Source organism: Paenibacillus sp. J5C2022, from assembly GCF_025567625.1.
GTDB lineage: Bacteria > Bacillota > Bacilli > Paenibacillales > Paenibacillaceae > Pristimantibacillus.
The window spans coordinates 1-115,343 of sequence record NZ_JAOQJC010000016.1; the positions used below are offsets into that span (position 1 = coordinate 1).

Genomic DNA, 115,343 nt, shown 5'->3' on the forward strand with positions numbered 1-115,343 from the left:
TGTAACGTCTTTTCTCACTATTTTCATAGATTATGGTAATATAAAGAAAGAAGCTCTCCCTGAACGGAAAGAAGGATGACATGCGCACTATTCAAAAACGTTACCGTCAAATCTCTACGCTTGCAGTTGTGTTGTTCACGCTCTCTGGTATGCTCCTTCTCCTAATGCAGATCCAACCGACGGATGAAAGGAATGCTCCGCCCAGAGCGGAACGCGGCGTGCTGGATTTGACGAAGCGGGACTTTCACAGAGACGGCACAGCGGTTCTCAATGGCGAATGGGAGTTTTATTGGAAGCGGCTGTTGCCCGGCAGCGACTTCGGAAGACCGAATCCTCCCGAGCCAACCGGATATGCTGACATGCCGGGCGTATGGGACAAGTATCGCTTGAAAGGAAGCCCACTGCCCGGATACGGGTATGCGACGTACCGCTTGAAAGTGAAGACTGGCGGGAATATCGGGCCTCTTACTCTCTACATTCCGGTTATCACCACTGCATACAAAATGATGATCGACGGCCGAACGGTGGCCGAGGGCGGCAAGGTTGCAGAATCGAAGGCGGAGGCATACGCGGCGTATGTCCCGCAATCGGTCACCTTCCAACCCGTTGCCAGTGAGTTCGATATCGTTCTGCAGGTCTCCAATTATTATTATCCGAACGGCGGCATCTGGTACGAGATGCAGTTGGGCACTCCGGATCGGGTTGCCGCCGCGCGCGCAGGCGATGTTGCCTGGGATATGATCTTTTTCGGAAGCACCTTCATGATCGGGGTTTACCATCTCGTTATCTATGTGTTGCGTCGGCGGCAACGGTCCGCTCTCTATTTCGGACTTATCTGTCTACTCATTTCCTTTCGGGTGCCGGCTGTCAGAGACGTTCTGATTCTCGGGTCTTTCCCGAGTACCGATATCGGCTTGCTCACTTTCATGGAATATTTCTCTTATTATGGCGCGATTACCTTCGCCACCATGTATCGGCGGGAGCTATTTCCTGAACAGTACGCTGACAAAATAATCAAGCCACTCGTATGGATCTGCGTCGGATTCATGGCAACCATCGTCCTATTTCCGGCGGAAATCTATACGGAGTGGATCGGCTTGTTCCACTATGTTGCTTTCATGAGCGTGTCTTATCAAGTGATCGGCATCGCGGTGGCTATTTGGAACAAGCGGGAAGGCTCATGGCTGCATTTGTTCGGTGCGTTGGTCATCATTGTGGCGATTATTCACGATATTTTATTTTTAACAGACCCGCTGCGTTATCACGGGTTCGGCAGGCCTGTGGTTCCGTTAGGCATCACGGTGATGGTGTTAATCGAAGCCGTTGCACTGGCCAGACGGTTCACAGGCGCCTTTCGGACGATCGAAACGATGACGGACAAGCTCCTTAAGATGGATAAGCAGAAAGACGAATTTCTCGCAAATACCTCACATGAACTGAAGACACCGCTTCACGGGATCATGAACTTATCTCAGTCCGTAATGAATGAAGCGGAAGGGAGCCTGACGCAAGTGCAGCGGGACAATCTGGCCACCGTCGTCTCAGTGGCGCGCAGATTGTCCAATCTGATTAACGATATTATGGATTTTTCCCGGCTAAGAAACAGCGAAGTTTCGCTAGATCGCCGGCAAGTGAATGTAAAGGCAGTGCTCACCGCCAACCTCCAAGTGTTCCACCATTATATCGGAACGAAGCCGATTCGGCTCGACATCCGGCTGGCGGACGGACTCCCGCTCGTATACGCCGATGAGAACCGGCTCCTCCAAATTTTCTATAACCTGATAGGAAATTCGATCAAATTCACGGCAGCGGGCGAAGTTACCGTAACTGCGGAAACCGATGGGGAGATGGTCAGGTTTTTCGTATCCGATACGGGAATCGGGATTGAGGAAGACAAACAGGAGATCATCTTCTGTTCGTTCGAACAGGTCGGCACGGCGGTCGCGAAGGAATATGGCGGCGCCGGGCTTGGACTTGGCATTACGAAGCGGCTCATTGAGCTTCATGACGGCTCCATCGAAGTCTCCTCCATTCTGGGGCAAGGTTCTACGTTCTCTTTCACGATGCCCATAGGGAAAGAGCAAACGGAACACGCCACGGACTATCGGAACACACCGTCTTTGATCGGTACGATCGAGTTATCCGCAGAACTCGCTGCAGCGACAGCAGAGCATGGACCCGTGACGAATGCGCAGTTCACGGTTCTGGCCGTCGACGACGATCCGGTCAATTTGCGGGTCATCCTTAGCGCTCTGGCGATAGAACCGTATCGCGTGCTTGTTGCCCGCAGCGGAGAGGAAGCGTTGAAGCTGCTGGAGCAACGTCCCCGCGTCGATCTGGTCATTCTCGACGTGATGATGCCGGGGTTGTCCGGTTACGATACATGCCGCATCATACGCCAGAAGTACTCGCTTACCGATCTGCCTGTACTGCTGTCGACGGTGAAGAATGAACAAGAAGACTTGCTGAACGGCTTCGCCGCCATGGCAAACGATTTTTTGCCGAAACCGTTCAATACCTACGAGCTGCAGGTGCGTGTACGGACGCTGCTCCACATGAAACGGTCGGCGGAAGAAGCGGTCGACTCCGAAATCGCGTTCTTGCAGGCGCAGATCAAGCCGCATTTTCTGTATAACGCCCTGAATACGATCGTATCTTTCTCGCTGGATGATCCGAAGACGACCTACCGTTTGCTTATCAAGCTAAGCCGCTATTTGCGAAGCAGCTTCGATTTCAATCATGTGGACAAGCTGGTGCCGCTGAGTAAAGAACTGGAACTTACGGAATCGTATTTGGACATCGAAAAGGCTCGTTTCGGGGATCGGTTGCGAGTGGTCTATGCGATCGATGCCGATGCGGATTGCATGCTCCCTCCGCTTGTGCTTCAACCTATCGTGGAAAATGCGGTGCGTCATGGCATCATGAAACGAAAAAAAGGAGGAACGGTAGGCATTTCGGTACGGCAGGAAGAGCGGTTTGTCATCGTTACGGTCGAGGATGATGGAATGGGGATGCCGCAGCCGCTACTGCAAGCGCTGTTCGCGGACAAGGATGGACAGGGAGGCGTAGGGCTGCGAAATATTCAGACGAGAATGCTGCGGATGTACGGCTACGGGCTGGAAATGGACAGCAAGGAAGATCAAGGAACAAAAGTGACGATGCGATTTCCTGATGGGAGTTGACGAAGTATGATTCGAGTGATGGCCGTCGATGACGAGTCACCTGCGCTGCGACAAGTGGAAAGAGTGTTGCGGGCATTTACCGGCGTGGACATTTGCGGTCTGTTTACGGATGTTGACGAGTTTATGGCGCGGCTGCATGCAGAACCGGTCGATCTGGTGCTGCTCGATATGGAAATGTCGGATAGCCACGGACTGCAATTGGCGCAAAGCATACGATCGATTCGAGAGGACATCTGTATCGCGTTTGTGACGGCATATGACGAATATGCAGTGGATGCGTTCGACGCGGATGCGATCGATTACCTGTTGAAGCCGGTTACAGAAGAACGGATGCAAAGAACGTTGCATCGTTGCCTCCAAAGACAATTACGATCGGAAGGCAACGCGGGCGACCGCGTCGGTACGAAGAGTGTTACGATTCACTGTTTCGGCCGCTTTGCGATTATGACGGGCCAAGAGCCTGTCCGATTTCGCAATTCGAAATCGGAAGAGCTGCTCGCTTATTTGATTCATCACAACCGGGAGCCGGTCGATAAAGCGCAGATCATGGAGGCGCTTTGGCCTGGCCGGGATCCAGTGCGGACGCTGGCGAACTTGTACAGTACCGTTTACCAGCTTCGCAAGGATATGGAGGCAAGCGGCCTGTACGACGTCATAGAACAATCCAAGGGCGGCAGCAGAAGTTACCGATTGCGGCTATCCCCGGACCATTGCGATTTGTACGAGTATGAGCGGTTGTGCGGACAAATCAAGAGCGATGGGTTCGACCTCGCGCTTGCCGAGCGGGCGGTCGAACTGTACCGGGGCGGATATTTGCAAGATCACGATTACGGTTGGGCATCGCTGCGGAAGACGGAGCTGGAATTCCGATACGAGGAGCAGCTAGAGGAGATTGTTCATGCCTATGTACAGTTGGGGCGTTATCGGAGCGCTGTGCCGATACTGCAAACATGGGCCGAACGGTTCCCTTTCGACGAGCGGATCCACGCCAAAATGATTGCCCTGTATCTCCTTATGGGAAGTGCGGCCGATGCTAGAAAATATGCTGCGCATGTCGGTGATGAAATCTATCGGAAAGAATTGGGCGCTGTCCTTGATCTTGATGTTGAAATTATTGCATTGAATCCCCATGATTGGTTGAATCGCACATCGGACGGCTAGCTGCCATCCGGCGTTTTCTTTTCAGTTTGCTTTTAGTGTCTTGAAGTATAATGGGCGAAGCAATGAAAAAAATGTCGGAAGGAGTCATCACATGTTGACAATAAAAACGCGCATGTTCGTTCATGTCGCGATGATCCTGGCATTATTAGCCGGTTTACTGCTTCCGATCGGCGCGCCTCTCACCTATGCTGCGGAGGCGGGAGGCGGCAGCCGGGCGGTTGTCAAGATTGCCGGCGGGGCAAACCATTCGCTGGTGCTCAAAGCAGACGGCTCCGTTGTTGGCTGGGGATATAATGTTGACGGTCAAACGGCCGTGCCGACAGCGGCGCAAAGCGGAGTCGTCGCTATCGCAGCGGGATTTGGCCATTCCATGGCACTGAAATCGGATGGTTCCGTCGTCGCTTGGGGATATAATGGTTCCGGTCAAACGACCATGCCTTCAGCGGCGCAAAGCGGAGTCGTCGCCATCGCGGCGGGATATACCCATTCGCTGGCGCTCAAAGCAGACGGCACCGTCGTCGCTTGGGGAAATAATGATTCCGGTCAAACGACCGTGTCTTCAGCGGCGCAAAGCGGAGTCGTCGCCATCGCAGCAGGAAGAAACCATTCCATGGCGCTCAAATCGGACGGCACCGTCGTCGCTTGGGGAGATAATAATTACGGTCAAACGGCCGTGCCATCAGAGGCGCAAAGCGGAGTCGTCGCCATCGCAGCGGGATTGAACCATTCGCTGGCACTCAAAGCAGACGGCACCGTCATCGCTTGGGGATATAATGGTTCCGGTCAAACGACCGTGCCATCGGCGGCGCAAAGCGGAGTCGTTGCCATCGCAGCGGGACATGGCCATTCCATGGCGCTGAAATCGGATGGCACCGTCATCGCTTGGGGATATAATGGTTCCGGTCGAACGAACGTGCCGACAGAGGCGCAAAGCGGAGTCGTCGCCATCGCAGCGGGGCTTCACCATTCCATCGCGCTGAAATCGGACGGCACCGTCGTCGCTTGGGGAAATAATGACTACGGTCAAACGACTGTGCCGGTCGGACTCGCTTCACCGGTCAAAGGGAGCGGAATTGCCGCGGGAAGGTACCATTCGCTGGCGCTGAAATCGGACGGCACCGTCATCGCATGGGGAAATAATGATTGGGGTCAAACGACCGTGCCATCAGAGGCGCAAAGCGGAGTCGCCGCCATCGCAGCGGGATGGTCCCATTCTCTGGCACTCAAAACGGACGGCTCCGTTGTTGGTTGGGGATATAATAATTACGGTCAAACAACCGTGCCGACGGAGGCGCAAAGCGGAGTTGTCGCCATCGCTCCGGGGCATGATCATTCGCTGGCGCTGAAATCGGACGGCACCGTCGTCGCATGGGGAGATAATACTTTCGGTCAAACGACCGTGCCTGCGGAGGGGCAAAGCGGAATCATCGCCATCGCTCCGGGGTATTATCATTCGCTGGCGCTGAAATCGAACGGCTCCGTCGTCGCATGGGGACATAATGAGTACGGTCAAACGACCGTGCCATCAGAGGCGCAAAGCGGAGTCGTCGCCATTGCAGCGGGAGGAAACCATTCGCTGGCGCTCAAAACGGACGGCTCCGTCATCGCATGGGGAAAAAATGGTAACGGTCAATCGACCGTGCCTTCTGCTGCGCAAAGCGGAGTCGTCGCCATCGGAGCGGGAATACACCATTCGCTGGCACTCAAAGCAGACGGTACTGTCGTCGCATGGGGACTTAATGATTACGGTCTAACGACCGTGCCGACGGAGGCGCAAAGCGGGGTCGTCGCTATTGCAGCAGGGTATTACCATTCCCTGGCACTCAAATCGAACGGTTCCGTCGTTGGTTGGGGATTAAATTTTTATGGTCAAACAACCGTTCCGGGAAGTGCCGATCTGAGCGGATTGACGCTGCAAGAGGGTGCATTCGTTGAGCCGTTTCAGCCTTCGGTCACCGCTGTAACGTCATATATCGGCCCCTCAGTTTCAACCGTGCAGGTTACGGCGACACTCGCAGACGCTGTGGGCGGGGCATTGTTTATCAACAATGAGCGGCAAACGAGCGGCGCTGAAGTTGCCGTAAACGTAGCAGGGCCGTCAACTGTCATTCCAATTCGCGTCGAACCTTATTTGCTGCCAAGCAAAACCTATACGATTACGGTGCTGAGAGATTCCACGCCCCCCGATATTCAATTCAGCGTGAACGGCAATGCCTCTTCCGGGAAAACCGCAGCAAGCTTCGTAACGGTTATGGATGCGGAAAGCGGACTTGATCCTGCTTCGCTCCAATACGCCTGGACGCAAAGCGCGAGCGTCCCCGTCAGCGGATGGTCCGCATTCGCGAGCGGAGATACGCTGACGCAAGCTAGCGGAGACGGCAGCTGGTATTTGCACATCCGCGCAGCCGATCAGGCAGGCAATGTGCAGAGTCAGGTTTCGAACCCCTTTGAGCTAGATAACACGAAACCAATTGTTACTCTATCAAGCGCTGCAGGCGGAACGGTTAATGCCGCTTTCCCGATTACCGTCACCTTCAGCGAAGCCGCAAGCGGCTTTGATGAGAGCGACATCGTTGTCGGCAACGGCACCGTTTCGGATTTCGTTTCTGTCACTGCGACTGTTTACTCCGCCGTGATCAACCCGATCGCGAGCGGTCAGGCGGTGGCGGTAATCGTTCCGGCGGAAGTCGTGACCGATGCGGCAGGCAACGGCAATGAAGCGACAACTGCCAGTTACCTGTATGACACCACCAAGCCTACGGTTGTTTTCGACGGCTTCACCGCTAATCAGATTTTCACGACTCCGCCAGCCTTCGTGACCGTTACCGTCAGCGAAGCGGTCTACTGGGCGTCGGACGGAGCGGAGTTGACTTCTGCCAATGCGTCTGCGCTCATTAGCGTAGCGAAGGACGGAGAGCCATTTGCAGATTACACGCCAACCTATGATGAATTATCGCGTACGTATACCTTGACGTTTAATGGCCCGCTCGGCGACGGCGTTTACGAGGTTAAAGTCGCCGGGAACGCGGTTGAAAATAATATTCATAATACGCTTGACGCGTCAAGTATGAGCTTAACCATAGCGGTGCCTGTCGTGATTGGCATTTCCGCAAGCCCTGCAATATTGTCCAGTGATGGAGGAAATGCTGCAGTCGCGATAACAGGGTCGAATCTCGCCGGGCAAACGGTTAAAGTCTATGTAGACGGAGCGGAATCCGCCACTGCGAACGTGGACAGCGCCGCAAGCGCGGCGGCAACCGTCGCAATCCCGCAGAACGCGACCACAAGCGATGTCATCCACACCTTGACGGTGTATCTGAACGGCGTGGAGGTTGCTGACCAATCCGCGACGGTGACGGTGAGCGGCAAGTCCATCACAAGCAATAGCAGCGGTACCGTTTCCGGGCCGTTCATCGACAATAACGGTGTGCCGCTAGATCCGGATACCATCGACACCGCGAAGCCGTCCGTCACGTTGGAAGCAACGCCCAAGGACGGAGTGATTTACGTCAGTTTGCCGGCAAGCGTTTTAACTCGTTTTGAAGGGAATAACGCCGCTTTTATCATCAAGATTCAAGCGCCTTACGGCAGTTATCAAGTACCGGTCCATCTGGCATCGCTCATACCCGGACTGAAGGAATTGCTTGCCGCAGACGGCCTCCAGGCAGAGGATATCAGCTTCAAGATCACCTTGACCGACAAGTCCGGCGATAGAGGCATACAGACAGCATTGGCAAGCGACTTGCCGAAAGGCAAAGTAATGGGCGCGATTGTCGATTTCCGCATCGATATCTTAAACCCGAAGACAGGCCAAACAATCGGGACGGCGGATCAATTCAGCAAGGCGCTGACAAGAGTGATTCCGATGCCGAAAAATAGGTCAGGCATGCCGTCGCAATGGGGCGCATTCCGCTATAATGAGGAGACCGGGAAGTTCGATTTTGTCACAGCTCGGAGCATGCGGATCGATGGCACGTGGTATGTCATGATCAGCTCACATTCCAACAGCATGTATGTCGTAGCGGACAATGCAGTGAGCTTTACCGATATACAGAAGCACTGGGCCCAATCGTACGTCGAGCTTGCTGCTGCAAAAGGGCTGGTTAACGGAGCTGGCAGCGGGAAGTATAGACCGGACAAAGCCGTAACGAGAGCGGAGTTCACCTCCATGCTCGTTCGGGCGCTAGGACGAGGCACATCTACCGGAATCACAGAGCCTTATGACGATGTGAAGTCCGGGACGTGGTACTACGGTGATGTAGCGACTGCGAAGGAGCTTGGATTGCTAGACTTTGTGAACGGCACGAGCTTCAAGCCGGATCAACCGCTGACCCGCGTGGAAATGGCGAGCATGCTGGCGGCCGTCATTGCGCTGGAGAAACTCCCGTTCACTAAGGAACGGGTAAGTTTGTACGGCTACAAGGACATAAATGATATAGATAAAGCCTATCTGGAGGACGTGCGCTTGATGGTCAAGCTTCAGATTATGACAGGCATTGACGCCGACATGTTCAGTCCGAAGGGAGAAACAACACGCGCGCAGGCAGCAGTCGTATTCATAAGAACGATGAGAACGCTTGGAATGATAGATGGATAACAGCGGGAGAGCGCATCGCTGGCAGCGATGAGGTCAGGGGTTCGATCCTCCTAGGCTTACCAAAAACAAGAATCCAAACCACTTCATACGAAGTGGTTTTTCTGATTTGGCAGGGTTCTCGAAATCCTGAGGGTTTGTCTTGTGTGGACGGAAAGGAAATGATTCAATGAAGTAGCACGGCATCTGAATTTACCGCTGCGATCTGCTTCGGCGAGTCGCAGGTCGTCTTAATAACCCAGAGAATTAGCAACACGGTCAGAAATTGCTTCAATACGCATCAAAAAACGACTTGACATTGGAGTCAACTCCAATGTTATTCTGAATTCATGGAAAAACTTTATTCTATACAAGAGGTTTCGCGGATACTTGGGTTGCCGAAGGATACGCTTCGGTATTATGACCGGATTGGGATCGTCTCGCCGTCTCGGAAAGACAACCGGTACCGCAGGTATTCGAAGGACGACCTCATAGACTTGATGAATATTCAGATCATGCAGTACGCGGATTTTTCTCTTGATGAAATGCGGGGGAAATTAGGTTTCCGAAAGATGGAAAATATTGACCCTGATTACTGCGAAGAGATTGCTGCGTTCCTCGATGCCAAGAATGCAGAAACGCGCAAGAAGATTGCCCATCTAGAAATGGTCAGTCAACTGCTCAACAGAGCAGCCGAAACGCTAAGAGACTTTAATGACGAAAGCGACCAACAGTTGGCAGAATTTGTCCGCAAAATTTTCAAGGATATCAGAAAGAATGAAGCGGAAATTTCCAAGAAGGGTTGTGATGACCATCAAGGTTAGGAATTTTTACTACCTGATTGCAGGCGTTCTTGCAATGCTGTTTGCGGTCACGCATGTATGGAACGGGCAATCCGTTGTGCTGCCGACGCTCGACATTAAGGCGATATCCATGGAAACCCAGACGGTATTCACTTATGTTTGGCACATAATAACGGCGGAAAATCTGGTCATCGGCATCGCACTCACTTCCATGTCATTTCAAAGTGATCGATCGAAGATCCGGTTTGCCGCATGGATGATCGTGGCGATTCTGATCATCCGACTGATGGTCATTCTTAGCGTAACGGCATTGCTTGACATTTCGGCGCTTAATGATACTTTAATTGATTCGATTGCAATCGTAATCTATGTCGCCTTGATCATACTGGGCACAAGAATGAAGAAAAAACAGTCTAGTGGTCTGCAGCCACAGTAACAGCTAACTCTGCAGACTTGCTCAAAGCAAGTAAGGAATCTCTGCTCATTCTTGATCGAACATGTTGATCAAAGTTGCACATTCAAACTTGTGTTGCTATCGATTGGGGCAGTGAAACCGATCACGGCGGTAGAGCGCATCGCTGGCAGCGATGAGGTCAGGGGTTCAGTCCGCGTCAGGGAGTGAATGATACACTCCCTGAAAAGGAAGACGACTTAGCTGTCGGGGTCCCCGCAAAGTAATCGGAATAGGCTTCGAAGGTTATCGTCACTTTGTGGGGTGTGATCGCGGTAACAATCCGGTAACATGCGGTAAAATTAAAAGTCAGAACACATAAAATAACCAGAAATAACGTTGTGGGAGTAGTGTAAGCAAGCATGAGCCGCGTGGGAAGTCCTTAGAGTTCTTGCAAAAGGCAGGCATTGTGGATAAGGACGGTAAACTTACGCCACAATATCAAGAAAAATGATGTATTCCAATTTGCCGAATTTCGTACTTGGCTTTCATGGCTGCGATAAAGCTGTCGCTGAAAGAATACTACTTCAAGAGGATAAAATGCGTTCCAGTGACAAAGATTATGACTGGCTTGGTCCTGGAATTTATTTTTGGGAAAACAACCCCGGGTGCGCTATTGACTATGCACGAATGCTAAGGGATGCCGACAGAGCTCATAGAAGGATTCGATATTCCATAACATAAGAAAAGCCACTTCAACTGAAAGGGCTTTTTTTGCTTATTCATTAATAGAATTGGAGGGAGATCTGTTTCGGTGAATAGGCATCTTGAGCAGGTTATATCGATTATGATATCAAAAACACGACCAATGAAAGTCGTGTTTTTGATTTTGTAGCATTCGGGGCCGAAGCCTAAGCGGAGGGAACTGAGTATTACTTCGCGCTTGACTATGGAGAGCGGATGTTCATCGTTCTCAGCTCCCGCCTACGACACAGAAGCGATTACAACGTTCTAATGTATGGTTAAGTTGATTTCAGGATGGTCCTCCTGAATTTCCTTAATTTTATTATCATTAATTCCCTTTAAATGTTTATCAAAGAAGCCAAGTGCCATTTCGTTAATCAATTGATAAATCGCATTTACATCTGCGCCTGCTTCATTAATGATCGGTGAAACTGCTGCTAAGTCTGTAAAACTGCCATGATTGGTTTTAGGAATCAACGTTGTGTACACACCAGGCTTTTCAATTGTTTTATTTCTCAAATAGGATTCCACAAACAATTCATCCCTGTTTCCTGGTTCCTGACTGTTCGCCTCCTCCATGAACTTGATAGAAGCCTCGGCATTCATCAGCATAAACGGCTTTCCGGGACCATCTTTCGGCATAGGATCGCCATACAATCCGCCATCCATATCAATAGCGGCCTTTATTCTATTATCCTTTACCAACATTTGAGCGGAAGTGGCGCCGCCAAAAGAATGACCTAACATACCAATATGATCATAGTCTATTAACGCAGCAATTGGCTTAAATTTGTTATCAAAATCAGCTTTGATTACTTCATCTAAAACAAAAGCGGCATCCTGTTCCCAAAGCTTAATCCGATTGTTTAAAAAAGTGATTGTGTTTTCAATGGGTGTAAAATCAACCTGATCCCCATCCGGGAAAACCGTTGTTGCCGCGTCGCCGGTAAAGTTAAGCGCAACGATTACATAACCGTGACTCGCCAACTCCTCCAACTGGAAGGTGTTTTGTTGACTATATAGGCTCATTCCATGCGCAAATAAAAGAAGTGGAAATTTTTCTGTTGCTTGTAATGGTGTGGCATTTGTAAACGAATGTGTTTTTGTCAATCCCAAATGAGTTGTTGCGATATAGGGGAATCCCTGTGTAACTGATAATTGTTTAGTTAATGCATCGATATTTTCATAGTAAGGAGCAGGAGTGCCCGAGTCCTTTTCAGCTGGATAATAAACCTGTACCATCAATTCACGATAGACTTGACTATTTGGAACGACAAATTCTTTTCTATTCTGATCGATAAGATGAAATGCTTGAGTCCCTACCGCATACTCGCCAGTAGGCTTTGGAAAGGTGAGAATGGGAAATAGCATTGGTAATATAACTATGGCAGTAGCCGCTGCAACAATACCTGCCCCTTTTAATAGTTGCACTTCCCTTTTTTTGGATACCATTGTGTTACCGGGTTTGATAAAAACCTGGAGTGTTAAAAGCAGTAACACAAAATACGAAGGTATCATGCGCCAGTTTGCCCCGATTGCAATAATAGTTGCCAATAAAAATAAATAATTAACCGATAAAATGGCGACATTATACTTTGTTAAACCACGTTGCTTATAAAACAAAAAAATGCTTGATAATACCAGTATAGCGACAAAAATAATCTCAAAGTTTCTCATAATAGAAGCTCCATTCCACATACATACGATTGAATGTATATGATTAAATTTTTTTACATTCAAATGAATGTAAATAGTCAAAATAATAAACTACATGGAGTAGTTTATTGTTCTTGGGCACTATCAAACAGCTCTAGAAAGATAACTTTCAATTCATTGTTGACAATTGGCATGCCAATTCCTTCAAACATCAAGCCGATATGTTCAATTTTTAGAACAAATTCCTCTCGGCTTACGTGAAAAATTCCCGGATTCATCCAAATATCAAAAAGCATTGTAAAGCTTTCTGCTGTTTGCTTTGGATAAGCAACCTGGATCGAACCGTCTTGAATACCATCTTCAATGATTTTTTGAATGCCTGGCGCAACTACTCTCATACCTTCTGTGATACGGCTAAAAACAAAATCAGCTGAATTCATTTTGCGAGAAGCGCTTGACAGGTCACCGTTTTTTATACTTTGTTTGATCGAGTACGAAATTCCTTTTCTTAAACGATCCAGCGCATTCAGGTTTTCTAAATCGTTAATTTCATTAAAAACATGATGTTCCATTAACATCTCTTTGGTGATGGACTGAATGAGATCTGAGATTGTTTTGAAATGATGATAGAAAGCACCTCGAGTAATGTCTCCTACATCATCTACAATATCTTGAACCGTTACATTGCTCCAGCCATTCAGCGTAAATAATCTAACAGCAGATTCCATAATTCTCTTTCGTGTAATTTCCGGAAATTTGTTTCTGGCCATTTCAATTCTCCTACACATACATTTAAATGTATCTAAAATGATAAACGAAGCCATATGATATGTCAACATTGGCCATTCTCATTACTAAACGGCAGTGATTAATCCATCCGCATTCCATCGGAATGCGCTTGTTTCTTGTATTCGCTCGGCGAGAGCTGGAAGCGTGAACGAAACAAGCGGTTGAAATGTGTGTAATGTGCGAAGCCGCATTGGTATGCGATTTCTTGCAGTGTCATGCCGGGGATGAGCATACGCTCCTTGGCGATTGACAGGCGGACATCGATCATATAGTCCATCACGGATTGACCAAAGGCTTCCTTGAATAGTTGAGAGGCACGCGACACGCTTAAGCCCACCGCGGCGGCGATATCAGGCAGTGTACGAGACTCGGTGGCGTGCTTCTCGATAAAAAATTTCATACGGTTGGCGATCGAAGATTCATAGGACATGTCGCTATCCTCATTGGCGAGCAAACGTTTGACATGGAGCAGCAAGCATCGGGTCAGATAAGTGGAAATATCTGGTTCGGTATTGCACATGCTTTGCTTTTCATAAATAAGATGCTTCCAAATCGAGATGAGCATATCGTTTATGCCGATATGCTGGCAGACAACAGATCCCTTGTCCGACCACCACTGCGCGATCCAATTATCGGCGGGATCGATGCTGAGGTAGTAGTCGGCGCAAGGCGCCTTGTCGTTCCCCTTAATATCCAACTGGTAGCTGTCGTCAGGCGAACAAAGCAGCAAATTGCCGGGACGAATCATGTATGGCGTATCTCCGACTTCCACCACGCAAAAGCCTTCGGTTTGCAATCGCAGCAAGTAGAAGGGGATGGCGCCTTTTTTACGGAAAAAAACTCGTGTATGCCGGGAGTAGCCGACACTGAGGATGGACATGCCCATCGCCCCGCTTTCTTGTCAGAACGTAAAATACGTGAACTAGCAGTTTCGTTTCCAATATTTTAATCTTACTTCTGTCATGATGTAAAGTGATAGTCAGTTTAAGTTGCTATCGTATAATAAGTAAACTTTTTCGGCAATGAAGTAAACGACATTTATTGGGGAATTGGCTATACTGGGAACCGATAACTCATTCCTATTGAAGATGACGGGGGTTGGAAGGGATGCAAAGTAAGTTAGCGGTTCAGCTTTACACGCTTAGAGAGGCATGCAGTTCCGATTTTCATCAAGTTTTGCGCGACTTGAAAGCAATGGGCTGGGGAGGCGTTCAACTCGCCGGTTATCATGGTCATGCCCCGGCAGAGCTCGCTGCTTTTATTCAGGAAACCGGATTGCAGGTGGCAGGCATGCATGTCAGCCTGGGGCGCATCAAGCATGAGCTTGAAGAGCTGGTTCATGAGGCGGGGTTATTTGGGACTCGCGATATCATTTGTCCTTCTTTGCCGGTTGAGATGCGCAATGAAGCAGGCTATCGCGAAGCGAGAGAGCTGTTGAACAAGGCTGCAGAAGCGGTCAAGCCTACAGGAATCCGCATTAGCTACCACAATCACTCTTTTGAATTTGAGGAGACGGTGGATGGTCAGTTTGCGCTTGAATATATGCTGAAACCATCCGCGGATAATTTGGTGCTGGCCGAATTGGATGTGTTCTGGGTGAAGAAAGCCGGGCAGGAGATTGAGCACTTCATCGCGTTATACGCGAACCGGATGCCAATTATTCATCTGAAGGATATGACGGCGGATGACAGGAGAACCTTTGCTCCCATCGGCAGCGGGATCATCGATTTTACGCCGATTTTGCACTGGGGCGAACAGAATGGCATTGAATGGTACGTAGTTGAACAGGATGAATGCGACAGCGATCCGATGGCATGCGTCGCAAGCAGCTATCGTTATCTGGCAGCGCTGATCTCCGGGATGGGGGCGAAGGTAGGATGAGTGGAAAGATTAGAATGGGCATCGTTGGAGCAGGGAATATATTTCGGGGATCGCACTTGCAGCCGCTGCTGGATCACCCGGAGGTGGAAATCGTTGCTATATGCGATGTCAATGGTGAGCGGGCGGAAAAGACGGCGCGAGACAACGGCATAGCCGACTACTATACGGATTACCATGAAATGCTAATGCGCGGCGATATCGATGCGGTCGATATTTGCACCTCCAATCTGTATCATTCGGAAGTGGCGATCGCTGCTTTGAAGGCAGGCAAGCATGTATTCTGCGAGAAACCGGATGCCGTCAATCCGGAAGAGGCGCAAAAAATGGCCAATGCGGCCGAAGAAAGCGGCAAAGTCATGATGACAATGCGCAATAATCGGTTCACCCCGGCGGCAAAATACTTGAGGCGTTTCATAGAAGAAGGTCATATGGGCGAAATATATACCGGCCGCTGCGGCTGGATACGCCGCCGCGGCATCCCGGGCAAGGGCGGCTGGTTTACGACAAAAGAGCTGTCTGGCGGCGGTCCGCTGATCGATCTTGGCGTGCATTTTATCGATTTGACAATGTGGCTGATGAACAACCCGAAGCCGGTTACCGTCAGCGGCGCGACCTATACGAAATTCGCCAACAATGAAATCGCCGACTCCGTACACAGCGGCTTTGGCGAAAAGCAGGAGAACGGCACGTTTGACGTAGAAGATTTGGCAACTGGCTTTATCCGTTTTGACGGTGGCGCCACGCTTCAAATCGAATTCAGCTGGGCCTCCAATATCGGCGAAGAAATGAGTTTTATTGAGTTGCGCGGGACGAAAGCAGGTTTCCGCCTGAAAAACGGCGAGGTGGAGGTGTTCTCGGAGTCGGCAGGCCAGCTGACGAACGTAAAACCGGTTATGAAAGGCACGCCGCCGCCGCCGCATGGCGAGCATTTGAAACATTTTATTGATGTCGTGCAAAGACGGGCCGAGCCGACGATTACGCCGGCGCACGGCGTAGAAATGATCAAAATTTTGTCTGCTATATATAAATCCGCCGATACAGGACGGGAAGTTGTGTTGTAGCAGCTATATGGTCGTGGCCAGATTGTTAATAATACCACATTGACCGATATCTATCGGGAAATGAGTGCCGCTGAAAAGGTTGAAAATGAAAAAAGATCGCCGATCGAACCTGTTTGTCCAGGTGATTGGCGATCTTTTTGGCGTTCTGGCAGATGGCAGTCATGAATTCCTGCTTAGGCTTAGAACGAAGCGTACGAACACCGATATAAACGAGGATCTAATATTATTACCTGACCGACATAAGCATTATCCATACCTGATTGTTAGCATTTATGCTAGTTTCATATACATGGCTGATCTTAAACATTGGAGGTGATGCGATAGAGTAATGGTTGTCTCATCCATTTAAAGTAATTCAAAAACGTGATGGGAGGAATAGTCCGATGAACAAGACCAAACGCGCAACAGCTCTGTATCTAGCTATCATCATGATTTTTTCGATGCCTCTACCGGCAATAGCTGATTTTTCCGTTGAGAGTGATCGGGATCCGATACAGGTTATCGGCAATTATGTTGACCTCGATTTTAATGAAGACAGACCAACCGGAAATAGCTCTACCTTAACGATTGATCCTGTATTCATAGGAAGTGTTACGACCGATGGCGTAACTTCAAATGCGGGAATAGTTGAACATGAGGATTATTCAAGTTCATTTTATTTGGAGGCAATAAGCACGCATGCGGGAACATACAAAAGCGCTATAAATCGTACGAATCATCTCGGGATTCAAGTAAAACTGAAATTTAATAACACAACCTCGCGCAGAGATATTTTTGACATGAAAAGTATGAATCCGAACAATGGGCTTCCCCCGGCTTGGCCGGTCCTTGTTATTTTTGACGCGGATGGGAAGATAAAGGATTTCAGAAATCATGTAGTCGGTGAATATGCGGCTGATGAGTGGTATGACATTGTCATTGATTTGGATAGTCCCAATCATCAATATTCCTTCTGGATCAATGGACAATTGATGGGGGATAAGCTTGACCTCGGCAATTGGATTGGACCTGCGCAAAGTAAAATGGTTCAACGGTGTCAGCCAGGGAGCGTGCCTAGCCGCACAATAATCTCATCCATACAAGTGGATATAATCGAAGAGCCCATACGTTTAGAGAGTCTCTCTCTTGAACAATTAAATGACGATTTCTATGTTGGCGACGAAAATGCTCTTCAACTATTGAAGACACCAGAAAACGCTGAGGATGGCTTGGATTGGGTATCCAGCAATGAAAATATTGTCGCGGTCAATCAAGACGGTGTTGTCACAGGCATATCTCCAGGAGAAGCTGTTGTTTCTGTCACTTCTATGCAAAATCCGGCAATTGGGGCGCAATTGTTGATTAGCGTGATGCAGAGACCGTCGTTGCCGGTTCCCATATTGATTAACCCTAATTATGTTAACCTTGATTTTAATGTCTATAGTCCCGTGGACAATGGGAATACCATTACGATTGATACCAAACTTCTGGGTACCGTCACTATTCAAGATGGAGTAAGAATGGCTGGGATCATGAATGAACACGGAACTAACGCCTTTTACTTGAAAGCGATTACAGAGAGCGTCTCTACGTGGAAAAGCTCAATTAATAAAACGGATCGTATCGGCATTCAGGCTAGCGTTCAATTTAATAATACGACCTCTCGCAGAGACTTCCTGGATATGAAAAGTTTGAATCCGTCCGACGGCAGCGCGCCGGCATGGCCTATACTTGTTATCTTCGATCAGGACGGCAAAATTAAAGACTACAAAAACAATGTAGTCGGCGAGTATGCGGTGAATGAATGGTATGACATTGTGATTGATTTGGACAGTCCAAATCGTAAATACTCCTTCTGGATAAATGGATTGCTGAAAGGTGACAGCATCGATCTGGGCAACTGGGTTGGCCCGACGCAAAACAAAATCGTGCAAAGAAAACATGCGACAAACGATCCAAGCCAAATGCTGATTGCAAGCTTCAAAGCGGGAGAGATAGTGTCCCCCTTAACAGATATCATTCCACCCGAAGCGTTAATAATAGAAAAAGGGAAGGCTGCACACATCAATCTGCACACTGTACCTGAAAAAGCATATATCAAGCAATTGACCTGGACCTCCTCTGATACGAGCGTTGCCAGACTTGTCGATAATGGATTATTGGCGCTGGAGGAAGGCGATGCCGAAATTACAGTTACGGAGGAAGCATCCGGAATTAGTAAAACATTCCCGGTAACGGTTGTTGCTGCGACTGAGCCATGGGAATCGAAACCAATCGGAAACGAGATTCGGTACCTGCTGCATTATGGCATGCAGGAGCAAATGGATTATTCGATTGAGCAACTAAATACAGCCGAAGTACAGACCTATATGAATATGGATGAAGCCGCATTTGCGCTTGAGATTGCGACGGAGTCCAGCAAACTGATTGAGCTCGATACGCATACAAAGTTTGAAGAGATCGCAAGGAAAATGGCGCAAATCTATCGATTGAATGAAGAAGAAGCATACGCGAGAAGAGCGGCGCTAATTTTGTTTCATTTAGCTTTGGACTATCCGCGCCTTGCCTTGAATGACAATTATGAGGATTTTAAAACAGGAGAAAATACGGTTCCGCATCATTCCGTGTTTGCTTACAACTTCATAATGGAATCGAATGTATGGGAAGAGTTATCGGATGAATGGTCTGCTAATGAGATCAAGCAACTGATAGAAGAGTTGTGGTTTCGTCCATCCGTACATGAGGTGATTCAGTGGATCAACAGCAGACATATGACCAATATTGATCCCTATGGCGTTCGTCAAGGTCTGGCCACGGCTTCCATCTTGAATGATCCCGATTCGATTCGAGATTTCATCCGCATCATGGACAAGTTTTTTACAGGTCAATATTACTATGCGGATGGCATGTGGGAGGAGGGGACGATTGACTACAATAATCAGGTAGCCAGAAATTTGGGTTTTGGAATCCAAATTTTAAAAGAGTGGGCGGACCCGGATCGATACATCGATCAGGAGTTAGGGCTGCAGCTTCATAATACGGATTTAAGCTATAGATGGCCATTATTGCAAATGACCTCCGACATGGATCAACGGTTAAGGTATCCCGATGGGACTGCAGTTTCTGTTCATGACAGCTACGGCAGAACCGGCAATCCGCAGCCTCTGCCGATTCGGAGCGAAGCTTTAAGTAACGTAGAGCTCTGGAACTATGGATATTATGGCTTAGTAAACGGTGATATACAAGACGCGACGCATGCCGGCTTATTGTATCAACCTCTGTTATCAGGGTTTCTTGGGGGGCATACCCATGCGAACTATCTGGCATTGACACTCTGGGGAGCCGGTGCGGAAGTATTGCCTGATACAGGCTACATTAACCGTACTACCTATGCGGACGGATCTGGCGCAACCTTGCGATATCCGTCCATGAGACCGCTCTTCCACAACATGCCATGGATCTGGAGAGAAGACGGAGCGAATGAAACGGCGACCAATGAGTGGCAGAAACCTGCATTGTTAGCCTATGATTCGGGCGAGTCTAACGGAAAGGCCATTCAACTCATTGAAGCGTCTGAGCCGGGTGCCGATGGCCGCGGCAGCGATATGAACCGAAGATTGATTATACTTGTTCAACTGGATGGAAACCGTAGCTATACTGTGGACCTGAGCAGGCTGCAGGGGGGACAAGCGCATGAAATCTATCTTCGCGGCTCGGAGCTTGAAGACATCGCGGCTCAGACTGAAGGAATAGCGCTTACGGATACCGGCGCTGCCCATCTGACGGAATATTTGCACTCGATTCATAGCCCGGAAGGATTATCCATAGACAGGGAGCGTCTAACATCTCCTCGGGCAGGCTCCGGAGAGAGTGAATTTCAATTGACTTGGAAGGGAGAGGAAACGGGCTCGTCTATTCGCGCATTTATGAACGGCGTAGAGGGTTCTGACGTCTTCTTCACATCAATCCCTCAAGCGAGAAGAATAACGACAAAATCGGAAGAAGCCGTCTATACAACACCTCATCTCACTAGAAGGAGGATGGTAGATGAGAATGAAATAACCAAATTTGGCGCTGTGTACGAAACGTTCCGAAATGAGCAAGAAGGCATGGTTTCAACTGTACAGTGGTTCGAACCTGAAGACGGCAACTCCATGACGAGCATTGCGGTTGTAACAAGCGACAAATATAAGGATACGATCTATCTTAGCAACGATGCGGTAGAACGCTCCTTTCAGGGCATCACATTCGCTGGAAAGATAGCCATGGTCAGAATGAATAGAGAGTCAGGTAAAACGGTTTACAGTTATGTATATGGCGAAGGCAAGGTTAAGACGAAAGATAAAACCGTAATTGGTGATCAAACGGTAGTGAAGAAGATTACGGCTACGACCACAGCTTCGCTTAACCCGGATCTTGATCCTTCCGATAGGGCCAATACGATCACTGTGAACGGCAAAGTCGCCAACAAGCAGGCATTCATCGGCAAGTGGCTTCAAGTGAGATTCGGCGATGGCTCCGGCTATGGCATGAAAATTAAAAAAATCAATAACGCGGGGAGCGATACCATTATTACAGTGGAGCAATATGTACCGTTCAGCTTGACTGAATCGGGGATAACACTAAATTTTTCGCCTCATGCAGTCATTCCAGGGGATGCGTACATAGAGCTTAACGCATCTAAGTTCAAGCAATGTAGACAATAGGAGAGTGAGTGAATTCATGATGACGAAACTTATGAGAACAGTAGTGGTTGAAGGTCCCCGACAAGCAAGGGTAATGAAAGTGCCAGTGCCAACGCCCGGTCCGGGCCAAGTATTGGTGAAGGTATCGGCTGTAACGACATGCCCGCAATGGGATATGCACATTTACTACGGCAAGCCAATGTTTGGAGACAGCATCTCCTATCCTTATCCGGCTGGACAACCCGGTCATGAGATGACGGGTATTGTTGTGGAAACTGGCAGAGATGCTAATCGACTGCGACCGGGCCAAGCGGTATGCGCATGGAGAGATCCGGGACATTCCAATGCCGGCTGTTATGCGGAATATGTGCTGATGGACGAAGCGAATCTCATTGAAGTCCCCTCCCATCTGGCGCCCGCTGCAGTTGTCAGCTTGGAGCTGGCTATGTGCGTTGCATCACTTATTCTTAGATTGAATGCTTTCACACCCATTAAGGATAAAAAATGCGGCGTCAATGGTCTGGGTCCTGCCGGGTTAATCGCTGTTCAAATGCTAAGAGCGGAGGGGGCCTCGTCTGTTATTGGCATCGATCCCCATCCGGATCGCCGCAGTCTTTCGCTAACGCTTGGCGCAACGGAAGCTTATGAGCCCGGATGCAATGAACTCCCAGATCGCATGCATAGAGATGCCATTCAGTTGGCGGTCGACTGCGTAGGCTATCCGCAGGCCGTTCATGCTCTTATGAGCCATACTCGCGAAGCGCTAGGCTTGTTCGCCGTTCAGAGGGAGCCATACACGCTGGATCAGCGCGGCTTGTCGATTATCGGCTATCCTGGACACTACCGTGAAGCAGCCGAATATGCGTTGAAGCTGATTGCAGAGAACCAGCTGGATCTGCGTTCTCTTATTTCCAAGGAGCTGCCATTGGAAAGCTACGAAGAAGGTGTTGAGCTGTTGAAGAAACAGGAAGCGATAAAAATATGCTTTGTTCCTACCATGTAGGAGAATGATTTTCGATCCGTCTCATCATAGGAGGAATGTGAATGAAGGGCTATGCTGTTGTATTTCCCGATAAGCTGAAAGTGGAATATGCCGAGGTTCGACTGCCCGCGCCGGGTCCTAACGATTTGCTCATTGATGTAGCTTACTCTTGGATTAGTATAGGAACAGAATCCTCTTTCCTGCGCGGAGAACGAGCGGGAGGGGAAACGCCCTACGAGTCAGGTATGCCATGGCCATTCCCTCAAGTGCCGGGCTATCAGAAGACGGGAATCGTGAGAAGCGTCGGGAGTGACGTGAGAGGGTTCTCTCCCGGAGATTCAGTATTCGTATCCGGCAGCAAGGTAAATCATATGTATGGTTTCGGAGGAGGTCATGTCAACCCTGCCATTGCGGAAAGTGAGCATGTGTGGAAGCTCCCGGCGCATGTCCCTTTAGAAGCATTCGCGGGACTCGTCCTCACGCAAGTCGGTTATAATTGCGGAACGGCTTCTCCCCTACGCGCCGGTGAATGCGCAGTTGTCATCGGTGACGGTCTTGTCGGTCAATGGACCGCTCAGACCTTGGCGAATCGCGGGGCGCTCGTCGTTGTTCTCGGCAGGCACAAGGAAAGGCTCCGCCTGTTGCCGGACAACGTCTCGGCAGTCCATGTTCGTCAACAGGAGCCGGAGGACGTCATCTATCCTGGAGGCATCTCCGTCATCGTCGATACGGTGGGCGACCTGGATATGGTTATGCGACTTGAACCCAAGATGGTTAGAGGCAGCCACCTAGTTTCGGCCGGATATCTCGGCAACAAGGGAATGATCGATATTCAGAAACTTCGCAAGAAGGAAATAACGCTATATACGCCGTCCGGTATGACACGTCAACGCATGGACGCGACGATTCAGGGAATTTCGGACGGCTGGCTGAATACGATTCCACTTATTACCCATCGGTTTCCTGCGGAATACGCTGCTAAAGCATGGAAACTGATCTTAGCCAAGCAAGAACCGTTTCTTGGCATATTGTTGGAATGGGACGATAAGTTTGCAACGGAAAGGGTTGAATAAGAATGACCATCTCGATTAATCGTCGCGCTCTGATTGCTAGACATAATCCAATCATGAAAAGCGTAAATCCGTTATCGCCGCTGTCAGTAGGGAACGGTGAATTTGCCTTTACGGCCGACTTTACGGGATTGCAGAGCAATCCGCAAGCCTACAAGGTTGCGCTAGGAACGCAATCCCAATGGGGCTGGCATAGCAGTGGCGGCCGGAACTTGCATCGGTTCGATGATTTGAAGCTGACGCAAGCGGATACGTACGGTCGCAATGTCGGCTATCCCATTGATGAGAGCGGCCAAGAAAAAAAGTTTCATTGGCTGAGGCAAAATCCGCATCGGGTGCATCTTGGGCAAATTGGCTTTGGGTTCCTGGATGAGTGCGGGCAGGAGGTGCCTCTAGAGAACCTAAAACCTTACGAGCAGGTTCTGAATCTTTGGAACGGGATGCTGACAAGCCGGTTTTACGTCGATAAGGAGGCTGTAACCGTGTATACCTGCTGTCACCCCCATCAGGATCAGATTGCTGTCAGAGTAGAGTCTAGTCTTATGGCAAGCGAACGGTTGAATGTTCGGATTGCATTTCCTGCCTCGATGGAGACGGCCGAAGCGTGGCCGGACGGAATAGCGCTGGTTTGGGACTTTGATGAAGAGCATGAGACGACACTCCGGTTAAGAGAAGACGGAGCCTTATTCGAGCGGAAGATGGACGATGATGGATATCGTATGGTTATGGAATGTGTTGAATCCGGTTTCCATCAATCGGGACCGCATCGCTTTACGATGGTTCCGAGAGACCGAAGTGAATCCTTGGAATTTGTATTTGGCTTTTGTCCCCTTCAGAACGAGTTGAACTTGGTCTCTTACGAAGAGACGGCAAAGGCGAGTGCAAGCCATTGGGAACGCTTTTGGATGAGCGGAGGGGCGGTCGATTTTCAAGAATGCCGTGATTCCCGCGCTATCGAGTTGGAGCGCAGAACGGTATTGTCACAGTTTCTTACTGCAGTGCATTGCGCTGGAGGGAATCCGCCCCAAGAGACTGGACTTCTGTATAACAGCTGGTACGGAAAGTTTCATCTTGAAATGCATTGGTGGCATGCGGCGCATTTTTCCTTATGGGGTCGAACGCCTCTGCTTCGAAAGAGCATGGAATGGTACCGCAGCACACTGCCAGTTGCGCGCGAGCTGGCGCGGAAGCAGGGGTATCGGGGGGCACGGTGGCCTAAGATGGTTGATCCTTCAGGGGTGCAAAGCCCCTCTACAATCGGAACGATGCTGATCTGGCAGCAGCCGCACATATTAGTTTTTGCAGAGTTGTGCTACCAAGCTGAGCCGACGATAGAAACGTTAAGTTATTTCCGAGATGTGGTAGGGGAAACGGCCGAATTTATGGCTTCTTTCCTTCATTACGAGCAGCAGCGGAACCGATACATACTGGGACCGCCGCTTATTCCTGCCCAGGAAACTCATCACTTCGAGAGCGTGTGCAATCCGGTATTCGAGCTTGAGTATTGGCGATACGGCCTGCAGATTGCTCAGCAGTGGCGAATGCGGCTGGGACTCGGGAAGAACCGCGAGTGGGAGCGTATAGGCTTGCAATTGTCCCAGCTGCCGACAGCTGATGGTGTATATATGGCCCATGAGCGCTGTGTGGATACGTACACCGTTCATAATCATGATCATCCCTCGATGTTAGGAGCATTCGGAATGCTGCCCGGCGAGAAGGTAGATCCCGAGACAATGCGCAGGACGCTGCATAAGGTTATAAAGGATTGGAGGTGGGAGACGACGTGGGGATGGGATTACCCCATGGCGGCGATGACTGCCGCACGCTTGGGAGAGAGGAATCTTGCCGTCGATATGCTGTTAATGAATACGGTGAAAAATACATACTTGCCAAATGGTCATAATTATCAGTCTCCCACATTGTCAGCCTATTTGCCTGGCAACGGAGGATTGCTGAGTGCCGTTGCGCTAATGACGCGAGGCTGGCGGGGGGAGAATTTCAGGCATGCGCCCGGCTTTCCTGATGATGGCTCTTGGACAGTGAAACAGGAGGGTCTTTCCTGTTTGTATTAATGCGCATACGTCAATATAACGATATTTTAATAGCCATATAACTATATTCCATTCTCTCTCAGCATGCCATCCAATAAAATAGAAAGCGGATACAATAGTCGCAAACAACTATTTATGGAGAGAGGTTGGAGCATGGAATGGAAGCGAATACAAGAGCTAATGCAGCAGCAGCACGACCAAGAGCAGCTCCCAGGCAAAGAAGTTTATTCTTCAGAATGTGGAAAGCGAGATACCTGTATGTAATCCTTTTGCCGACTGTGGTTTATTATGTATTGTTTCACTACGTTCCGATGTATGGGGTCGTGTTGGCTTTTAAGGATTATCAGTTTAATGAAGGGATATTGGGCAGTCCCTGGGCGGGTCTCAAGTATTTTCGCGAAGCGTTTTCGATGCCGGAGTTTACGCAGGTGTTTCTCAATACGGTTATTATTGCTGTAGGCCGTCTCATTATTGAATTTCCAGCGCCTATCCTAGTCGCTTTGCTGTTGAATGAGGTTGCGCGCAAAGCGATGAAACGATTTTATCAGACCGTGTTTACCTTTCCTCATTTTCTTTCCTGGGTCATCGTATCCGGCATTATGACGAATGTGCTGGCGGATATGGGGCTGCTTAATCAGTTGCTGGTTGCTCTAGGATGGAACAAAGTAAACCTGCTTATTGAAGCCTCCTCGTTTCGGTGGCTCCTATTCGGGACAAGCATATGGAAAGAGATGGGCTGGGGGACGATTATTTATTTGGCCGCTATGGCGAGCATTAATCCCGAGTTGTATGAAGCGGCCAGCATAGACGGAGCGGGTCGACGGCATAAAATGCTTTACATTACTTGGCCGGGTATACGCGGCACAGTGTTCATTCTTTTGATTCTAGCGATCGGAAATATTATGAATGGCGGGGGCTTTGAACAAATTTTCAACCTCTACAATCCGGGAGTATACCAGGTTGCCGATATTCTCGATACCTATATTTACCGGACGACGTTTTCAGATGGAGGCAGCTTCAGCTTTTCGACCGCCATTGGATTGTTCAAATCGGTCATAAACTGTGTCATGCTGTTGGCTGCCAACGCGATAATTAGGAAACGAGGAGAGGCAGGGCTTTTCTAAATGAGAAAGAAAACGACAACGTTCGATTATGTGAACCATGCGTTGCTGATCGGAATCGCGCTTATGATGATCATCCCTTTCTATAGCGTGATCATTCAATCTTTTGCTACACCAAAGGTGGTTGCATCGCAACCCATTTATCTCGTTCCATCAACGCTCGATTTTAGTGCTTATAAACAGATTTTCGAAGGAAAACAGGTGTGGGATTCAATTGGAATATCCATTTTCGTCACGTTATTCGGCACTTTCGTCAATATGGTGGCAACGATGGGCGGAGCCTATGCGCTGACGAAGAAGCACTTGCCGGGCAAAGGGCTGATTGTTGCATTGGTTGTTTTCTCCATGCTGTTTCACGGCGGACTCATCCCGACCTATCTGACAGTCAAAAGTCTGGGGTTAATCAATGATGTATTTTCGATGATATTGCCAGTGGCCATTAATACTTATTATATGATCATTATGATGAGCTTTTTCCGAACGATTCCGGATAGTCTGGAGGAAGCCGCTAAGATTGATGGAGCGAACGATATGCGTATCCTGGTGCAAATTGTGCTCCCGATCTCTATGCCGATGATTGCCGCCATTGCCCTGTTCTATGCGGTGGACCGATGGAACGAATGGTGGAACGCTATGCTATATATTCGAGATTCATCGAAATATCCACTGCAGCTCTATGTTCGGGAATTATTGACCGATATCGGGCGAATAACGAATAGCGATATGGCACTGTCGGACATAACCGAAAAGCGGAACTTGTATCCTCAAGGTGTCAAGATGGCCATTGTAACAGTTACAACATTGCCGATCATTTTTGTATACCCATGGCTGCAAAAGTATTTTGGAAGCGGAGTCATGATTGGTTCGCTAAAGGAATAATGGAAGCATCAGCCACTTTGAATTATATTAAACATTTACGGGAGGTCATGTAGCATGAAAATGAATCACAAACTGTTTCGTCTGGTGTGGGTATTCTCCCTCTCAGCTATCATAATTGCCGGATGCAGCGGCAATGGCAACGGACATGTCAAACAATCTGGTACGGCTGCTCCTGGCAATGATGACAAGAAGACGGCAACGAAGCGCCAAACATTTACAATGAGCATATGGGACATCGAAAAAAGTTTTCAGAATCGGGAGAATGACGAGCTGTTAAAAAAGGTTGAGCAGGATTTCAATATTACGATCAAGCCAGTCAATGTCACTTGGAGCGATTATAACGAGAAATTCAATCTTTGGGCGACATCCGGCGAATTGCCTGATCTTTTCGTCACAGATTTGACACTGAGCACGACTTACAATACGTGGGTTCAGCAAAACATCATACGCCCGCTGCCAGACGATCTCAGTCCATATCCTAACATTGAGAAGCTGTTGAAGCAGCCTGACCTTGCGCCGCTTCAGAAGGATGGGAAATTTTATTTCGTGCCTCGCCAATCCAAGCTGACAGCAGATGATTTTGCGTTGGAAAGAGGATTCATCGTTCGAAAGGACTGGATGGAGAAGCTGGGATTCAAGACGCCGACGACATTCGAAGAATACAAAGCGTTGTTCAAGGCCTTTGCCCAGATGGATCCGGATGGGAATAATAAGGACGATACTGTAGGATTGACCACAAATCATGTCCCGCTCCTCCAGTCCTTATTTCTGGGCAGTGTGCCTGAGTTAACGGAGAGCTATAGCTGGCTTCAAGAGGATGGGAAATGGATTCCTTCATTCGTATCGAAAAATATGATTGACGGAATTGTACAATTCAGGCAATTATATGAGGAAGGGGCGCTCGACAAAGACTTCGCTATTCTAAAGACTGGCGATGGCGGCGATAAGTTCGCGCAAGGTTTGGCTGGAGCCATCAATATGCAGATGACTGATGCTATGATGAAGGGTTTAAAGGATAAATGGATGAAATACGGGCACGAGCAGGAATTCGAAGACTCCATAATTTTGCTTCCAATCTGGCAGCACATGGACGGTAATAACTACCGCAACTATAGCGCTTCAGCCTATTCCGGTCTATTTTTCAGCTCGAAGGTGGATGACGAGAAAATGGCTGCCATTCTTAAGTTGATCGACTTTGCGATATCAACGCCAGGGGAACGGCTGTTCAACTATGGGATCGAGGGTAAGGATTATACCATCGAGAACGATAAGATCGTGCTGACGCGTGAGAAAGATTCGGCGACGGGGACGCTGAAGCCGTTAAATCAATTGTATCCTTCTGTCGACACGCTTTCCTTTGCTTTCAAATCGTTCGGAACGGTGCAGTTTCCGATGGATATCCGAATCGCCGATAAAGGTGAAAAGCTTGTGAAAATGCATGATGAAATGTACGATTACATGATAAATAAGTTTAAAGCTCCGGATATTAATTGGGAAGTATTATATCTGTCCACTCCCGCTAAGGATAAGCTGAAGAACGTTAAATATTGGGACGATATCGTTCGAATTGTATTGGATAATGAGGAGCCCGACAAGCTATGGGAACAAGTGGTGAAGGGCTATGAAGCTAAAGGACTGAATCAAGCGATAACCGAAGTGAATGAAATGAAGAAATAAATACTAGCGCGATCGGTCCTTCCCTTAAGGGAAGGCTGATCGCCTCATGACGTTGAACGCTTGACGGGTTGAATGGAAGTTTTTAATCTGCGTGTTTAAGGATAGGGGAATGCGAGTGTTGCGATTGTTGATGAAGCGTACGATCAAGGAGCAGTTGAAAAGCTTTGTAATCGTTACAGTCGTTGTGATGCTGCTAACGCTTGTTCTAATCTACTTCCTGGTGTCCAACATTATATATGAGAAGAACAGTGCGTATTCATCAGAATTGATGAACAATATCGCACAAACCATCTCTGCAAACATGGAATCGTTCAACCGAATGATGCTCAATATTGCCTATAGTGAAGCCATTCAGCAGTATCTGATTGAAGACAATGCTTTGAATAAATATGAGTTGTTCCAAAAAGCAAACGTTTACATGATGGGGTCGAATACACTTAAACCGGGTATAGCCGATTGGGTGCTGGTTGGCAGCGGCGGCAATCATATCAACCTGTCGGCTGATATTAGCCAGGCGATGCGAAATATGATTAGTGAAATTCCGGAGCAAGAGAGAAAAAATAGCAAGGCGCATGATTTTGGCATTCGAGAGCTTGCATACAACGGACATAAATCTTATTACTTGGTTACAGCGGTATCGATCAAAAATCTAAACCCTGAAAGTTCGTACGGAGAAGAAATCGGTCATCTGTTTCTGCTGCTGAATCCGCAGGCGCTTAGTAAGCTGGAGGATATGTCGAGGCAGACATCAGGCACGTATTATTTGATCGATAGAAATGGTAGAATTGTGTCCCGAAATAATGCGGCGGCGATAGGAGACAGGCTGGAAAATGCTCCGCAACCGGATGTGATTGTTCATAAGAAAACATTGCAGGAAACGTCATTCCAGCTTATCAGTCATTTGCCAAAAAGTGAGCTGTATAAAGGACTTGGGATTGTTCGTCTCGCCTGTGTGATCCTCTTTGCCTTAATGCTCATTGTAATGTGCGTCCTGTATTTGATCATTTTGCGAAATATCGTTTCGCCTATTCGCTCATTTGTGAAATTCATTCATCAACTGAACGCGAACAGGCAAGGGACAGAGAAGAAACGTCTTTATCTGGAAGGATATGCTGAAATCGGAATGATGGCAAGCAAATTCAATCATATGCTGGATGAAACGGATCATCTGACAGGGAAATTGCTGGATAAGACTAAGCAAATATATGAGATGGAACTGACGAAGCAACAAGCGGAGATTGCTTTTTTAAACAGTCAGATCAATCCGCATTTTTTGTACAATACGCTGGAATCGATTCAAGGCATAGCCGCAGTAAAGGGCGTGGATGAAATTAGTGAAATGACCTTGGCATTAAGTCGTATTTTCCGATACAGCATTAAAGGTGAAGAGACAGTATCGCTAGGTGAGGAGCTTGCGATCATCGATAGCTATGTGAGTATCCAGCTCATTCGTTTTGATTATCGTTTCACGGTTACCTATGATATTTCCAATGAAGCTTATCGTTGTATGGTGATCAAAATGATACTGCAGCCAATTGTCGAAAATGCGATATTCCACGGATTGGAACTGAAGATGGATCGCGGGTATTTGCATATCGAAGCCAGAGTGGAAAAAGCTAACGGCGATCTTGTGATAGTAGTGAAAGATAATGGGGAAGGGATGAGCTCGAAGCAGTTGGACAGTATTTGCTCGCGCTTGTCGCTGGAGAAAACAGATGATGGGGACACCGGATCATCTTCACAATTTCAACGCATTGGAATTTCCAATGTTCATCAGCGAATAAAACTCTCCTACGGATCTGCTTACGGCCTCTATATTAAGAGCGAAAGCAACGTCGGTACAGAGGTCATTCTAAGGATGCCGGGAAGGGAGGGGGAAGCTCATGCATAAGGTGTTTCTGGTGGACGATGAAAGGTGGATACTCGAAAGCATAAAAGCCAAAGTCGATTGGGAATCATTGGAGCTTGAATTTGCAGGTCAGGCAAGCAATGGACTGGATGCGTATGGAATGATTCAACAGACACGTCCAGAACTAGTATTAACTGACATACGCATGCCTGGCATGAATGGATTACAATTAATGGAGTCGATAAAAAAATTGGGACTGTCTACACGATTCGTAGTAATTAGCGGTTACGCGGAATTTGATTATGCGCGAAAGGCACTCGAGTTGGGGGCTCTCGGGTACGTCCTGAAATCGATGGAGCGGCAGGAACTGAATGACACGTTGCGAAATGTGAAACGAAGCATAGACTCAACAGGAACTGCCAGTAGATACCTGCTTCTATATGAACAATTGCGAGGGCGGTTTTCGGACCTAGATGAACTGAATAATTATTTGCTGCAGGCCATTCTGAGAAGCTCTGCGGAATTGCCGCTTCCTACCGCTGAACAAACGGCTTCCGTCACTGGGACGTTTAATAAGATCGTGAAATATATTCAAGAGCATTTTAACGAAAGCATATCGATAGGGCAGATAGCCGATCATTTTGATCTGCACCCTAATTATATTAGCCAATTGTTCCGGAGAGAGAAGGATACGACTTTCACAGCCTTTCTGCTGCAAATTCGTTTGGATCGGGCTTGCCTGTTGTTGGAGGAAACGAATATGACTGTGAATGAAATCGCTGAGAAAGTAGGATACAACGATTATTATTATTTCGCTAAAGTGTTCAAGAAGCATATTGGAATGACTCCCACATTAAGGAGAGAGCTTAAAGGATGTAAATTTTCCATTCAGAAAGGAACTACATAACTATGATTGAAAATAAACAACACAATAAATCCGTGAATCTGTGGCAATCCGCTATACGAGATGCGGTTGATAAAACCAAGTCCAATATTTTGCTGCACGAGAAACAATTTCCTCATATTACCTCGGAGAAAAAATATAGCTGGGGAGAAAACACAGACTGGATTGAAGGGTTTTATACGGGTATGGTTTGGCTTTGTTATGAGTATACGAAGGACCCCTTTTTTAGCAAGTCGGCAATGGAGCATGTAGATAGCTTTCGAGATCGATTAGCCGCTAATCGGTACATGGATCATCACGATATCGGTTTTTTGTTTCTGCCGTCTGCGTTTGCCGCATGGACATTGCTTCGAGACGAGTCGTCGCGTAAGCTCGCACTTGAGGCAGCCGATCATTTATTGCTCCGATGGAGGACGGAGGGACAATATATTCAGGCATGGGGACCGAAAGGCGACAAAGACAATGGAGGACGCATTATCATTGACTGCATGATGAACATACCTTTGCTCTATTGGGCTAGTGATCAGACGGGTGAATCTAAATATGCGGAAATTGCAGGCAAACACGCTGATCTAAGCAGACGTTATTTAATGCGTGGGGATGACTCTTCCTATCACACATTCTACTTTGATCCGGCGGACGGTTCTCCCATTCGCGGAGGGACGCATCAGGGTTACCAAGACGGTTCAACCTGGACTAGAGGACAGGCGTGGGCTATATATGGCTTTGCTTTGTCTTATAGGTATACGGGTAATCCGAGCTATCTCGACACAGCTCGCCGCGCAGCTCATTATTTCATCCGCCGCATTCCAGAGGATGGCGTCGTTTACTGGGACTTCGATGCTCCTGTAAACGGAAATACGCCCAGGGATAGCTCAGCTTCTGCTATCGCGGCTTGCGGTATGATTGAAATTGCGAGCCATCTCGTTCAGGATGACCCGGACCGGGAGTTCTTTATGGATGCGGCTTCCAGGTCTATGGCTTCACTAGTCGAGCATTATTCGACAGTAGAAGATTCCCATGCTGAAGGCTTGTTGAGGCACGGTTCCTATCATGTTCGGGGAAATCTGGGTCCAGATGACTTTATGATATGGGGCGATTATTACTATTTGGAAGCATTGCTTCGTTTGGAAAAGGGCATACCCGGTTACTGGTATGAGCGAACCTGAGTTTTTTACCGCAATAAAATATACAGGCCTCAACCCGCTCATTAGCAGGTTGAGGCCTGTATATTTTATCCGATAATATTCGCGGAATTATGATCAAGAGAGAAGGATAAAAGCCACATATTGGCGAATGTTCACATCTGAGGAAGGAGGTTGCCTTACATTTTTAAGCTTGGAAGGTGGGTTGCTGCTGATGCTTTCTTCATTTTCAAGGTTAATCGTAAAAATATGGGTGAAATTCACATCAAAACTATTTTATAAAATGGTATTGATTTATTCCATATTGACGCTACTGCCACTAATGCTTGTTATCGGCCTGTTTTACAATCGATCCAACCATATACTGGAATCCAACATTACAGCCGCCAAGAAGCAATCACTCGTAGAGATGATGGACAAAATTGACAGTAATCTTCGGAATGTCGAACAAATCGCGATGTCTATTCAGAAAGATCCCCTCATTCTTAAAACCTTAATGGATGATTATGTACAATTTGACCAACGACAGTTGGATGCTGAAACTTCATTACGAATAAAAGAGCGGATGGCTTCTCTCATCGAAGCCAATACATTGATTGATGCAGTTTACCTGGAGAACCGGAGTCACAACGTTTATTATGTTGACTCGGAATTTAAATTCGAATCGAATTTGGCGTTAGGAGCGCTAGCCCACAAAAAACCCGGTTTTTTTCTCTGGGCCTCTTTTCCTGATCATCAACGAATCGTGGGCGCAATCGAAATTATTGATCCCTATCTTGATCGGAGATTGGGCATCCTGGCGGTTATGCTGAAACCGGAACGAGTGGCTCAAATGTACTCAACCTACGACAGTCAGAATTTTTACTTAATGAATGCCAACAAACTCATATTGTCCACATCGGATCCGGATAGAATTTCCACACGATTCCATTATCCAAGCGATAAAAGCATGATCGTGCTTGAAAGAAATTCTGACTATTCCGGTCTCAAATATGTTAGTCTGTTCTCAAGTCAAGTGTTTAATCGGGAGCTCGATAATCTGGTCCAGTTCGCGTTGCTGATAACCGCTATTACTTGGGTCATTGTTCTTGTGTTGACTGTATTTATTCTCCGGCACGTCACCAAGCCTCTTATGAAACTGAACAGGCTCATGATAAAAGCGAAAAAAGAAGTTTACGAAACGTTCGAGGATATCAGAACAAACGATGAAGTCGGTCGACTTTGTGCCAGCTTCAATGATTTGATCATCGAAATAAGAGATTTAATTCAAACGGTATACAAAGTAGAATTGCTGAATAAAGAGGCGGAATTGAAAACGCTCAGAGCTCAAATCAATCCTCATTTTCTCTACAATACATTAGAATCGATTAATGTGTTTGCCAAACATGCAGGGGCGACAGCTGTATCGGAGATGATCCATTTGCTCGCCGCTATATTTCGGTTTTCTATTTCGCCGGGAAACGATTTTGTTTACCTGCACAAAGAAATTGAGCTAATCACCTATTATTTGCAATTGTTCAAATATCGGTATGGTGACAAGTTCCAATGGTCGATCGACGTTTCGGAAGAACTGTTGCTTGTGTCCGTGCCTCGGTTTATTTTGCAGCCTATCGTTGAAAATGCAATCATCCATGGCATTGATCAACTGCCTGGACCCGGTACCATTTCCGTACGGGCATACGAGCTGGATTACGATCTTATTCTCGAAGTCGAAGATAACGGTCCAGGGATACAGGCAGGCAATCACAACGGGTTTGGTATCGGCATGAGCCATGTGGCACGACGGTTGCAGCTTATCTATGGCGAGCGATACGGATTGACAACGGAACCTGCTCTACCGAATGGAACAATTATGAGATTGCGTTTGCCTATTGCATTCAGTAAGGAGGACGATACTCATGAGAATCATCGTAGTTGACGATGAGGATCTTATCCGGAATCATATTGCGAGTATGATCGAGTGGGATGAGATCGGATGCCAGATCGTCGGTGCCGCTAGCAATGGAATTGAAGCAATGGAGTTAATTGCGCTGCATGAACCGGACCTTGTCATTTCGGATATCCGTATGCCCTTGATGAACGGTATTCAATTATCGGAATACGTCAAGGAGAAGCACCCTCAGATCAGGATCATTTTTTTGACGGCATACAGCGATTTTGAATATGCTCAGCAAGCGGTCAAGCTGGGGGTAGTCGACTTTATATTAAAACCTGTGAAAACATCGGAGATTATTCGAGCTGTTGAATTGCAAATTCACAATACGATGCGTACCAGCCACGAGCTGCTATTGAGTCAAGAAAAAGCAATCCAACAGATGTTGTCCACTGCTGAGGACGAATCTGAAAAAACATCGACCATGCAAAAGCTGGGTGTTCATCAGTTAAAGCTGCAGGTGATGTGTGCCGAGATCGATAATATAGATGCACTGCATCGATCAGGAGAAGCCTACTCCTTGTTGGCATTAAGAGAAGTCATTAACCGGAATCTGCAATATTATCCTTATCATTATTGGCTCTATACCGCTCCTAAAGGGATTTACATCCTTTTGTTTCAATCGAAAGAACAAATATGGAATCCGCGAGAAGATAGCATGAAGATTGCCCGAGAGTTGACCGAATATTGCAAGACAGCCTTTCCATTCCGAGTATCCGTAGGGATCAGTCAGGTGCTTCCTTCTTTGCTGCATCTTGGTCAAGCGTGGAAGGAAATCAAAGAATGTCTGGATTATCGAATGATGTTGGGCAAAGGTTCAATAATAGGTTACGACGCCTTATTCGGTTTGAACATTTGTCAAGATAAACAAGAAGAAGACGTTGTCCATTTGATAGGGATACTATGCAGGGGGGAAAAGGACCAAGTTCCTGTGTACCTGCGATCGATATATCGGAAAATCGTCTCCACAGGGCTTATGAGAAACAATATTCAGTCCTACTTTCTGAATATCATCGGCAAAGTGGAAGAGATGCTATTGGAATATGGCATTCCTATACAAGAGGATGTTCAGTTGCAGGCCAAAAAAATGGTCATATCCTTCGATATTTTGGTTGATTTAATGAAATTTATGGAACAATGGCTCATGGAAATAACAGATCGCATGCAAAGCGCTCAAAGTCAATCCGTCAAACGGATAATAAAGGAAATTACTGCGTACTTGGAAATGAATTTTACGGATGAAATTACGCTGGAGAAACTGGCGAATCATTTCCATATGAACCATTCTTACTTAAGCCGTTTGATAAAGAAAGAGACGGGACACAACTTCCGCGATCTGCTCTGGACTTGCCGTATTGAGGCCGCTAAAAAGAAATTGACGGAAACAAACTTGAGGGCTAATGAAATCGCTTTCCAAGTAGGATTCAAAGATGCGACTCATTTTAGCTTATTGTTTAAAAAAAATGTTGGGATCAGCCCGACGGAATATCGCAACCAAGTGAAAGTATAGTGTTGCTGACAAGAGAAAGACGTCTCTTGTGATACTGTTGCCGCAGTATCACATCGAAAAGGGGGCGTCTTTTTTCCTACCCTGGACGATGAAGTGGCGGAAACGTCATAGTCAAACAAGTCAATTCCAACAAACGAATGTCAATTGGAATTATTCTAGCCAAGAGATAAAAATACTAAAATTAAGCTATCACATCAGGCAATCATCCATAAACAGGGGGCCTGTCAAAGGAGGAAAAGTATGATTAAAAAAAGAGCTAAAACCATTTGGCTTGCAGTGTCATTGATTTTGCTATTGACTGTTGCTGCTTGTTCGAGTGGGGGGGAGAAAACGGATTCAGGTTCAAAAACTTCGGATCCTGCTGTAAAAGAGTGGGTCATTAAATATGACCCGAATGATTATTTTCCTACGGAGGCTACCGCAAAAAATCCGACGACACGTAAAGCCATGCAGGAATTGGCGGATGAGTATCACAAGCTGCACCCGAACGTGAAAATAGAATTTGTAGAAATTCCGTTCCAAGATCGGAATGCATGGCTGCAAGCAAGAATGTTGAGCAAGGATGCACCGGACATTTTCTGGACGCAATTTAATGATACATGGAAAAATTATCAAAAAGGTTGGTTCCTGGAAATGGACCCTTGGCTGGAAAAAGAGAACCCCTATAACGGCAATCAAATATGGAAGGATACATTCGTACCCGGGATCATGGATAGCGTAAGAGCGCCTGACGGCAAAATCTATGATATTGCAGGGGATGGCGTGGCCGTAGCCATTTTTTATAACAAAAATATATTTAAAGATCTGGGATTATCGATTCCAAAGACGTGGAAGGAATTTATGGATGTGCAGGCCAAAATTAAAGAAGCCGGCCATATTCCGTTTGTATTCGGTCTCGACCCGTCAGCCCTCGATCCATTATGGGCCGATTCGCTATTGCACAGTCAATTTATGCTAGACAAATTAGATGATATCGATATTAACGGGAACAATTATCTCGAGGTCAATGAAACAGTCAAAGCGGTGAAAGACGGAAAGCTGCCTAATATGGACATTCTTAAGCAAGAATGGTCGTTGATCAAGGAATGGTCGCAATATTGGCCAAAAGGATTTAACGCCAAGTTTGACGGAGATCAGATGTTTTTGTCCGGAAAAGCGGCTATGCAGCTGCAAGGAAGTTGGAATGTTTCTTATCTTCAAAATCAGAAGATGCCATTTGAGTGGGGTACGTTTAATATGCCGGCCATTACACAGGATGTGGCATCGCTGGCATCCGGTAATGCGACAAAAATCTACGGGCCATGGGGAGGATTGCAGTGGATTGTCCCGGGCTACTTGGAAAAAGAAGAGCCTGACAAAATACCGGTCATCATGGACTTCCTCATGTTCCTCAGTACGCCTGACAATGTGACGAAACTCGTACATGAAGCCAATTCGGAACCGAATGTCATAGGGGCTACTCCGCCTGAAGGGCACGAGACGTTTACTGAAAATATTCCTTTGGCCAATGTGCAGGGGTACCACGCCCTTTTTGATCCGCCGTTTAATGATAAAGTCGGGACGGCAGTTCAATTTTATATAGGCGGAGAATGGTCAGAGGAGAAATTTCTGGAGAAAATGAAATCCTATTATTTGGAGGCAGCCGATCGACTGGCAACGGCAAATCCTGAGTGGGTGAAATAAGAGAGCAACAAAGGGGATCGATAAAAAGATCCCCTTTATTACAAACAGAAGCGGTGATATAAAAAAATGTCAACGGCGAATGCAAAAGAGCTTCGATTGCCACCAACCTTTTACAGCAACAAGAGGAGGCGAAAGCGCGGAATTATAAACGCTAAGGCTTACTTGTTTGTTCTTCCGACCGTCATCATGATTTTCACATTCAGCTACTATCCGGCAATCGCAGCCTTCTATTATTCCTTCACGAATTGGGACGGCTTTCGTCCAGCGCAATTTATCGGGTTTGATAACTTTGTTTCTATATTTACAACGGAAGAGTTTCGTCAAGCGTTTTTGAATTTGTTATGGATTACGTTGTTCAGCGTGTTTGTCACGATAACGGTTCCTCTCATTGTCGCACTATTTATTTATAAAATACGCAATCAAAAACTGCAGTATTTCTACCGGTTGCTGTTCGTATTTCCAATGGTTGTCCCGGCTATGGTCGGAATCTTGTTGTGGCAGTTTATTCTAAATCCCGATGTCGGATTAATGAATGCCGTTCTATCCGCATCTGGCGTCCCGCAGGATCAGTTGCCGTTATGGCTAGCCAGTCCTAAAACAGCGATGCTTTCGTTATTTGTGATGGGGTTCCCTTATGTATCGGGAGTCAATATATTGATTTACTTGGCCGGTTTGCAAAACATTCCGAAAGAATTGAAGGAAGCGGCTATCGTTGATGGAGCAAACGGGTTTAGACTGTTTTTCAAAATCGAGCTTCCATTGGTGATGTCTCAAATCAAGCTTCTGGTCATACTTACCGTTATTGGCGTTCTCCAATCGTTCCATATCCAGCTTGTATTAACGGGTGGCGGGCCGATGAACTCCACAACGGTTCCAGGCTACATCATGTATAAGGAAGCTATCAATAATAACCAGTTAGGATACGGTTGTGCGATAGGTGTAGTATTGTTTTTGCTCATATTTACACTAACCGTCATTAACAATAAATATTTGAAATCGTCCACCGAGTACGATCAAGGGTAGGAACGATGAGGAGATTGACATGCGAAAACTAACGCTCGGCAATGGGATCATGCATTCCATCTTGATATTCCTGGGTATTCTCACAGTAGTTCCGCTTATCATGATGGTATTAATTTCATTCAAAGACACTTATCAGTTTAATATGAATCGATGGACGCTCACTTTTCCTTTGCATTTCGAGAATTATTCCGAGGCATGGGTTGCTATTCGAGGTTATATCTCCAATAGCTTCATCATCAGTGGTGTCACGGTTGTCGGCGTCATGGTCATTTCTTGTATGGCAGCGTATCCTTTGGCGCGAATGCGCTTTTTCCTGAAGGAGCAAATCTATTTTCTTATTATTTCTTTGCTCATGATCCCCGGTATTTTAACGATGGTTCCGCTGTACAGTTTGATCATAGATCTTGGCTTTATCAATACCTGGATGGGGGTATGGGGGCCTTATATCGCAGGAGGTCAAATTTTTTGCATCTTCGTTCTCCGCTCCTTCTTCTCATCGTTATCGGAGGAAATGTTTGAAGCGGCGCGGATGGACGGAGCCGGAGAGATTAGAGTGCTGGTCAGCCTTGTTGTCCCGTTATCGAAGCCTATTATCGGAACGCTCGCTGTATTGAATGTGTTATCTACATGGAATGAATTCGTATTGCCCATTATGGTATTGAATAAGATCGAATTGCAGCCGATCCCTGTCGGATTGCTTTCGATCGGGACAAAATTTGCTAATGATTATGGCTCATTATTCGCAGGATATGTCATTGCCTCGCTCCCGCTCCTTATATTGTTTGCGCTGGCAAGCAAGCAATTTGTCGAAGGATTGGCATCAGGCTCAGTAAAATTATAGATACAAGGGAGCTTAATTCAATGAATAATCGTAGTTTAAACGGGCTCTGGACACTTTACTACTTTCCTCAGGGGAAGTATACCATTACACATCCTGATCAGCTGACGGATATGCAGCTGCCTTCAGTACAGGCTGTTGTTCCGGGAAACGTTGAATTGGATCTTATGGAAGCACATATATTGCCCGATCTCTTTTTCGGTAACCAGATTAAGCTTCTCAAGCCCTATGAGTTGTATGAGTGGTGGTATGTGAGAGAGTTCCAGCCGACTGATATCAGCAATCGGGAAGCGGATCTTGTATTTCATGGAGTCGATTGTCTTGCCACCTACTGGTTGAATGGGATACAGATCGGAACCTCGGATAATATGTTTATCGAGCACAGGTTTAACGTTACGGAGCAATTGCAGGAAAACAAGTCCAACACTGTGGCCGTTCGGTTGGTTTCTCCTATACTGGAGGCTGCGAAAAAGAGCTATGACCCCATCCATTTTGCATTGGAAACGAACTGGGAGCAGCTTTGGATTCGGAAGGCGCCGCATAGCTTCGGGTGGGATATTATGCCAAGGGCTGTATCTGCCGGATTGTGGCGCTCAGTGGAACTGGATATACACGAACAAAATGAGATTGAGGAATTGTATTTTTGCACGATTCAAGCAGATCAGCATAAAGCTCACATGACCGTTCATTATCAGCTCCAGATTGATCCGGAGAACTTCGGTGAAATGGAGATAAGATGCAGCGGGCAGTGCGGAGATTCTGCTTTTGAACTAAAACGCAGAGTGAATTTTCGCGCAGGAGCAGTGGAAATAGAAATTGACAAACCGATGCTGTGGTGGCCGAGAGGATACGGGCAAGCCAGCTTGTACAAGGTGAGAACGCAGTTATTGCTGCAAGGAAAAGTGGTTGCCGAAAGGCAAGATACGATTGGGATTCGCACCGTTGAGCTCATTCGTACAGATGTGACCGGTACGGAGAATCCCGGAGAGTTTTTATTTAAAGTCAACGATGTCCCTATTTTTTGCAAAGGCTCTAATTGGGTTCCCGCAGATGTATTCCACAGCAGGGATGCTTCGCGGTACGAACGTATTCTCGAGCTGTTTCGTGAGACGGAGTGCAATATGGTTCGCTGTTGGGGCGGCAATGTATATGAGGACCATGCCTTTTTCGAGTTATGCAATGAATATGGATTAATGGTATGGCAGGATTTCGCTCTTGCCTGCGGATTTTATCCCCAGACGATTGACTTTCAACAAGTGATTCGTGAAGAAGCGATGTCGGTCATCAAGAAGCTAAGAAATCATCCCTCGATCGTATTATGGTGCGGTGACAATGAGATCGATATCTTTTGTTATTACAAAGGTCTTGACCCTGCGTTCAATAAGATTAACCGAGAAGTACTGGCGGAGGTTGCGTTTCAATGCGATCCGAGACGTCCGTACTTGCCCAGCTCTCCTTACTTCTCGCCAAGTGCAATCGCCCAGAAGCAAGAGCGGCTTGTGCCAGAAGCCCATTTATGGGGACCGAGAGATTACTACAAAAGTAAATTTTATACGGACAGCCCCCATCATTTCGTAAGTGAAATCGGTTATCATGGGTGCCCGAATGTGTCGTCAATGAAGCAGTTTATCGATGCGGAAAGCCTGTGGCCTTATCAAGATAACGAGCAATGGACCACCCATTGCTCCGACCCGATCGGCCTGGATGGGCCGTATGCATACCGTGTTAAACTGATGGCGGATCAGATCAAGGAACTGTTCGGCGTGTCTCCCGATAATCTCGAAGATTTCGTGCTTGCTTCACAAATTTCGCAGGCAGAAGCCAAAAAGTTTTTTATCGAGATGACTCGCATCAAAAAGTGGCGCCGCACAGGTATTGTTTGGTGGAATATGATGGATGGCTGGCCACAATTCTCAGATGCGGTAGTCGATTATTACTTTGGCAAAAAGCTGGCCTATCATTATATCAAAAGAGCTCAGGAACCGGTGTGCATCATGATTGACGAACCGCATAACTGGCATGTTCAAGTGATGATCAGCAACGATACCAGGCTACACGCTTCCGGGGATTACAAAATATGGGATGCTGACTCCGGACAATCGCTTCTGGAAGGGAATTTTCATGCAGGAGCAAATACAAATTTGAATTTGGGGAAAATTCGCGTTTCGAATGGAGAGCAGCGTTTATTTTTAATGCAATGGACAATGGAAGGGAAAACATACGGGAATCATTATATGCTGGGCTACCCGCCTTTTTCATTGGATACCTACAAGCGATGGTTATTTGATATTGCCGCTTTGCAAGCTGATTTTCAAGCCGATGCTGTAGGAAAGTAGAGTTGAGCGCAATTCATTAACCGGGGGAGTAGCAAATGTTAAAAAACAATCGTGTGAACATCGTAAATTTTATCAGAGGCGTGGAGCCAAGAGGTCCGGTAGACCTTATAGAGCCTGTTCGCGAACAAATTCGGTTAGTTCAACAGAACAATCTGGCGGCAACCTGGCTTGTTCAATACGACGCTCTAATCGATGAACGATTCACCAATTTGTTAAAAGAACAATTGAATGAAGAGCAAGAGGTAGGCGCTTGGTTTGAATTTTCCCAGATTTTAGTTGAAAAGATCGGCAGTACATGGAAAGGCCGCTGGCAGTGGGACTGGCATGCGCATGTTGGTCTTTCGATAGGCTATTCGCCTCGCGAACGTGAACTGCTTGCCGATGCGTATATGGCGGAATTTTATCAAGTATTCGGAACGTATCCGAAGTCTGTAGGGTCATGGCAGATAGACGCTCATATGTTAGGCTACATGGCTGACAAATACGGGATCGTCGCATCATGCAATTGCAAGGACCAATGGGGAACCGACGGCTATACGCTTTGGGGCGGATACTATAATCAAGCTTATTATCCTAGTCGCAAAAACTCCTTTATACCTGCACAGCAGAGAGAAAATCAAATATCCGTTCCTGTCTTTCGTATGCTGGGCAGTGATCCCATATACCAGTATGACGTCGACATGAATGATGAGCATGCGGAGCAAAGTGTCATCACTCTGGAGCCGGCATGCAGAGCTGCCGGAGGTGGGGGCGGTGGCGATCCGGAGTGGGTGCGTTGGTTTTTCGATGTCAATTTCAATGAAGCCTCTCTCTCGTTCGGCTATACGCAAGTAGGACAAGAAAATGCGTTCGGTTGGGAGCTAATGAAGGAGGGGTTGACGGATCAAATTCAACTTCTCGCTGAACGGCAATCCATGGGCGAACTGCAGGTAGAAACGCTAGCTCAGACAGGTATCTGGTATAGGAGCAATTACGAATTGACGCCGGCTTCTTCTGTCGTTGCGAGAAAAGATTGGAAAAATGAAGGGAAACAGTCCGTGTGGTTTTCCAATCGCAACTATCGCCTCAATGTTTACTGGGATCATGATCAGTTCTGGTTGAGAGACATTCATTTTTATGACGAAAGTTACGAGGAACGCTACTTGACTGAAGTATGTGCCGGACCTACTTGTCTGTATGATGCGCTGCCGGTGCTGGATGGGGCAAGATGGGGCGAGGCCGACAGTAAGGCTGGCATTTATCCAATATGTCATCATTCGGACGGTTCAATTGGCCAATTGAAGGGAAATAAGCCGATATTGGAAAATTTGAACGAAGAAGAGCTTCGAATATCGGTGGCACTGGATGGAGGAGGATACCTGGTCATTCACTGCGCTTTGGACAAGATTATGGTTCAAAGTGACATGAAAGGCTGGGGATTGCGAATGAATTGGAATGAGGCTCGAGCGATACCAATTACAGAAGTGTCGGATAGCAGCATTCATTATGTGTATAACCACTATCCTTACAAAATCAATTGTGAGGATGGAACAATATTGATTGACGAGCAAAAAGCCGGCGAACTTACAATCGTGCCGGAACGTCAAGCAATCGTTTTATGTCCGCTTGGTAACGGATAGTATGGGGCAATCCCCTGCACTATAAATCGCAGTCATGCTGCAAAAATATGAATTGGAGGCGTTCGTATGTCTAATGAAAAGGAAGAACGATTCAATCCGACAACTGGGGAAGAGACTCCAAGCTCTGACTCATCCGGCACGATTAGCAGAAGAAAGCTGTTGACGTCACTTGGGATGGCAGGAATTGCCTTGACTGCCGGCTCAGTTCTTCCTGGCGAGTTGGCTTTTGCCCAATCGAATGCCGGGAAAAAAAAGCATGATCCTTGCCATGATTTCACGATCAGCGAATTAAGAGCGTTGCAGTCTCCTACTACGGATTGTATCTATTACGTAACCGATTATGGTCAGGAAGGACATTTTTACTACGATCCATTGGACCTCATATCTTCTGACAATGTCGGAACTGTCCTGGTATCCTCATCCGGGGCAAGATTCAAGAGAATCTATGAAGGAGCTATTAATGTAAAATGGTTTGGAGCAACAGGCGATGGATCGACTAACGATACCGCAGCGTATGTCAGCGCATTCATAGCGGCGAACGGCGGCAGTCTGGTTATCCCCCCAGGCAACTACAATTTGACTGGCGGGATAGACGTAACGGCAAATATGGATGGACAATTCCATGATGCCGTTTACTTGAAAGGCGAAGTTCGCATGACGACGCAAAAACGGCTGAGTGTGAAAAATTTGAAATGCGATAAGCTTACAATAGATGGCGTGTGGTATTGCAATCTGGAGAATATCAACTGCAACGGGCTAGTGAAATTTGGCGGATACAACACGGATTGGGGATCGTACTGGAATACGTTTATCAACATTTTTTGCAAAGGACTGGAACTGAACGTCTCCCAGGGGCCTGTCAATCAAAATCAGTTTACTAACATTCAATCGCATATTGCGGACAGCATGAAAAACTTATGGTTAAGAAATGAAGGCTCGACTCTGGATTGTCACAATAATGTGTTTATGAATTGCGACTTTTCGTATCAATCGAGCAACGAAGGCTATGGCGTATTAAGTGAAATTAATCAAAACAATACGCTGATAAATCCATACATTGAGGGAATACCCGTCAATAAAAATATCGTTGTAGGAAATTGGGGGATTTACGGAGGCAATTTTGACAGCAACGGAACTCCCATTGGAAAGCAAGACAGCATGTTAATAGGCAATAACTATGTTTTCTTTCAGAAGGTTGGAAGTTACTTGCCGTTAGATGTCGTGAATTTGCAAGAGAACGGAGACATGCGGTTTCAACCGACCGGCAAGCCGGAATATACACCGCCACATTATTATGCAATGGGCTCGAGGCAACCGGAAATGGTCAATGATAGTACAGCGCCCAATCCGTATCAACGTGCTGTAAAAGTAAACGTATCTGTCGGAGACGCATTACAAGGCATCACATTCACCGTAACGCCGAAAACAGACCTTGGCTATGTTACAGCTACAGTTATTTTCAAGGGGAAAATGTTTACAGTTGTATCGCAAAGCGGCAGCAGCGGCGAAATCTATTACGGAGGCTTCACGAATGATAATGATAACTGGGGGATATTTACATTTAAAGTGGAGTGTGCCAAGGACGTTCCTCTGACGATAAGCTTGTGCGCCAATGCATCCAACATCTTGGCTACGGAAGCCTCTTTCTTATCGGTAGCCAAGGTGGTTGTAGTGGAATCGCCAATTGCCCTATTCAACGCCGTAAATACGAATTCGGTCAGGAAAATTTCTGGGCCACCGGATATTGGCACTTGGGCTGTAGGTGAAATGGTGCAAAATATCGCTCCAGCCGCTGGAGGGTATGTCGGATGGATTTGTGTAGAGGCCGGCACCCCTGGAATTTGGAAAGGTTACGGTACGATCGCGACTTAAATAGGAACACCGGTGTGAATGTTTGACTCGTATTGGGATATAGGAGGGTTATTGTACATGTCGAATGAAAAGATGGTTATTTTGTTTCAAGGGGATTCCATTACGGACGGCAATCGGGGCAGGGACGAAGATTCCAGCTATATTTTGGGGCAGGGCTACCCCTTCCTGATCTCCGGAAAGCTTGGATTTGAATTGGCCGAGAAGCAGCCGATTTTTATTAACAGGGGGGGAAGCGGGAATCGGGCTTCCGAGCTGTATGCGCGTTGGAACGAAGATGCCCTGAATCTGCGGCCGGACTTGATCAGTATTTTAATCGGTGTGAACGATGTGGGATGGGCATTGAACAGCATAACGGATCGGTTTGAACGGTCTTATCGGCATTTACTGGAAGAGACCAAATCCGTGCTGCCGGATACGGGTCTGGTGCTATGCGAGCCGTTCCTCTTGAATACGGGGCTTGATAGGTGGGAGGAGCGGAAAAGGCAGATCGAGCATTACCAGAGGACGGTTCGCAGGCTCGCAGAACAATTCCAGGCTGTATTTGTTCCTCTGCAAGAAGCTTTCAATAACGCCTGTACGAGGGCGGATGCGGCTTATTGGATCTGGGACGGCGTTCATCCTACTGCCGCTGGACATGATCTGATCGCCCGCGAATGGCTGAACGCTGTGCAAAATAGCTCGTTACGAATCACATAGCGATGAAAATTCGATTTTGCGGGACAGGCTCGATTTCCCAAAGAACGGAATTTTCTTCTATCGGTGGGATGCACCGGTCTTGTCATGAAATATTGTATATTACCGCTGGACGGGCTGTTTTCAAATGGAGAGGCAACGTATGTGAGGCCGATTCGCCGGCTGTGTTTATTTTATCGGCCTCTACGCCGCATGAACTGGCATGCAGTTATGATGGAATCCAATTCCTGTTTATCGAAATTGACGAATGGGGCGAATTCCCATTCAGTGAAGAACAGGTGGATCAATGGAACTTCAAGCAGTCGCGGAAAGACGTGAATATTAAAACGTTGGAAGCTTCTGCGATCCTTCAATCCATCGACTTCGTGTATCATCTGCAATCGACGGGCAGCGCTCTACGGGATTCAAATCTTACGGATGTGTGCCTGTTGGAAATTCACAAAATCTATAGGCTGATTGCTCATGAGCTGGAGGCATCAAAGGGCGGAACGCTGTCTCGGGAGCTGAAGAGCAGGCCGAAGTCCCGTGAAGCCGTCGACCTGCTGATTGATTATATGGACTGGAAGTATAAGGAGGATGTTTCGTTGGAGGAGCTTGCAAAGGTCGTATATTTGCATCCTTCCTATCTCGTCCGCTTGTTCAAAAAACATACCAATATGACCCCGTTCGAGTACCTTCGAGACCTTCGCTTGAAGGCCGCGGCCAGTTATTTGTCGGGCAGTGATCTGTCAATAAGAGATGTCGTTCAGCAGACAGGCTTCAACAGCGTCCACTACTTCACGCGGCTCTTCACTTCAAGTTACGGCCAAAGTCCGGCGGAATGGCGCAAACTGATGCGGAGAGCGACAGCAGCATCCAAGCTTCCGGGAGAGACCATTAGGCTGCGTCATAAAAGCCGACCCTGAAAAGGGCCGGCTTTTGTATAATGGCATTTACGCCCCGATCTTCCTTCTAACGTGAATGGAGTCGGGGCTATTTCTTTGTTTCTGGACGCTATTGAAAGTAGTGGTTCAGTCTAAAAGTTAATCGTTGACAGGACACTTAATGGTGTCCTATAATGAATAAAAGAGTCACCAAAAGGTGTCCCATTGAATGGTTTTCGAACATTTTATATAAGGTCGAAGGAGAGATGGAAATGTCCTATATTGTTGATTTCAAAAATGTGTCTACGGTAGGTATAGAGTCTTCACCTGTAGCAGAAGCGCTTGCCGGTCTGCGTGCGAATGAAGCCCGTTACTTTATGAACAAATACAAGCATGAATTTACGGTTGTACCTGCCAGTGAAAGTCAGGAAACCTTGGATTATGTGAACCGGATTTTGAAGGAAGAACGAGATCTTGCGTTTTCGAGCAAACCGTTGGAAACAACGCGTTTTCAAGTAGAAGACATCCGAATGGCCTATGTCTTCTATGAGGATGGTCTTGCACTCAACGTCATGTATACCGTGGATAGCCCTAAGAAGCGGGCTGTTGGTTTCAAGCTTTCCGAAGGGATGGAAGTGCCGCAGGAGTTAGAAGGGAAGTTTAAATTTGCCAGGCAGAAATCTAAACTTGCGGGTACGATTCGGGGCTCGTTTTTTGTCATTAAAGGGGAATACGAATAGAACGAGTCTGTTATGCTCCGTTTGAATGGGACGCCATCACTTTATCGTGATGGCGTTCTTCGTTGTATGGTTATATGAAAAATATTTTGGTACAAAAGTGATGACGTTAAGCGGAGCATATCGGTTTGAGGGAGTTTACGTATTGTTTTCTTGATCCGCTTATTTTATAATGAGTAAATACTCACTCAAAAAGGTGGTGCCCACTTGTGCCGCGAACGAAAGAGCAGTTTGAAACGATGCGAAATGAAACAAGGGAAAAGATTCAAACGGCAGCCATGGAGCTGTTTGTTCAAAGGGGATTCGGAACCACAAATGTACAAGAAATTGCCGATAAGGCCGGAATAAGCATCGGACTCTTGTACAGGCACTACAAAACAAAAGATGAATTATTTCATGAGCTGGTGAAATTTGCACGAACAGGACTTGTTAGGATTATTGAGCTATTCGAATCTGATGAATCACCTGCGAAGCTTATGAATCAATTTGTCCATGAAGTTTATCAGGATATGGTATCGGGAGAGCAGCTTGCCAATTTAATGATTCTTATGTCGCAGTCGTTTTCTTCAAGAGCCGGAGCGGATGACAATCAAAACGAAGCTGCGATAATCAATCAAAAATTGTTAACGGCAACAAGCGAGCTTATAAAACGAGGACAGAAATGTGAGGAATTTGTTTCCGGGAACTCTTACGAGATGGCCATGTATTTCTTTGCTTCGATTCAGGGATTGGCTGAGATGAAGGTCAGGTTGAATAACAACTTCGTAATGCCCTCTACCTCGATCCTTACTATGTTCTTGTATGGGAAAGGAGATTAGTCGCACATGTTTTCAGTGATTAGAGCAGATCAAGCAAATGGAGATGTAAGATCGCAAATGTCTGAGATTTTTGCCGACGGATTTACTCAGTGGCTTGGTTTCTTCTCAAAAGACAGTAGTAAAATTGCCAGAGCTTTTGCTCATATGTTTGATTTAAGCCAATTCTATTTAGCTATGTCAGGCGATAAAGTTGCTGCTATGGCCGCTGTCACTGACGGCACAGCGTATTCGGTAATACTCCAGGCAAAACCTTTGAGACAACATCTTGGATTATTGAAGGGAAGCATTGCGGGATTCGTGCTCAAGAAAGAATTTCAAGTGCTGCTGGATAATCCTGAACTTGATAAATGCTCGATTGAATTTGTCGGGACAGCTCTGGCATTTAGAGGTCAGGGAGCGGCCTCGCAAGTGATTAACCATATTGTCACAACCAAGTCTTACAAAGAATTCTTGATTGAAGAGGTTGCGGACACGAATATCCCGGCTATGAACCTGTACAATAAATTGGGGTTCACAGAATATAAAAGGAAAGCGATTCCGAAAAAGCAGGTCGAAAAAATCGGAATCAATCATCTCATATCGTTGAAGTATGTGAAATGAACTGTTTGGAATGCGGCAATCGAAAGTATTTCGATCCGTTCGGCACAAACGTCCAATGTGCCGGTCTTGTTTCTCCATGGTCAAGGGGCCGAACCGAGCATTATGCGGTTCAGAAGCATGCCATATGTAACGATTCAGCTTGTACTTGGCCCCCATGCGCTGTACAGCTTGTTCGGTTGGGACGCGTCTATGCTCGCGTTGTAGGCATGCCCCCGCAATTGTTTATACGGGTAAGGCGGGTCAACGAAGCTTTGCGGATGATGCACTCAGGGAGTTATGAACGGTTATCCGATGTCGCATATGCGCTGAATTATTATGATCAGTCTCATTTTATCCGCGACATGAAGATGTTTTCGTGGGTGAGCCCTAAGCATATGGCTATGAAAGTCAGTGAATTTCATAGCGATCTGACGGGCTCGTCCTATTTGTAAAATCGACGGTTTTATCCAATTATGATGGTGTCGCAACGGTTATGATGATTTTATTCCATTCGGGATTCAATAATCAAATTGAAGGAGCGATGACGTATGCGGAAAATTAAAATGCTGAACCGGGTTTCGATCGACGGTTATTTTGCCAGCAGCAATGAAGCGAATTTTGGAATGGATTGGTTCATCCATGACCCCGAAGTTGACAAAGCGGCACATGAAATAGGCGGAAGGATGGACACGTTGCTATTGGGGGGGACAACCTATCGCGGGTTTGAACGTTCCTGGGTGCCTGTTTTGAACGATCCTCGTGCGCCGGAGCAATTGAAGCAGATCGCAGAAGAGTTGACAGAAATGAGCAAAGTCGTATTCTCGAACACAATCCAATCGTCTGATTGGTCGAACACTCAAATTTATAATGGTGATCTTATACAGGTTGTTTCTCAATTGAAAAGGGAATCCAGCACAGACATCCTTGTTCTAGGCAGCGGCTCTATCGTTCAGCAGCTTGCCAATGAAGGGTTGATTGACGAGTATATGTTTATAGTCACCCCGGTCGTTGCAGGTGAAGGGAAGCGTATGTTCCCGGATGTTATGCCGTTCCATCTCGGTTTGGCAGAAGCGAGAACGTTCGAATCCGGCAATGTCTTGCTTCATTATGTGTTAAAGAAGTAGAATCGAGGATATGAACGAGAGTTGCATAGTGTTAAAAAAGCCGGTCCATTTCGGATCGGTTATTTTGCGTTCATCATGTATCAACGGCCGATAATCGCCGTTATTATGCGGTTCTCATCGCGAAAAACGGAAAATGTAAAGATCGTACGGGGCAGGTCAAAAGCTGCATATATACATTCCTTACGCCGTCCCGCTATGATGGGAACCGAAAGGAGGGGGGCAAAATGGCTAACATACTTGATTACAGGCTGAAGGACGGGGGTGCAGACAATGGAACGCACGATTCAGGTTAACGGTGGCGAGCCGGTCTCGAAAGGAGCAGGTCGATTGCGCAAGAGAGTGAAGAAGGCGCTGCGGAATTGGGAACTATATGCGCTGATCAGTCCGGTTCTCGTATTTTTTATATTGTTCGAATACTTTCCCATGTATGGCGTGCAGATCGCCTTTAAGGATTTTATAGCGACCAAAGGCATATGGGGAAGCCCGTGGGCCGGTTTGAAGCATTTCGAACGGTTTATGCAGGGCTTCTACTTCAACAGATTGATGATCAATACGATCGCGATCAGTCTTTATCATTTGGCGCTCAGCTTTCCTCTGGCTATTTTTCTCGCGCTCATGATGAATGAAGTGCGTCATTCTTTGCTGCGACGGACGGTTCAGACGATTACTTATGCTCCGCATTTTATTTCCGTTGTCGTATTGGTAGGTATGATGACGGTGTTTCTATCGCCGCAGACGGGATTGGTCAATCAATTTCTAGGTCTTATGGGCGTTCCACGGGTCGATTTCATGGCCGAAGCCGCCTGGTTCAAATCGCTCTACGTACTGTCCGGCGTCTGGCAAAATACCGGTTGGAGCTCAATCATCTTCATAGCGGCGCTGGCCGGCGTCGATCCGCAGCAGCACGAGTCCGCTATGCTGGACGGAGCAAGCAGATGGCAGCGCATCTGGCATGTCAATATTCCCGGCATTATGCCCACGATTATTATTCTGCTGATACTGGAGTGCGGCAAAATTATGACGGTCGGCTTCGAGAAAGCTTTTCTGATGCAGAATGACATGAATATTGCAGCATCTGACGTCATTGCCACTCATGTATACCGCAGCGGCATATTGGGCGCGCAATACAGCTTTGCAGCTGCCGTTGGTTTGTTCAATGCGGTTATTAATCTTGTATTGCTGCTGACGGTGAACCGGATTTCCCGGAAAGTGACCGCCACGAGCTTGTGGTAGAGGGAGGATTGAGCGGAAGGATGGCGAAGATAAAAACTTCGGCCGGGGACAAATGGTTTGATGCAGTCAATTTGACGCTGCTTGGTCTTGTAAGCGCGGTCGTTTTGTATCCGCTTTTATTTGTGCTGAGCGCTTCGTTCAGCAACCCTGCAGCGCTGTTCGAAGGCAAGGTGTGGTTGTTTCCCGTAGGATTCAATGTTCAGTCGTACACCCGGGTGCTGCAGGACCCGAATATCGTGACCGGTTATTTGAACACGCTTCTCTATACTACAGTAGGGACGACACTTAATATCGCACTGACGATTTGCGCCGCGTATCCGTTATCCAGGAAAGATTTTGACGGGCGCAATACGCTGATGATGCTGTTTACGTTTACGATGTTTTTCAGCGGAGGACTGATCCCGACGTATTTGCTGATCAAAAACCTGGGCATGATCAATACGATATGGGCGATCATTCTGCCAAATGCCGTATCGATGTGGAATATCATTATTATGCGGACGTTCTTTCAGACGATCCCTTCGGAGCTTCACGAATCGGCGCAAATCGATGGCAGTTCCAACATCCGCACGCTGCTGCGAATCGTATTGCCATTGTCAATGCCGGTCATTGCTGTCATGATATTGTTCTACGGCGTATCGCATTGGAACGCGTTTTTTAATGCGCTTATTTATTTGTCAGATCACAGCAAATTCCCGCTGCAGCTCATCATTCGGCAAATTCTGCTGCAAAATCAAATGGGGGAGATGGTCGAAGCTACGGAAAGCTCGGTCGATCAAATATTGATTGCGGAAGGCATCAAATACGCAGTCATCGTCGTATCCAGCCTTCCGGTGCTGGTGCTGTACCCGTTCCTGCAGCGTTACTTTGTCAAAGGCGTCATGATTGGCGCGATTAAAGGGTAAACCGAGCTTGAAGGAATGCTTCTTATCGAAATACAAATCACAAGGGGGCAAAGCATCTTGGAAACAAGAAAACAAAAACATATCGGTGTCATTGCGACATTATTGGCGATACTGCTGCTGGTTGCCGCGTGTTCCTCGAACGAACCGGGCACGTCGACTGGACAAAACGGGAAATCGGAGGGGAATGCGAGCGGGGAAGGGACGACATCCGTTCAACCCGAAGGACTGCCGATTGTGAGCGAGCCGCTTACTCTAACGATGGTTGCAGGTCAATCCCACTTGCATGGGGAATGGAAAGATAAGCTGCTGTGGAAGGAAGCGGAGAAGCGGACCGGCATTCACGTGGAGTGGAATCTGGTGCCCAACGAAAACCTGCAGGAGAAGAAAAATCTGCTGTTGGCCAGCGGAGAGCTTCCGGATGCCTTCTATGGGGGAGGGATCACGACCCAGGATCTGGTCACTTACGGCGAGCAAGGAGTATTTATTCCGCTCAATGATCTGATCGACCGCTATGCACCGAATTTCAAAAAGCTGCTTGAGCAATATCCCGAAATTCGGAAAGGCTTGACCGCACCGGACGGAAACATCTATTCACTGCCGAAAATGTCGATTAATCCTACACATCTGACGTCCACCAAACTGTTCCTTAATCAGAAGTGGCTGGATGCCGTCGGATTGCCGGCGCCCAAGACGACGGATGAGCTCTATGAAGTGCTGAAGGCTTTCAAGGAGAAGGATCCCAACGGCAACGGCATTGCGGATGAGATACCGCTGTCGGGCGCAGATATGACGAGCGTGCTGAGAAGCCTAGCCGGCGCGTGGGGATTGAATAATAGAGGAATATCGCATGCCAACGTCGATTTCGATGAACAAGAGAACAAGCTGCGGTTCGTGCCTGCCGATCCCAAATACAAGGAAATGATGCAGTTTCTAAGCCGGCTGTACAAGGAAGGACTTCTCGATAACGAAATCTTCACGTCCAACAATTCGATTATTACCGCCAAGATCGCGCAGGATACCGTAGGCGCATTCATGAATATCAACACGGTATGGGCCGGAGACAAGCGAACGATTTTCCGTGGCATTCCGGAAGCCTTGAAGGGTCCTGAAGGCGATCAGCTATGGGCTGGCGTATCGCCCAACCTGCAGGTGGCCGGAGCATTTGTCATCACGAATGAGAATAAGCATCCAGAGGCTACCATGCGATGGGCCGATTATTTCATAGACGGAGATGGCGCCGTTCTGTATTGGATGGGGATGGAGGGCGTGACTTACGAGATGAGAGACGGCAAGTATCGCTTCGTCGAAGATATTGTCAACAATCCGGATGGCATGACGCTGGACCAAGCGATCTCAAGAGAGCTGGTAGCTCCGTTCACAAGTCATCCTATTGTAAGGGAAGAACGCTTCGCCTGGGATACGGGAGAAGGGCTGGAGGAAGTGATGGAGGCCGCGGCATGGCTGGAACCATATAAGCCGAAGGAAGTATGGCCGGCTTTCATCTTCACAGCGGAGGAGAACGAACGGATCGTGGCGTTGTCCAACGATATCGGCACCTATGTAGGCGAGATGCGCGCCCAGTTCGTTACCGGCAAAGTATCGGTGGAGGAAGCTTGGGACGAGTATATCAGCACGATTGAGCGTATGGGCTTGAATGATTATATGGCGATTTACGAGGCTGCTTACGAGCGATACAAGAACTAATCGAAGAGGATGAATCCATATGAACATAGCGGACAGCGACGCCGCTTTAATCCCGGTCCCGTTAACGGATATTCGAGGGAACGGCAAGTATGATGATGCCGAGCGCTTGTTCCAGGGCATACCGACGATTGAGAAAACGCCCGGGGGAACGTTGTGGGCCGCCTTCTACGGCGGGGGCGATAACGAAGGACCGAACAATTATGTGCTGATCGTCACGAGCGATGATAACGGGCGTACCTGGTCGTCCCCGACATGGGCGATCGATCCGCCCGGGCTCGTGAGAGCCTTCGATCCGTGCCTGTGGGTCGACCCGCTGGGCCGGCTGTGGCTCTTCTGGGCGCAAAGCTTCGGCGAGACGATATTTGACGGCAGATGCGGCGTCTGGGCTTCCGTGTGCGGCAATCCTGATGCGGCACAGCCGGAGTGGGGGTTACCGAGGCGAATTGCCCATGGTATCATGATGAATAAACCGACGGTGCTTTCCTCCGGAGAATGGCTGCTGCCATCGGCTGTCTGGTCTTGCATGTCCTCCAGCCTGCACAGCTTGCCGGAAGAACGGTTCTCACAGGTGCTGGCGTCGGCCGATCAAGGCGAGAGCTTTAATAAGCGGGGCCATGCCGACGTGCCCAATCGTCATTTCGACGAGCATATGATTGTGGAACGCAAGGACGGCAGCTTATGGATGTTGGTGAGAACCTATTACGGCATCGGTGAAAGCGTTTCCGAAGATGGAGGGCTAACCTGGAGTCCCGGCAAGCCGACGCGGCTGGGGGGACCGAGCTCACGATTTTTCATCCGCCGGCTTCGTTCCGGGAGGCTGCTGCTCGTCAATCATTACGGCTACAGAGGACGCAGCCATCTGACAGCGCAGTTGTCGGAGGACGACGGCCTCACCTGGTCCGAGGGGCTTCTGCTTGATGAGAGAAGCGATATTTCTTATCCGGACGGTACGGAGGATGCGGCAGGTTGCATCTATATTATTTATGATCGGGAGAGGTATAAGGAGAAACAAATTCTGATGGCCGTCTTCACGGAAGAAGATGTGCTCGCGGAATGCTGCGTATCAGAAGCAGCCCGGCTGAAGGTGCTTGTTCATCAGGCTGGAGTGCTGCGCGAAAAATAATAGTCAAACGTTCAGAGGCAAGTGTACGGGGGGATCGCGATGAAAAGGCTTGTGAACAAATTTCGGCTGCGGAAGCCGTCTATCCGTTTTTTGAAATACTTCTTTTCCTATGTGCTTCTGGTCGTTCTTCTGCTACTAACCGTAGGGAGTCTCGTCTATGCGCAGGTGATTGAAACGCTCCGGGAGGAGGTCGAGCGGTCCAATCAAGCGATGTTGAAGCAAATCAGCGACATGATGGATGTCCGGGTGCAGGAAATGCATCGTATATCGGTGCAAATTGCATCGCATCCTCAATTGAAGTCTTTCAAGATGGCGCAAGGCGGTTACGATACGCTTCGGGCGGTCAGAGAATTGAAAACGTTCATTTCCACGAACTCCTTTCTGTACGATCTTGCGCTTTACTCTGAATATCAGGGGGAAGGCCGATTTTATGCGGCGAGCGGCACGTATGGGGCCGACATGTTTTTCGAGCACATTTATAAGTACGACACCTGGGAACTGAACGATTTCTTGCAGGCGGGGGACGATCTGACAATGCCGCTGTTAAGACCCGTCGAGACGCTGAAGGCGCATGGGGCGGATGGCATACGGATGGCGACCTTGCTCTATCCGCTTCAGACGAGTACGGAAGGCTCACGCCAGGTGCTTCTCTTTCTGATTAAGGGCAGCGAGCTGCAGCGCATGCTCGAGAAGGTATTTCAGGGCTATAACGGATACGCTTCGATATTGGATCGTGACGGTACCCCTATATTGTCCGTGTCCAGAGGAGACAATGGCGCGGATGAAGCGGAATTTCTGAATCTGATGGGCAACGGCGCGCTTTCCGGCGAACAGGGAGGCGCTGCCGTCTTGGGCGATTATGCGGTCGTGAAGCAAGTATCCGATTATACGAAATGGTCCTATGCCGTGGCGATACCGACTGGCCAAATGATGAAGAAGGTGAACGACACCAAGGCGATCTTCTATTGGACGGCCGTCATTGCGGTGATCATCGGCGCACTCGTCTCCTACGTGCTGGCTTGGGGCGCGTACCGGCCGCTGCGTCAACTTGTGGAATCGATCGGCCGCAAGCGTCTCAATGCCGTTGCGAGAAGCAAGGACGAACTTGTCTGGCTCTCGCAGCAGTTCGATCACATTTCCGACGAGAACCGGGGCTTGCGTGTGCAATTGAATACAAGGCTCGGCATGGTGAAGGAACAGTTTCTGTTCAAGCTGATGCAGGGCTCGATCTGCCATGCGGATGAACTGAACGGCTACATCGATTCCGCCGAGCTGCGTCTCGGCGGACCGCGGTTCGCGATCCTATGGTTTTGGATTGACGACTACGAGTGGTTTGAGCTGAAGAATAACAATAAGATGCAAAATTTGCTGCGTTACAGCATTATGAATGTCGCTGAAGAGCTCGCCCTGAATATCGGACATGGCTATGCGGCCGTGCTGGGCGATGTGCGCGGGATTGCGATGATTGTAAGTATCGAGCAGGAGGAGTCTTCCACAGTGTTGTCGGAGCGGCTGGCTGAAGAGGCGGCAGCGTTCTTCCGGGACAATTTTCCGTTCACGATTACCGTTGGCATCTCCGATGAATTTCAGGAGCTTCTGGCTGCGCCTAAGTATGTCGATCAAGCCTGCAGAGCAGCTGCCTATCGATTTCTGCTCGGTTCGAACAGGGTAATCAGGCAGCGTGACCTCCCTGTGAAATCTGAACGCGCCGCGGAATATCGCAAGGAACAGGAAGAACGGATTATTCATGCGCTGGTTCAAGGACAGAGCGAGGAAGTTGAGCGGCTCCTGCGAGAGATCATAAGCGAATTCAAGCATGACGGCATCGTTCTGGCGGATGCGGAGAAGATATGCGCCCTTCTCGTCAACACGATACAAAAATCGCTTCAAGAATTTGACCTCCGGCCCGATCCCGAGCTGAAAAGCCGGCTTGACAGGGTGTTCTCGCTAAATTATGAAACGATTATGCAGTTCGAAGCCGAACTGGTGCATTGCTGCCGAATGATAGCCGATTGCAGCAGGCAGGCGAAGGAAAGCAAAAATTTTGAGCTTCGTGACAAGCTGTTCATGTATCTCGACCAAACATATGGAAATCCCGGACAGTGTCTCGATACGATCGCGAACGAATTCAACATGTCGCCTTCTTATTTGACGCGATACTTCAAAAATCAGACGGGTTATTCGCTGATCGAATATTTGGATCATCTTCGGCTGCAGCACGCCAAGCGGTTGTTGCGTGAGACGGACCGGACGGTCAAAGAGATTGTCGAGCTAGTGGGGTATACCGATGTCAACAACTTTAACCGCAAATTCAAAAAGAAAGAAGGCGCAACACCAACCGAGTACAAGAGAATGTTGATGCAATGATTCCAAGTGGAGGAGTGATGGAACGTGACAATGAGCAGAAGACAGGCATTAGCCTTGATGGGCATGGCCGGCGTGGCCGCAATGACGGGTGGTGCGATCGAGGCTCATGCGCGATCGTTAGGGCTGGAAGAGCAAGCAGCATCCCAGACGCTCAAGGGATCGGGGAAGGGCAAGCCTTCGAGCGGCGGAGCTTTCGTCAGTGTGATGGACTACGGGGCCAAGGGAGACGGAATAACGGATGATTCCGCCGCGATTCAAGCCGCATTCGACGCAGTCCCTCCCGGCAGCGTTGTCTTCTTCCCGAGCGGCACTTACCTGTGCGGCATTGCTCCGGGAAACAATGTTGAATGCTTGAACATTGTGAAGGAGGGCATTCATGCCATTGGAAGCGGGGTGATTAAGAGAGCGCCGAATGCACAGGGCTTCCTGCTGCGCATATCGGCGAACAACGTCATTGTGGACGGACTGACGTTCGACGGCAACCGTGGCGCTGCCGGAGTGGCTGACGGACTTGGTACCGGAGCTACGCTCCGCTCCTTTGGCTGCGTCAGCGGGAAAATAATGAACTGCCGATTCCTTCATTCGCCAACCCAGCATATCGATCTGGGAAGGGAAACTCATCGCTGGACGATTCAAGGAAATTACTTCGAGAGCTTCTATCGGTCTGCCATTCAGATCGGACCGGAAGCCGCTGATCTTGAGGGCTGCCACTATAACGTGGTCGCCTACAACCATATAAAGGGCGACCTGCCCAATGCGGTTCGGACGTCCAACGGCATCTTTTTCACATCGAGCGCAACCACACAGGCGCATGATCTGAAGACGTGCGATCACAATGTCATTATCGGCAACGTAGTAGAGGATGTGGCGGATGTAGGAATTGAGTCCGGCTATAAATGCCGGTTCACCGTCATAAGCGACAACACCGTCAAGCGTTCGTTCAATTCAGCCATTCTCGTCCGGGACAACCATTACACATCGATTAAAGGGAATACAATCAGCTGCCGGACCGGTCACACCGGATCTGTAAAACAAGGCATCTACGTAGACGGCGTTTCCATAACCGGAGATGCCGCCCCTTGGACATCCGCATACTGCGTTGTCGAGGGCAACACTATAAAGAATGGCGAGGTAGGGGGAATCTCTGTCATTGCCGCTCAATACTCCGTGGTGGCCAACAACGTCATCGACGGATTCTCCAACACGAATGGCTCGTCAGGCATCAATGTCAAGAGCGGATTCGTCCGTTGTCATAACAATATTATACGGACTTATCAATTCGGAATTCGAGTCTCGCTGGAAGGCAACAGGCCGTTATCGAATGTTCTGGAAGCCGCGGCTATCAAGGATAACTTAATAGAATCCTGTCGGCACGGTATATTTGTTGATTCGTCCAGTGTAGCGATGGAGCTGAGACACGCTGATATCACTTCCAACCGGATGCGCCAGCTGACGCACGCTCCGATCGCGCTCAGCACATCGGCTGCCCCGACCATCTCGAATTGCCGGTTGTTCGATAATCAGGAAGTGGATGAGCCGCACAAGCAAAGCGATTCGCAATTCACATCGACCAAGTTTATTACGGCTTCTTCCGGGATCGAATGCGAAGCGCCTGACATAGCGCTCGGCTCCGTCGTTCTGTTTGACCGCTATGTCGCCGGCATCGTTGTTCTGCGAGCGGATAATAATGAGACGGCTGCATTTCTGACGGACGGAGCGGGGAATGTTACGCCGATTGCGGAGAGCGCGAATATGGGCGTAGCCGGCGGAATGAAGCCTTATACGCTGGAAGCGGAGTCCGGCTCTTTTGTTCTGAAGAGATTGTCGCCGGATAGAAAAATCCAGTTTATTAAGGCGACGTTGCTTTAATAACGTTCTCCTTCAATTCTCCACTTGCAGCGAAGAACTTATGATTTCAACCTGTTGGACTTCATCATCAATAATGTGCAGCACCGGGATTTTCCGGTGCTTTTTCATTGTTTCTAGTCTGAACTGTGGATACCTTCTTCAGTTCTGCTCTCGTCAATGTCAATGTCTCTTGTCTCATAGTGACATTATCTCAGAACAAAATAATGCTTGAATTCCCAAAAAGATTAGGTTATTATCAAAATGGTAACGCAATCATTTCAAGTGGAGACAAGATAAATGGCAACTTTAAAAGATGTGGCTAAACTGGCTGGTGTAGCACCCATTACGGTTTCAAGGGTTATTAATGATCCCCAATCCGTCAAGGAACGGACTCGACTGAAAGTGGAGCAAGCGATCAAGCAAATCAATTACATGCCTAACAGCATTGCGCGAAGTCTGGTAACCAATCGAACGAATACGATAGGCGTGTTGCTGTCCAATATTGCTAATCCCTACTTCTCAGATTTTATTCTCGGCGTTGAGACTAAAGCGAGGGAGCTTGGGAAAAACGTTTTTATATGCAATGGGATGAACTATGAGAGCGCGATGAGCAACATCAATCTTCTAATGGAGAAGCGTGTGGACGGGATGATTCTCACCTCGTTCGAATTCGATTCAATCGGTTTGCAGGAGAAACTGCTAAGAGAGCTGGAGCGACTTAACGCGAATGAGAAGCATTCGGTTCAATTCGTGCTTGTTGATCCTTCTCCCAAGCAAACACTGCTCACTTCGATCCAAATCGATAACTACATGGCAGCGACGGTGGCGATGGATCATCTGCATGAACTGGGACATAAAGCGATTGCGCACTTGTCCTTAAACAGGGATGCGGATGTATGGATTGACCGCTTTAAGGCCTATAAAGACGCGCAAGGGAGAATTAATATTCCGCTGAACACGGAACATATCGCCCTTATTGACAAGGAAGATGTGCGATTGGCGGAAGAAGCGACCTACCGTTTGCTCCTCACTACGCCGCGGCCTACAGCTATATTTGCGGCTAACGACACATTGGCAGTAGGAGCGCTACAGGCTGCTCACCGTACAAGGCTCAGAATTCCGGAGGATATCTCCATTATCGGGATTGACGGCAACGATATTGCAAAGCACAGCTATCCAAGAATGACGACTGTCGTTCATCCCCGCTATCGCTTGGGAGAGCTGTCGGCGGAGCTGCTGATCGATTTGATTAACGGGAAGGAGGATACAGCCAGCCTGCTGATTAAATGTACGCTGCAGGTGAATGAAAGTACAGGACCGCTATTAATGCAGACGGAGGGTATCAATGAACAGCATGACTGATTGGAAGGCGAGATGGATCTGGAGCTCGGGCGAGCCGGTGACCCTCATGGAAGGGAAGCACGAAATTGTATATTTCCGAAGAAGCTTCAACGTTTCTGATATCGGCTCCGCCCGACTCGTGTGCCGTATTACCGCCGACAGCCGCTATCGGCTTTATGTCAATGGAATGTCGGCGAGCGTCGGCCCATGCAAGGGAGATCGGTATACGCACTACTATGAGACAGTCGATCTATCGACATTTTTGGTTGCTGGACTTAACACTTTGGCGGTCAAGGTTGTGCATTACACGCTCTGTGAGCCGTTTCGATTGGGAGTGGGAGGACCTGCTTCTGTATGGAGATCCAATCAAGGTGCGTTTCTGTTCGAAGGATCTTTGACGCAGCAAAATGGTTGCGCAACCATTTCGCTTTCAAGCGACGAACAATGGGAGTGTCTTATCGACGATGCGATTGTCTTTGAAGCCGGGGAACAAGAAACACTTTATGTTGGCGGCACAGAGCGGGTGATTGGCCGAAAGCTGCCGTTCGGTTGGCAAATGCGCAAGGATACTGCAATGGGCTGGAAACCGGCAGTCATGGTATCTGATGTAATGGATATGATGTTCGGTCAATTGACGCCATGGCCTCTTGTCCCAAGGACAATACCGCCTTTATATGAGCAAGAGAGGGGATTTGCGGGCATCAAGCGCATAAGCGCAGCAGGGGCGAACCCCATATTCCATCAATTGAGTGAACATGACGATTCGCAAGGCCGGATCGTTCAGCCGGGAGAACGGTTCGAAGTAGAGCTTGACGCAGGGGAATTGCTGACAGGCTATCTGGTTTTGGAACTATCGGGAGGAAAGGACGCAGACATCGAAATTCTATGCTCCGAGTGTTATGAGAAGGAGCCGGAGTCGACGATCAGGAGAAACAAAGATATTCGCGACGATCCTGAAGGCAGGCGGCTTTATGGCGAGAAGGACAAGTACATAGCGGCGGGTATTGGAGACGCTGAGACGGGCGAGTGGGAGCGTTATGAGCCATTCGAGTTTCGCACCTTTCGGTTCGTCAAGCTAACGGCCCAGGCCAAGGAAGAGGAACTTCGCTTGCACCGCTTCTATTTTCGGGAGACTGGTTATCCTCTGGAAGTCAAAGCAACATTCGCATGCTCGGACGAATCACTGATGCCCTTATGGGACATAAGCATCAACACGCTGAAGAGATGCATGCATGAAACGTATGAGGATTGCCCTTATTATGAACAGATGCAATATATCATGGATACTCGCCTGCAAGCGCTTTTTACATTCCAGCTTAGTGCGGATGACCGCTTGGCCAGAAAAGCTATTTTTGATTTCCATAGCTCGCTTATGCCGGATGGCATGATCCAGAGCCGTTATCCATCTGTATATCCGCAAGTCATTCCGGGCTTTTCCGTGTACTGGATCATGATGATTGCCGATCATTATCGCTACTTCGGAGATTTAGCGCTTGTTCGCAAATATTTGCCAACGGTTGACGCCATTCTGGGCTGGTTTGAAGCTCAATTGAATGAGGACGGGCTGGTGGGCAAATTGCCTGGACAGGTGTGGTCCTTCGTAGATTGGGTGGAGGAGTGGAGGCATAACCAAGGGGTGCCGATAGCGAATGAGAGCGGGCCTTTAACCGTCTATAGCTTATTGTACGCAAGCGCTCTTCAGGTAGCGGCGGAGCTTAATGCACATACGGGCCGCAGCTCCACGGCAGAGGAATATCGGAGTCGTGCGGAAGCTGTCAAGTATGCGGTCAGGCAGCATTGCTGGTCGGATGAGGAGCAATTGTTCGAGGACGGCCCCGGCACAAAGTTATTTTCTCAGCATGCGCAAATCTGGGCGGTGCTCTCCGGTACCGCTCAGGGGGAAGAGGCGAGCCTGCTTATAGATCGTATGCTGCTTCATCAATCGCTGCCTTCCGTTTCTTACGCCATGTCCTTCTTCCTCTTCCGCAGTTTGGAGAAGACGGGGAAATATGATCGCTCCTTCGAGCACTGGGATACCTGGAGAAGGCTGGCGGCGCAAGGGCTCACGACTTGGGTCGAAGACCCGGTGTCGCAAAGAAGCGACTGTCACGGTTGGGGAGCGGTCCCGATCTATGAATTCACGAGTCATATTCTTGGCGTCCAGCCGGAAGACAGTGGATATCGCCGCATTCTCATCAAACCGAGTACGGGAAACCTCGCCTGGGCGAAAGGGACTGTGGCCACTCCTGTCGGGGAAGTGCGAGTGGCTTGGCGGATAACGCAAGATGGGAGCCTGGACGTTTCTTTACGAAGTCCGGAAGGAATACCGGTGCGAATCGAACTGCCGGACGGAAGTTTGTATGAATCTGTTGCCGGCGGGGAATGGCATACGCCAAATGGTCGATTTTTAATGTGCAAGCATTGAAAATAAATACATTTAAGGGGAGCAGTCAAAATGAAAAAGAGGATTAATGTTTGGGGAGTATGGACTTTATGCGCAGCGTTGATCTTGTTGCTGGCAGCTTGCGGAACGAATAATAACGGATCAGGCGCTTCGAATTCAGATGCCTCGCCGAAGTCGTCGGAGTCGTCGACTTCACCGCCTTCCGGTCAAGGCGAGCAGATTACTCTTAAATTCCTCTATATCTGGCCTGAATATGAGGAACTCATGAATGAAACGATCAAAAACTTTGAAGCAGCAAATCCCAATATTAAGGTTGAGCCGGAAATTGTGCCTTGGGATAAAGTCATCGAGGTCATGCAGACGAAAGTGGCTTCCAAGCAAGAGCCTGATGTTTCGTTTGGCTGGACGCATTGGATGGCGCCGTTCGTCAATGAGGTCGACGCAGCTCTTCCATTGGACGAATATTTGGACAAAGATGAAGCATGGAAAAATTCATTCGTTCGCAACGACCTTCTGGCAAGCAGTATCGTAAGTCCGGAGAAACCGTATATTTCCAACATTCCGTTTAAGCTCTCATTCCAGGTCGTCATCTATAACAAAAAGATGTTCCAGGACAATCAGCTTCAAATTCCGCAAACGAGAGAGCAATTAGAAGCGGTAATGTCGACGTTAGCGTCGAAGGGCATCATTCCGCTTGCGGCCAGCGGCAAAGACGGAAGTCTGGATATTCTGAAGGATTCATTCGCCGGTATGAACTTCTTCCGCAACGGTACGGCAACGGGAGATTGGTTGAAAGGCGAGGAGAGCTACGAAGCTCCCGAACATATCGAGGCTATGGAGCTGACGAAGAGATGGTATGAGCAGGGCTTCTTCGGCAAGGACGCGTTCGCAGTAGGCGGAGACGAGGTATCCAATCTGCTGCTTAGCAAGAAGGCGGCGATGACATTAGGGAACAACAATCAGATCTCGGCGCTTCAGCCGAACATTGACGATGAGCTCGGTGCATTCCTGTTCCCGGCTCCCGAGGGGATGAAAGCCGAGGCTCCGCTAACGGCTGACGGTTTTTTCGTACTCAAGACGACCAAGCATCCGGAAGAATCCGTTGCATTCCTGAAATACTTGACCAGCGAGGACAATCAGAAGCGTTGGGCTGAATCGACGAACTCGATGCCTGTACTGAAGAGTCTGAAAACCGGAAACGAAACGATAGATACGCTAATCGATCAAATCGCTTCCAGCTCTTCGGATTATCCAAAGAAACAGCTAAGCTACAATCCCGGAGAACTTGCCAAGCTGTTGCAAGCGACCTTTGCCGAGTATTTGCTGAAGAGCAATTCAGATGTGAACAGCATCGCGGAGAAGATGGAGAAGGATCATCGCAAGGCTATAGAAGCAGGAAAAAATCAATAAAAAAATTTCCAATCAATCGTAGACGGCTGGCGTCCTGTAAGTGACGTCAGTCCCGCGATTGTGACGAGGAGAACCACATGACAGAACGCAAAACGCTGTTGGCCTACCTGTTTTTGCTGCCGGCCTTCCTGTTGTTCATCGCTTTTTTCCTATATCCGGTATCGACCAGCTTGATTCGCAGCTTTACCGATTGGAACGGATTTACGACGGATTTTAGATGGGTCGGCTGGAAAAATTATGATACCATCTGGAGCGATCACTACTTTTGGGAATCGACGCTGCGCACGCTTAAATTCGCCTTTGTTACGACAATCGTACAAACCGTTCTTGGATTTTTAGTCGCTTATTTCATCTATTCGCTTGTATCGGAACGTTGGAAAAAACTGCTGCGGGTCGCTATCTACACTCCTGTCATTTTGCCGGGAGCAGTCGTATCCTTTCTCTGGGTCAACATGCTTTCCCCCAATTTCGGCATGGTCAATGAGTTGCTGCACAGAATCGGTCTCGGCTCGCTTGCTCAAGGCTGGCTCGGTGACCCCGGTACGGCTATGAACGCGATTATCGCAGTCAACACATGGAAATATATTGGAATGACCGTTACTTTCTATATCGTTGCGATGTTGACGATCCCTAAGGAAGTGATAGAAAGCGCCAGAATAGACGGTGCGGGAAGAGGCAGGATGCTATGGAACATATTTCGGCCTTTGTTGACCGGCATTACGGAAGTGAACTTTATACTGTCGTTGATTGGCGGCCTTAAAGCATTCGACCTGATCTACATGATGACAGGGGGAGGCCCGGGCGACAGTACGACTGTGCTTGGAATTATGGTTTATCGGAGGGCGTTTCTGTCCTTCAAATTTGGTGAAGCCATCACCATGGGGATTCTGCTCTTTATCATTATTCTTGTGCTGACGTTGATTAGTAGAAGACTTATGGCGAATCGTGAGGGATGAAGATGTCTGGAAATAAACTGGCGCGGTGGAGCAATTATGTGCTGTTGTCGCTAATTACTTTTATCATTCTGTACCCGATGCTTTATATGGTCTTGAATGCATTGAGATCGACCAAGGAAATTATGTTGTATCCTACACGGTTATGGCCTGCGGACGGGTTCCAATGGTCGAACTACGCAGAAGCGTTTCGTGTCGGGAAAGTGTCGATTTATTTGCTGAATAGCATAACGGTCACAGGGATTACGCTGCTGTGCCAATTAATCGTTGTAACGCTTGCTGCGTATGCACTTGGAAAGTGGAAGCCGCCGGGCCATAAGGTGCTGTTTGTCCTGTTTCTGGCAACGCTAATGATTACGTCAGAGATGACGACGATACCGGTGTTCTTGATGCTGCGCGAGTTCGAGCTCCTGAATACGCATCAAGGGTTGATTTTGGCCTATGTGGGCGGCGGGATCGGGATGGCGATTTATTTGATCAAAAATTTCGTGGATACGTTGCCCAAGGAGGTGGATGAGGCGGCGAGAATGGATGGGGCGGGCTTGCTGCGCGTCTTCTGGTACATCGATCTTCCTTTAATCGTACCGGTGCTTGCAGTCGTCACCATCATGAGCTTTGTCGGCGTATGGAGCGAGTTTTTCTGGGCGCTGATTACAATTACAGATGACCGGTTAAAGACGCTGCCGCTTGGTCTGCTTAATTTTCAGTCCCAATATAATACGAACTACGGTGTACTGTTGGCCGGGTTAACGATTGTTACTATTCCGTCCATGCTCGTCTACTTGCTATTTTCCCGTTATTTTATTGAGGGCATGACTGCAGGTTCTATTAAAGGATAGAGAATAAATTCTGGGAGGCATTATAGCATGGTAATGAAACGTAGTTTATCAGCCTTTCTTTGTTTCTGTATGTTATTGTCCAGCGCATTGCTGTATCCGAACAAACTTGAGGCTAATGCGGAGCAACCGGTAACCATCTCCGGGGGCTTCGCGCATGAGCCCGTTCAGTCGGCGACAGTCGAAAGTTTGGATGGGATACCTACTCTGCATATCAATGGTCGCCCTGAGCCGTTAATCGCATGGTTTCAGTGGGGATGGTATCCCAGATCGACAGAGGCGTCCGCAGATGCCGGCATCCATATTTATCAGCCTCGCCATACGACGGGTTATCCCACCCTGGAAGTGTGGCTGCCCGAGATGGAGAAAATACTGCAGGAAGATCCGGATGCTTATTTCCTGCCGATCCTCTGGCTCGGCTCGGACATGTCATTTGGCTTCGACAGTTCCAATAGCGCAGAATGGAATGTAGACAAAGGCGCTTCATGGGGGGCGAATTCCTACGGTTCCGCGGAATGGAAAAATCGTGCCGAGCTGTTCCTCCGGGAGCAAATTCGCCGCTATGAAGCCAGCCCTGTGGGTGACCGTATTCTAGGTTACATGCTGAGCGGAGGAAGCACAGGAGAATGGTTTAATGTCGACACTTGGGCGAATCGCGACTTTGATCGCAGCTTGGGCAATTTGGCGACTTTCCGGGATTGGTTAAAGCTGACGTATCATTCCGATGTCAATAAGCTTCGAGCTGCCTGGGGAGACGCAAATGTCACATTTGAAAGCGCATCCATTCCGGCGAAAAGAAATGGGAATCCGTTTCTAAATCCCGAGTCGGATCGGCCGGCAATCGATTATGTCCAATATCAAAATGGCCAGTTGTCCAGATTTGTTGCATACCTATCCGGTGTTGTGAAGGAAGAAGCGGGACATCATAAGCTGATGTCCATTTACAGCGGATATACGCTAGCCTTCGGTCAATTTGGGCCGATTTCGGGCGAGCTTGACTTTAACACGCTATTGGAGAGCCCGGATATTGATCTTATTTATTCGCCGCTAGATTATACGCGCCGCAATCTGTCGGACGGATTCTCCAGTGTTCACGGAGCGATGGATTCAGCAAGGCTCCACGGCAAGCTGTATGTGGCGGAGGATGATTACGCGACACATATTGGAACGGATACGCACGGCGCTCCGCCGCTATCCGATAATGTGGAGGGCTCGCTTGCCTTGTTATGGAGAAATTTCGGGTTGTCATTAACGAAATCGTACGGTCAGCATTGGTATGACGACGCCGGTTACGGCGGTTTTAATAATGCTCTTATGATGAAAGAAATACGCAAGATGAATCAGCTGGCGAAGGCTTCTATCGGTCTGCCCCGTCAATCGGGTGCGGAGATCGCGCTCGTTGTGGACGAATTTTCTCAGATGGTGCAATCGTCATCTGCATCACACCTGAATGAAAGGCTGCGTCTTATTCGGGACGAATTATCCCAGACAGGAGCGCCATACGATATCGTGCTGTTATCGGATGTGCTGGCAGGCAGAGCGGATCAGTACAAGTTATATGTGTTCGCTAATGCGTATGCTTTGGACGAGGAGCAAAGAAGCAATTTGGAGCAATGGGACAGAACCGGCAAGACTCTAGTCTGGTTGTATGCTTCGGGATATTGGAAAAGGGACTTGAATGGTGTGGATTCGAGGTCGGCGGCGCAGATGGAAGAGGTGATCGGCATTCCGATCTCAGAATCGGCAGCTCAAGCCTACACCCTAGAAGCGGCCAATGCTCCGCTGGAGCCGTTGCTCCAGGGCATAGCGCCAGGAACGACTCTGGGCGGCTCCACTGTCCCGATTCCATTATTCTCGGCATCGGAAGCCGAAGGGGTTAAAGTGCTCGGTCGCTCCGGCGGGCTGGCAACGGCCGCTTACAAGGACGCCGCAGGAGGAAGCGAGGTTTGGATCGGTTCTCCTTCCATATCGTCGGTACAGCTCTATCGCAACTTGGCGGATAAGGCGGGCGTGCACCTATATTCCAGAAGCGGCAAGCAGGTGAATGCGAATGAATCGTTCGTATTCGTGACGCTTCCCGCAGCGGTGACGGACTCTGTGTACTTCCCGGATGCGCTGCCTAAGTATGATGTCACGAACGAGCGAATCGTCTACCCGGGTCAGGATGGCAAGCTGGATATTGCGACTGCCGGTCCGCAAACGCTCGTGTTCTATAACGGCGACGGAGAAGATTTGGCCCTGGTTAGCGGCGGCAGTTATTCGACCGAGCTTAGCCGGCTTGTCGTACGGCTATCCGGAGAAACTTTGGAGAAGCAGAAGCTCGAATCGGTTCAGGCGAGACAGTTGGATATGACATCCGGTTCTCATACGACATTGGACGTTACCGGCATTACGCCCGGCGGCTTTTATTTGTATCAAGACGAAATGACAGAAGCGCCAGTATGGTCCAGCAGCGATGAGGCTGTTGCCATCGTATCCTCCAATGGTCAATTGTCCGCGCTTGACCCGGGAACTGCTGTCATTACGGCAACTGTAGGCGCGATAGCTGCAACAGCCGAACTGACCGTTAAGCAGCCTTTAGAGCAGTCTCTGCTTCCGCTTCTGGAAACGGCGACATGGAGTACCTGGTCGATGAATAACGGGTGGCATCCGTTCACGTTAGGCGCTGGGAACGCCTATGGTAAATCCCAGGTGATGGAGGAGGTTCTGTCGGAGGATGGTCAAACGTATACCGATGTCTATCGCTATGAACCTCTTCAATCAGGGGAGCAGGTAAGCGGATCGGTCGACTCGATATCGGTCCCGAACAAAGCTGGCGTGAAGGCGGTCGCGACGTTCCGCTATCCGGCAGGCACTCCTGAGGGAACTTATAATTCGGTTATATTCGACTCGTACAGGGAAGGCGGAGCGGGCAGTCTGTTCGTGGTGCAGAAGGATTTGCCTGTAACCGGGACGGGAACTACGATCGAGGCGGATTTATCGGCTTATGCCGGACAGAGGATCAGAATCGATGTCAATGTCAGAAACAAGTCCGTAACGGACATAACATACGGGAAGGTCGATCTTACTGATTTCAAGCTTGTATATGAAGATACAGAGCCGCAGAAGACGGTGCGCAGATTGGAGTTCGCCGAGATCAATAAGTCCGTGCCAGTCGGCGCAACCGATTCGCTCGCTGTTCAGCAGGTCTACAGCGACGGCAGCCGCGATGTCTGGGCGCCCGGACAGGATGCGAGATTCTATAGCGATCGTCCGGATTTGGTTGCAATAACGAATCAAGGTCAGATCGAAGCGCTGGGCAAAGGAACGGCGAGCATTACGCTGGTTACGAACGATTACTTGGCTCGAGCTTATGTCCATGTGATCGGAAACGAATATGTTTTTGAGGATTTATTGCCTGTCTATGCGGAGGAAGGGGCTTGGACCATTGAACCGGGATATGCGCCATTTCTTTTCGGACAATCGGAATCTCCTTACGGCGGTGCAGCGCGTCCCGCTTCGGTTATGATGGAAGACGGACAGTCTTACGATAACCCTATTGTGTTCAGTGGAAGCGAGACTGGAACCGGGATTAACGGCCGCATCACGATGGAGGTGCCGGACGCTCAAGAGGTTCATTTGACGGGGAAGTTCGGATTTATCGAAAATGAGGACTATGAGAGTCGAACTTCGACCTTCTATATGCGTTCATGGGATGCGAAGCAACCGTTCTATAACAACTATCCCATTCATTATGACGGGAAGCTCGAGGCGTTCGATATCGACGTATCCGCTTTCCGGGGGCAATCGCTGAGCGATACGGATATCTATGTTCTGAAGCCTGATCAAGTTGCTCTCGATATAGGTCTTGTAGAGCTCAAGTTCCGTGTGAAGGCTCCTGACACAAGCGGGCCTATCGCGATTATGGCCGAGCGGGCTCATACGGTACTTTCAATCGGAGGGGAGGAACGCTTGTCGGTCAAGGAACTGACGGATGCGGGGAATTACCGCTTGTCTTCCTTGCCTGTCGTATGGAGCACTGAGCAGACGGATACCGTATTACTGGATTCCAATGGAGTGGTGAAGGGGCTTCAGCCAGGAATTGCTATTGTTCAAGCGGATATGGGCTCATTACGGGCTCAGATGGTCGTCGAGGTTCGGCCGGATGGACTGACTCGGGGACAAGCGGCCGACCCTTATCGTTGGACCAGTCTGGAGCGGCTGCCCCAGTTCTCGATTATGGAAGCAGATACTCCCTATCGATATGCAGGGCTGCGCTTGAGAGAGCCTGTTATGCCTGCGCCCGTAGTTGCGAGTCCGTCAACGCCGATAACGACGCAGGAACAGACTTATGCAATCGCGGGAAGCGCGGCGCCGGGGGCTTTGATCCAGGTGTGGAATGACCGCAATGGGAACGGCTGGTGGGACAATCTCGATACGCTCGTCGCCGCATTACAGATGGCCGATAGCGAATCGGCGTATGCTATTCAAGTTCCTGTTGCCGATGCGGGGCAACACCGATTCCTCGTTACCGGCTCGAACGCCATCGGGGAGCGAAGTGCTGAAGCCGTCGTTCCGGTTATCACTTATGAAGTGCCATCTGGCGGTCATTCGGGTTCGGGAGTCATCATTGCACCGGATACAGGACTGATCAGTAAAGCGGATGGCAGCCCAAGCCCGTTCGCATCAGGAGCATTCCAAATGTTCGATGGCCGACGGCTGTTGAAGGTAGAATTGAATGCCGGCAAAATCATGGAGCTGCTGGCCTTGAACAACAAGTCGGTCTTAAGCGTCCGATTAACCAAAGATTCAGATGCGGTATTCGAAGGCTTGACAGCTGCAGATATGAAGAGAATCGGCGATAGTCAAGGAGATGTCACCATTCGGACACCGGAGTTGATCCTGCCGCTTCAAGCCGACCGCTTCGATTGGGAGAAAATCGCTGCTGCCCTCGGAACTGATGATCTGTCGGATATCCGGATGAAATGGATGCTCGAGAGATGGAGTTCAGAGGAAGCGGAAAGCTTAAGGCGGTCTGCGTCCAGTGAAGGATACGTCTGGGAAGCGATGCCAGTAAGCGTACATCTTGCTTTCAGCTATAAGGGCAAAACGATCGATGCTATCGGTAAAAACGGGAGTCCGACACAATTATGGCTTTTGCTTGGCAGCGACACTGACATGAATACTAGCGCTGACAACGACAATGACAATGACATTGTTGACGCTGGAGTTGGCGGCATTCCGACTGGCGTTTCTATTGGACAGAACGGCGCCATCTACCCGATTCCGACAAAGGTGGAACACATAGATGGTCAATTGTATGCGGTGCTTCATAATCTGGCGAGTCATGACAGCTATGCGGTTATCTCATACGCCAAGCGGTTCACGGATATGATCGGCCACTGGGGAGAGAACAATGTGTTCGAGCTCGCCTCGAGACTTGTCACACAAGGGGTCGGAGGTGCATCTTTTGATCCGAGCCGCAGTGTGCTCCGCAAAGAATTTACGGCTTTATTAGTTCGGGGACTTGGCATTATGCAAGATGGAGAGAAACCGAGCTCATTCAGCGACGTCAAAGCAGGATCTTGGGAAAGTATGCCTATCGAGATTGGGTATGAAGCGGGGATCGTCTCGGGAATGGAGGCGGGCCAGTTTCATGGGGATCGCAAGCTATCCCGACAACAAGGGATGGTCATGGCAGCTAACGCGCTTCGATTTGCTCGAGGAGAGGGGGAAATCCCCATGACCATGGATGAAGCTGATTCAATTTTGTCCGAATTCAAGGACGAGAGCCATATTGCAGCTTGGGCGAGAAGCGCGATCGCATACCTCTGCAAGGAAGGAATTGTACGGGGAAACGGGAACGGCAGTCTTCTCCCGGGACAAGCGATGAATCGCGTAGAAGCAGTTTCTTTGGTGCTGAGAGTGCTAAAGCACAGTCAATTGATTTAGAAGCAGCCTTGTTAGAGCGATGTACTATTTCATCCCGTTATATTGCCTGCTCAATGCGCTGTATGTCCTTAGAGCGTAGCAAGCCGTCTCAACCAGCTAAGCTCTTCGGTAAACCAACGGATTAAGCTCGCTGGCGACGAGATCACCGGGACCAAGGCCGGGAAACCAGTGCTTCATATCGTTTTCCTGCGCCTTGCTTGCCGGCTCTGCAATGCGAACGCCGTCGGCGACGTAGATGACGGTCATGACCTTGCGCATGTATTCCGTCGGGTTGCCCGGAGCACTGTGAATCGTCCATCCCGCATGGAACGTTGCGTCGCCAGCGGCCATTGCGCCGTAGTTCACTTGCGGGATGCTCTTGCCTTCGATGAATTGACCGAGCGTACGATGAGATTCGTCCGATATCTCCTGCCGACTGACATATCCAAGCTTATGGGTTCCGGCGGCGAATGTCATCGTGCCCACTTCATGCGGAATCGGCACCAGCGGCATCCACATCGTGATCGTGTTGCTTGTGTCGAGCGGCCAATAGATTTGGTCCTGGTGCCAAGGCGTGTGTCCGCCTCCGGGCTCCTTGAACAACGCTTGATCATGATAGATGCGTACGCCGTCAACGCCCATCAGGTCGGCTGCGATTTTCGCGAACCGCCTTGCCGTCACGAATCCCCGTAAGTCTTCGCTTCTCCTCCATAAGTTGCCGATCTGAATGAACGCCTTGCCATAAGTATCACGCTGGGCTACAGGCTTATCATGCTTATTAAGATTCATCACCCAATCGGTGATGTGCTTCTCGTATTGAGCGATTGCCTCGTTACCGAGCACATTTGTCAAAAAAATGTGACCGTCCTCTTCGTACTTTCTGATTTGATCCTCTATAAGTGTATACTCCTGCGATAGTTCTTGCTCCCATTTATTCATGATTTTACCGCCTTTACAATGTAGAATGAGGTTGATTGCCTGCTAACAATATACCTTATCCGAGTTCCGGGCGGCTTTGTCAGGAAATCGCTTAGTTTTGTCAGAAAGTGCTGTTGTTATTTTTCGTTTCGGAGTAAACTAGAGAAAAACAACGTACATGAGGTATCCATGGAGAAATTAACGGAATGGCTTGCTTGCCACCCTCTCTCGCCATATATCCGACAGTGCGACTATGCGGTACGGAAGCCGTGGAATATGCCCATACGCCGGCTGCTGGACTACTTGCTGATCTACGTCCAGGAAGGGGAGTGCCTGTTCGTGGTGGATGGCGAGGAGCTCGTCTTCAGCGCGGGGAGCTTTGCGCTCATTCAACCGAACAGCTTGCACACGCTTGAAGGGCGGACCCGCACGATTACGCCGTTTGCCCACATGGATTTATTTTACAACGAGGCGCGGGAATTGAGCTTTCCAACGCGGGCCGGTCAGATCGATCTTAGCGCCTATGCCCATCTCCAGCAGCCCAGACTGGACGAGCTGCTCGAACGGCCGATTCCCGTCAAGCTGCCTTCGGCTCTTGCGAGTCAAATGCGAGATCCGTTCCTCAAGGCGGTAGAATATTGGTCGTACCATACTCGGCCTATGAATCTTCACGCGCAATTTGCCATGATGGAGGTATGTTTGTATTTGTTGCGGCATTACGCCGATGGGCTCGAGAAGGCTCAGCCGCCCGCTCAGACGCTGAATTGGATCACGTCCTACTTGTCCTATCATTTGAACGAACCGATCTCGGTTGCGGATATGGCCCGCAGAGCCAATCTGTCCGTCTCCCGATTCAACACGCTGTTCAAGAGGCATTACCGGATGACTCCCCATCAATATCTTCTGGACATGCGTGTGAAGCATGCCTGCGAGCTGCTTAGGCAGTCGGATTCGAGTCTCGAGGAAATCGCTTTGTATAGCGGCTTTGCGGATATTCACCATTTCTCCAAGGCATTCAAGAGCAAGACGGGACGATCGCCTGGCCGATACAGAAGCGACGGAGACGACAACTAGGAAGGAGGTAATTCCATGGACGACCGTTCCCCGTTTGTGCTGCCCCGCATCCATGTCGTGGGCGATATCGTCGTACAAGCCGGATATACTCTGGGACCTCGAATGATTGACGATTTCGAGCTTGTATTTTTCCCCGAAGGCACGAATACCCGATACACAGAGGAAGGGAAAGAGCACCCGCTGAGCGAGCCTTGTTTTATTTTTTCGCGCCCGGGCGAAAGTCACAGTTACCTATTTGATGAGGGGAGAGACGTTCGGCATTTGTTCATGCATTTCGAACACGAGCCGCTGCGCGACAAGAGATCAGGCTATGCAGCGATGGACGCCGGGCGTATGCTGTTCCCGGCAAGACAATATCCTCTTGCGGCTTCCATCATGAACAAAATGATTTGGCTGGCTTGCACGCAGCCGCCGAATTGGCAAAGGCGATTGTCCGTATTCATGGCTGCGGCGCTGGAGGAACTGGCTGCTCCGGATGAGCTGCTTGCCAGTGAGGAAGCGGAACAACTGCCGATCCCTATTCAAAATGCGCTTTCTTATATGGAAGAGAAATTATCGGAACCCCTCTCAGTTAAAGAAGTGTCGAAGCGTTCCGGCTGGACGCATGAGCACTTCACGCGTGTGTTCACCTCCGTCATGGGCATGAGTCCCAAGCATATGCTGCTTGAGAAGCGATTGCGGCGAGCCGAGGACATGATGCTGAGGGGATTGGGCACCATTAAGCAAATTGCCTATCGTGTTGGATTTAGAGACGAACATCATTTCTCGAGAACGTACAAGAAATGGCGGGGCATCACGGCGACGGAATATATTCAGCGGTGCAGTTCTCCAGTGTTCCGGCATGCCATGGCGACAAAGGATTCATATCTGCTGCATCCCTCCAATCGGCTGGTCGTCGTGACGAATACGGATATCAAATAAATACATGGATTGTGCTTGTGGTACTATGGGAAACGCAAGTCTTGGCCGCTAAGATGAAGGGGAGTAAGTGAATAGCGGGGAGGCGTGTGAATTGGGGAAGGCTTATGTGCCGAAGTCCAAACAAAGAAAAGATCGTTGCTTGGTTAGTGTGGAGCAATACAGACATTATCGGAGAGAAGGATACCTGATCGTACGAGGGCTGCTTCAGGAAGCAGAGGTGAGCGAATTATTCCAGCTTGCGGAAGAGGTACGAATACAGTCCTTGAATCCGGATAAGAAAGGGGCTGCTGACAGCACTGATCCACTGAAAGATGAATTTGCCGCTGCGACGCGGCTGCACATGCTGTCGAGAATACATCCCGCCGCCGAACGCGGCATGCTTCATTCGCGAATTCTGGACGTTACTGAAGCGTTAATTGGACCTGATGTCTACGCACTTCAGTCTATGATGTTCCTGAATCCGCCGGGGAAGGGCGGGCAAGGCTGGCATCAGGATTCCTATTATATCAAAACTCACCCTGACACGCTGATCGGCGCATGGATTGCGCTGGAGGAGGTCGACGAGGAGAACGGCTGCTTGTGGGTTGTGCCCGGCTCCCATCACGAGCCTGTATATCCTCCGGAGGGTGGCGGAGGCGGGAGCGTGCACGCTGTTGATGCTTTCAGTGATCTGAATACCGTTCGGAATGTGAGCCATATCGATGATGAGGTCAATACGCTCTCAACAGTCGTCTCCCATTATCCGCCGCCCACACCAGTGAAGTTAAGTGCGGGTGATGTGCTGTTCTTCGATTCTCATCTGTTTCACCGTTCTTATCCTAATCGCACGACGAACCGATATCGCCGATCTTATGTGTGCCATTATTGCAATGCGAGATCGTGGGTGCCTTGGGATCATGACGGCTATGAAGGCGATTCAGGCAACTATAGGCAAATTCTTGGCAGGGGCAGTACTCACCATGCCTATGCGGAGCCGATATTCGGAACGGAGGTCTATCTCTCCGATCCGGACGAAGCAGGAGTGAGTGTGACGATGATGGGTATGGACAACGGCATGATGATGCCGATGGAGATGAAGAAGTAGTTTGATTGCAGGGGGGATAACTATGAAGAGTATTCCGGGTGAATTGCCGATTATGCGATTCGACAATGCTGCGGCATTCCAGACTTGGCTTGAACAGAACTATAATGATTCAGCGGGCATACGGCTGCAGATTGCAAAGAAGAATGCAAAGACGGCAACTGTGACTTATCAGGAAGCACTTGATGAGGCGCTTTGCTACGGTTGGATCGACAGTCAGAAAGAAAAGCTGGACGAACAGTATTATTTGCAGAGATTCACGCCTCGGAAGCCGAGCAGCATTTGGTCTAAAATCAATAAGGATAAGGCGGAAGCGCTGATCCAACAAAACAGGATGAAGCATCCCGGCTATGCAGCCATTGAAATCGCAAAGAAAAACGACATGTGGAACCGGGCCTACGAGTCACAAAGTCATGCGACGGTGCCCGATGATTTCGCTGAACTGCTGCTTGGACATCCAAATGCCAAGACATTCTTCGACATGCTGGATAAGCAGAATCGTTACGCAATCATCTTTCGAATCAACAATGTGAAAAGATTGGAAACGAGACAGAAAAAAATGCAGGCGTTTATTGAAATGTTAGAGCGTGGCGAGAAAATCTATTAAATGATGAAAACGCAGCCGGAGCGGCTGCGTTTCTTTTGGTGCGGATGCGCAGGTGAAGGGAAGCTCTGCGCAGGTATCCGATCAATAAACTTGCTTCAATAACGCGACCACTTCATCCAATGTAAGTCCGTAGGATTTGTAATAGGAAGCGTCGAGAGCCAACTGCTCCACAATCATTTCATTGCGTTTTTGGAGCATCTCTTCGGATGTAAATTCCGATACGAAGCACCCTTTGCCGGTTACCGTATAAATCAGACCGCTTCGCTCCAGTTCCTCCCAAGCTTTTTTTACGGTGATGATGCTGACGCGAAGCTCCCTGGCCGCCTGCCGTATAGGCGGCAAGCAATACCCTTGCTCCAGCTCGCCTTTGACAATTTGTGCGCTGATTTGCTCGAATAGCTGCTGATAGATCGGCTTCTCCGATGAGGGAGATATCGCTATGTTCATTATAATTCCACTTTCTCAAATCGTTTGATAGCAATATGATAAGCGGCAATCGTGAAGATTGCAAATATCGCGATGCCGACGATCAGAATGGCAAGCTGAACACCCAATCGATCGGCTCCTGTACCTTTGAACAGTTCAAATACGAAGGAGTTGCTTATACTGAGCCATTCCGCACCGGCAGCGAACAGGATAGCGGCTATGATAGATGCAAAAGCTGCAGCGCCATATTTATAGGCCGTCTTGAAATACATGGATATAAAAATAAAGTTAAAGACCGCCAGCATGACGAAGCACAGTCCCCAAAACCCCCAGGTTGGGCTAAAGAAGTAATAGATCAAATCCGGATATAGGCGAATGCTGATGATGCCGAAAATAATGGCAATGACGATATGAAGCATCTCCAGTATGACGACTACGGAAACTCTGGCTTTTACAACATCGTTTTTCGTTACAGGCAACATTCCCGTAAACAGGAGATCGTTCTGACTCTTATAACCTGCGAACATATTCGGCACTGTGATGAAGCAGAAGTAAAGAGGGACAAGGAAATACAGCCATCCGGGAATGAGCATGAGGGCGCCAGTCAATAATGGCATGAAAAAGAAAAAGGGGTGTACACCCAATTTCAGCTCTTTTACGATCAAGTTATACATGGGCTTTCTCCTTTTTTGAGAAATAGATCATGATGTCTTCAAGAGTGGGCATGCTCGTCTTTAACTGTAAGGTGGGATCGTAATCTGCCGTATGGATTAACCCGGTAAAGCCGAAGGAATTGGTCTTGTATGCGATTAGCCGATCTTTTATTTGTTCCAATTGACTTTCGTTGCCGCTCACCAAGCGATAGGCATCGATAAACGCTTCTTTCTCGTCACTGTTAATAATTTGTCCTTTATCGATAAAGGTAATATAATCGGCGCATTTCTCCAGATCTGATGTAATATGCGTAGAGAAAAGAATGCTGATCTCACCGTCTTGCACAAGCTCCTGGAGAATGTCCAACAGATCGTCTCTGGCAGCAGGATCGAGTCCGCTTGTCGGTTCGTCCAGGATGAGAAGCTTTGCGCCGTGCGACAAGGCCAGAGCCAGATTGTATTTCACTCTCATGCCCATCGACAAATCTGTAATTTTCTTGTTTTCGTTCAAATTGAATCTTCTCAAATAATTGGAATAGGTTGCTTCATCCCAGTTTTTGTAGAACGGTCTGATGACGTTCGTTAATGTTTTAATCCGGTTGCGGGAATAAAAATCGACGCCGCCGAACGCATAACCGATCTCCTGCTTCAATTCCACTTCTTGCTCGTTCATACGCTTGCCCAATATCCGAATCTCTCCGCTGTCTTTGCGAATCAAGTTCAGTATGGATTTAATAGTCGTTGTTTTTCCGGCCCCGTTTGCCCCGATAAATCCCATAATGTACCCTTGCTCCAGTTGAAACGAAACATCCTTCAATTGAAAATACTCATATTTTTTATTCAGGTTTTGAATATCTAACGCCAGCATATCGTGCCTCCTCTAAGAAAATTGTGTCTGTTGTATATGCACAATGTATCATGTGTGGTGTCGGCATGTCAAATTGTTTTTCCTGATCAGGCAATCAGGCAGCAATGAATGTTAAGGAATCTTTAATGTTTTCTGTCCAGTTTTTTTAGTATTCTCCTTTACTCTATTGGTTAGTAAAGGAGAAATGAATCATGAAAAAATGGCTGTACGGCATTATATTATTGCTGTTGCTCGGTTATGGCATCGTTTTGCTTCAACAAGAGGGAGCGGTTGAGCGGAAAGGCGTACTTCTATATACGGATGAGACGCTTCCGCAAGTGCCGGACAACAAGCAAAAGTCGCTGACCATCGACAGGGAAGAGATGTATCGAGGCGATTTGGTTCTGGTCAATCTGCAATATCCGGTTCATGAGAGCGCGAAGCCGTCCCACGTGATTAATTTGTTCGAGAATCAACGGCTGCTCAGTGGCTTCGGTGTACTGGACAACAGTATCGAGATGCCTATGGATATGCTGCAGAGGTTTGTCGACATGGGCGAATCGGCTAAAGCCGACGGGGTCAATCAATTTTTAATTACAAGCGGCTATCGCAATGATGAAAGCCAAGCGGCATTATATGAGCAATATGGTTCGGAATACGCCAATCCGCCTGGTCACAGCGAACATAATCTGGGACTGTCTATCGATATCGGGTCATCGCTCGGCTTGATGAAGGACGCGCCAGAAGGCAAGTGGCTGGAGAATAACGCCTGGCAGCATGGATTTGTATTGCGTTACCCGGAGGACAAGAGGGATATTACAGGCATTCAATATGAGCCATGGCATTTTCGCTACGTAGGGATTCCGCACAGCGCCATCATGATGGATCGCGGCTTCGTGCTGGAGGAATACCTGACATTCTTGAAGAAGCGGAGCCGTGTTCAAGCGGAATATAACGGCAAGCTGTATACCGTCTCGTACTATCCGTTCCATGAAAATGAAAAGCTGTCTGTTCCGATCGACGGCAGCTATTCGTTGTCGGGAAACAATATGGACGGGGTAATCGTGACGACGATGAAATCGATTAACGCCTTCCCTGTCAAACCTGCTACAATTAAATGATTCTGATTGGGCAAGGGAGGCATGACGGTTGAAACCCATTACAATTCTGATTGCGGACGATGATGCGGAAATTGCAGACCTGGTGGAGCTTCATTTGATGAAGGAAGGCTATCGCTGTATTAAAGCGTTGGATGGACAGCAGGCGGCGGAAGCGATTGGCAGCCATCACATTCATTTGGCTATTCTGGATATTATGATGCCCAAGCTGAATGGCTATGAAGTGACCAGGCACATTCGGGACAAGCATCATATGCCGATTATTTTTTTGAGCGCCAAGAGCTCCGATCTTGATAAAATTACCGGTCTCGTGCAAGGAGCCGATGACTATATGACCAAGCCGTTTAACCCGATGGAGTTGGTTGCGCGAGTGAATGCCCACCTGAGGCGATCGCTGCAATTCAGCCATACTATTACGGCGGACGCATCAATCGTCGAGGAGGGAGGCGTTGCCGTCAATATCGAAGAGCGTTCCGTTCAAGTTCATGGCCGTTCTGTATCGCTGACGCCCAAGGAATTCGACATTTTGCATTTGCTCATTCGCCATCCGAAGCGTGTGTACAGTTCGGAGCATATTTTCCGTCAAGTATGGGGGGAAGATTATTTTGAGGGCAACAATACGGTAATGGTGCACATTCGAACACTGCGCAAGAAGCTGGGGGATGACTTGAATAAGCACAAGCTGATCAAAACTGTATGGGGAGTAGGTTATTCATTCCATGGCTAATCTCATCCGCAGCTTCAGATCCAGAATGATCCTGTTGTTTGGTTTTAGCATGTTTTTGGCCGGTCTCGTGACATTTGGCATTTACAAGCTCGCACAGCTTTATTACTATACGACCAAGCTGGAAGACCCGTTGACTCCTGTGCGTTCTTTCATACGGCAAGTCGGCGATGTGAATTTCTTTCTGATTTTCTTTATTCCTCTCGCCATCTGGTTTTTCTTCTTGCTTACGAAGCGTTATGCGCAGTACTTCAAGGATATCTCCGGCGGCATTAATCAGCTGGCTTCAGGCGATTTCGACATCAGAATCGCCATTCCTTCCAAGGACGAATTCGGTGATATTGCCCGGGATATCTCGCTGGCTGGCGAGAAGCTCCGTCAGGCGCTGGATAGGGGGGATCTTGCCGAGAATAGCAAGGAGCAGCTGGTGTTGAACTTGGCGCATGATCTGCGCACTCCGCTAACTTCGGTTATCGGTTACTTGGATTTTATTCTGAAGAACGACTTGTCTCCCGAGCAAGTGAAGCATTTCTCTACGATTGCTTATACGAAGTCGCAGCGTCTGGAACGGCTCATCGACGAATTATTCGAAGTGACGCGCATGAATTACGGTAAGCTTCCATTCGAGCTAATGCCGGTTGATCTTAGCGAACTGCTGCTTCAATTGAACGAGGAGTTTTATCCGGTGCTGGACAATCAGAGCTTGACTTCGCGGCTGCAGGTGACACCTTCGCTGACCGTTGTCGGCGACAGCGAGCTTCTGGCGCGCGTATTTGAGAACTTGCTCAGCAATGCGGTCCAATACGGCAGAGAAGGCCGATATATCGATATATCCTGCGAGCTTGACGGCGGAGAAGTGCTCGTTCGCATCGTCAACTACGGAGACAGCATCTCTCCCGAGGATTTGCCGCATATATTCGATATGTTCTATACGAGCGATAAAGCGCGCATCTACCATGAGAACAGCTCGGGGCTTGGCCTATTCATTGCCAAAAATATTGTGGAGCAGCACAAGGGAACGATTACAGCGGAGAGCGATGTCATTCGCACGATATTCGAGGTTCGCCTGCCAACGCAGCCATAACGGCTGCGTTTTTTCTGTGTCGTGTAAAGCGTATGGTTACCGATCCGCATTGCGAGAATTAAGGTAACGGTAAGGTTGTATTCGTTGGCAATGGCTCGTGGCGTGTTACAATGAGGGGAGTACATAGTGGAGGGGTCATCATGCTGGAAGCGAATATCCTTATTGTTGATGATGAGAAAAGTATAGCGGAGATGATGGCCACAGTACTTCGCAAGGAAGGCTTCACATCAATAGATTTGCGGTTCGATGGCGAAGCTGCGCTGGAAGCTTGCCAGGAGAAGAAGTATGACATCATCTTGCTGGATATTATGATGCCGGGCAGAAGCGGACTGGAAATTTGTCCGTTTATTCGGACTGCGACGGATGCTCCAATCTTGTTCATTACGGCGAAAGGCTCGGATTTCGATAAGCTTTCGGGCTTTGCAGTCGGCGGCGACGATTATATTACGAAGCCCTTCAATCCTCTGGAAGTAGTGGCTCGCATTCGCGCACAATTGCGCAGGCATTTGCATATTGGCCGGAAGGATCAATCGGACCGCAAGGTCTATCATTTTGGCCGCTTTCAGGTGAATGAGTCGGAAGCCTCATTGACGGTAGAAGGAGCGGATGTGCCTTGCCCGGCATTGGTGTTTCAATTGCTGCTTTTTTTCTGCAAGCACCCCAATCGCGTATTCAGCAAGCGGCAGCTGTACGAAGAGGTGTGGGGCGAGGAGATGTATAACGACGACAATACGGTGATGGTGCATGTTCATCGCATCCGAGAGCGTATTGAGGCGGACCCCTCAAGACCGCAATATTTGATCAATGTTAGAGGATTGGGTTACAAGCTTGTGCAGTGAATAGGAGAGAGACAGGATGCTACTAAGGCGATTGGCCGCGAGATTTGCGCTGCAGATGGCGATGGCATGCGTGCTATTAGTGATTGTGGCCGTTTTTATCGTGGCTTGGATGATCGACCGGCTTGATGAGATCGAGATTGAGCGGAATTTTGCGCCGCTTGGCATATCCCGGTTGATTGAAGAAGCTGAAGTGACGCCGGAAGGGCTTATCGTGGACTCACAATTGCTGAATCGACTGGAAGCGGACGGCGGTTGGCTGCAGCGGCTGGATGAAAGCGGCGAAGTTCTTCAATCGTTCAATGCGCCTCCTGACTTGCCGGATCGGTATATTCCCGGGCAATTAATCGACTTCTGGCTGAAGGGAGAGTCCTTTCCTTATCCATTGGGATTATGGATGCAAGTGAAGGACGGCAAGCTGTATACGTTCTTGTACGGCGGAAGATCGCCGAGCGAGGATATGATGCGGCGTGTCCTGGATGAAGGGGAAATCATAGAGAATCAGATTGACTTTCCGTCAGCTGCCTCTGAACTGCTGCGGAGCCGAAAGTCGTGGGTGCAGGTGCTGAATGCAGAAGGCGCCGAGGTCGCTTCATGGCAGAAGCCGGAAGGAGCTCCGAGCAACTATTCGTTGTCGGAGCTTGTGCAGCATGTCCATAATCCTGTCCCTTACAGAATGGAGATGTATACGAAGCATGACGACGCGACTGGATTGACATGGGTGCTGCAATCCCCGACTCGCCAAGCGGAACGCGAGTCGGAGATTGGGAAGCTGCTTAGCCATGAAGCGGGCGTCATGATCGTCGGCGTCGCCATGTTCTTTGCGGCAGCGCTCGTCATCTTCCTGATCTTGTCACTCTGGTTCGCCAGACGCTTCATGACGCCGATTGTTCGCATTCTGCAGTGGATTCGAGGATTCAGCGAGGGGCATATCCCGCACGTGAGAGACAATATCCGCGTCGTGTCACGGAACAGGAAGGGGAAGTGGCGGAGAGGCTATTCTCTCTTCAGAGATGTCATCGCATCTGTTCATGAGCTTGCATCGGTATGGCAGAGAGGGAAGGAAGCGGAGGAGGAGACGCAGAAGTACCGCGAGGAATGGATCGCGGGCGTGACGCATGACATGAAGACGCCGCTGGCTTCCATCCAAGGCTATGCGCATATGCTGAAAGCGGAGAAGTACGATTGGTCCAACGATGAAGTGCGCGCATTCGCAGCCACCATTCTGGAGAAGGCTGAATTCATGGACCAGTTGATGAATGACCTGGCCTTGACGTATCGGATGAAGAGTGGGGAGCATTCGGTGCAGCTAGTCACAGAGGATATCGGCCGCTTGCTTGTCGAAGTCGTGAAGCGGACAGCATTGCATCCCGCTTACGCGGAAGCTTCTATATGGTCGGACGTACCGCCGGCTCCCGTTATGGCTCCCATACATGCGCCGTGGTTCGAACGGATTGTGGAGAATATGATTGCCAACGGCATTCTTCATAATCCTCCGGGAACGGAGATGAGCGTAGTGCTGAAGAGAGAAGAGGAGAACATGGGCTGGAGCATCACCTTTAAGGATAACGGCAGCGGCATGGAGCAAGAGCTGCTTGACCGATTGTTCGACCGCTATTATCGCGGGACGAATACGCAAGGCCGCACGGAAGGCAGCGGCCTTGGCATGGCCGTCACCAAGGAACTGGTACAGGCGCTGGGCGGCCGGATTCAGGTTCATTCCGTGCAGGGGCAAGGGACGGTCATTCGCATAGTATTCGGAAGTGAATCGGCCTACAAGCGGGCTTGAGTAACGGATAATTGACCATTTTGCGCGATGTGCGCAGGTGACGATGTTCATCGGGCTGCTTGCTATGGCATTCGCCCTAACAATTGCACGGTTTTCGTCGCCACATGCTTGCAGAACTCGCTGTCATGCTCCACGAAGAGAATGGTGGGCGAATAGTCCAGCAGCACCTCTTCGATTTGCATGCGGGAGATGACGTCAATATAGTTCAGCGGTTCGTCCCAAATATGCAAGTGCGCGTCCTCGCAAAGGCTTTTGGCAATCAGTACTTTTTTCTTCTGACCGCCGCTGAATGACGCCATGTCCTTCTCGAACTGTACACGGGAGAAATCAAGCTTTCTTAAAATCGCTTTGAACAAACTCTCGTCAATGCCGTTATTCCTCGCATAGTCTGACAAGTTGCCTTGCAGATGAGAGGTGTCCTGGGAAACGTAAGAGATCTTCAACTGGCTTCCGATATGAACTGTCCCGGAATAGGGAATATTCTCACCGCATATCAGCTTCAGCAGGCTTGACTTGCCTGAGCCGTTCGGACCAGTCAGCGCGATGCGATCACCCCGATCGATCGTAAAGCTGATATCACGGCACACCTCATTCCCATCATATTGGATGGCCCCGCGATCAATCTCGATCAGCCTGGACTTGTGGTACTGCTGCTGCGTAATTTGAAGGCGATCCGAGCTCTCAATGTTTTTCAGCAGGCCGGATTTTTCCTCGATCGCGGATTGCTGTCTTTGTTCCAGCGACTTGGATCTCTTCATCATCTTCGCAGCCTTGTGACCAACATAGCCTTTATCAACCTTGGAGCCGGAATTCAGCGTACCGTTTTTCGTTTTCTCCACCTTGTGCGACCAGTCACCCGTACGTCTGGACGCCTCCGACAGCCGATGAATATCCCTGCGCAGCTTCTCATTCTCTGCCAGTTCATACTGGTCCTGCCGTTGCTTGTTCTCCCACCATTCGGTGAAATTCCCTTTCTGTACGTCGATGCTCGTCTTGTTGATGGACAGTATATGGTCGACAGATTGATCGAGGAACGCCCGGTCGTGCGATACCAGAATAAATCCTTTCTTGGCGTTCAGATAATCGCCAACCAGCTTCCGGGCATGCAGGTCCAGGTGGTTCGTCGGCTCGTCGATGAGAAGGAAGCTGTTTTCTTTCAGGAACAGCGCGGCCAGCTGCACCTTCGTCTGTTCGCCGTTCGACAGGGTATTGTAGGGTCTGTACAATACGTCGTCCGGCACCTTCAGCAAGGAGAACTCCCGCATCAGCTCCCAATGCTGATAGTCGGAATGAATGCCGTCGATGACTTCGAACGTCAAGCTCTCCGGATGCTTGATCGGGAACGGGAAATAGTCGAAATCGACGGTGGACGTTATCGTTCCCTGGTAATCGTAATGGCCGAGCAAGAGATGAAGAAACGTTGTCTTGCCCCGGCCGTTCCTTCCGGTAAAGCCTAATTTCCAATCGGAGTCGAGCTGAAAGCTGACATTCTCGAAGATGTTATCGTAGCTGCCGTCATGGGCAAACGTTAGATTCGAAACTTGAATTTGTGACATAGCCTTATCCTCCTTGTAGCAAAAATAAAAAGAGCTGCAAGAAAGATACCTCTCCCGCAGCTCAATGAAATACAACCAACCCGGCGCAGGCCGGATCGGCATATATATTTATTGAGTGAGTAGAATAAGTAACTTTCTTGCCCATAAAGAATAAAACCTTGAAAAAGGCTTACTCTTTAAACGTCAGCAAGAAATTTTACATTATTCCCCTCACTCCAATCGTCATGTTTGTTGTCATCTTAACACAGCTCATGGAATGTTTCAACAGTTCCATCGTACCGTTAACTAATGTTCGCGATCAATCCCTTATAAGAAGGAAAATGGAGAATATTGTCGAAAACTAACATCATGATGAGAAAAAGAAAATATGCTTTTATTATAGTGATCATTTTATTCCTTTCCATGTTGACGGGAGGACGCCTCGTCTGGCTGGAGCTGTTCAAACCCGGCGATCAGCCCTTCGCGTCTCAAGGAAAGCTGGATTTGCGCGGGTGGGATGCAAGTGCGGGCAAGACTGTTACGCTGGACGGCGAGTGGCGGTTCTATCCCGGTGTCTTGCTCATGTCGGATAACAGGGAACTGGAGCAACCCCTTGACGGCTCGCGGATGACGACTGTCCCTTCAGGCTGGAATGAAGGGGGGGATCCGCCCATATCAGCGCCATACGGCTTCGGCAGCTACCGGCTGACCATTGTCGTGGATTCGGCGAATGAAGCTTACAGCATCTACGTGCCTAGCGTACGCAGCTCCTCCCAGCTATATGTCAACGGCAGCTTGATTGCGGCTTCAGGATATCCCGCTCCCAGCGCAGAGGAACATACGGCGGAGAATGTGCCCTACATTGCGACGTTCATGACCGATGCGCAAGGAATAATCGATGTCGTCATCCAGGCAGCCAATTATACGGACCCGCGCAGCGGCGGACTGATTCGTTCGCTCAAGTTCGGGACGGATGAAGCGGTCTACGCCGAGAAGCAGCGTTCTATGGCGGCGCAGCAGCTGATTGCGGCGGCCCTGGTCATTCAAGCGGTTTATATGCTTGTTTTATTTGCGATAGAAAGGAACAAGTCCCGGTTTTACTTTGCAGTGGCCATGCTGAGCTTTACACTTATTCTTCTGAACAGCAGTGAAGACAAGCTGCTGCTGCAATGGCTGCCGATTACGCACGACTGGAGCTTCAAGCTGCTGTGCCTTTCCCTGACAATCCTTTATTACGCGATGCTTCAGACGCTTAGCGATCAGATTCCGGAAGCGTGGCGTGCAGGCGTATTGCGATTTTACAGTATTGCGGCCGTCTCGGGGATTGCGGCGAGTATACTGCTTACTCCCCAAGGCGGAAATGTGCTGCAGTACGTGATTTTTACAATCTCCATGCCGATCTTGGTCCTGCTCGTCGTCTCTGTGTTCCGAATGGCGGGGAGGGGGAAGGGCTCCGGCTTGATGCAGTTTCTCGTCTTTCTGGCATTTGCGAACCATATGGCCTGGTGGCTGTATTTTATCGTGACAGGGATTAAGGTGCTCTATTATCCGTTTGATCTGATTTTGGGCATGATTTTATTGTCCGCGATATGGATCAAGCGTTACTTCAACATGTATGCCGAACAGAAGGCGCTCGCAGCGAAGCTGGAGAACGTAAACCGCAAGAAGGATGAATTTCTCGTCAATACGTCCCATGAGCTTCGCAATCCGCTGCATGGCATCATCAATATATCGCAGGTCGTGCTGGAGAGAGAACGCGAAGCGCTTAGCGACTTAAGCGTGCGCGAGATGGAGACAGCGCTTAAAGTAGGCAAACGAATGTCCTATATGCTGGGTGACTTGCTTGACGTCGCACGGCTGAAGGAGAACGGTCTGCGGCTTCAGGTCGAAAGCGTCTCCTTGCGGCTTGTCGTCGACGGCGTTATGGATATGGTTCGCTATATGGCATCCGGGAAAACCGTCAAGCTGTCGAACCGGATTCCGGAATCGTTCCCTCCCGTGCTGGCGGACGAGAACCGTCTCATTCAAATTATGCTAAATCTGCTGCACAATGCGATCAAATTTACGCCTCATGGGGAGATCAGTGTTGAAGCGCGGATTGTGAAGGAACAGGTGCATATTACGGTATCGGACACCGGCATCGGCATGGATCAAGAGACGGTTCGCAAAGTATTCGAGCCGTATGAGCAAGCCCGGTCTATGAGCGGATATGAAGGCGGGTTCGGCTTGGGGCTCAACATATGCAAGCAACTCGTAGAGCTGCATGGCGGAACAATCGAGGTTCATTCCGCTCCTGCACAAGGCTCGCGATTTACATTCTCCCTGAAGCTTGGCGAGCGAGCGAATGGGGATGTTCTGGAGAAGGAGCGAGATGAAGCAGATAGGCCCGCACCCATGCCATTTGCCGCAGCGGCGATGGGGCCGACACCGTTGAAGGAGCGCAGTGCCGAACGGCAGCAGAAGCCGATGCGGCTATACGGCACAGAAAGGCCTCGTATACTTGCAGTGGATGATGATGCTTTGAATCTGGGCGTAATCACGTCCATTCTGTCCAAGGACGACTATGAAATCGTGACAGTGACGAACGGGGAAGAGGCGCTGGCGCTTCTTCATGAGCAGAAGTGGGAGCTGATTATCACGGATGTGATGATGCCAGGCATGTCCGGGTATGAGTTAACGTCCCGGATACGGGAGCGCTATGCGGTGTCTGAGCTGCCCGTTCTGATACTGACCGCCCGCAGCCGTCCGGAGGATATCGAAGTCGGTTTCTGGGTTGGTGCCAATGATTATGTGACCAAGCCAGTCGAGGCAAGCGAGCTGCAAGCAAGGGTTCAAGCTTGGACGAACTTGAACACGTCGATTCGGGAACGGATTCGCATGGAGGCGGCCTGGCTGCAAGCTCAGATCGAGCCTCATTTCTTCTTGAATACATTAAATTCGATCGCCGCCTTGCATACGGTCAACCCCGACCTGATGCAGGAGCTGATCGCTTACTTCGGAGACTTCCTGCGAGAGAAGTTCAAGTTCCAGAATGTGGGTGAACTGATTCCGATGAAGGATGAGCTGACGCTGGTTCGTTCCTATCTGTTCATTGAGAAAACAAGATTCGACGACCGTCTGCAGGTGGATTGGGAGATCGATGACGGTATAGAGGCTCTGCGCCTTCCGCCGTATGCCATACAACCGCTTGTGGAGAATGCGATTCATCACGGGCTGATGGAACGGCGGGAAGGCGGCAAGCTGCGAATCAAGCTGACAAAACGCGGCGACGGCGCTGAAATTACCGTAAGCGATAATGGTGTGGGAATGAGCAAGGAAGTGCTGGCCGGCTTATTGAAGCCCGCTTCGGAAGACGGAGTCGCGCTCCGTAATGTCGATCTTCGATTGAAGCGGCTGTACGGCTCCGGCCTGTCCATCACAAGCGCTCCAGGGGAGGGCACGACAGTATCGTTCATCATTCAATAGCATGGTCTTGAAGGGGCTTGCTGGATTTTATTTAGGAAAGTCGGAGGTATTGACGTAGTTATGCAGATCGAGGAAGTCAGGAGCCGCGTCCTCCTTTACGACCGGAACAATCTGGACAGTATCGACTGGCCGGACACCGAAGACGGCCGCTATGCCAGAGCTTATCTGGAGCCGCTTATGCGGGAAGGGACTACACGGTATATACGCAATGTCGATACGACCATACTGCTCGCCAGAATCGATGATCTGATTCTGCCCATCACAGTCAACGAAGGCGAATACGACAATGCTTACGTGTGTTCGCCCTATACGCATTATATTCGTTATGCCAGACAGGAGCTGTCCTTATTGCAGCGTCCGCGACTGGAGAAGTCGCTCTCCGCTATGCTTCATGTGTTCGGCTACGGGATGAAGCGATCGCACTTGAACCGGGTTGTTCACATCAATAATTGGCTGCTGTCGACGAACTTGTTTCCTCGCATTACGGGAGAACAGGTCGTGGCTGTGCTGCATGCGGTGCGAGAGCAATTCCCATGCCATGCGATTGTCATTCGTTCTTTATGTTCTTCTTTGCATCCGGATATCCTGGGTGCCTTGCGTACCGAAGGCTGCAAGCTGGTGCCGAGCAGGCAGGTCTATTTGTACTGTGCGAACGATGCTGACTATGGGAATGCTAAAGCACGTTGGTTGCTGAAGCGGGATTATGAGCTGCTCGCCAGGAACGGCTATACATTCGTCCCGATGTCGGACATGACGGCAGCGGATCTATCGCGAATTGCCGAATTGTACAAGCTGCTGTACCTGGACAAGTACTCCTATGACAATCCGCAATTCGATGAGACATTCATCTCGAGCGCTATGCAGAGCGGGGCCTTGACGTTATACGGGCTTCGCAAAGACGGGCGGCTGGATGCGGTTATGGGCTATTTCAGCCGTAACGGCGTTATGACAACGCCCTTGTTCGGCTACGATACGACATTGCCCCAATCCGTCGGGCTGTATAGGATGCTGTCGGCTTGCTTGATCCGGCAGTCCCGCGAGGCGGGGCACTTGCTCCATGAGAGCGCCGGCGCCGCCCAATTCAAGCGGAATCGGGGAGCGATCGCCGATTTCGAGTATTCTGCGGTCTATGACCGGCATCTGCCATTGGGCAGGCGATGGTGCTGGGCGATGCTGGAGCGATTATTGAACGGCTTCGGCGTTCCGCTAATGCGCAAGCTGAAGCTGTAAGCTAATTTTAATCGTAGTCATTTCAGCCTCAGCGTAATTGACCTCCATATCTTTGCTGGAAAAACTCAATCAGCCAATTCGTCAATTGCTGCTGGGAGCTGCCAATGAAGCGGTCGGCGCAGTACATCAGCTCCAGATGACGCATCGGCGTAGGTCCCGTGATAGGGATGGATACAATGTCAGTGCGCTCGGGGCTTTGACTGAGCAGTCCTTTGGGCTGAATCGTGGCGCCTACGCCCGCCGAGACCAATTGCAGCAGAGAAGTGGCCGAGCTCGTCTCCATCACCGTCGTTAGGCTTAGGCCTTCATCTCTGCATACCTCATCGACGAGATCGCGTCCCAGGAAGCCCCTCGGATACATGACAAGGGAATGACGCTCCAGCTGTTGCAGTGTTACAAATTTCCTCCCGGCAAGCTCGCTGGAAGGGTGTACGAACAGATAATAGGGCTCGCTGCCCAGCGGAATTTGGATTAATCTTCGATCGGATGAACATTGCAAGCCGATACCGAAATCAACGCGGTGGCTTAGCACTTCTTCCTGTACCTGTATGGTGGAGATCGCTTGAAGCTGGATGTCGGGATAAGTGGAGTTGAACTGGATGAAGAGCGGGACGAGCTGGAAGTCCAGGTCGGAGGGGAGCACGGCCAGTCGAACGGTGCCGCGGTTACCGGACAGCAGCTCTTTAATCGCAGACTTGGCATCCCGTTCCGCTTGCAGCATTTTCATGCCGTATAACCGCAGAAGCCTGCCTGCTTCCGTAACGGCAACCTTCTTGCCAATCCGGTCGAAGAGCGGCGTGCCAAGCTCCGCTTCAAGGATACGGATTTGCTGGCTTAATGTGGGTTGCGAGATGCCGAGCGATTCGGCAGCCTTCGTAAAATGCAGATGCTCGTAAACAGCCATAAAATACTGTATATTGCGATTGTCCATGCGATAATCCTTTCATTTGATAGTATTTTACTATGATAATAATATAAACAATAGAATTGATCAATGAAAATAGGTTCCTTATACTTAATGGAGAACGGCATCGATCAGAAAGAGAGAAGGAACGCAGGATGAGAAAATTCTATTTAGTAATGGCTATATTTCTAGCCGCTTTGAACTTAAGACCGATTATTACCTCTGTCGCTCCGTTGCTTGAAACGCTGCAGAGCGAGCTGGGGATAAGCGGGCTGACAGCAAGCTTGCTGACGACATTACCCGTATTATGCATGGGTTTCTTTGCACCTGCGGCTACAGCGTTAAGCGATCGGTTCGGACTTGAGCGCACCATCTTCATCGCATTGTGCTTGATTACCGGGGCTTCCGCACTTCGGGGCATCGTCAGCTCGGTGATGATACTGGTTGCAACCGCCTTGGCCGGAGGAATCGGCGTTAGCCTGGCGGGGCCTTTATTGTCAGGATTTGTGAAAAAGTACTTCCCGACAAGGCCGGGCGTTGTGAGCATCTATTCCGCCTCGATGATCGTTGGAGCGGGGCTTGCTTCCGCCCTCGCGATTCCCGTCTACCAGAGCAGCCGGCACAGCTTGGCGCTAACGTTGTCCTGCTGGGCGATATTCGGCGTGATCGCCTTATTCGTCTGGGCGGCTTTTCTTCGGAACGGCCAAGCCGGGAAAGAGGGGAGAGCACGAACACACCTTCCGGTTCGCAATAGAAGCGCACTGCTGCTTACGCTTTTTTTCGGCATGATGGCATGCATGTTCTATTCCGTAACGGCATGGATTTCTCCCATGGCGCATAGCTTTGGGTACGATCCGGCTGCCTCGGCGATGCTTCTTACCGTATTTACCCTAGTTCAAATTCCAATATCCTTGACGGTTCCCGCCCTTGTTGCACGCTTTGGCAACCGTAGATTTTTTCTTGTCATGTGCAGCGTGTTCGAGTTGATCGGCGTAACTTTGCTTCTGCTCCGCCTGCCGATGCTGCCTGCTGTCATCTGTCTGGGGATTGGAGCAGGAGGTCTGTTCCCGCTGGCGCTTATGCTACCGATTGTGGAGACGAATACGTCGGAGGAAGCGGGAGCCTGGTCGGCCATGTCGCAATGCGGCGGGTATATCATCGGGGCGATGGGACCGCTGCTCATCGGCACGATTCACGATTACAGCGGCAGCTTTATGCCTGCGCTCATCGTCATGCTGGTCATCACGGCGGTCATGATCGGCGTGCAGCTGCTTATTACCGGTGAGAAGAAAGCAGTAGTCGACGTCAAGCCGGCTGCCGACTTCTCCTAACGATCAACGCTGATTGTGAAAGGTTTTGGGGCTTCCGTCAACGGAGTTCGACTGCATTCTGGCGATGACGGTTCTCGCATATTGTGAAGGCGACATGCCTACGAACGTTTTGAAGTGTCTGGAGAAGGTGTGTACGCTGCTGTAATGCAGCAGATCGGCAATTTCCGAGAAATTGTGCCGATGCTCGCGTATCATTTTTTTCGCTTGCTCCAGCTTTAATTGCCGATAATACTTCATTATGCTAATCCCCGTGTGAGACTTGAATATGGCTAGGGCATGGCTCTTGCTCAAGTTGAATGCGGTATAGACCTGCTCCAGCCGGATTTCCCCGAATACATTGCTTTCCATATAATCGCACATGCGGTTCACCAACTCGGCTTCGCTTCGCTGCTTGGTCAGCGGAGACAGCCGCAGCTCGCCGGTGGCGGAATCGCTGCTGCTGCGCAAGTGAATCAGGAACATTTCCAGATGGAGTCTGATCAGCTGTTCTGCGCCGATTGGCGCATCCGGCCGTCTATTCAAGGTATGATTCCGAGGGTCGTCGAATGGGGGATAGAAGGCGGCAAATCCGTTTTTGATCATTTGCGCCAGCAACTCCCTCTGACGGGCATCCAATGTGAAAATTTTATTTTCAAAGAACGCCATCTCTCTGGATTGGCAGACGAAAGAAAGAATGATGACGTTCGGCGCGACTTTCCGGTTCGCCCACACCCCGTGAAATTCGTTCGGTTTATGAAAGATGACATCGCCTTGCTGCAGACAATAGCCCTCAGTGTCCGCGAACACCTCAATTTCTCCTTTGTCCACATATACGAACTCCCAGAAGTCATGCTTCTCCCCTTCAAATCGGAAATCCTTGGAGAATTCGAAGTAGTGGAGCGATATAATGTCCTTCACGACAAAAGATTCCTTCAGCCTTGTCCGGACAAACGGATCAGGGTTCTCTGCCATTGGCTCCTTCAACCTCCCTGCTTCTGATTATGTATACCATTCTAATGAAAGCGCTTGAGAAAGGAAAGGGGAAGTGCGAACTTATTGCAACGATTCACGTACTTTTTGCTAAAGATTAGCCCGGACCTTGAAGCTTATACTGGAGAGGAATGGAGGACAGCAAGCGAACAGCTTGCCGAATAGGAGGAACGATATGAACGTATTGGCAGTAGGCTGTCATCCGGACGATCTGGAGATCGGTTGCGGAGGCACATTGGCGAAGCTCGCTTCGCTGGGCCACCAGGTCACAATGGTGCATGTCGCCAATGGGAATAAAGGGCATAAGATCATCGAGCCGGAGAAGCTGGCCAACATACGGGCGGCGGAAGCGAAGTCGGCAGGCAACCTGATCGGGGCGAACGTCATAGGGCTGGATGTGCCCGACCTGTCGGTGAAGGCAGACGGGGACGAGCTGGTTCAGAAGCTGGTCGCCGTCATTCGCGACGCCAAGCCGGATTTTATTATTACCCATCCGCCGGAGGACTATATGAAGGATCATATGGAAGTGTCCAAAGCGGTGTTCGACGCCAGCTTCTCCGCGACAGTACCGCATTTCAACAAGGAAGCGGGACAAGATGCCCATCATAAGGTCGCGCCGATCTATTACATGGACACTTTGGCCGGAGTCGGATTCCTTCCGACGGAATATGTGGATATCTCCGATTTTATCGACATCAAGTTGCAGATGAACAACTGTCATGAGAGCCAGATCAAGTGGCTGTACGAGCATGACGGCATTGACTTCCTGGATTTTGTTCGGACCGTATCGAAGTTCCGCGGGCTGCAGTGCGGCGCCGCTTATGCCGAAGGCTTCAAGCAGTGTCAGGCGTGGCCAAGACTGACTGCCGCCAGATTGCTGCCGTAATCAGAATTCTAACGAGGAGAGTGCTGTACATGAATTTCATGGAGACGGTGAGAGGATCATTGCTTGAAGGCTTCTATCCTGCTGGATGGGATATGGACAGAATCGATAGATGCTGCTCGCATCCGCCCGATTCTATCGGGGAGAGGCAATCGTTCTGGCATGAACAATTCCTGCCCGCTGCCTGCGATGATGTCGCCGAGCTGGATGTGAGAATGGGGCACGAGATCGCCATGCAGATCCGGGCATGCAAGAGTGAGGGACGGAAGGCCGCCTTCATCTTTCCGGTCGGGCCGATGGGCATGTACAAATGGGCGGTGTATTTCCTGAAGGAGTGGCAAGTGGATTGCAGTCATGTGTACGGATTCAATATGGACGAATGGAGCGACGAAGCGGGCCGAACGCTGCCTTCCGACAACCCCGGCTCGTTCCAATTCGCTATGGAGCAGTCGTTCTATGGACCGCTTGGAGCCTATACGATACCCGAAGAGCAACGGCATTTCGCGACAGCTGAGACATTGCCGACGTATGCAGAGAAGATCGCCGCACTGAAGGCGGAAGGAGCCAAGCTCATAACCATATTCGGGATCGGACGCATGATGCATATCGCGTTCTGGGAGCCGCATTTCGCCGCGGAATATAACAGTGAGGCAGATTGGCGCACAGCAACGCATCGGCTTGGAGCACAACTGCATCCGCTCACGATCGAACAAAATGCGATTACCAGCTTCAAGAGCCGGACGACGCTTGTGTCCTGCCGCGCCAATACGATCGGGCCGGGATTGTTCCTGCAGTCCGACTATATCATTGGCGGCTGCGACGGCGCCCTTGGCAGAGGGATGCAGTGGCAAGGGCTTTCGTTATGGACGACGCTGCGGTACGGACCGGATCGTTGGCTGCCGTCCACCTATATGCCGACTTTGCCGGGCAGGCTGTTTTATTTGCGGGAGCTGGCTGGTCCGCTTGGGCCGGAATTGAATTGACGCATGAGAAAACCAATCGTTGAAAACCCTTTTCGAAGGGTTTTCTTTTTTGCATGTGGAACATTATAGGTAGAAAGCTTTGACTGCGAGGGAATAATTCATGCTCACGACATTCACAAAATCCGCAAATTCCTTAACGTTCAAGAAATCCAATTCCAAGCTGGAAGCCCTGCAAGGCAAAACGATATTGATAACGGGAGCAAGCTCCGGCATCGGAGAGGCGTTAGCGTATCAGTTGGCCCATCACGACGTCCATCTGATTCTTGTGGCGAGAAGAGAGGACAGGCTCACGGAGATGAAACGGGAAATAGAGTCGTTATCGGCCACGGTCAGCGTATGCCGTGCGGATCTCAGAGAGCAGGATGAGATGGATGACCTGCTCATCCATCTATCCCGGCAGCAAGGCGGGGTAGATATCTTCGTCAGCAACGCCGGTCATTCCATTCGCCGCAAGCTGATGGATTCTCTGGACCGTTACCATGACTTTACTCGTACGATGGCAATTAATTATTTCGCGCCCGTTCGGTTAACGTTGGCTCTCATCCCTCAGCTTCGGCATAACCGGGGACATGTGATCAACGTATCGACGATTAATGCATCGCTTATTCCATTCCCGTATTGGGCGGCTTATCAAGCTTCCAAGTCGGCGTTCGATACTTGGTTCCGTTCCGCTGCTCCGGAGATGAATGCAGCCGGCATCGCGACGACGTCCTTTTACTTCCCGCTAGTGAGAACGCCCATGATCGAGCCGACTGCCGCTTATCGCCGAATGCCTGCCATGAGCCCGGAACGAGCGGCACGCCTAATTGTGAACGCCATGCTGACGAAGCGCAGAACGTACAGGCCGTGGTGGCTCGTCTTCGGAGAGCTGGCTTCGGTACTGGGAAGACAGTTATGGGAGCGTATTGCGCCGCGATTCATGGATTAGAGGGGGGAGTAAGTCATATGCTGAATTTGATCCGAGTTATGTATCAGTTACATATGCTCTCCCCTCGCGGCGTACTCCGCTTAGCTGCTGCTGTCTGGAAGTACGGCGTCAATCTGATGGCACTGGTCTGTCTTGCAGCAAGAACGTATGGTGACCGGATTGCCATATCGGATGAGCGGGAGGCGATCAGCTACAGGCAGTTATGGCGCCAATCCGAGCGGCTTGCGATGCAATTCCGGCAGCAGTACGGACTTGCCCGCGGCAAGAAGATTGGTGTTATGTGCAACAACCACGCTTCCTTGGTGAAAACGGTATTCGCAGCGTCGAATACGGGAGCGGACATCTACCTGCTTAATACCGGAATGGGGCTGGAGCGGTTCAATCAGCTGGCAGAGCGGCATGGCTTCGACTTGCTGGTGCACGATGCCGAGCTAACGCCGCTCGTAGCGCAATCAGCATATGTTCGTGCAAGGCTGTTAAGTTATGGCGACGATCAGCACTCGGTTAATCGCTTCGCTCAAGCCTCTGACCGCATGACAACGATTCGGCGCAAGCGGGCATCCGCCGGAAGAATCATGCTGCTGACAGGCGGTACGACCGGAAGGGCGAAGGAGGTTCCGCATCGGCCTTCACTATTCTATTACTTGCCGCCATTCATCACGCTGTTGTCACGGCTCAAGTTGAAGGAGCGCCACTCGATTTATATTGCGACTCCGATCTATCACGGCTACGGAATCGCCTTTCTGTTATTGTGTACCGCATTGGGGAAAAAAATCATGCTGACTGCCGGCTTCGATGCTGCAAAATCTTGCGCTTGGATTGCAGGACACAAGGCGGATGTCGTTACGGTCGTCCCGCTGATGCTGTTGAAAATGATAAGGCATGATTCCGATCAATTGAAATCGCTCGTCTGTATTGCTTCCGGCGGGGCCGAGCTTGCCCCCGGACTCATAGAAGAGGTGCACAATCGATTGGGACATGTACTGTACAATTTGTACGGCACTTCGGAGGCGGGACTCTGCACCGTCGCAACCTCCCAGGATTTGAGGGAGCTGCCTCTTACGATCGGCAAAGCAATCGATGGCCTGAAGCTGCATCTTCTGGATGACCGAATGAAGCCGGTGGGAATCGGTACGGTGGGTCGGTTATGTCTAAAAAACAAATGGTCGCTGAGTAGAAGCAGTCACTCCTGGCTGGAAACGGGCGATATGGGCTGCAGAGATGGAGCGGGCTATTATTACTGGTGCGGAAGAGCGGACGATATGATTGTGTCTGGCGGGGAAAATGTGTATCCAATCGAACTGGAGCGGTTGCTGCATACTCATCCGCTCATCGAAGATGCGGCAGTCATCGGCATACCGGACGAGTGGTTCGGCCAGCGGCTGAAAGCGATGGTGCAATTGATTCCGAACGCCGTGCTGACGGAGGAGGAACTGTTGACATGGCTGCGCAGCAAGGCGGCCAGATATCAGATGCCGAAGGTAACGGTCTTCGTGGACGAGATCGCTTATACGAGTCTGGGCAAGCGGGACAAGAAACGAGCCGTTATCGGACAAACGCCATCGTCGTAAAACAGATGCGTATGCCATAAATTGTGTGCCATGCGACGCTTGGCTTTGCATCAGATTTGTATTAAAATTGACGATGCTGCATATTTATACTTGACATCAAGGAGATAGACACATACATGACATCCAAGAACGGACCAATCGAGAACTTTCCGGCTATGCCACGCGGCAACGAGCATTCGAGCTTGCTGCAATTTATTATTCCTTCCTTGCTCGGCCTGCTGCTCTTTGTCATCCCGATCCCATGGAGAGGAGAGGTTACGGTTCCGATCGCTTTCCTGGCGAAAGTAATCGGCGAATGGCTTGCGCCATGGCTGCCGCTTGCTGCTGTAGTCGTCACGATTATCGCATGGCTTGGCGCCGCATATACGCGTTGGCTGAAGCCTGCTCCTCTGCTGCGCATGCCGTTATGGAAGGCGATATTCGACATATCCCGCTTCTGGTTCTGGACTCGCACGATTGGAATGCTATTCGCGCTGCTGACCTATTGGAAGCTTGGACCGGAATGGATCTGGGCGGAATCGACCGGCGGTCTGCTGCTTACAAGTCTCGTCCCGGGATTATTCGTCGTATTCTTGCTAGCGGGCTTGCTGCTGCCGCTGCTTGTCGACTTCGGTCTGCTGGAGTTCTTCGGTACGCTGATGACCCGGATTATGCGTCCGCTCTTCCGCTTGCCGGGGCGCTCCTCCATCAATTGCATGGCTTCCTGGCTGGGGGACGGCACGATCGGCGTCATGCTGACAAGCAAGCAATATGAGGAGGGCTACTATACGAAGCGCGAGGCGGCGGTCATCGGTACGACGTTCACCGCCGTCTCCATCACCTTCAGCTTCATCGTACTGAGCAACGTCGGCCTTGCGCACCTGTTCCTGCCGTTCTATGTCATTGTGACGGCTGCGGGCATGATCGCAGCCGTCATTATGCCTCGCATCCCGCCGCTGTCGCGCAAGCCGGATACGTATGCGGCAGGGGTCAAGCCGCCTCAAGAGGAGCTGATACCGGCGGGTTGGCGTCCGTGGAAGTGGGCGCTGCATCAAGCGGTGGGCAGAGCGTCCCGCCATGAAGGCGCGCGTTCGTTCTTGCGCAACGGCGGCAAGAACATTGTCGATCTATGGTGCGGCGTCATCCCTGTCGTCATGGCGATCGGCACCGTCGCGCTCGCGCTTGCGGAGTTCACCCCGCTGTTCAAGTGGCTGGGCTTGCCGTTCATTCCGCTGCTTCAGCTGCTCGGCTTGCCGGAGGCGGAAGCGGCTTCGCAGACGATACTCGTCGGCTTCGCGGATATGTTCCTGCCGACGCTGCTTGCGTCCGATATAGCAAGCGAGCTTACCCGCTTCGTTATCGCCGCATTGTCGGTGACGCAGCTGATTTATATGTCCGAGGTGGGGGGCTTGCTGCTTAGCTCGAAGCTGCCGATCAGCCTGCGCGATCTGATCTTGATTTTCCTACTGCGCACGATCATTACATTGCCGCTTATCGCCGGAGCCGCGCATTTGCTGTTTGCGTTCATTTAATGCATTTAAGCCCCGACCTGGAGGGAGGACAATCCCTTTCGAGGTCAGGGCTTTTTTCTACCAATTTATTAAGTTCGAGCTGAATATTTGAAGCTGGAGGAGCGACTTGTGCAAGTCGGAAGCGAATAGTAACAGGACCGTCATGCGTTTGCTTAATTTAGAGTGATTTTATATCGAGTAAGTCGAAAGAATGTAATATATTTTTAACTTTTTGGGTTAAATAGTTTACAATTTGTTAGATATGAATTACAATGACAGCAGAGGAGGTGGGGAACATTGGAGATTAACGGCGAGTTGAGCAACTCCCTTTATGTTTTACGGGCAACAAAGAAGTGGTCTCAGCAAGAAGTGGCTGATCGTTTGAATGTAAGCCGCCAGACAATAGCTTCAATTGAAGCCAATCGATATAATCCATCTCTGATTCTTGCCTTTAAAATCGCCCGCCTGTTCGAAGTGGATATTAACCAGGTATTTCAATATGAGGAGGAATAACTATGGCGAGTATCATTCTTTCAATCATGTTTCTACTTGCCTCGCTCATTAATGTTCTATACTTATTATACTTCACGAAGAAGGAGGGAGGCGATGAACGAAGCTTAATGATTATGGGCAGATTAGGAGTAAATATGTTCTCTCTGCTAATGGGAGGCGTAGCGATTCTTTTCATTACAAACAATTTATTCGGGTTTTCGTTTGAGATATTTAAGCAAGCGTTGTTGGGACTCCTGTGTATTGTCAATGTTTTATATGTGCTCAATTTAAACAGATTGAGGAAGCAGTATTGATAGGAATTATACTCCTGCCTATATTAACGGCACTACATCTAGTAAGTATTCCCCCATGTGAATTTCCAACTTGCTTTCGATTTAATCAATATGTCCAATCTCTCAATTTTAATAACATTAAACTATTGGATTGGTAAGCTGGTCATTCATACGAGAGAACGCATTCGTCGAATTCATTCCCATTCATTTCGTATAATGTTTATGGTAAACCAACTCAGTTCATCTTGTTTAAATATTGAAGCATGCGCTTCAAGGCAACGGGGCTTTGCGCCTGGGGGACCGGCTTTTTCGGCCCGAACGAGGTCGTTGACATCCCCTTCATAATATTCGCATCCAGTAATTGAGCAATTGGCTTCCGGGCCCATGCTGATATGCGGCCATAGTCTGCGAATTGCTCTGCAGGCGCTGCCTTCACCGCTCCCGGCTCTCCGAACAGTGCAATTGTACGCGCTAGCATCGCTGCGAATTCGGCCCGCGTAATAGCACTATCCGGCGCGAAGCGGGCTGCGGTCTTGCCTTTCGCGATCAGCTTGCTTGCGAGCAGCTCGATGTCGTCCTGCGCCCAATGTCCCCGAATATCGGAGAAGCTCCTGTCGTAATGAATGACGGTGTACAGACTGTTAGGCGCAGCGGAGATCGAGCAGGCGAACGAGGCTTCCATCTGATTGCCGTTCCCGTGAAATACAGCCGGAACAAAATGGAAGCGGCGAAGCGAATCCGCCGAAACGACAGTAGCCTTGTCTCGATCGGCATCGGTACGAAGCGTTATCGTCTGAACGGTTCCTTCTCAGTTAATGTCGATCATCAGCTTACCGTCCGCATACAGACTAAATGTGAATGCATTCGATAACCGCTCCCGCTAGCCGTATCCTCAAGTTCGCTTAGGGAGGTGTGCGATGCCTGTGCGATCATGATAGTTGCGACTCTGATCCGCAGCTGCAGCAGGGCGTCCGGCTGCGCAGCTCCTGCAAGAAGGCGGCGAGAGCGTGGATGACAGGGATGTGAAGCATATTTTGCAGCATCTATATCATTCTGACAGACTGGAGCGATACCTGGTGAGATCGTGGCGCGTGGGAGCTGCCGAAGTACGGACGATGGCAGAAGAGCTGCTCATGGAGGCACACGCTCGTCATCCACTAACGCCGCTGGAGCAGCGTATGCTAAGGGAAAGCTACCTCATAAGGAAGCTGAACAGGAATCAGCTCGCCGAATCCTTTCACATGAGCCGGACTACCTTCTACAGGCATTCGCTCACCGCGATGCGTCATCTTGCTCGATTAATGGAGGAACGTAGAGCATCTTGCGGGAGGCATAATGGATAAAATAAACTATTTGTCGCAATTCAATTTGCTCCATGCTTTGGAGGAAGAAGATCTTGTCGAGATGGATCGTCTGACGGTGATTACCACCGTCCCGAAGCATGCTTTCATTCAGACGCCGGACACCTTCTCGGAGAAGCTGTTCTTCGTGAAGAAAGGCAAGGTTCGTTTGTACAAGCTGTCCGCTGACGGCAAGTCGTTCACTTCGGATATATTGCATGAAGGCAATGTATTCGGTGAATTGGGAGCGATATCCTTTGGGACAAGGGATCACTTTATTGAAACGATGGAAGAATGCCATATTTGTCATATTGATCATGTGCGGTTCCAGGATTTTTTGCTCCATCATCCCCGCTTTCTGATGTCCTTAACGGAAGTGCTGGGGAAGCGTCTTGCCAGGATGAGCCGGTTGAATGAGAAGCTGGCGATTGGCAATCTGCATGAACAGATTCTATGTGTGCTGCAGCAACTAACCGCTCAGTTCGGGGGAGAGGCAGATGGGGGCGATTGCGATATGATTGATCTTCGGATTACCCACCAAGAGGTAGCCAGTCTTGTAGGGGCGAGCAGGGAAGCGGTGTCCATAGCCTTGCAGGAATTGTCCCGGGAAGGCAAGATACGGACTGGCTATCGAGCGATATCGTTGTGTCGGGATAATCGAATGAACGATTGATATCAGAGCGAGGCATAGGGCGCAAGGTCAATTGTAATCGGCATTACAGTCACGGATAGTGGGGGGACTATACGATAACAGAGGCTAAGGGTTAAACGTTCGCAATACGAGTGAAAGGAAGATTCCCATGAGCAATAACAATCTGACAGATGCAATGTTATCCAGGAAAGGCGCGCGAAAGGCCGCAGATATTCCCGCCGTAGTAATTGAGCTGCTTCATAAGGGGCAGTTGGAATCGGTTAATTTGACAGAATGGTTGGCCGTAGATCATGCGATACTGCTGCAAAATGTCCTTGTTGAGTCAGGACTTGAAGGGGCAGCAGAACGGATAATTGGGAGGCTGAATGAACAGGCCGAGACAAGTGTGATGAAGCTCATCCCTGTCATAGCGAAGGAGCTGCTCCTCGTCCTGAAGGAGCAACCTGACGGGGCAGGCTCCCGAATATTCTCTGAGCTGGCGAACCATCGTTCCGATAGTGTCCGCTGCTGGGCTGCTTATATGATAGGGGAGAATGACCGATTGACTGCAATTGAGAAGTTGGAGAAGATTCGTCCATTCGCAGCGGATTTGCACTTTGGGGTGCGCGAGATCGCATGGATGGCCTTAAGAGAAACGGTCATCAACAATCTGACTGAATGTCTGGCGCTACTGCTGGCATGGGTAGCGGACGAAAATGCGAATGTTAGGAGGTTCGCGATTGAGCTGACGCGCCCGCGAGGTGTATGGGCCAAGCATATCGCTGTGTTGAAAGAGAATCCGGCGCTGGGGCTGCCGCTGCTGGAACCGGTCAAGTCCGATGCGGTCAAGTATGTGCAGGATTCCGTAAGCAACTGGCTGAACGATGCAAGCAAGTCGAATCCTGAGTGGGTCATCCGTACTTGTGCGCAATGGTTGGAAGTCTCCGATACGAAGGATACTAAGCGCATCGTAACACGAGCCAAGCGGAGCTTGGGCAAGTAGGCATCTTGCACAGCAATATCACAGTCGTAGCCGCAGCATCACCCGTAAGACTCTCTACAGGGAGGGACGGATGCCACAGAGGTTATTTTGCCAATATGGACAAGTTTCAGGAGCTAACGGGTGCAATAGAGCTTATTGGAGTGAAGTAGGCGAAAAAGTAGCTATTTGTTCCTAAATAAGCTCAGCAGCAACCGTTACCTGAGAAAACTTGCGATTTCAGAGGGAATAGCGGCACTGGCGCACGTTAGCGGTAGAAGTAGAAGTAGAAGTAGAAGTAGAAGTAGAAGTAGAAGTAGAAGTAGAGCCAAAGCCAACTGTCCCTACACCATTTAGCTTAACGGATGCCACAGAGGTTATTTTGCCAATATGGACAAGTTTCAGGAGCTAACGGGTGCAATAGAGCTTATTGGAGTGAAGTAGGCGAAAAAGTAGCTATTTGTTCCTAAATAAGCTCAGCAGCAACCGTTACCTGAGAAAACTTGCGATTTCAGAGGGAATAGCGGCACTGGCGTACGTTAGCGGTAGAAGTAGAAGCAGAGCTAGAGCCAAAGCTAGAACCAAAGCTAGAACCAAAGCTAGAACCAAAGCTAGAACCAGAGTTAGAGTAGAGTCAGCCAGTACCCCCGTCAGTACCCCCGTCTAAGCGAGTCGAAATGTGCGATAGCGCTGTGTTCCGCTAGCTACGAGAAGAAGCCTTTTGTCGATTAGCGATCGCAGCACAACTCTTGTTCGATGCTCCGATAGTTGAAGATGTGCGGACAGTTCCTTAGGCGTAAAAGGTTTCATTCTCGTTCTTGCGAACCGTATCGTTTCCGCTTCTGCCCATGTTAGCTCGGAATTCACTGTAGTGGAGAGAAACTTTCCGACAAACGAGAGCACCAATTGCTTAACGACGCCAGCATCTTCTTCAATTGACAAGTAAGCGATAGGGAGAAATAACCAATCATCGAGTGCGAGCAGCGCTTGCTTCATACACAAATCCTTGAATCGACTAGCTTCAATATCTCTCGCATGAGAGCGGAATCCATGGATTTCAACGCATCCTTTCTTACTGCCCGGCATATAGGCCAGATCCAGATAGCGGCACCCGTTATTGTAGTCCCTTACTTCAAATTCAGCGTGCAAGTGATCTAAATTTCCAATGGTGGGGTACCATATTGAGCGAAGCAATTCAACCGTACCATGCCCCAGTCCTCTCTGCAGCAGCTCTCTTCTTCTAGCGCTTTTCTCTGTTCGAATTTGATGATCCAGCCACTTATCATAGGCATCTTCATACGTGTTCATTCCATGATTCTCCCTTCATTGACGCACACAAAAAGCCGCTTCGACGCATGTAAGCTCTCCAAGAGCTATGCGTTCAAAGCGGCATGTGCTTCATGCCAGTGTATTTGAGTAGAATGTACCATATTTGGGCATTGCGCACAAGGAACAATTACACGAATGGCTTGCTACCTTAAGCTAACTGGCGTCATTGGGCTTATTTCGCAAAATGTTCAAGGTGTGAAGACGTAAAGGTTACCACGGAGCTTAAATGTGAAAAAGTGCGAGTACTGGTGAGAAAGGAGGAATAAGTGCAATCAATAGGGTGCATTAAAGCTTCAATATCAGCAAATATGAAGGGATAGGGTCGATGACGTCCGTTAACTTGCAACTCTACTCCATTACGATTACACATTGTACGAACGAAGCTACGCCGGTGAAGCGTCAACTAATCCATACGCCATTCGAATCGCATACGACAATGAGTAGGAGGATTGGTCGGAGGGGGGCATACGCTTCGAACTGTCGTGACGTTTAAGACACCTCCAAACCTGTCACAACAGGCATGGAGGTGTCTTGACTTGCGTACAGCAATATTAAAGCAGCTGCAGCGCATGGGAGAATTGCAGTCGACTTAGCCTATCGATTGCATGCCCGTTCCCCAATCCTCCTTGATCAAATCTGCTGTGAGCTGTCCGGACAGTGTCACCATAGGAACGCCCCCTCCGGGATGGGTGGAGCCGCCTACAAAGTATAGATTGCGCAAGAGTTCGCTTCGACTTGGAATTTTAAAGCCGCCGTTCAGCTTGCGATCCGTCGCCACGCCGTAGATGGAACCGCCGTTCGAACCGTACAGTCTCTGCAGATCGTCGGGAATAAATGAAGATTCGTATCGGATATGTCCCCGCAGATTGTTCAATCCCATGCGCTCCAGCTTATCCAGAACAATCTCTCTGTACCCCGATTGACGGGAATGCCAGCTCTCCCCTTCCTTCAGCGGCGGGACATGCGTAAGGACGAAGAGGTTCTGCATGCCCTTCGGCGCATGACCGGGATCGTTCTTCGCGGATACCCCGATGTAGACGGTAGGATCGGATGCGGGTACGCCCTCCTCGAAGATGTCGCGGAATTCCTTCTCCGGCTTCTCCGAGAAGAAGAAATTGTGATGCAGCAGTTGGTCGTAGCTTTTGTCCACTCCCAGCAGCAAGACGAGACCGGACACTGTCGGCTTGTATTTGACCAGATTCCTCGCGGCATCCTCAGAGCGGGGGTGCGAACGCAGTAGGGTGTTATATGCGGGAATCGCTTCCAGATTGGATACGATAATATCCCCCTGTACAATAGAACCGTCCGCAAGCCTCACCCCGGAAGCGCTGGAGTCTGAAGCGATGAGACTCTCGACTTTACAGCCCGTTCGAACCTCTACTTCCAGCTCCTTCATTAGCTTAAGCATCCCTCTCGCGATGTTGTACATGCCCCCTTCGACATAATAGATGCCCAGCCCGAGCTGGACGTAGACAAGCTGGGTCAGCACCGCCGGAGCGGCATAGGGAGAGGAGCCGACATACATGCTGAAGAAATCGAACAGCTGGCGAAGATGCTTGTCTTTCATATAGCGGCCGGTGCCTTGGCTCATCGATCTTATGGGATCCATCGCCATTAGCTCCTTCAGCGTATGAAGCGACCGGAGTTCGCTCAGGCCGCTCAGGCTGCGGCTGTAATAGCTTTTGCAGCTTGCCTCGTACATCCTCTGGCAATAGTGCAGATAAGCCAGCAATTGGCTTTCGTCTTGCGAAGAATGCTGCCTCACCTGACGCAGCATGGCGGGAAGATCACTCGTGACATCGATGGTGACGCCGTCTTCGAAGAAAGTTCTCCATTGCGGCTCGACGCGAATCAACTTCATATAATCCGACAGCTTGCGTCCGGCGCTGGCGAACAACTGGTCAAGCACCCAAGGCATTGTCAGTATGGAGGGGCCGGTATCGAAAGTAAAGCCGGAGCCTTCCCTAATATTCAACTTGCCTCCGAGGCGCTCATTTTTCTCTAGAAGGGTGACGCGGTGGCCGTCTGCGGCCAGTCTGATCGCAGCGGACATTCCTCCAAGTCCACCGCCGATAACAATTACGTTTTTCATTTCCTGCACACTCCTTTCCGTATATCCAATATCAATTGCAACAGTTGACTTCTGCCCCATCCTTATACAAACTGTAGATAATATCCGATAATTATGTATAAGGTTTTATTCATAGTCTCATTTATGCCATCATCCAGCTTTTTTTAAACCAAACGACTTCGCGTCTGCAATGAACCGGCTTGGGCAATACTGCCGAATGCCTCCCACGTGGTTCGCGGCGGCGCGCAGTCCGTTCGTAGCCGGATTGCTCGAGCCTTCTGCCGCGGAGAAGCTGTGGTATGAGGAGAAGCTGCGCGTGAAGAGATGGAAGGGGAGGCTACCGGATGGCGGCTCATGGTTCGAGGGGGGATTCGCCAAGCGGGAGCTGAGCTCGCGGCAGCCGGAATATATCCGGCGGTTTTTGCTGGAGACGAGGAGAGCGGAATGGACGCATTGGCTGACCATGGCGCCCGCGCCGCTCTTCTTGCTATGGAATGATGCCTTCGCCGGCATCATCATTATTATGTATGCACTAGCGGCCAATGTGCCGTTCATTATTGTACAGCGATACAACCGTTATCGCCTTCGCAGGGTGGAGAGATCATTATGGGGGAGAGAGTGATACGATCGTGTATACCATCAAACAGGTGTCGGAGAAGCTTGGCATACCTTCCGTGACGCTCAGAGCTTGGGAGAAACGTTATAACGCCGTCGTGCCGTCACGCACAGATTCGGGGTACAGGCTGTATAACGTCGAGCAGTTGGAGGAGCTGAAGTGGCTGAAGGATCAGACGGAGAACAAGGGGGTGCCCATAAGCAGAGCTGTGCAGCAGCTTCAGCAGCACCGAACCCGCAAGCGAGTCGGCTCCGTCTTCGAGCCAGCCGGACAATCCGGAGGAGGTGAAGTGTTAACCGGAAGCCGCCAGGAGTATCTGGACAAGCTGTACGGACTGCTTACCGGATTCAGGACAGATGATTCCCATACTCTCGTAGAGATGGGGTTTACCATGTTCGGCTATGAGACAATGGTATATAGCATATTGGTACGGCTTTTGATCAGAGTCGGAGACGAATGGGAGCAAGGGCTCGTGTCCGTGGCGCAAGAGCATTATATTACGCAATTTGTCATTCAGCGTTGTTTCCGTTTTTTTACCGTATTCCCGGTCAATTCCGCATTGCCCAAAGCGATTGCCTTTTGCCCGCCGGGCGAGCATCATCATGCCGGACTTCTTATATTTTCCTTATTTCTGCGGAAGCGGGGGGTGGAAGTACTCTATCTGGGACCGGATACGCCGGAAGATGGGCTGCATGCAATTATCTCTTCGCAAAACGTGCAGATAGCGTGCATCTCCTTGACGGACAAGAGGTTGCAAGAACAGACCATCCTGTTCATGGACAGATTGGCGGCGGGATTGCCCGATCTGGAATTCGTTCTGGGCGGGCACGGCTTCAGTGAACTACCCCAGCCATATGCGTCATGGCTGCTTCCGTCGGCGATGGAATCGTGGGATCGCTGGTTCAGCAATCGAGAGTCTTGATTCCTGTTCATACAGTTTGTATAATGTTTGTATAACGTTAGTCGTATGAAGGAGGCATTCGCATGAGCGGGGGGGAAATTGCAGTCATCGGAGCGGGGCCCGGAGGTCTGGCGGCAGCCATGCTGTTAAGCGGCAACGGCTACGATGTGACCGTCTACGAGAAGCAGCGGACGATCGGAGGCAGGACGTCGCGTCTGCAACTGGGCGACTACCGGTTCGACCTCGGCCCTACCTTTTTTATGATGCCTCATTTGCTGGAAGAGATCTTCCAGTCGGTGGGGAGGTCGCTCTATGATTATGTGACCATGGTCGAGCTTGATCCGCTTTACCGGCTGCAATTCGGAGATATCGACTTTCGGCCTACGAGGAAGCAGGAAGAGATGGTAGAGCGCATTGAGGCTCTGTTTCCGGGCAACGGAGCGGGCTACCGCCGATTTATGAGGGAGGAAGAAGAGAAGTTCCGCCGGATAGCGCCGCTGCTTCAGCGTCCCTTCAGCAAGCCGTGGGACTATGTCGCTCGTGACGTGCTCGCAGCACTGCCGAAGTTGCATGCGACCGATCATGTATACAATCGTTTGTCCCGCTACTTTGCCGATGAGCGACTGATTTACTCCTTTACATTTCAAGCGAAATACTTAGGCATGAGCCCCTGGGAATGTCCCGGCACATTCACGATATTGTCTTATCTGGAGCACCGGTACGGCTTGCATCATCCCATAGGGGGCGTGAACCGCATCTGCCATGCGATGGCGCGGGTCATTGAGGAATTCGGAGGCGTCATTCATACATCCGCTCCGGTAGACAGGGTGCTGATAAGGAACGGGACAGCTTATGGCGTCCAGTTGCCGGATGGCGACAGGCGGGAATACGATCATGTCGTCATTAACGCGGACTTCGCTACCGCCATGAACACGCTGTTCCGACCGGGCGAACTGAAGAAGTTCGCCCCGCGCAAGCTGGCGGAGAAGAAGTATTCCTGCTCGACCTATATGCTGTATCTCGGCGTTAACCGCAAGGTGAACCTGCCTCACCATACGATTCTGTTCGCGGACGATTACCGAAGCAATGTGAAGAACATGATGTCGGAAGGTGTGCTGTCGAGCGACGCTTCCGTCTATGTGCATAATCCCGGCGCTAATGATGCTACACTTGCTCCGGACGGCAAGAGCGCCCTGTATGTCCTGATGCCCGTTCCGAATCTGACGGGAAGCATCCCATGGGACGAGAAGGAAGCGGAGGTTCGCCAGTCGGTGCTCACGAGGCTGGAGCGGCTGCCGGAGCTTGCCGGACTATCAGGCGATATTGAAGCGGAAGCAGCAGTGACGCCTGCCGACTGGCGCGATAACTATGGCGTCTTCCAGGGCGCGACCTTCAATCTTGCCCATTCGCTGGACCAGATGATGATGCTGAGGCCGCACAACCGATTCGACGAGCTTCGCAACTGCTGGCTTGTAGGAGGCGGCACCCATCCTGGCAGCGGGCTGCCAACGATATTCGAGTCGGCCCGCATTAGCGCCGGGCTGCTTATGAAGCAGGACAGAAGAACGGCTTCCTGCTGGAGAGATGTCCTGCCGCTGCCGTGAAGCCTGTTACCGCTTACTATGCGATGAACAAGGAGCAGAAGCCCGTCGCGACGCTGCGGTTCGGCGGCGAGCTGCTGCTGGATTGGGAGGCGATTGGGCGCAAAGCGATCGTCGCCGGCTTGCAAGCCGCGATGGAGAAGCAGCTGAATGAACATCGGGAGAGCTCCATTGCTGCCGACGGCGGAATCATGGAAGGCTACCGTCCTATCTTGCAGTCGGGCGCATCTACTAGCGGCCGCTATGAAAGCTTTAGAAGGAGGCTGGCGAAATGGAATCCGTTCTCTGGCTGATTGCGGCGTTGCTCGCGGCTCAGTGGCTGTTCGTCCTATGGAATCTGTCACAACTGCCGCGTATGGCAGCGCAAGCCGGTCGTCTCGGCGCTACGCTGTCCGTATTGATCCCCGCCCGCAATGAAGAAGGGAATATAGCAGATTGCTTGCACGCGGCGATTGCCGCTGCCGGAGATCATGAGGTGGAAATCATTGTGCTGGACGACGGGTCTGTCGACCGTACTGCGGAGCTAGTCCAAGAGGCGGCTGCTTCGGATGCAAGGGTACGATATGCGGTAGGAAGCGCGTTGCCGCCCGGCTGGACCGGCAAGTGCTTCGCTTGTCATCAATTGGCGAAGGAAGCGAATGGCGAATGGCTGCTGTTCCTGGATGCGGACGCCCGGCTGAGCCCAGGCGCGATCGAAGCCGCGATGGCTGCGGCAGTGCGGCAAGGCAGAGGCCTGGTAACGGGCTTCCCGTTCCAGTCTACAGGATCGTGGCTGGAACGTCTGGTCGTTCCGATGATGGTGTTCACAGTCGCCTGCCATCTGCCGGTGCGGCTTGTTCGCGCTTCCCGGGATGCCCGATTCATCGCTGCGCATGGCGCATTCTTGCTGGCGCATCGCGACAGCTACGCCGTTGCGGGCGGCCACGAGGCTGTCCGTGGTCATCTGGTGGACGATATGGCGCTGGCGAAGGCGATGAAGCAAGCGGGAGAGCCGGTGATGCTGGCCGACGTAAGGGAGTATGTCTCCATGCGCATGTATACGAAGGCGAAGGAAGTGTGGAGCGGGTACAAGAAAAATATATACGAAGGGCTGGGGCGGAATGCGTATCTGTTGCTGGCCGTCGTCCTGCTGTACGCGGCACTTTATCTAGTGCCCCCGCTGGCGCTTCTCGTTCAGCTCGCCGCTGAAGCGTTCGGCGCTTCCTCTGCGGACGCGCACGGACGGCTCTTCGCCGCGCTCGCAGGCTGGCTGCTTGGACTGGGCATCAAGCTGACAATCGACTCGCGCAGTGGGCAGCCCATATGGCTGGCATTGCTTCTGCCGCTCAGTATTGGCGTCGTTTGCACCTTGGCGCTCAGTTCGTGGCGGGGCTCCGGCAAGGCGGACGGCTACGAATGGAAGGGGAGGAGCTACTCGTAATGAAAAGCGTAATCGTCATAGGTGCCGGGCTTGGCGGCTTGTCTGCGGCGATATCGCTTGCAGCCAAGGGGTACGGGGTTACTGTTCTGGAGCAGCAAGCGGAAGCCGGCGGCAAGCTCCAGCGGATAGAGATGAATGGATACCGGTTCGACCGGGGCCCCAGTACGATTACGATGCCCCATATCTTCCGCCGGCTGTTCTCCTCCGTCGGCAGACAATTGGAGGATTATGTGCAGATGGAGCAGCTGGAGCCGGGTACGCGCAACTTATTCACCGACGGACATGCGGTCGATTTCACCAGCGACCTGACGGCTATGGAGAAGCAGATTGCGCGCTTCAGTCCGAAGGATGCGGCGATGTACCGCTCGTTCATGAAGGAGTCCAAGCGGCTGTACGATACGTCGGAATCGTTGTTCCTGAACCGGCTGCTGCATCATTGGCGCGCGAAAGCGGATATCCGCCTGCTTGCCGGACTGATCTCGGTCCGCCCTGCGACAGGCTATCATTCGCTGCTGCGAAGGTATTTCAGCCACCCCAATACGCTGGCTATGCTTGGGCGCTACGCCACGTATGTCGGTTCATCGCCATACCTTGCTCCCGCCATCTTCGCGATGCTGCCTCACCTGGAGCAGCAGCTGGGCGTCTACGGCGTGCGTGACGGCACTTATAAGCTGGTTGCGGCATTCCGCAAGCTCGCGGAAGAGCTTGGGGTTGTGTTCCGATTCGGATGCAAGGTCACCGCCATCAATAGCAGCAAGAGAAGAGTGACAGGCGTCTCCAGCGATTGCGGCGACTTCAGCGCCGAGCTCGTCATTGCGAACGGGGACGTTCTGTCCACGGCCGCAGAGCTGTTGACCGAGCAGCAGCGGCCGTCTTTAAGCGATCGCCGCATCGACAGACTGGAGCCATCCTTGTCGGGCTATGCGGTGCTGGCCGGCGTGCGGAGAGTGTACGATCGCCTGCTTCACCATACGGTGTTTTTCCCAGAGAGATACGGCTCGGAATTCGAAGACATATTCCGAAGGAAGCGGCTGCCTGCCGCTCCCGCCATCTACGTGTGCTATTCCGGTTATTCACAGCCCGGCATGGCTCCCGAGGGCTGCAGCAATCTCTTCCTGTTGGCGAATGCACCATATATGACGGGAGAGAATCGGCATATGCTATCCGGGGAAGGGTACGGCGACCGGCTGCTGAGGCAGCTGGAGCGAGCGGGGCTTCAAGACTTGACAGCATCGCTGGCCTGCAAGCAGAGCTACACGCCGGTGCGGCTGCAGGACGATACGTCGGCCTATCGCGGCGGGATATACGGTATTTCGTCCAATTCAGCTCGCCAGACATTCTTCCGTCCATCCAATCGAGGAGATCTGAACGGCTTATGGTTCGTTGGAGGAACAACGCATCCCGGAGGCGGCACGCCGCTGGTCACGCTGTCCGGCATGCTGGTCGCCGAAGCCATCGACAGCTGACGCGGCATGTGTGAACAATCGGCATATATATTCGTGAATATCGAGCATGTTTGAAGCTGCTTTTCGTTCTTAGGAACGGAAAGCGGCTTTTTCGACTTTGAAATGGGAATGCAGACGATGCGACCTGGAGCAGGCACGTGGGACAAGCTTGCACATTTTTTCCTTTACTTTTTGTGGAATAGTGATTATTATAACTTTAATAACTAATAAGTTTACAAAGTTATCAAAGTTGAATTTAACGAATATTAAGGGAGCGTGCAAAGCATGGGAACATTACAGTCGAAAGTGATCATGATTACGGGAGCATCCAAAGGATTGGGGAGAGCCATTGCGCTGGCATGCGCGAAGGAAGGGGCGAAGCTGGCTATATCCGCAAGGGGGGAGAAAGCATTGGCTGAGGTACAGGCGGAAGCGGCGAAGCTGGGAGCGGAAGTGCTGGCCGTCGCCGGCGATATGTCGCAGGCAAGGGACGTAGAGCGGTTCGTTGCGCAGACGGAAGCGCATTACGGCCGGATCGACGTGCTGATGAACAATGCTTCTGTGCTGGGGCCAAGTCCGATGCCTTATTTGCTGGATTACCCGGAAGCGGATTTCGAGCAGGTGCTGCGAGTCAATGCCATTGGCCCTTTCCTGGTGACTAGGCGAGTGCTGCCAGGTATGCTGCAGCGAGGAAGCGGCTCTATCGTCAATGTGACGTCAAGCGCTGGCCATGTCGGTTATGGCGGCTGGGGGGCTTACGGCGTATCCAAGTTCGCGCTGGAAGGGCTGACAGAGACGTGGGCCGAGGAAGTAGAGGAATCGGGCGTGCGAATCAATATGGTCGATCCTGGCGAGATGGATACAGCTATGCATGCGCTCGCCGTTCCGGATTGCGATTACGAGCTGGCTGATCCCCGCGACGTTGCCGAAGCATTCGTCTATCTCGCTTCCGAAGCGTCGGCTCATCTTCATGGCAGAAGACTGCAGGCCGAGCGATATCCGAATTGGGAAGAGGAGGAAGCGACATGAAAGTGAGCGCCTTCTCCTTCCATTTGCCCCCTTCGCTTAACGCTGCCATGCCCCCGGAACGAAGAGGCATCAGGCGCGACTACGTCCGCATGATGGTGCTGGATCGGGAGAGCGGTCGCATGGAGCACACGGCATTTCATCAATTGTCCGCATATGTAAGGCCCGGCGATATGCTTGTCATGAATGCCAGCCGAACAGTGCCGGCCGTTATGACAGCTGATCTAAGAACGCAAGGTTCCGCATCCGCGAGGACAGTGGAGATCAGGCTGGCAAGACGGTTGAACGAAGCCATGTGGGAGGTGTTGCCGGTGGCGGCAAGCCTATCAACTGGGGATACGCTCGTTTTCTCATCCCTGCTTCATGCCGAAGTTACGGACACGACTCGTCCGCCGTTCGCTACCTTGGTCTTCTCCCAGACGGGCACGAAGCTCTATGATTCCATCTATGCGCTGGGAGAGCCGATCCGGTATGAGTATATTCAGAAGAAGTGGGAGCTGGACTATTATCAGACGGTGTTCGCTACCGTGCCGGGATCAGTCGAGATGCCATCCGCTGGCCGCGCATTCAGCTGGGAGCTGCTGTTCAAGCTGCGCCGCCAAGGGATCGGAACGGCATACTTGCAATTGCATACCGGGCTCTCCTATCTGCTTGACGATAATAAACCGTTCGATCCCAGCGAGCACTACGAGCATTATGTGATACCGGAAGCGACAGCGACTGCGATTACGCAGACGAAGCAAGCAGGCGGCAGAGTGATAGCGGTAGGCACGACTGTCGTTCGCGCGCTGGAGAGTGCGGCCAGAAGGGATACGGCGTTGCAGGCGCAATCGGGATGGACGAATTTGCACGTCGAACGTTCTTTTCCCTTGCAGATCGTTGACGGCCTTATAACCGGCTTCCATGAGCCGGAAGCGAGCCATCTCGATTTGCTGTCCGCGTTCGTGGAACCCTCCTTGCTGCTTGACGCTTACGGCGAGGCGATCCGTGAGCAATATTTGTGGCATGAGTTCGGCGACATGAATTTGATTATATAAGGGGGAGCGGTATGTCACCATGGTTGGGCATTCATCATATCGGCATCGAGACGGACAATATGGAGCAATCGCGCCACTTCTATGAGAAGTTGCTGGGATTTCGCCTGGAGCGGCGATTGACATGGCGGGATGAACAATTGGTATTCCTGAAGCAAGGGGATGTGCTGCTGGAGTTGGTGGGGAAGGTGCAGTCTGTCGAACTATCCTTCCATTCCGCTCCCCGCACCTCTGCCGCGATGCATCTTGCGCTGGAAGTTGAGGATGTGATTAAATTAGTAGAACAGTTGCACGAGCAAGGGATTCCTGTAATCGATGGGCCGCATGAACTGCAGAACGGCTGGATTATCGCTTTTATAGAGGGCCCTAGCGGCGAGCTTATCGAATGCATTGAAGTGTGAGAGAAGGAGGGGCAGGCGGAATGGCTACGACTGGCAATGTGTCGACCAGGGAACAGATCCTGCATATGATCAAAAAACAAGGAGCGCTTAGCGCCAATGACATCGCTGCGCAATTGCAGGTGACGAATATTGCCATACGAAAGCATCTGGTC

The 115,343-nt window shown here is 49.9% G+C and carries 88 protein-coding genes and 1 pseudogene (1 of these 89 running past the window's edge); 76 read left to right on the top strand and 13 right to left on the bottom strand.

The window, feature by feature from the left end; genetic code table 11:
* The first annotated feature begins 80 nt into the window (after nucleotides 1–80).
* The 5 genes from M6D81_RS14475 to M6D81_RS14495 all read left to right on the top strand — a co-directional run bounded on the left by M6D81_RS14475 (nucleotide 81) and on the right by M6D81_RS14495 (nucleotide 10,155).
* A complete protein-coding gene (locus M6D81_RS14475; protein ID WP_262677617.1) occupies nucleotides 81–3,182 on the top strand; it encodes a hybrid sensor histidine kinase/response regulator in 3,102 nt (1,033 codons plus the stop codon).
* A 6-nt stretch (nucleotides 3,183–3,188) separates the two neighbouring features.
* Complete coding sequence (locus M6D81_RS14480) at nucleotides 3,189–4,343, top strand: response regulator (RefSeq protein ID WP_262677618.1); 1,155 nt, start codon at nucleotides 3,189–3,191, stop codon at nucleotides 4,341–4,343.
* A gap of 91 nt (nucleotides 4,344–4,434) precedes the next feature.
* Nucleotides 4,435–8,940 (top strand): RCC1 domain-containing protein, encoded by a 4,506-nt coding sequence (locus tag M6D81_RS14485; RefSeq protein ID WP_262677619.1) that lies wholly within the window; start codon nucleotides 4,435–4,437, stop codon nucleotides 8,938–8,940.
* A gap of 326 nt (nucleotides 8,941–9,266) precedes the next feature.
* Nucleotides 9,267–9,740, top strand: coding sequence for a MerR family transcriptional regulator (locus M6D81_RS14490; protein WP_262677620.1), 474 nt, complete (start codon nucleotides 9,267–9,269; stop codon nucleotides 9,738–9,740).
* Nucleotides 9,724–10,155 carry a hypothetical protein gene (locus tag M6D81_RS14495; protein WP_262677621.1) on the top strand — a complete coding sequence of 144 codons (432 nt, stop codon included), beginning with the start codon at nucleotides 9,724–9,726 and terminating at the stop codon, nucleotides 10,153–10,155. The genes M6D81_RS14490 and M6D81_RS14495 overlap by 17 nt, the downstream gene beginning before the upstream one ends.
* A gap of 966 nt (nucleotides 10,156–11,121) precedes the next feature.
* Here the strand turns inward: M6D81_RS14495 and M6D81_RS14500 are convergent.
* From M6D81_RS14500 to M6D81_RS14510, 3 genes are all read right to left on the bottom strand, one after another.
* Nucleotides 11,122–12,531: an alpha/beta hydrolase family protein gene (locus M6D81_RS14500; RefSeq protein ID WP_262677622.1), complete on the bottom strand. Its 1,410-nt coding sequence runs from the start codon at nucleotides 12,529–12,531 to the stop codon at nucleotides 11,122–11,124.
* A 104-nt stretch (nucleotides 12,532–12,635) separates the two neighbouring features.
* Nucleotides 12,636–13,280 carry a TetR/AcrR family transcriptional regulator gene (locus M6D81_RS14505; protein ID WP_262677623.1) on the bottom strand — a complete coding sequence of 215 codons (645 nt, stop codon included), beginning with the start codon at nucleotides 13,278–13,280 and terminating at the stop codon, nucleotides 12,636–12,638.
* Nucleotides 13,281–13,378: 98 nt separating this feature from the next.
* A complete protein-coding gene (locus tag M6D81_RS14510; RefSeq protein ID WP_262677624.1) occupies nucleotides 13,379–14,179 on the bottom strand; it encodes an AraC family transcriptional regulator in 801 nt (266 codons plus the stop codon).
* 227 nt (nucleotides 14,180–14,406) lie between these two features.
* Between M6D81_RS14510 and M6D81_RS14515 the strand changes: the two genes are divergently transcribed.
* The 40 genes and pseudogenes from M6D81_RS14515 (at nucleotide 14,407) to M6D81_RS14705 (ending at nucleotide 72,266) form a co-directional block, all read left to right on the top strand.
* On the top strand, nucleotides 14,407–15,180 hold the full coding sequence (locus M6D81_RS14515) for a sugar phosphate isomerase/epimerase family protein (RefSeq protein ID WP_262677625.1): 774 nt from the start codon (nucleotides 14,407–14,409) through the stop codon (nucleotides 15,178–15,180).
* Nucleotides 15,177–16,241 (top strand): Gfo/Idh/MocA family protein, encoded by a 1,065-nt coding sequence (locus M6D81_RS14520; protein ID WP_262677626.1) that lies wholly within the window; start codon nucleotides 15,177–15,179, stop codon nucleotides 16,239–16,241. Before M6D81_RS14515 ends, M6D81_RS14520 begins: the two co-directional genes overlap by 4 nt.
* Nucleotides 16,242–16,624: 383 nt before the next feature.
* Entirely contained in the window at nucleotides 16,625–20,926 is a 4,302-nt protein-coding gene (locus M6D81_RS14525) for an Ig-like domain-containing protein (RefSeq protein WP_262677627.1), read from the top strand.
* A gap of 16 nt (nucleotides 20,927–20,942) precedes the next feature.
* Nucleotides 20,943–21,908 carry a zinc-dependent alcohol dehydrogenase gene (locus M6D81_RS14530; RefSeq protein WP_262677628.1) on the top strand — a complete coding sequence of 322 codons (966 nt, stop codon included), beginning with the start codon at nucleotides 20,943–20,945 and terminating at the stop codon, nucleotides 21,906–21,908.
* A gap of 41 nt (nucleotides 21,909–21,949) precedes the next feature.
* Nucleotides 21,950–22,960, top strand: a complete 1,011-nt coding sequence (locus tag M6D81_RS14535; protein WP_262677629.1) for an alcohol dehydrogenase catalytic domain-containing protein — start codon at nucleotides 21,950–21,952, stop codon at nucleotides 22,958–22,960.
* A 2-nt stretch (nucleotides 22,961–22,962) separates the two neighbouring features.
* The gene (locus M6D81_RS14540; RefSeq protein WP_262677630.1) at nucleotides 22,963–25,029 is read left to right on the top strand and encodes a glycoside hydrolase family 65; all 2,067 of its coding nucleotides are present in this window, start codon (nucleotides 22,963–22,965) and stop codon (nucleotides 25,027–25,029) included.
* Nucleotides 25,030–25,244: 215 nt separating this feature from the next.
* Nucleotides 25,245–26,132 carry an ABC transporter permease gene (locus tag M6D81_RS14545; RefSeq protein ID WP_262677631.1) on the top strand — a complete coding sequence of 296 codons (888 nt, stop codon included), beginning with the start codon at nucleotides 25,245–25,247 and terminating at the stop codon, nucleotides 26,130–26,132.
* Entirely contained in the window at nucleotides 26,133–27,008 is an 876-nt protein-coding gene (locus M6D81_RS14550) for a carbohydrate ABC transporter permease (RefSeq protein ID WP_262677632.1), read from the top strand.
* 54 nt (nucleotides 27,009–27,062) lie between these two features.
* The gene (locus M6D81_RS14555; RefSeq protein ID WP_262677633.1) at nucleotides 27,063–28,685 is read left to right on the top strand and encodes an extracellular solute-binding protein; all 1,623 of its coding nucleotides are present in this window, start codon (nucleotides 27,063–27,065) and stop codon (nucleotides 28,683–28,685) included.
* A 115-nt stretch (nucleotides 28,686–28,800) separates the two neighbouring features.
* Nucleotides 28,801–30,576, top strand: a complete 1,776-nt coding sequence (locus M6D81_RS14560) for a cache domain-containing sensor histidine kinase (RefSeq protein ID WP_262677634.1) — start codon at nucleotides 28,801–28,803, stop codon at nucleotides 30,574–30,576.
* Nucleotides 30,569–31,441, top strand: coding sequence for a response regulator transcription factor (locus M6D81_RS14565; protein WP_262677635.1), 873 nt, complete (start codon nucleotides 30,569–30,571; stop codon nucleotides 31,439–31,441). The genes M6D81_RS14560 and M6D81_RS14565 overlap by 8 nt, the downstream gene beginning before the upstream one ends.
* 2 nt (nucleotides 31,442–31,443) lie before the next feature.
* On the top strand, nucleotides 31,444–32,607 hold the full coding sequence (locus M6D81_RS14570; RefSeq protein WP_262677636.1) for a glycoside hydrolase family 88 protein: 1,164 nt from the start codon (nucleotides 31,444–31,446) through the stop codon (nucleotides 32,605–32,607).
* A 190-nt stretch (nucleotides 32,608–32,797) separates the two neighbouring features.
* Nucleotides 32,798–34,501: a sensor histidine kinase gene (locus tag M6D81_RS14575; protein WP_262677637.1), complete on the top strand. Its 1,704-nt coding sequence runs from the start codon at nucleotides 32,798–32,800 to the stop codon at nucleotides 34,499–34,501.
* Nucleotides 34,482–36,026, top strand: coding sequence for a response regulator transcription factor (locus tag M6D81_RS14580; protein WP_262677638.1), 1,545 nt, complete (start codon nucleotides 34,482–34,484; stop codon nucleotides 36,024–36,026). The genes M6D81_RS14575 and M6D81_RS14580 overlap by 20 nt, the downstream gene beginning before the upstream one ends.
* A gap of 240 nt (nucleotides 36,027–36,266) precedes the next feature.
* Nucleotides 36,267–37,709, top strand: coding sequence for an ABC transporter substrate-binding protein (locus tag M6D81_RS14585; protein WP_262677639.1), 1,443 nt, complete (start codon nucleotides 36,267–36,269; stop codon nucleotides 37,707–37,709).
* Nucleotides 37,710–37,775: 66 nt separating this feature from the next.
* Entirely contained in the window at nucleotides 37,776–38,732 is a 957-nt protein-coding gene (locus M6D81_RS14590) for a carbohydrate ABC transporter permease (protein WP_262677640.1), read from the top strand.
* Between the two features lie 19 nt (nucleotides 38,733–38,751).
* Nucleotides 38,752–39,573, top strand: a complete 822-nt coding sequence (locus M6D81_RS14595) for a carbohydrate ABC transporter permease (protein ID WP_262677641.1) — start codon at nucleotides 38,752–38,754, stop codon at nucleotides 39,571–39,573.
* A 110-nt stretch (nucleotides 39,574–39,683) separates the two neighbouring features.
* Nucleotides 39,684–40,151, top strand: a pseudogene (locus tag M6D81_RS31830) (glycosyl hydrolase 2 galactose-binding domain-containing protein); the annotation flags it as partial.
* Between the two features lie 15 nt (nucleotides 40,152–40,166).
* Nucleotides 40,167–41,906 carry a glycoside hydrolase family 2 TIM barrel-domain containing protein gene (locus M6D81_RS14600; protein ID WP_262677642.1) on the top strand — a complete coding sequence of 580 codons (1,740 nt, stop codon included), beginning with the start codon at nucleotides 40,167–40,169 and terminating at the stop codon, nucleotides 41,904–41,906.
* Between the two features lie 35 nt (nucleotides 41,907–41,941).
* Entirely contained in the window at nucleotides 41,942–43,525 is a 1,584-nt protein-coding gene (locus M6D81_RS14605; RefSeq protein ID WP_262677643.1) for a hypothetical protein, read from the top strand.
* A gap of 66 nt (nucleotides 43,526–43,591) precedes the next feature.
* Nucleotides 43,592–45,397, top strand: coding sequence for a glycosyl hydrolase family 28-related protein (locus tag M6D81_RS14610; protein ID WP_262677644.1), 1,806 nt, complete (start codon nucleotides 43,592–43,594; stop codon nucleotides 45,395–45,397).
* Nucleotides 45,398–45,454: 57 nt separating this feature from the next.
* On the top strand, nucleotides 45,455–46,093 hold the full coding sequence (locus tag M6D81_RS14615; RefSeq protein WP_262677645.1) for an SGNH/GDSL hydrolase family protein: 639 nt from the start codon (nucleotides 45,455–45,457) through the stop codon (nucleotides 46,091–46,093).
* 2 nt (nucleotides 46,094–46,095) lie between these two features.
* Entirely contained in the window at nucleotides 46,096–46,995 is a 900-nt protein-coding gene (locus M6D81_RS14620) for an AraC family transcriptional regulator (protein WP_262677646.1), read from the top strand.
* A 230-nt stretch (nucleotides 46,996–47,225) separates the two neighbouring features.
* Nucleotides 47,226–47,693 (top strand): phage tail protein, encoded by a 468-nt coding sequence (locus tag M6D81_RS14625; protein WP_262677647.1) that lies wholly within the window; start codon nucleotides 47,226–47,228, stop codon nucleotides 47,691–47,693.
* Nucleotides 47,694–47,899: 206 nt separating this feature from the next.
* Nucleotides 47,900–48,508 carry a TetR/AcrR family transcriptional regulator gene (locus M6D81_RS14630; protein ID WP_262677648.1) on the top strand — a complete coding sequence of 203 codons (609 nt, stop codon included), beginning with the start codon at nucleotides 47,900–47,902 and terminating at the stop codon, nucleotides 48,506–48,508.
* 6 nt (nucleotides 48,509–48,514) lie between these two features.
* The gene (locus M6D81_RS14635; protein WP_262677649.1) at nucleotides 48,515–49,108 is read left to right on the top strand and encodes a GNAT family N-acetyltransferase; all 594 of its coding nucleotides are present in this window, start codon (nucleotides 48,515–48,517) and stop codon (nucleotides 49,106–49,108) included.
* A 206-nt stretch (nucleotides 49,109–49,314) separates the two neighbouring features.
* Nucleotides 49,315–49,539, top strand: coding sequence for a helix-turn-helix domain-containing protein (locus M6D81_RS14640; RefSeq protein ID WP_262677715.1), 225 nt, complete (start codon nucleotides 49,315–49,317; stop codon nucleotides 49,537–49,539).
* A 96-nt stretch (nucleotides 49,540–49,635) separates the two neighbouring features.
* Nucleotides 49,636–50,211, top strand: a complete 576-nt coding sequence (locus M6D81_RS14645) for a dihydrofolate reductase family protein (protein WP_262677650.1) — start codon at nucleotides 49,636–49,638, stop codon at nucleotides 50,209–50,211.
* Nucleotides 50,212–50,481: 270 nt separating this feature from the next.
* Nucleotides 50,482–51,444, top strand: coding sequence for an ABC transporter permease (locus M6D81_RS14650; protein WP_262677651.1), 963 nt, complete (start codon nucleotides 50,482–50,484; stop codon nucleotides 51,442–51,444).
* A 20-nt stretch (nucleotides 51,445–51,464) separates the two neighbouring features.
* Complete coding sequence (locus M6D81_RS14655) at nucleotides 51,465–52,349, top strand: carbohydrate ABC transporter permease (protein ID WP_262677652.1); 885 nt, start codon at nucleotides 51,465–51,467, stop codon at nucleotides 52,347–52,349.
* Nucleotides 52,350–52,406: 57 nt separating this feature from the next.
* Nucleotides 52,407–54,053, top strand: a complete 1,647-nt coding sequence (locus M6D81_RS14660) for an extracellular solute-binding protein (protein WP_262677653.1) — start codon at nucleotides 52,407–52,409, stop codon at nucleotides 54,051–54,053.
* Nucleotides 54,054–54,072: 19 nt separating this feature from the next.
* Complete coding sequence (locus M6D81_RS14665) at nucleotides 54,073–55,176, top strand: sialidase family protein (protein ID WP_262677654.1); 1,104 nt, start codon at nucleotides 54,073–54,075, stop codon at nucleotides 55,174–55,176.
* Nucleotides 55,177–55,215: 39 nt separating this feature from the next.
* Nucleotides 55,216–57,543, top strand: coding sequence for an AraC family transcriptional regulator (locus tag M6D81_RS14670; RefSeq protein WP_262677655.1), 2,328 nt, complete (start codon nucleotides 55,216–55,218; stop codon nucleotides 57,541–57,543).
* 30 nt (nucleotides 57,544–57,573) lie between these two features.
* Complete coding sequence (locus tag M6D81_RS14675) at nucleotides 57,574–59,412, top strand: glycosyl hydrolase family 28-related protein (protein WP_317259129.1); 1,839 nt, start codon at nucleotides 57,574–57,576, stop codon at nucleotides 59,410–59,412.
* A gap of 276 nt (nucleotides 59,413–59,688) precedes the next feature.
* Nucleotides 59,689–60,753, top strand: coding sequence for a LacI family DNA-binding transcriptional regulator (locus M6D81_RS14680; RefSeq protein ID WP_262677656.1), 1,065 nt, complete (start codon nucleotides 59,689–59,691; stop codon nucleotides 60,751–60,753).
* The gene (locus M6D81_RS14685; protein WP_262677657.1) at nucleotides 60,737–63,157 is read left to right on the top strand and encodes an alpha-L-rhamnosidase-related protein; all 2,421 of its coding nucleotides are present in this window, start codon (nucleotides 60,737–60,739) and stop codon (nucleotides 63,155–63,157) included. Before M6D81_RS14680 ends, M6D81_RS14685 begins: the two co-directional genes overlap by 17 nt.
* A 30-nt stretch (nucleotides 63,158–63,187) precedes the next feature.
* Complete coding sequence (locus M6D81_RS14690) at nucleotides 63,188–64,546, top strand: ABC transporter substrate-binding protein (RefSeq protein ID WP_262677658.1); 1,359 nt, start codon at nucleotides 63,188–63,190, stop codon at nucleotides 64,544–64,546.
* Between the two features lie 77 nt (nucleotides 64,547–64,623).
* Nucleotides 64,624–65,502, top strand: coding sequence for a carbohydrate ABC transporter permease (locus M6D81_RS14695; protein WP_262677659.1), 879 nt, complete (start codon nucleotides 64,624–64,626; stop codon nucleotides 65,500–65,502).
* 2 nt (nucleotides 65,503–65,504) lie between these two features.
* A complete protein-coding gene (locus M6D81_RS14700) occupies nucleotides 65,505–66,338 on the top strand; it encodes a carbohydrate ABC transporter permease (protein WP_262677660.1) in 834 nt (277 codons plus the stop codon).
* Between the two features lie 27 nt (nucleotides 66,339–66,365).
* Nucleotides 66,366–72,266: an S-layer homology domain-containing protein gene (locus M6D81_RS14705; RefSeq protein ID WP_262677661.1), complete on the top strand. Its 5,901-nt coding sequence runs from the start codon at nucleotides 66,366–66,368 to the stop codon at nucleotides 72,264–72,266.
* A gap of 96 nt (nucleotides 72,267–72,362) precedes the next feature.
* On the opposite strand, the gene M6D81_RS14710 is transcribed toward M6D81_RS14705, so the two are convergent.
* Complete coding sequence (locus tag M6D81_RS14710) at nucleotides 72,363–73,184, bottom strand: phytanoyl-CoA dioxygenase family protein (protein ID WP_262677662.1); 822 nt, start codon at nucleotides 73,182–73,184, stop codon at nucleotides 72,363–72,365.
* A gap of 168 nt (nucleotides 73,185–73,352) precedes the next feature.
* Between M6D81_RS14710 and M6D81_RS14715 the strand changes: the two genes are divergently transcribed.
* The 4 genes from M6D81_RS14715 (at nucleotide 73,353) to M6D81_RS14730 (ending at nucleotide 76,846) form a co-directional block, all read left to right on the top strand.
* Nucleotides 73,353–74,237: a helix-turn-helix domain-containing protein gene (locus M6D81_RS14715; RefSeq protein WP_262677663.1), complete on the top strand. Its 885-nt coding sequence runs from the start codon at nucleotides 73,353–73,355 to the stop codon at nucleotides 74,235–74,237.
* Between the two features lie 15 nt (nucleotides 74,238–74,252).
* Nucleotides 74,253–75,158 carry a helix-turn-helix domain-containing protein gene (locus tag M6D81_RS14720; RefSeq protein ID WP_262677664.1) on the top strand — a complete coding sequence of 302 codons (906 nt, stop codon included), beginning with the start codon at nucleotides 74,253–74,255 and terminating at the stop codon, nucleotides 75,156–75,158.
* 91 nt (nucleotides 75,159–75,249) lie between these two features.
* Nucleotides 75,250–76,242, top strand: a complete 993-nt coding sequence (locus M6D81_RS14725) for a phytanoyl-CoA dioxygenase family protein (protein ID WP_262677665.1) — start codon at nucleotides 75,250–75,252, stop codon at nucleotides 76,240–76,242.
* 22 nt (nucleotides 76,243–76,264) lie between these two features.
* Nucleotides 76,265–76,846 (top strand): YdeI/OmpD-associated family protein, encoded by a 582-nt coding sequence (locus M6D81_RS14730; protein ID WP_262677666.1) that lies wholly within the window; start codon nucleotides 76,265–76,267, stop codon nucleotides 76,844–76,846.
* A gap of 81 nt (nucleotides 76,847–76,927) precedes the next feature.
* Here M6D81_RS14730 and M6D81_RS14735 read toward each other — a convergent pair whose 3' ends face one another.
* From M6D81_RS14735 to M6D81_RS14745, 3 genes are read right to left on the bottom strand one after another with little or no spacing between them, the layout of a single operon-like run.
* A complete protein-coding gene (locus tag M6D81_RS14735) occupies nucleotides 76,928–77,293 on the bottom strand; it encodes a GntR family transcriptional regulator (protein WP_262677667.1) in 366 nt (121 codons plus the stop codon).
* Nucleotides 77,293–77,946: an ABC-2 transporter permease gene (locus M6D81_RS14740; RefSeq protein ID WP_262677668.1), complete on the bottom strand. Its 654-nt coding sequence runs from the start codon at nucleotides 77,944–77,946 to the stop codon at nucleotides 77,293–77,295. Before M6D81_RS14740 ends, M6D81_RS14735 begins: the two co-directional genes overlap by 1 nt.
* Nucleotides 77,939–78,793 (bottom strand): ABC transporter ATP-binding protein, encoded by an 855-nt coding sequence (locus tag M6D81_RS14745; protein WP_262677669.1) that lies wholly within the window; start codon nucleotides 78,791–78,793, stop codon nucleotides 77,939–77,941. The genes M6D81_RS14740 and M6D81_RS14745 overlap by 8 nt, the downstream gene beginning before the upstream one ends.
* Nucleotides 78,794–78,984: 191 nt before the next feature.
* Between M6D81_RS14745 and M6D81_RS14750 the strand changes: the two genes are divergently transcribed.
* The 5 genes from M6D81_RS14750 (at nucleotide 78,985) to M6D81_RS14770 (ending at nucleotide 84,323) form a co-directional block, all read left to right on the top strand.
* The gene (locus tag M6D81_RS14750; RefSeq protein ID WP_262677670.1) at nucleotides 78,985–79,893 is read left to right on the top strand and encodes a M15 family metallopeptidase; all 909 of its coding nucleotides are present in this window, start codon (nucleotides 78,985–78,987) and stop codon (nucleotides 79,891–79,893) included.
* A 28-nt stretch (nucleotides 79,894–79,921) separates the two neighbouring features.
* Entirely contained in the window at nucleotides 79,922–80,617 is a 696-nt protein-coding gene (locus M6D81_RS14755; protein WP_262677671.1) for a response regulator transcription factor, read from the top strand.
* Entirely contained in the window at nucleotides 80,610–81,698 is a 1,089-nt protein-coding gene (locus M6D81_RS14760; RefSeq protein ID WP_262677672.1) for a HAMP domain-containing sensor histidine kinase, read from the top strand. Before M6D81_RS14755 ends, M6D81_RS14760 begins: the two co-directional genes overlap by 8 nt.
* Nucleotides 81,699–81,838: 140 nt before the next feature.
* Nucleotides 81,839–82,537, top strand: a complete 699-nt coding sequence (locus M6D81_RS14765; protein WP_262677673.1) for a response regulator transcription factor — start codon at nucleotides 81,839–81,841, stop codon at nucleotides 82,535–82,537.
* A gap of 16 nt (nucleotides 82,538–82,553) precedes the next feature.
* Complete coding sequence (locus tag M6D81_RS14770; RefSeq protein WP_262677674.1) at nucleotides 82,554–84,323, top strand: sensor histidine kinase; 1,770 nt, start codon at nucleotides 82,554–82,556, stop codon at nucleotides 84,321–84,323.
* A gap of 62 nt (nucleotides 84,324–84,385) precedes the next feature.
* Here M6D81_RS14770 and M6D81_RS14775 read toward each other — a convergent pair whose 3' ends face one another.
* Nucleotides 84,386–85,879, bottom strand: coding sequence for an Lsa family ABC-F type ribosomal protection protein (locus tag M6D81_RS14775; protein ID WP_262677675.1), 1,494 nt, complete (start codon nucleotides 85,877–85,879; stop codon nucleotides 84,386–84,388).
* Between the two features lie 348 nt (nucleotides 85,880–86,227).
* Here M6D81_RS14775 and M6D81_RS14780 point away from each other — a divergent pair, with 348 nt between their 5' ends.
* Together M6D81_RS14780 and M6D81_RS14785 are read left to right on the top strand one after the other, a co-directional pair.
* The gene (locus M6D81_RS14780; protein ID WP_262677676.1) at nucleotides 86,228–89,323 is read left to right on the top strand and encodes an ATP-binding protein; all 3,096 of its coding nucleotides are present in this window, start codon (nucleotides 86,228–86,230) and stop codon (nucleotides 89,321–89,323) included.
* A 60-nt stretch (nucleotides 89,324–89,383) separates the two neighbouring features.
* On the top strand, nucleotides 89,384–90,553 hold the full coding sequence (locus M6D81_RS14785; RefSeq protein WP_262677677.1) for a GNAT family N-acetyltransferase: 1,170 nt from the start codon (nucleotides 89,384–89,386) through the stop codon (nucleotides 90,551–90,553).
* Between the two features lie 28 nt (nucleotides 90,554–90,581).
* On the opposite strand, the gene M6D81_RS14790 is transcribed toward M6D81_RS14785, so the two are convergent.
* Complete coding sequence (locus M6D81_RS14790; RefSeq protein ID WP_262677678.1) at nucleotides 90,582–91,484, bottom strand: LysR family transcriptional regulator; 903 nt, start codon at nucleotides 91,482–91,484, stop codon at nucleotides 90,582–90,584.
* Between the two features lie 128 nt (nucleotides 91,485–91,612).
* Between M6D81_RS14790 and M6D81_RS14795 the strand changes: the two genes are divergently transcribed.
* Complete coding sequence (locus M6D81_RS14795) at nucleotides 91,613–92,788, top strand: MFS transporter (RefSeq protein ID WP_262677679.1); 1,176 nt, start codon at nucleotides 91,613–91,615, stop codon at nucleotides 92,786–92,788.
* A gap of 3 nt (nucleotides 92,789–92,791) precedes the next feature.
* Here the strand turns inward: M6D81_RS14795 and M6D81_RS14800 are convergent, their stop codons facing one another.
* Complete coding sequence (locus tag M6D81_RS14800; protein ID WP_262677680.1) at nucleotides 92,792–93,739, bottom strand: AraC family transcriptional regulator; 948 nt, start codon at nucleotides 93,737–93,739, stop codon at nucleotides 92,792–92,794.
* A 193-nt stretch (nucleotides 93,740–93,932) separates the two neighbouring features.
* On the opposite strand from M6D81_RS14800, the gene M6D81_RS14805 reads away from it, so the two are divergent.
* The 6 genes from M6D81_RS14805 (at nucleotide 93,933) to M6D81_RS14830 (ending at nucleotide 100,125) form a co-directional block, all read left to right on the top strand.
* Nucleotides 93,933–94,643 carry a PIG-L deacetylase family protein gene (locus M6D81_RS14805; protein WP_262677681.1) on the top strand — a complete coding sequence of 237 codons (711 nt, stop codon included), beginning with the start codon at nucleotides 93,933–93,935 and terminating at the stop codon, nucleotides 94,641–94,643.
* A 29-nt stretch (nucleotides 94,644–94,672) separates the two neighbouring features.
* Nucleotides 94,673–95,623, top strand: a complete 951-nt coding sequence (locus tag M6D81_RS14810; protein ID WP_262677682.1) for a 6-phosphogluconolactonase — start codon at nucleotides 94,673–94,675, stop codon at nucleotides 95,621–95,623.
* A 100-nt stretch (nucleotides 95,624–95,723) separates the two neighbouring features.
* On the top strand, nucleotides 95,724–96,551 hold the full coding sequence (locus tag M6D81_RS14815; protein WP_262677683.1) for an SDR family NAD(P)-dependent oxidoreductase: 828 nt from the start codon (nucleotides 95,724–95,726) through the stop codon (nucleotides 96,549–96,551).
* 17 nt (nucleotides 96,552–96,568) lie between these two features.
* Nucleotides 96,569–98,122 (top strand): AMP-binding protein, encoded by a 1,554-nt coding sequence (locus M6D81_RS14820; protein ID WP_262677684.1) that lies wholly within the window; start codon nucleotides 96,569–96,571, stop codon nucleotides 98,120–98,122.
* Between the two features lie 116 nt (nucleotides 98,123–98,238).
* Entirely contained in the window at nucleotides 98,239–99,633 is a 1,395-nt protein-coding gene (locus M6D81_RS14825) for a YjiH family protein (protein WP_410795738.1), read from the top strand.
* Between the two features lie 276 nt (nucleotides 99,634–99,909).
* On the top strand, nucleotides 99,910–100,125 hold the full coding sequence (locus M6D81_RS14830) for a helix-turn-helix transcriptional regulator (protein ID WP_262677685.1): 216 nt from the start codon (nucleotides 99,910–99,912) through the stop codon (nucleotides 100,123–100,125).
* Nucleotides 100,126–100,632: 507 nt separating this feature from the next.
* Here the strand turns inward: M6D81_RS14830 and M6D81_RS14835 are convergent.
* Nucleotides 100,633–101,079, bottom strand: a complete 447-nt coding sequence (locus tag M6D81_RS14835) for an S-layer homology domain-containing protein (protein WP_262677686.1) — start codon at nucleotides 101,077–101,079, stop codon at nucleotides 100,633–100,635.
* Between the two features lie 325 nt (nucleotides 101,080–101,404).
* On the opposite strand from M6D81_RS14835, the gene M6D81_RS14840 reads away from it, so the two are divergent.
* From M6D81_RS14840 to M6D81_RS14850, 3 genes are all read left to right on the top strand, one after another.
* A complete protein-coding gene (locus tag M6D81_RS14840) occupies nucleotides 101,405–101,740 on the top strand; it encodes a hypothetical protein (RefSeq protein WP_262677687.1) in 336 nt (111 codons plus the stop codon).
* Nucleotides 101,733–102,410 carry a Crp/Fnr family transcriptional regulator gene (locus M6D81_RS14845; protein WP_262677688.1) on the top strand — a complete coding sequence of 226 codons (678 nt, stop codon included), beginning with the start codon at nucleotides 101,733–101,735 and terminating at the stop codon, nucleotides 102,408–102,410. Before M6D81_RS14840 ends, M6D81_RS14845 begins: the two co-directional genes overlap by 8 nt.
* 154 nt (nucleotides 102,411–102,564) lie before the next feature.
* Nucleotides 102,565–103,371 (top strand): DNA alkylation repair protein, encoded by an 807-nt coding sequence (locus tag M6D81_RS14850; protein ID WP_262677718.1) that lies wholly within the window; start codon nucleotides 102,565–102,567, stop codon nucleotides 103,369–103,371.
* 639 nt (nucleotides 103,372–104,010) lie between these two features.
* Here M6D81_RS14850 and M6D81_RS14855 read toward each other — a convergent pair.
* Nucleotides 104,011–104,655 (bottom strand): transcriptional regulator, encoded by a 645-nt coding sequence (locus M6D81_RS14855; protein WP_262677689.1) that lies wholly within the window; start codon nucleotides 104,653–104,655, stop codon nucleotides 104,011–104,013.
* Nucleotides 104,656–105,265: 610 nt separating this feature from the next.
* Complete coding sequence (locus M6D81_RS14860) at nucleotides 105,266–106,768, bottom strand: phytoene desaturase family protein (protein ID WP_262677690.1); 1,503 nt, start codon at nucleotides 106,766–106,768, stop codon at nucleotides 105,266–105,268.
* A gap of 196 nt (nucleotides 106,769–106,964) precedes the next feature.
* Between M6D81_RS14860 and M6D81_RS14865 the strand changes: the two genes are divergently transcribed.
* From M6D81_RS14865 to M6D81_RS14910, 10 genes are all read left to right on the top strand, one after another.
* A complete protein-coding gene (locus tag M6D81_RS14865) occupies nucleotides 106,965–107,369 on the top strand; it encodes a glycosyl-4,4'-diaponeurosporenoate acyltransferase CrtO family protein (RefSeq protein WP_262677691.1) in 405 nt (134 codons plus the stop codon).
* A gap of 7 nt (nucleotides 107,370–107,376) precedes the next feature.
* Entirely contained in the window at nucleotides 107,377–108,285 is a 909-nt protein-coding gene (locus M6D81_RS14870) for a MerR family transcriptional regulator (RefSeq protein WP_262677692.1), read from the top strand.
* Between the two features lie 62 nt (nucleotides 108,286–108,347).
* A complete protein-coding gene (locus M6D81_RS14875) occupies nucleotides 108,348–109,868 on the top strand; it encodes a phytoene desaturase family protein (RefSeq protein ID WP_262677693.1) in 1,521 nt (506 codons plus the stop codon).
* Complete coding sequence (locus M6D81_RS14880) at nucleotides 109,865–110,158, top strand: hypothetical protein (protein WP_262677694.1); 294 nt, start codon at nucleotides 109,865–109,867, stop codon at nucleotides 110,156–110,158. The genes M6D81_RS14875 and M6D81_RS14880 overlap by 4 nt, the downstream gene beginning before the upstream one ends.
* The gene (locus M6D81_RS14885) at nucleotides 110,137–111,285 is read left to right on the top strand and encodes a glycosyltransferase family 2 protein (protein ID WP_262677695.1); all 1,149 of its coding nucleotides are present in this window, start codon (nucleotides 110,137–110,139) and stop codon (nucleotides 111,283–111,285) included. Before M6D81_RS14880 ends, M6D81_RS14885 begins: the two co-directional genes overlap by 22 nt.
* The gene (locus M6D81_RS14890) at nucleotides 111,285–112,751 is read left to right on the top strand and encodes a phytoene desaturase family protein (RefSeq protein WP_262677696.1); all 1,467 of its coding nucleotides are present in this window, start codon (nucleotides 111,285–111,287) and stop codon (nucleotides 112,749–112,751) included. Before M6D81_RS14885 ends, M6D81_RS14890 begins: the two co-directional genes overlap by 1 nt.
* 264 nt (nucleotides 112,752–113,015) lie before the next feature.
* Complete coding sequence (locus M6D81_RS14895; RefSeq protein WP_262677697.1) at nucleotides 113,016–113,759, top strand: SDR family NAD(P)-dependent oxidoreductase; 744 nt, start codon at nucleotides 113,016–113,018, stop codon at nucleotides 113,757–113,759.
* Nucleotides 113,756–114,793, top strand: a complete 1,038-nt coding sequence (locus M6D81_RS14900) for an S-adenosylmethionine:tRNA ribosyltransferase-isomerase (protein ID WP_262677698.1) — start codon at nucleotides 113,756–113,758, stop codon at nucleotides 114,791–114,793. Before M6D81_RS14895 ends, M6D81_RS14900 begins: the two co-directional genes overlap by 4 nt.
* Before the next feature lie 11 nt (nucleotides 114,794–114,804).
* Nucleotides 114,805–115,191: a VOC family protein gene (locus tag M6D81_RS14905; RefSeq protein WP_262677699.1), complete on the top strand. Its 387-nt coding sequence runs from the start codon at nucleotides 114,805–114,807 to the stop codon at nucleotides 115,189–115,191.
* A gap of 20 nt (nucleotides 115,192–115,211) precedes the next feature.
* Nucleotides 115,212–115,343: the beginning of a helix-turn-helix transcriptional regulator gene (locus tag M6D81_RS14910; RefSeq protein WP_262677700.1), read on the top strand. The gene runs 510 nt beyond the window's last position; only the first 132 of its 642 coding nucleotides appear in the window; the start codon lies at nucleotides 115,212–115,214; its stop codon lies beyond the right edge, outside the window.

Excerpts from the sequence above, each read along its gene's own strand:
- M6D81_RS14625 (WP_262677647.1), top strand. The coding sequence starts at position 47,226 with ATGTCCTATATTGTTGATTTCAAAAATGTGTCTACGGTAGGTATAGAG.
- M6D81_RS14705 (WP_262677661.1), top strand. The coding sequence starts at position 66,366 with ATGGTAATGAAACGTAGTTTATCAGCCTTTCTTTGTTTCTGTATGTTA.
- M6D81_RS14835 (WP_262677686.1), bottom strand. The coding sequence starts at position 101,079 with ATGGAAGCCTCGTTCGCCTGCTCGATCTCCGCTGCGCCTAACAGTCTG.
- M6D81_RS14525 (WP_262677627.1), top strand. The coding sequence starts at position 16,625 with ATGAACAAGACCAAACGCGCAACAGCTCTGTATCTAGCTATCATCATG.
- M6D81_RS14550 (WP_262677632.1), top strand. The coding sequence starts at position 26,133 with ATGAGAAAGAAAACGACAACGTTCGATTATGTGAACCATGCGTTGCTG.
- M6D81_RS14710 (WP_262677662.1), bottom strand. The coding sequence starts at position 73,184 with ATGAATAAATGGGAGCAAGAACTATCGCAGGAGTATACACTTATAGAG.
- M6D81_RS14545 (WP_262677631.1), top strand. The coding sequence starts at position 25,245 with ATGTGGAAAGCGAGATACCTGTATGTAATCCTTTTGCCGACTGTGGTT.
- M6D81_RS14865 (WP_262677691.1), top strand. The coding sequence starts at position 106,965 with ATGCCTCCCACGTGGTTCGCGGCGGCGCGCAGTCCGTTCGTAGCCGGA.
- M6D81_RS14670 (WP_262677655.1), top strand. The coding sequence starts at position 55,216 with ATGAAAAGGCTTGTGAACAAATTTCGGCTGCGGAAGCCGTCTATCCGT.
- M6D81_RS14820 (WP_262677684.1), top strand. The coding sequence starts at position 96,569 with ATGCTGAATTTGATCCGAGTTATGTATCAGTTACATATGCTCTCCCCT.
- M6D81_RS14500 (WP_262677622.1), bottom strand. The coding sequence starts at position 12,531 with ATGAGAAACTTTGAGATTATTTTTGTCGCTATACTGGTATTATCAAGC.
- M6D81_RS14655 (WP_262677652.1), top strand. The coding sequence starts at position 51,465 with ATGGCGAAGATAAAAACTTCGGCCGGGGACAAATGGTTTGATGCAGTC.
- M6D81_RS14650 (WP_262677651.1), top strand. The coding sequence starts at position 50,482 with ATGGAACGCACGATTCAGGTTAACGGTGGCGAGCCGGTCTCGAAAGGA.
- M6D81_RS14815 (WP_262677683.1), top strand. The coding sequence starts at position 95,724 with ATGCTCACGACATTCACAAAATCCGCAAATTCCTTAACGTTCAAGAAA.
- M6D81_RS14805 (WP_262677681.1), top strand. The coding sequence starts at position 93,933 with ATGAACGTATTGGCAGTAGGCTGTCATCCGGACGATCTGGAGATCGGT.
- M6D81_RS14850 (WP_262677718.1), top strand. The coding sequence starts at position 102,565 with ATGTTATCCAGGAAAGGCGCGCGAAAGGCCGCAGATATTCCCGCCGTA.
- M6D81_RS14620 (WP_262677646.1), top strand. The coding sequence starts at position 46,096 with ATGAAAATTCGATTTTGCGGGACAGGCTCGATTTCCCAAAGAACGGAA.
- M6D81_RS14740 (WP_262677668.1), bottom strand. The coding sequence starts at position 77,946 with ATGTATAACTTGATCGTAAAAGAGCTGAAATTGGGTGTACACCCCTTT.
- M6D81_RS14785 (WP_262677677.1), top strand. The coding sequence starts at position 89,384 with ATGCAGATCGAGGAAGTCAGGAGCCGCGTCCTCCTTTACGACCGGAAC.
- M6D81_RS14555 (WP_262677633.1), top strand. The coding sequence starts at position 27,063 with ATGAAAATGAATCACAAACTGTTTCGTCTGGTGTGGGTATTCTCCCTC.
- M6D81_RS14665 (WP_262677654.1), top strand. The coding sequence starts at position 54,073 with ATGAACATAGCGGACAGCGACGCCGCTTTAATCCCGGTCCCGTTAACG.
- M6D81_RS14485 (WP_262677619.1), top strand. The coding sequence starts at position 4,435 with ATGTTGACAATAAAAACGCGCATGTTCGTTCATGTCGCGATGATCCTG.
- M6D81_RS14775 (WP_262677675.1), bottom strand. The coding sequence starts at position 85,879 with ATGTCACAAATTCAAGTTTCGAATCTAACGTTTGCCCATGACGGCAGC.
- M6D81_RS14750 (WP_262677670.1), top strand. The coding sequence starts at position 78,985 with ATGAAAAAATGGCTGTACGGCATTATATTATTGCTGTTGCTCGGTTAT.
- M6D81_RS14890 (WP_262677696.1), top strand. The coding sequence starts at position 111,285 with ATGAAAAGCGTAATCGTCATAGGTGCCGGGCTTGGCGGCTTGTCTGCG.
- M6D81_RS14895 (WP_262677697.1), top strand. The coding sequence starts at position 113,016 with ATGGGAACATTACAGTCGAAAGTGATCATGATTACGGGAGCATCCAAA.
- M6D81_RS14475 (WP_262677617.1), top strand. The coding sequence starts at position 81 with ATGCGCACTATTCAAAAACGTTACCGTCAAATCTCTACGCTTGCAGTT.
- M6D81_RS14590 (WP_262677640.1), top strand. The coding sequence starts at position 37,776 with ATGTCAACGGCGAATGCAAAAGAGCTTCGATTGCCACCAACCTTTTAC.
- M6D81_RS14540 (WP_262677630.1), top strand. The coding sequence starts at position 22,963 with ATGACCATCTCGATTAATCGTCGCGCTCTGATTGCTAGACATAATCCA.
- M6D81_RS14690 (WP_262677658.1), top strand. The coding sequence starts at position 63,188 with ATGAAAAAGAGGATTAATGTTTGGGGAGTATGGACTTTATGCGCAGCG.
- M6D81_RS14535 (WP_262677629.1), top strand. The coding sequence starts at position 21,950 with ATGAAGGGCTATGCTGTTGTATTTCCCGATAAGCTGAAAGTGGAATAT.
- M6D81_RS14520 (WP_262677626.1), top strand. The coding sequence starts at position 15,177 with ATGAGTGGAAAGATTAGAATGGGCATCGTTGGAGCAGGGAATATATTT.
- M6D81_RS14860 (WP_262677690.1), bottom strand. The coding sequence starts at position 106,768 with ATGAAAAACGTAATTGTTATCGGCGGTGGACTTGGAGGAATGTCCGCT.
- M6D81_RS14615 (WP_262677645.1), top strand. The coding sequence starts at position 45,455 with ATGTCGAATGAAAAGATGGTTATTTTGTTTCAAGGGGATTCCATTACG.
- M6D81_RS14720 (WP_262677664.1), top strand. The coding sequence starts at position 74,253 with ATGGACGACCGTTCCCCGTTTGTGCTGCCCCGCATCCATGTCGTGGGC.
- M6D81_RS14845 (WP_262677688.1), top strand. The coding sequence starts at position 101,733 with ATGGATAAAATAAACTATTTGTCGCAATTCAATTTGCTCCATGCTTTG.
- M6D81_RS14810 (WP_262677682.1), top strand. The coding sequence starts at position 94,673 with ATGAATTTCATGGAGACGGTGAGAGGATCATTGCTTGAAGGCTTCTAT.
- M6D81_RS14495 (WP_262677621.1), top strand. The coding sequence starts at position 9,724 with ATGACCATCAAGGTTAGGAATTTTTACTACCTGATTGCAGGCGTTCTT.
- M6D81_RS14675 (WP_317259129.1), top strand. The coding sequence starts at position 57,574 with ATGAGCAGAAGACAGGCATTAGCCTTGATGGGCATGGCCGGCGTGGCC.
- M6D81_RS14760 (WP_262677672.1), top strand. The coding sequence starts at position 80,610 with ATGGCTAATCTCATCCGCAGCTTCAGATCCAGAATGATCCTGTTGTTT.
- M6D81_RS14570 (WP_262677636.1), top strand. The coding sequence starts at position 31,444 with ATGATTGAAAATAAACAACACAATAAATCCGTGAATCTGTGGCAATCC.
- M6D81_RS14490 (WP_262677620.1), top strand. The coding sequence starts at position 9,267 with ATGGAAAAACTTTATTCTATACAAGAGGTTTCGCGGATACTTGGGTTG.
- M6D81_RS14580 (WP_262677638.1), top strand. The coding sequence starts at position 34,482 with ATGAGAATCATCGTAGTTGACGATGAGGATCTTATCCGGAATCATATT.
- M6D81_RS14700 (WP_262677660.1), top strand. The coding sequence starts at position 65,505 with ATGTCTGGAAATAAACTGGCGCGGTGGAGCAATTATGTGCTGTTGTCG.
- M6D81_RS14825 (WP_410795738.1), top strand. The coding sequence starts at position 98,239 with ATGACATCCAAGAACGGACCAATCGAGAACTTTCCGGCTATGCCACGC.
- M6D81_RS14680 (WP_262677656.1), top strand. The coding sequence starts at position 59,689 with ATGGCAACTTTAAAAGATGTGGCTAAACTGGCTGGTGTAGCACCCATT.
- M6D81_RS14480 (WP_262677618.1), top strand. The coding sequence starts at position 3,189 with ATGATTCGAGTGATGGCCGTCGATGACGAGTCACCTGCGCTGCGACAA.
- M6D81_RS14885 (WP_262677695.1), top strand. The coding sequence starts at position 110,137 with ATGGAATCCGTTCTCTGGCTGATTGCGGCGTTGCTCGCGGCTCAGTGG.
- M6D81_RS14780 (WP_262677676.1), top strand. The coding sequence starts at position 86,228 with ATGATGAGAAAAAGAAAATATGCTTTTATTATAGTGATCATTTTATTC.
- M6D81_RS14800 (WP_262677680.1), bottom strand. The coding sequence starts at position 93,739 with ATGGCAGAGAACCCTGATCCGTTTGTCCGGACAAGGCTGAAGGAATCT.
- M6D81_RS14730 (WP_262677666.1), top strand. The coding sequence starts at position 76,265 with ATGAAGAGTATTCCGGGTGAATTGCCGATTATGCGATTCGACAATGCT.
- M6D81_RS14735 (WP_262677667.1), bottom strand. The coding sequence starts at position 77,293 with ATGAACATAGCGATATCTCCCTCATCGGAGAAGCCGATCTATCAGCAG.
- M6D81_RS14635 (WP_262677649.1), top strand. The coding sequence starts at position 48,515 with ATGTTTTCAGTGATTAGAGCAGATCAAGCAAATGGAGATGTAAGATCG.
- M6D81_RS14770 (WP_262677674.1), top strand. The coding sequence starts at position 82,554 with ATGCTACTAAGGCGATTGGCCGCGAGATTTGCGCTGCAGATGGCGATG.
- M6D81_RS14795 (WP_262677679.1), top strand. The coding sequence starts at position 91,613 with ATGAGAAAATTCTATTTAGTAATGGCTATATTTCTAGCCGCTTTGAAC.
- M6D81_RS14875 (WP_262677693.1), top strand. The coding sequence starts at position 108,348 with ATGAGCGGGGGGGAAATTGCAGTCATCGGAGCGGGGCCCGGAGGTCTG.
- M6D81_RS14905 (WP_262677699.1), top strand. The coding sequence starts at position 114,805 with ATGTCACCATGGTTGGGCATTCATCATATCGGCATCGAGACGGACAAT.
- M6D81_RS14585 (WP_262677639.1), top strand. The coding sequence starts at position 36,267 with ATGATTAAAAAAAGAGCTAAAACCATTTGGCTTGCAGTGTCATTGATT.
- M6D81_RS14765 (WP_262677673.1), top strand. The coding sequence starts at position 81,839 with ATGCTGGAAGCGAATATCCTTATTGTTGATGATGAGAAAAGTATAGCG.
- M6D81_RS14855 (WP_262677689.1), bottom strand. The coding sequence starts at position 104,655 with ATGAACACGTATGAAGATGCCTATGATAAGTGGCTGGATCATCAAATT.
- M6D81_RS14510 (WP_262677624.1), bottom strand. The coding sequence starts at position 14,179 with ATGTCCATCCTCAGTGTCGGCTACTCCCGGCATACACGAGTTTTTTTC.
- M6D81_RS14575 (WP_262677637.1), top strand. The coding sequence starts at position 32,798 with ATGCTTTCTTCATTTTCAAGGTTAATCGTAAAAATATGGGTGAAATTC.
- M6D81_RS14745 (WP_262677669.1), bottom strand. The coding sequence starts at position 78,793 with ATGCTGGCGTTAGATATTCAAAACCTGAATAAAAAATATGAGTATTTT.
- M6D81_RS14530 (WP_262677628.1), top strand. The coding sequence starts at position 20,943 with ATGATGACGAAACTTATGAGAACAGTAGTGGTTGAAGGTCCCCGACAA.
- M6D81_RS14605 (WP_262677643.1), top strand. The coding sequence starts at position 41,942 with ATGTTAAAAAACAATCGTGTGAACATCGTAAATTTTATCAGAGGCGTG.
- M6D81_RS14685 (WP_262677657.1), top strand. The coding sequence starts at position 60,737 with ATGAACAGCATGACTGATTGGAAGGCGAGATGGATCTGGAGCTCGGGC.
- M6D81_RS14640 (WP_262677715.1), top strand. The coding sequence starts at position 49,315 with ATGCCCCCGCAATTGTTTATACGGGTAAGGCGGGTCAACGAAGCTTTG.
- M6D81_RS14565 (WP_262677635.1), top strand. The coding sequence starts at position 30,569 with ATGCATAAGGTGTTTCTGGTGGACGATGAAAGGTGGATACTCGAAAGC.
- M6D81_RS14515 (WP_262677625.1), top strand. The coding sequence starts at position 14,407 with ATGCAAAGTAAGTTAGCGGTTCAGCTTTACACGCTTAGAGAGGCATGC.
- M6D81_RS14900 (WP_262677698.1), top strand. The coding sequence starts at position 113,756 with ATGAAAGTGAGCGCCTTCTCCTTCCATTTGCCCCCTTCGCTTAACGCT.
- M6D81_RS14695 (WP_262677659.1), top strand. The coding sequence starts at position 64,624 with ATGACAGAACGCAAAACGCTGTTGGCCTACCTGTTTTTGCTGCCGGCC.
- M6D81_RS14790 (WP_262677678.1), bottom strand. The coding sequence starts at position 91,484 with ATGGACAATCGCAATATACAGTATTTTATGGCTGTTTACGAGCATCTG.
- M6D81_RS14715 (WP_262677663.1), top strand. The coding sequence starts at position 73,353 with ATGGAGAAATTAACGGAATGGCTTGCTTGCCACCCTCTCTCGCCATAT.
- M6D81_RS14595 (WP_262677641.1), top strand. The coding sequence starts at position 38,752 with ATGCGAAAACTAACGCTCGGCAATGGGATCATGCATTCCATCTTGATA.
- M6D81_RS14645 (WP_262677650.1), top strand. The coding sequence starts at position 49,636 with ATGCGGAAAATTAAAATGCTGAACCGGGTTTCGATCGACGGTTATTTT.
- M6D81_RS14610 (WP_262677644.1), top strand. The coding sequence starts at position 43,592 with ATGTCTAATGAAAAGGAAGAACGATTCAATCCGACAACTGGGGAAGAG.
- M6D81_RS14505 (WP_262677623.1), bottom strand. The coding sequence starts at position 13,280 with ATGGCCAGAAACAAATTTCCGGAAATTACACGAAAGAGAATTATGGAA.